This window comes from Actinoplanes sp. NPDC049118 (assembly GCF_040648555.1).
Classification (GTDB): domain Bacteria; phylum Actinomycetota; class Actinomycetes; order Mycobacteriales; family Micromonosporaceae; genus Actinoplanes.
In genome coordinates this window covers 1-94,977 of record NZ_JBEZDY010000035.1, presented here as the reverse complement: position 1 = coordinate 94,977, position 94,977 = coordinate 1, and the positions used below count along the sequence as shown (strand labels likewise).

At 72.5% G+C, this 94,977-nt stretch carries 78 protein-coding genes and 1 pseudogene; 32 read left to right on the top strand and 47 right to left on the bottom strand.

Annotated elements, in window-relative coordinates; translation table 11 throughout:
* Positions 1-92: 92 nt before the first annotated feature.
* Genes AB0B58_RS37575 through AB0B58_RS37560 form a run of 4 tightly spaced genes read right to left on the bottom strand, consistent with a single transcriptional unit; the run spans position 93 to position 2,047 of the window.
* Entirely contained in the window at positions 93-473 is a 381-nt protein-coding gene (locus AB0B58_RS37575) for a hypothetical protein (protein WP_360234379.1), read from the bottom strand.
* On the bottom strand, positions 470-715 hold the full coding sequence (locus tag AB0B58_RS37570) for a hypothetical protein (RefSeq protein WP_360234376.1): 246 nt from the start codon (positions 713-715) through the stop codon (positions 470-472). The genes AB0B58_RS37575 and AB0B58_RS37570 overlap by 4 nt, the downstream gene beginning before the upstream one ends.
* A 43-nt stretch (positions 716-758) precedes the next feature.
* Positions 759-1,322: an NUDIX hydrolase gene (locus AB0B58_RS37565; protein ID WP_360234373.1), complete on the bottom strand. Its 564-nt coding sequence runs from the start codon at positions 1,320-1,322 to the stop codon at positions 759-761.
* Positions 1,319-2,047, bottom strand: a complete 729-nt coding sequence (locus AB0B58_RS37560; protein WP_360234370.1) for an NUDIX hydrolase — start codon at positions 2,045-2,047, stop codon at positions 1,319-1,321. Before AB0B58_RS37560 ends, AB0B58_RS37565 begins: the two co-directional genes overlap by 4 nt.
* A 599-nt stretch (positions 2,048-2,646) precedes the next feature.
* Between AB0B58_RS37560 and AB0B58_RS37555 the strand changes: the two genes are divergently transcribed.
* Both AB0B58_RS37555 and AB0B58_RS37550 read left to right on the top strand, forming a co-directional pair.
* Positions 2,647-2,838, top strand: coding sequence for a hypothetical protein (locus AB0B58_RS37555; protein WP_360234367.1), 192 nt, complete (start codon positions 2,647-2,649; stop codon positions 2,836-2,838).
* 104 nt (positions 2,839-2,942) lie between these two features.
* The gene (locus AB0B58_RS37550; RefSeq protein ID WP_360234364.1) at positions 2,943-3,437 is read left to right on the top strand and encodes a hypothetical protein; all 495 of its coding nucleotides are present in this window, start codon (positions 2,943-2,945) and stop codon (positions 3,435-3,437) included.
* Positions 3,438-3,489: 52 nt separating this feature from the next.
* Here AB0B58_RS37550 and AB0B58_RS37545 read toward each other — a convergent pair whose 3' ends face one another.
* The 4 genes from AB0B58_RS37545 to AB0B58_RS37530 form a co-directional block, all read right to left on the bottom strand.
* On the bottom strand, positions 3,490-4,173 hold the full coding sequence (locus AB0B58_RS37545) for a hypothetical protein (RefSeq protein ID WP_360234361.1): 684 nt from the start codon (positions 4,171-4,173) through the stop codon (positions 3,490-3,492).
* 15 nt (positions 4,174-4,188) lie between these two features.
* Positions 4,189-11,856 carry an FG-GAP-like repeat-containing protein gene (locus tag AB0B58_RS37540; protein WP_360234358.1) on the bottom strand — a complete coding sequence of 2,556 codons (7,668 nt, stop codon included), beginning with the start codon at positions 11,854-11,856 and terminating at the stop codon, positions 4,189-4,191.
* An 85-nt stretch (positions 11,857-11,941) separates the two neighbouring features.
* Complete coding sequence (locus AB0B58_RS37535; RefSeq protein WP_360234355.1) at positions 11,942-13,651, bottom strand: ABC transporter ATP-binding protein; 1,710 nt, start codon at positions 13,649-13,651, stop codon at positions 11,942-11,944.
* Positions 13,648-15,207, bottom strand: coding sequence for an ABC transporter ATP-binding protein (locus tag AB0B58_RS37530; protein ID WP_360234382.1), 1,560 nt, complete (start codon positions 15,205-15,207; stop codon positions 13,648-13,650). The genes AB0B58_RS37535 and AB0B58_RS37530 overlap by 4 nt, the downstream gene beginning before the upstream one ends.
* 288 nt (positions 15,208-15,495) lie before the next feature.
* Here AB0B58_RS37530 and AB0B58_RS37525 point away from each other — a divergent pair, with 288 nt between their 5' ends.
* Entirely contained in the window at positions 15,496-15,852 is a 357-nt protein-coding gene (locus AB0B58_RS37525) for a PepSY domain-containing protein (RefSeq protein ID WP_360234352.1), read from the top strand.
* A 9-nt stretch (positions 15,853-15,861) separates the two neighbouring features.
* Here AB0B58_RS37525 and AB0B58_RS37520 read toward each other — a convergent pair whose 3' ends face one another.
* Positions 15,862-17,199 carry a HAMP domain-containing sensor histidine kinase gene (locus AB0B58_RS37520; protein ID WP_360234349.1) on the bottom strand — a complete coding sequence of 446 codons (1,338 nt, stop codon included), beginning with the start codon at positions 17,197-17,199 and terminating at the stop codon, positions 15,862-15,864.
* Positions 17,200-17,292: 93 nt separating this feature from the next.
* Here AB0B58_RS37520 and AB0B58_RS37515 point away from each other — a divergent pair, with 93 nt between their 5' ends.
* Positions 17,293-17,964, top strand: coding sequence for a response regulator transcription factor (locus tag AB0B58_RS37515; RefSeq protein ID WP_360234347.1), 672 nt, complete (start codon positions 17,293-17,295; stop codon positions 17,962-17,964).
* Between the two features lie 27 nt (positions 17,965-17,991).
* On the top strand, positions 17,992-19,110 hold the full coding sequence (locus tag AB0B58_RS37510; protein ID WP_360234344.1) for a magnesium transporter CorA family protein: 1,119 nt from the start codon (positions 17,992-17,994) through the stop codon (positions 19,108-19,110).
* A 9-nt stretch (positions 19,111-19,119) separates the two neighbouring features.
* On the opposite strand, the pseudogene AB0B58_RS37505 reads toward AB0B58_RS37510, so the two are convergent.
* From AB0B58_RS37505 to AB0B58_RS37490, 4 genes and pseudogenes are all read right to left on the bottom strand, one after another.
* Positions 19,120-19,692 (bottom strand): annotated as a pseudogene (locus AB0B58_RS37505) (hypothetical protein); the annotation flags it as partial.
* A gap of 572 nt (positions 19,693-20,264) precedes the next feature.
* Positions 20,265-21,446, bottom strand: coding sequence for a hypothetical protein (locus AB0B58_RS37500; RefSeq protein WP_360234341.1), 1,182 nt, complete (start codon positions 21,444-21,446; stop codon positions 20,265-20,267).
* Entirely contained in the window at positions 21,443-22,390 is a 948-nt protein-coding gene (locus AB0B58_RS37495) for a MoxR family ATPase (RefSeq protein ID WP_360234338.1), read from the bottom strand. The genes AB0B58_RS37500 and AB0B58_RS37495 overlap by 4 nt, the downstream gene beginning before the upstream one ends.
* Complete coding sequence (locus AB0B58_RS37490; protein WP_360234335.1) at positions 22,387-23,442, bottom strand: hypothetical protein; 1,056 nt, start codon at positions 23,440-23,442, stop codon at positions 22,387-22,389. The genes AB0B58_RS37495 and AB0B58_RS37490 overlap by 4 nt, the downstream gene beginning before the upstream one ends.
* A 187-nt stretch (positions 23,443-23,629) precedes the next feature.
* Between AB0B58_RS37490 and AB0B58_RS37485 the strand changes: the two genes are divergently transcribed.
* The 4 genes from AB0B58_RS37485 (at position 23,630) to AB0B58_RS37470 (ending at position 29,003) form a co-directional block, all read left to right on the top strand.
* Positions 23,630-24,757, top strand: a complete 1,128-nt coding sequence (locus AB0B58_RS37485; protein ID WP_360234332.1) for a serine protease — start codon at positions 23,630-23,632, stop codon at positions 24,755-24,757.
* 100 nt (positions 24,758-24,857) lie between these two features.
* A complete protein-coding gene (locus AB0B58_RS37480) occupies positions 24,858-25,991 on the top strand; it encodes an amidohydrolase family protein (protein ID WP_360234329.1) in 1,134 nt (377 codons plus the stop codon).
* 12 nt (positions 25,992-26,003) lie between these two features.
* A complete protein-coding gene (locus AB0B58_RS37475) occupies positions 26,004-27,392 on the top strand; it encodes a glutamine synthetase family protein (RefSeq protein ID WP_360234326.1) in 1,389 nt (462 codons plus the stop codon).
* 96 nt (positions 27,393-27,488) lie between these two features.
* Positions 27,489-29,003: a glycosyltransferase gene (locus tag AB0B58_RS37470; RefSeq protein ID WP_360234323.1), complete on the top strand. Its 1,515-nt coding sequence runs from the start codon at positions 27,489-27,491 to the stop codon at positions 29,001-29,003.
* Between the two features lie 7 nt (positions 29,004-29,010).
* On the opposite strand, the gene AB0B58_RS37465 is transcribed toward AB0B58_RS37470, so the two are convergent.
* Genes AB0B58_RS37465 through AB0B58_RS37440 form a run of 6 tightly spaced genes read right to left on the bottom strand, consistent with a single transcriptional unit; the run spans position 29,011 to position 35,315 of the window.
* Positions 29,011-30,114 (bottom strand): effector-associated domain EAD1-containing protein, encoded by a 1,104-nt coding sequence (locus AB0B58_RS37465; RefSeq protein ID WP_360234320.1) that lies wholly within the window; start codon positions 30,112-30,114, stop codon positions 29,011-29,013.
* Complete coding sequence (locus AB0B58_RS37460; RefSeq protein ID WP_360234317.1) at positions 30,104-31,723, bottom strand: ATP-binding protein; 1,620 nt, start codon at positions 31,721-31,723, stop codon at positions 30,104-30,106. The genes AB0B58_RS37465 and AB0B58_RS37460 overlap by 11 nt, the downstream gene beginning before the upstream one ends.
* Positions 31,720-32,349 (bottom strand): hypothetical protein, encoded by a 630-nt coding sequence (locus tag AB0B58_RS37455; protein WP_360234314.1) that lies wholly within the window; start codon positions 32,347-32,349, stop codon positions 31,720-31,722. Before AB0B58_RS37455 ends, AB0B58_RS37460 begins: the two co-directional genes overlap by 4 nt.
* Positions 32,346-33,734 (bottom strand): effector-associated domain EAD1-containing protein, encoded by a 1,389-nt coding sequence (locus tag AB0B58_RS37450; protein ID WP_360234311.1) that lies wholly within the window; start codon positions 33,732-33,734, stop codon positions 32,346-32,348. Before AB0B58_RS37450 ends, AB0B58_RS37455 begins: the two co-directional genes overlap by 4 nt.
* Positions 33,735-33,737: 3 nt before the next feature.
* Positions 33,738-34,823 carry a ThiF family adenylyltransferase gene (locus tag AB0B58_RS37445; RefSeq protein WP_360234308.1) on the bottom strand — a complete coding sequence of 362 codons (1,086 nt, stop codon included), beginning with the start codon at positions 34,821-34,823 and terminating at the stop codon, positions 33,738-33,740.
* A gap of 3 nt (positions 34,824-34,826) precedes the next feature.
* A complete protein-coding gene (locus AB0B58_RS37440) occupies positions 34,827-35,315 on the bottom strand; it encodes a hypothetical protein (protein WP_360234305.1) in 489 nt (162 codons plus the stop codon).
* Between the two features lie 270 nt (positions 35,316-35,585).
* Between AB0B58_RS37440 and AB0B58_RS37435 the strand changes: the two genes are divergently transcribed.
* From AB0B58_RS37435 to AB0B58_RS37425, 3 genes are read left to right on the top strand one after another with little or no spacing between them, the layout of a single operon-like run.
* Positions 35,586-35,999 carry a DUF6069 family protein gene (locus tag AB0B58_RS37435; protein WP_360234302.1) on the top strand — a complete coding sequence of 138 codons (414 nt, stop codon included), beginning with the start codon at positions 35,586-35,588 and terminating at the stop codon, positions 35,997-35,999.
* Positions 36,000-36,055: 56 nt separating this feature from the next.
* Positions 36,056-36,412 (top strand): YciI family protein, encoded by a 357-nt coding sequence (locus tag AB0B58_RS37430; protein ID WP_360234299.1) that lies wholly within the window; start codon positions 36,056-36,058, stop codon positions 36,410-36,412.
* A gap of 14 nt (positions 36,413-36,426) precedes the next feature.
* Complete coding sequence (locus AB0B58_RS37425) at positions 36,427-37,608, top strand: RNA polymerase sigma factor (protein WP_360234296.1); 1,182 nt, start codon at positions 36,427-36,429, stop codon at positions 37,606-37,608.
* Positions 37,609-37,653: 45 nt separating this feature from the next.
* Here the strand turns inward: AB0B58_RS37425 and AB0B58_RS37420 are convergent, their stop codons facing one another.
* Entirely contained in the window at positions 37,654-38,031 is a 378-nt protein-coding gene (locus tag AB0B58_RS37420; RefSeq protein ID WP_360234293.1) for a hypothetical protein, read from the bottom strand.
* A 106-nt stretch (positions 38,032-38,137) separates the two neighbouring features.
* Between AB0B58_RS37420 and AB0B58_RS37415 the strand changes: the two genes are divergently transcribed.
* The gene (locus AB0B58_RS37415) at positions 38,138-40,216 is read left to right on the top strand and encodes a catalase (RefSeq protein WP_360234290.1); all 2,079 of its coding nucleotides are present in this window, start codon (positions 38,138-38,140) and stop codon (positions 40,214-40,216) included.
* Between the two features lie 6 nt (positions 40,217-40,222).
* Here AB0B58_RS37415 and AB0B58_RS37410 read toward each other — a convergent pair whose 3' ends face one another.
* Together AB0B58_RS37410 and AB0B58_RS37405 are read right to left on the bottom strand one after the other, a co-directional pair.
* Entirely contained in the window at positions 40,223-40,570 is a 348-nt protein-coding gene (locus tag AB0B58_RS37410) for a hypothetical protein (protein WP_360234287.1), read from the bottom strand.
* Between the two features lie 70 nt (positions 40,571-40,640).
* A complete protein-coding gene (locus AB0B58_RS37405; RefSeq protein ID WP_360234284.1) occupies positions 40,641-41,045 on the bottom strand; it encodes an MmcQ/YjbR family DNA-binding protein in 405 nt (134 codons plus the stop codon).
* A 185-nt stretch (positions 41,046-41,230) separates the two neighbouring features.
* On the opposite strand from AB0B58_RS37405, the gene AB0B58_RS37400 reads away from it, so the two are divergent.
* Entirely contained in the window at positions 41,231-42,751 is a 1,521-nt protein-coding gene (locus AB0B58_RS37400; RefSeq protein WP_360234281.1) for a PAS domain S-box protein, read from the top strand.
* A gap of 17 nt (positions 42,752-42,768) precedes the next feature.
* On the opposite strand, the gene AB0B58_RS37395 is transcribed toward AB0B58_RS37400, so the two are convergent.
* The 4 genes from AB0B58_RS37395 to AB0B58_RS37380 are packed head-to-tail and all read right to left on the bottom strand — an operon-like array spanning position 42,769 to position 46,669.
* Positions 42,769-43,434 (bottom strand): MarC family protein, encoded by a 666-nt coding sequence (locus AB0B58_RS37395; protein WP_360234278.1) that lies wholly within the window; start codon positions 43,432-43,434, stop codon positions 42,769-42,771.
* Between the two features lie 9 nt (positions 43,435-43,443).
* Positions 43,444-44,685, bottom strand: a complete 1,242-nt coding sequence (locus AB0B58_RS37390) for an arginine deiminase (protein ID WP_360234276.1) — start codon at positions 44,683-44,685, stop codon at positions 43,444-43,446.
* 20 nt (positions 44,686-44,705) lie between these two features.
* Positions 44,706-46,139, bottom strand: coding sequence for a basic amino acid/polyamine antiporter (locus AB0B58_RS37385; protein ID WP_360234274.1), 1,434 nt, complete (start codon positions 46,137-46,139; stop codon positions 44,706-44,708).
* A 44-nt stretch (positions 46,140-46,183) separates the two neighbouring features.
* A complete protein-coding gene (locus AB0B58_RS37380) occupies positions 46,184-46,669 on the bottom strand; it encodes a DUF1269 domain-containing protein (RefSeq protein WP_360234271.1) in 486 nt (161 codons plus the stop codon).
* Positions 46,670-46,892: 223 nt separating this feature from the next.
* On the opposite strand from AB0B58_RS37380, the gene AB0B58_RS37375 reads away from it, so the two are divergent.
* Together AB0B58_RS37375 and AB0B58_RS37370 are read left to right on the top strand one after the other, a co-directional pair.
* On the top strand, positions 46,893-47,405 hold the full coding sequence (locus tag AB0B58_RS37375; protein WP_360234268.1) for a SigE family RNA polymerase sigma factor: 513 nt from the start codon (positions 46,893-46,895) through the stop codon (positions 47,403-47,405).
* 11 nt (positions 47,406-47,416) lie between these two features.
* Positions 47,417-48,166, top strand: a complete 750-nt coding sequence (locus AB0B58_RS37370) for a hypothetical protein (RefSeq protein WP_360234265.1) — start codon at positions 47,417-47,419, stop codon at positions 48,164-48,166.
* A gap of 60 nt (positions 48,167-48,226) precedes the next feature.
* Here the strand turns inward: AB0B58_RS37370 and AB0B58_RS37365 are convergent, their stop codons facing one another.
* On the bottom strand, positions 48,227-48,775 hold the full coding sequence (locus AB0B58_RS37365) for a helix-turn-helix domain-containing protein (protein WP_360234262.1): 549 nt from the start codon (positions 48,773-48,775) through the stop codon (positions 48,227-48,229).
* A 149-nt stretch (positions 48,776-48,924) separates the two neighbouring features.
* On the opposite strand from AB0B58_RS37365, the gene AB0B58_RS37360 reads away from it, so the two are divergent.
* The 4 genes from AB0B58_RS37360 (at position 48,925) to AB0B58_RS37345 (ending at position 54,433) form a co-directional block, all read left to right on the top strand.
* Positions 48,925-50,529, top strand: a complete 1,605-nt coding sequence (locus AB0B58_RS37360) for an MDR family MFS transporter (RefSeq protein ID WP_360234259.1) — start codon at positions 48,925-48,927, stop codon at positions 50,527-50,529.
* A 182-nt stretch (positions 50,530-50,711) separates the two neighbouring features.
* Positions 50,712-51,707 (top strand): PHB depolymerase family esterase, encoded by a 996-nt coding sequence (locus AB0B58_RS37355; RefSeq protein ID WP_360234256.1) that lies wholly within the window; start codon positions 50,712-50,714, stop codon positions 51,705-51,707.
* Positions 51,708-51,821: 114 nt separating this feature from the next.
* Complete coding sequence (gene fucP, locus AB0B58_RS37350; protein ID WP_360234253.1) at positions 51,822-53,150, top strand: L-fucose:H+ symporter permease; 1,329 nt, start codon at positions 51,822-51,824, stop codon at positions 53,148-53,150.
* On the top strand, positions 53,147-54,433 hold the full coding sequence (locus tag AB0B58_RS37345) for an ABC transporter substrate-binding protein (RefSeq protein ID WP_360234250.1): 1,287 nt from the start codon (positions 53,147-53,149) through the stop codon (positions 54,431-54,433). The genes fucP and AB0B58_RS37345 overlap by 4 nt, the downstream gene beginning before the upstream one ends.
* 24 nt (positions 54,434-54,457) lie before the next feature.
* Here AB0B58_RS37345 and AB0B58_RS37340 read toward each other — a convergent pair whose 3' ends face one another.
* Positions 54,458-54,799, bottom strand: a complete 342-nt coding sequence (locus AB0B58_RS37340) for a MerR family transcriptional regulator (protein ID WP_360234247.1) — start codon at positions 54,797-54,799, stop codon at positions 54,458-54,460.
* 64 nt (positions 54,800-54,863) lie between these two features.
* On the opposite strand from AB0B58_RS37340, the gene AB0B58_RS37335 reads away from it, so the two are divergent.
* A complete protein-coding gene (locus AB0B58_RS37335) occupies positions 54,864-55,931 on the top strand; it encodes a 12-oxophytodienoate reductase (protein ID WP_360234244.1) in 1,068 nt (355 codons plus the stop codon).
* Between the two features lie 5 nt (positions 55,932-55,936).
* Here the strand turns inward: AB0B58_RS37335 and AB0B58_RS37330 are convergent, their stop codons facing one another.
* Positions 55,937-56,209 (bottom strand): DUF4235 domain-containing protein, encoded by a 273-nt coding sequence (locus AB0B58_RS37330; protein ID WP_360234241.1) that lies wholly within the window; start codon positions 56,207-56,209, stop codon positions 55,937-55,939.
* A gap of 160 nt (positions 56,210-56,369) precedes the next feature.
* On the opposite strand from AB0B58_RS37330, the gene AB0B58_RS37325 reads away from it, so the two are divergent.
* Entirely contained in the window at positions 56,370-56,759 is a 390-nt protein-coding gene (locus AB0B58_RS37325; protein WP_360234238.1) for a DUF3618 domain-containing protein, read from the top strand.
* Positions 56,760-56,765: 6 nt separating this feature from the next.
* Here the strand turns inward: AB0B58_RS37325 and AB0B58_RS37320 are convergent, their stop codons facing one another.
* The 10 genes from AB0B58_RS37320 to AB0B58_RS37275 all read right to left on the bottom strand — a co-directional run bounded on the left by AB0B58_RS37320 (position 56,766) and on the right by AB0B58_RS37275 (position 71,524).
* On the bottom strand, positions 56,766-60,986 hold the full coding sequence (locus tag AB0B58_RS37320; protein WP_360234235.1) for an AAA family ATPase: 4,221 nt from the start codon (positions 60,984-60,986) through the stop codon (positions 56,766-56,768).
* The gene (locus AB0B58_RS37315; protein ID WP_360234232.1) at positions 60,983-63,739 is read right to left on the bottom strand and encodes an SAV_2336 N-terminal domain-related protein; all 2,757 of its coding nucleotides are present in this window, start codon (positions 63,737-63,739) and stop codon (positions 60,983-60,985) included. Before AB0B58_RS37315 ends, AB0B58_RS37320 begins: the two co-directional genes overlap by 4 nt.
* 2 nt (positions 63,740-63,741) lie before the next feature.
* Positions 63,742-64,761 carry a MoxR family ATPase gene (locus AB0B58_RS37310; protein ID WP_360234229.1) on the bottom strand — a complete coding sequence of 340 codons (1,020 nt, stop codon included), beginning with the start codon at positions 64,759-64,761 and terminating at the stop codon, positions 63,742-63,744.
* 11 nt (positions 64,762-64,772) lie between these two features.
* Positions 64,773-66,197, bottom strand: a complete 1,425-nt coding sequence (locus AB0B58_RS37305) for an effector-associated domain 2-containing protein (protein WP_360234226.1) — start codon at positions 66,195-66,197, stop codon at positions 64,773-64,775.
* A 28-nt stretch (positions 66,198-66,225) separates the two neighbouring features.
* Positions 66,226-67,059: a hypothetical protein gene (locus AB0B58_RS37300; RefSeq protein ID WP_360234223.1), complete on the bottom strand. Its 834-nt coding sequence runs from the start codon at positions 67,057-67,059 to the stop codon at positions 66,226-66,228.
* A gap of 114 nt (positions 67,060-67,173) precedes the next feature.
* Positions 67,174-68,244: a sigma-70 family RNA polymerase sigma factor gene (locus tag AB0B58_RS37295; RefSeq protein ID WP_360234220.1), complete on the bottom strand. Its 1,071-nt coding sequence runs from the start codon at positions 68,242-68,244 to the stop codon at positions 67,174-67,176.
* The gene (locus AB0B58_RS37290; RefSeq protein WP_360234217.1) at positions 68,241-68,819 is read right to left on the bottom strand and encodes a sigma-70 family RNA polymerase sigma factor; all 579 of its coding nucleotides are present in this window, start codon (positions 68,817-68,819) and stop codon (positions 68,241-68,243) included. Before AB0B58_RS37290 ends, AB0B58_RS37295 begins: the two co-directional genes overlap by 4 nt.
* A 147-nt stretch (positions 68,820-68,966) precedes the next feature.
* Complete coding sequence (locus AB0B58_RS37285; RefSeq protein ID WP_360234214.1) at positions 68,967-69,170, bottom strand: hypothetical protein; 204 nt, start codon at positions 69,168-69,170, stop codon at positions 68,967-68,969.
* A 240-nt stretch (positions 69,171-69,410) separates the two neighbouring features.
* On the bottom strand, positions 69,411-69,614 hold the full coding sequence (locus tag AB0B58_RS37280) for a hypothetical protein (protein WP_360234211.1): 204 nt from the start codon (positions 69,612-69,614) through the stop codon (positions 69,411-69,413).
* A gap of 38 nt (positions 69,615-69,652) precedes the next feature.
* Positions 69,653-71,524 carry an ABC transporter ATP-binding protein gene (locus tag AB0B58_RS37275; protein WP_360234208.1) on the bottom strand — a complete coding sequence of 624 codons (1,872 nt, stop codon included), beginning with the start codon at positions 71,522-71,524 and terminating at the stop codon, positions 69,653-69,655.
* Between the two features lie 221 nt (positions 71,525-71,745).
* Between AB0B58_RS37275 and AB0B58_RS37270 the strand changes: the two genes are divergently transcribed.
* Entirely contained in the window at positions 71,746-72,882 is a 1,137-nt protein-coding gene (locus AB0B58_RS37270; RefSeq protein ID WP_360234205.1) for a PQQ-binding-like beta-propeller repeat protein, read from the top strand.
* 39 nt (positions 72,883-72,921) lie between these two features.
* On the opposite strand, the gene AB0B58_RS37265 is transcribed toward AB0B58_RS37270, so the two are convergent.
* The 3 genes from AB0B58_RS37265 to AB0B58_RS37255 all read right to left on the bottom strand — a co-directional run bounded on the left by AB0B58_RS37265 (position 72,922) and on the right by AB0B58_RS37255 (position 76,770).
* Positions 72,922-74,571 carry a TROVE domain-containing protein gene (locus tag AB0B58_RS37265; RefSeq protein WP_360234202.1) on the bottom strand — a complete coding sequence of 550 codons (1,650 nt, stop codon included), beginning with the start codon at positions 74,569-74,571 and terminating at the stop codon, positions 72,922-72,924.
* A gap of 511 nt (positions 74,572-75,082) precedes the next feature.
* A complete protein-coding gene (locus AB0B58_RS37260) occupies positions 75,083-75,754 on the bottom strand; it encodes a GAF and ANTAR domain-containing protein (RefSeq protein ID WP_360234199.1) in 672 nt (223 codons plus the stop codon).
* Positions 75,751-76,770 carry a LacI family DNA-binding transcriptional regulator gene (locus AB0B58_RS37255; RefSeq protein ID WP_360234196.1) on the bottom strand — a complete coding sequence of 340 codons (1,020 nt, stop codon included), beginning with the start codon at positions 76,768-76,770 and terminating at the stop codon, positions 75,751-75,753. Before AB0B58_RS37255 ends, AB0B58_RS37260 begins: the two co-directional genes overlap by 4 nt.
* 846 nt (positions 76,771-77,616) lie before the next feature.
* On the opposite strand from AB0B58_RS37255, the gene AB0B58_RS37250 reads away from it, so the two are divergent.
* From AB0B58_RS37250 to AB0B58_RS37220, 7 genes are all read left to right on the top strand, one after another.
* Positions 77,617-79,209 carry a glycosyltransferase family 2 protein gene (locus AB0B58_RS37250; protein ID WP_360234194.1) on the top strand — a complete coding sequence of 531 codons (1,593 nt, stop codon included), beginning with the start codon at positions 77,617-77,619 and terminating at the stop codon, positions 79,207-79,209.
* Between the two features lie 47 nt (positions 79,210-79,256).
* A complete protein-coding gene (locus AB0B58_RS37245) occupies positions 79,257-80,081 on the top strand; it encodes an HlyD family efflux transporter periplasmic adaptor subunit (protein WP_360234191.1) in 825 nt (274 codons plus the stop codon).
* Positions 80,078-82,384 carry a glycosyl hydrolase gene (locus tag AB0B58_RS37240; protein ID WP_360234188.1) on the top strand — a complete coding sequence of 769 codons (2,307 nt, stop codon included), beginning with the start codon at positions 80,078-80,080 and terminating at the stop codon, positions 82,382-82,384. The genes AB0B58_RS37245 and AB0B58_RS37240 overlap by 4 nt, the downstream gene beginning before the upstream one ends.
* 166 nt (positions 82,385-82,550) lie before the next feature.
* A complete protein-coding gene (locus AB0B58_RS37235) occupies positions 82,551-82,946 on the top strand; it encodes a GntR family transcriptional regulator (protein WP_360234185.1) in 396 nt (131 codons plus the stop codon).
* Positions 82,943-83,842 carry an ABC transporter ATP-binding protein gene (locus AB0B58_RS37230; RefSeq protein WP_360234182.1) on the top strand — a complete coding sequence of 300 codons (900 nt, stop codon included), beginning with the start codon at positions 82,943-82,945 and terminating at the stop codon, positions 83,840-83,842. Before AB0B58_RS37235 ends, AB0B58_RS37230 begins: the two co-directional genes overlap by 4 nt.
* Positions 83,839-84,810 carry an ABC transporter permease subunit gene (locus AB0B58_RS37225; RefSeq protein WP_360234180.1) on the top strand — a complete coding sequence of 324 codons (972 nt, stop codon included), beginning with the start codon at positions 83,839-83,841 and terminating at the stop codon, positions 84,808-84,810. Before AB0B58_RS37230 ends, AB0B58_RS37225 begins: the two co-directional genes overlap by 4 nt.
* 27 nt (positions 84,811-84,837) lie before the next feature.
* The gene (locus AB0B58_RS37220) at positions 84,838-85,272 is read left to right on the top strand and encodes a hypothetical protein (RefSeq protein ID WP_360234177.1); all 435 of its coding nucleotides are present in this window, start codon (positions 84,838-84,840) and stop codon (positions 85,270-85,272) included.
* Positions 85,273-85,281: 9 nt separating this feature from the next.
* Here the strand turns inward: AB0B58_RS37220 and AB0B58_RS37215 are convergent, their stop codons facing one another.
* The 3 genes from AB0B58_RS37215 to AB0B58_RS37205 are packed head-to-tail and all read right to left on the bottom strand — an operon-like array spanning position 85,282 to position 88,276.
* Positions 85,282-86,787: a tripartite tricarboxylate transporter permease gene (locus tag AB0B58_RS37215; protein WP_360234174.1), complete on the bottom strand. Its 1,506-nt coding sequence runs from the start codon at positions 86,785-86,787 to the stop codon at positions 85,282-85,284.
* A gap of 3 nt (positions 86,788-86,790) precedes the next feature.
* Positions 86,791-87,252, bottom strand: coding sequence for a tripartite tricarboxylate transporter TctB family protein (locus AB0B58_RS37210; protein ID WP_360234171.1), 462 nt, complete (start codon positions 87,250-87,252; stop codon positions 86,791-86,793).
* A gap of 1 nt (position 87,253) precedes the next feature.
* On the bottom strand, positions 87,254-88,276 hold the full coding sequence (locus AB0B58_RS37205; RefSeq protein WP_360234168.1) for a tripartite tricarboxylate transporter substrate-binding protein: 1,023 nt from the start codon (positions 88,274-88,276) through the stop codon (positions 87,254-87,256).
* Positions 88,277-88,373: 97 nt separating this feature from the next.
* Between AB0B58_RS37205 and AB0B58_RS37200 the strand changes: the two genes are divergently transcribed.
* Entirely contained in the window at positions 88,374-89,066 is a 693-nt protein-coding gene (locus AB0B58_RS37200) for a response regulator transcription factor (protein ID WP_360234165.1), read from the top strand.
* A 6-nt stretch (positions 89,067-89,072) separates the two neighbouring features.
* Complete coding sequence (locus tag AB0B58_RS37195; RefSeq protein WP_360234162.1) at positions 89,073-90,485, top strand: HAMP domain-containing sensor histidine kinase; 1,413 nt, start codon at positions 89,073-89,075, stop codon at positions 90,483-90,485.
* A 2-nt stretch (positions 90,486-90,487) separates the two neighbouring features.
* Here the strand turns inward: AB0B58_RS37195 and AB0B58_RS37190 are convergent, their stop codons facing one another.
* Positions 90,488-91,450, bottom strand: coding sequence for a TAXI family TRAP transporter solute-binding subunit (locus AB0B58_RS37190; protein WP_360234159.1), 963 nt, complete (start codon positions 91,448-91,450; stop codon positions 90,488-90,490).
* A complete protein-coding gene (locus tag AB0B58_RS37185) occupies positions 91,447-94,701 on the bottom strand; it encodes a TIM-barrel domain-containing protein (RefSeq protein ID WP_360234156.1) in 3,255 nt (1,084 codons plus the stop codon). Before AB0B58_RS37185 ends, AB0B58_RS37190 begins: the two co-directional genes overlap by 4 nt.
* Between the last annotated feature and the right edge of the window lie 276 nt (positions 94,702-94,977).

Below are 94,977 nucleotides of genomic sequence, written 5' to 3'. Positions count from 1 at the left end.
GTCGAATACCGGTGTTGTATTCGGCCTTTCAGCCCGCGCCGCGAGGCGGAAGCTGGGCCCGGCGCAGGCCGCCGTGATCCGCGAGACACCCCCTAGCGGACGTCGTGCGGGTCCTCGGCGTTCTCCCGCCGGCCGAACATGCCCCGTGAGGGGTTCTCGCCCGGGCCGATCTCGTCGGCGGCGTAGGCGGGGCGGCGGCCGTCCAGGAACCACGCCAGCGTGAAGCGCCTGCTGACGATCACGAAGAGCAGCAGGATGACGAAGTAGCTGAAGAAGCCGACGGCCAGGCCGACGCCGTACGCCGCGAACAGCAGGGTGTCGGACGGGAACAGCTCCAGCACCGCGGCGCCGCCGATCGCGCCGAGGATGCTCGCCACGTCGGCCAGCTTGATCTCGGAGCGGTAGCGGTTGACGAAGTACGTGAACCAGCCGATCACCGCGCCGAAGCAGAAGGCGCCCAGTTCCGGACTCATCGCGGTGCTCCCCTTTCGACGGACCGGCGCACCGCCCACCGGAACACCGCGTGTGCCGCCGCCCCGGCGATCAACCCGGCGGCGACCCGCGGCGCCGTGCCCACCCCGGCGACCAGAGCCGGCACCGCGGTGGTGAGCACCGCGACCGCCACTACCACACCGGCCGGTGGCCGGCCGGCGCCCACGATGAGCAGCCACCAGCCGGCCACCAGGCCGAAGGCGAAACCGCCGACGTTCAGCACAGGCGGGAACTCTAGTGGACCGCGCGCCCCGGCACCACGGTCGTCAGCCGAGCAGGCGACGGACCGTCGCCAGGGTGAGCGCCGACAGCGTGAAACCGTCGGTGATCCGGCCGTCCGCGATCTCGTCGTAAAGCTCGGGCAGGCCGATCCAGCGCACCAGCGCGATCTCGGTCGGGTCGGCCGGCGCCGACACCTGTTCGTCGAACTCGGCCAGGAAGACGTGGACCCGGGAGGCCAGCAGGCCGGAATTGGGCGTCACGATGCCCAGCGGGACGAGCCTGCTGGGCAGGCCGCCCAGTTCCTCCGCCAGCTCGCTGCGCGCGGTGTGCTCCGGGTCGCCGGAGTGTGCGAAGCCGCGCGGGATGCCCCACTCCCAGGCCCCGGTCGGGTAGCGGTCGTTGAGGACGAGCGCGTACCGGTCGCGGCACCGGGCCAGGACCGCCGCGCCGGGCTTGCCGTCACGCTCGACGATCTTCAGATGCTGCGCCGGGAACTCCCCGACGATCAGGACGTCGTCGTTGAACACGGAGATGTAGTCGTTCTCGAACACCTTGCGCTCGGCGACCTGCCGGATGCGCGGCCGGGCGGACGGTTCCTCCACGGTCACAGCACACCTCGCGCCACGGCGAACGCGAACGCGGCCAGCGTGTAGAGGTCGGTCAGCTCCCCCGCCATGATCATCTTCTCGATCTCGTCCCGGTCGACCAGCCGAAGGCCGTCGATGCCCTCGACGAACGCCTCCAGAGTGCCGTCGGCCGGCAGCTGCGACACGTCGATCCGGGCCAGGTAGATGTCGTCGAAGCCGCCGTCGGCGGTGGCGCGGCCGAGCAGTTCCACCCCGCTGACCGGCACCCCGATCTCCTCGAGCAGCTCCCGCGCGGCGGTGGCCGGGCCGTCCTCGCCGGGATCGGCGAAGCCCCGCGGTATCTCCCAGTGCCAGTCGCGCAGGCCGTGCCGGAAGTGCCTGGTCAGCACGGTGCGGCCGTCCGGCAACAGGGGCAGGATCGCGGCGCCCACCGCGTTGACGAGCGGTATGACCCGGATGTAAGGCCCCAGCGACCCGTCACGCCTGCGGACGGCGTCGCGCAGCGCGATCACGTACGCGTCCTCGTAGATCACGCCGATGTCGCCGTACTCCTCGGGCTTGCCCTGCGCCCGCAGCCGTGCCGCGCACTCGTCCGCGACCGCGGCCTGGCTCTCGGCGTCGATCAGGATCTCGAAGGGCACCTCCGGCGGATTGACGAACAGGTGCGGCCGCTCGGCCCGCAGTTCGTCGTATCGTGCCAGCCGCTGCGCGCGGCGCTGATCCTGCGAAAGTCGCTCCGAAATCACATATCCTCCGCTCGGCGGGCTCTCCCGATCAGTCTGCCGGGACGCGCCCCGCGACAGAAGCACGTGTCCACATCCGGGCACATTCGACGGCCGCGAAGGAGCCGGACCTGAAGTGTCGGTGGGGCTTGCTACCGTCTCGGCACTGTTCCGGAAGGTGTGACTACGGCCGAGGGAGTCCCGTGACCAGCAACCACTACCTGACGACGTTCGCGGGCCTACCGGTCGTCGGGTTGGATGAGCAGACGCCGGCCGACCCGGCCTCCGTGAGCTGGCGCATCGACATGGAGGACTTCGAGGCCGGCGAGGCGCGGTGCCGGCTTCCCGTGAGGCGCGCAACCGGTCGGCGAGTAGGCGTTCGAGGAGATCGGGGTGGGGTGCCCCGTGTCTGGTCAATTCCGGCCCGGCGAGGACCAGGCTGTAGAAGGCGGCATAGGTGCGGGTCAGCCGGACGCTTTCCGCGTCGGTCGGCAGGACCGCGGTCAGGGTCCCGTATATGACATCGCGCGGGGTGGGTGGCGAAGCGAGTTCCTGGATGCGGCGGGTGACCCGGGCGCCGAGTTCCTCGGCGAGCCGGAACCTGAGCGATCAGGACCCGGCAGTTGGCCGCTTTCATGATCGGCTCCTGGGCCGCCTTCGTGGCGACCGGAAGACCCGGCCCCTCCTGGCCACGGTTCCGCACCACCGCCGAGGTTCCCTACGTCCGGACGCTGGCGCCGACCGGCGGCGGCCAGAGCACCGACCTCGCCGCCGGGCACCACTGCGACCTGTGGACGGACCTGGCAACCTCGTAGAGCGCGACGTTCACTCGGACGGGTCAGGCGTGCCCGGGAGATGAACCGAGCTCCTCCCACGGCCGTGTCGGCAGTATCCAACCGTCCCCGCCAGGGAGAACACCATGGACAAACGGAACCGCATCGCCACCGCCGTCACCGCCGCCCTCGCCACCGTGTCCGCGACCGTCGTGCTCAGCGCCTCACCCGCGCACGCCGAGGGCGTCGGACTGGCTTACAACAAGAAGACCTGCGGGATCACCACGTGCACCGCCTACTGGTCGGTGGACCGCACCGCGGAGATCCACGCCGAATGGAAGGACACCCTGTCCGCGGCGCCGGGCGCCGCGCTCGGCGTGGTGGGTGCCGGGACCACCATCGCCATCGTGATGGCGCAGGCGGGTTCGGCTCTCGCGGCCGCGGCCGCACAGGTGGCCGCCGGCGCCGTTGTCGTCGGCGCGGTGCTGGGGGTCGAGGCCACCGTGTTCAACCACATGATCAACGGTGCTGAGCACGACGGTCGCTGCCTGATCTTCAAGTACCCGAAGGGTCACCCGGAGCTCGGCTGGTTCGGCAGCGTCAGCCTGAACAACCCGAACTGTGACCAGGGACCGGTCTGACCGGCGGGCGCAGGCCGGTCCGCGGGGGAGCCGGCCTGCTGACGCCACTGTCTCAGCCGACGATGCCCAGCCACTGCTGTGCCTGGGACAGCGTCATCACGTGGCCGCCGGGTGCGGGCGGCGCGGCGCTCTCCACGAGCACCGCTTCCGGGCCGTAGAACGCCGGTGCGAAGAGCCGCAGGCCGAGCCGCTCGCCGTATTCGGCCAGGTGCTCGATCGTGAACCGGTCCCGGACCCGGCGCGCCTGGTACAGCTCCGGGCGCTCGAACGGCTGCGGCGCACCGGTGGCCGAGAAGACCCAGCGGTTCCCGTCGTACGTCGTCGAGACGGTACGGACGTAGTTGATGAAGTCCGTCTGCTCGGGGCCGAACAGCTCCAACTGGGTGGCGCCGTAGCGGGCGGGGGTGTGCGGGATCGCCCGGACGGCCAGGCCCCGGCAGCGGATCCGCCGGGTCAGGTAGCCGATGGTGCTCACCGCGTCGGTGCCGCGCAGCGTGCAGTCGAAGTACGCGGTCCACGCCGAGTCGGTGGCGACCAGCAGTTCCCTGGGTCGCGATCCCCCGGTCAGCGGCTCCAGCCGGTGCAGCATCTCCGGGAAGGGTTCGGCGGGCCGACCGGTCTCCACCCGCGGGTACAGCTCCCGGCGCCAGGCGGCGAGCGCGTCGCCGGCGGTTTCCAGCGGCGCCTCCAGGAAGCCGATCGACGACGTGATCGGGGCATACCGGTCGCCGAGCACAGCTGCGCGCGCCTCCTAGTCGACCGTGTGCAGGAGTACTCCGCCGCTGGGGTCGTTCGCCTCGATGCGGGTCTGGTGTGCCGGGCCCCGCTGCGAGGTCGACCGGTCGAACTCCTCGTATTGCCGCTGGCCGTTGAGAGTGTACTGGAGGTCCGGCCGGTTGATGCCGACCCGCGTGCCGTTGACGTCGACCTGCTGCTGGTTCACCCGGAAGTCGGTGGCGCCCTTGGCCTGCAGGTCGGCGATGCGCGCCTGCAGCGCGGCGTTCTGCGTCGGGCTGGTGCCGATCGGCCGGTTCAGCGGGAGCGCGGCCGGCGCGGCGGGGTTCGCCGCCACGTCCTGCGGTAGGCGGGCCGCCTTGGGCGCCGCCGTGGACGTCGAGGTCGGCGCCACGGCCGACGATTGGGTGGCGGCCATGCTGCGGCGGGCGCCGCTGCGGGCGGCCGTGCCGCCCAGCGCCATCCAGTCCCCGCCGGACGGCTTGATGTCGGCGAAGAGCCACCGGCCGAGGATGGTGCCGAGGACGGCGCCGGAGCCGCCGCTCTCGAACGACTCACCGCGGCCGACCTCGGCCGGATCGAGACTCTCCCAGATGTACTCGAACGGGTTGCCGACCACGAGCATCTCGTCGCCGAGCACGTACGCGTTGGGGTCGGTCGGCGCGGCGTAGGGCCAGGGCTGCCACTCCTCGGGAAGGCTCTGCGGCCCGTCCGGCAGCCCTTCCGCCGGTACCGGGCCGACGAACGGCTCGTCGCAGACCGGGCACTCGGGTTGCCGGCCGCTCGGGTCGTTGTTGCCGACCGGATCGCCGTACGCGTAGCCGTAGCGGTTCGCCGCCTGGGTCGAGGTGAGGTCCGCCAGGACCGGGTCGGGGCTGAGGTAGCGCATCGTGCGCGGATCGAGGTGGCGGGCGCCCGCGTAGTCCAGGCCGGTCTCGGCGTCGCGCCGCTGCCCGGCGTACCGCAGGTCGGTCGACGTGGCGCCGCCGGCGGACAGCGGCGCACCGCCGGGGTGGTAGCCGTACCGGGCGGTGACGGCGCCGTCGGCGGCGGTGAGCATCCGGGTCGAGCCGAGCCGGTCCTGATGGTAGAAGTGCAGGCCGCGCCCGTCCCGGCGGGCGATGAGGGTCTCGCCGGCCCAGTAGTACTTCGTCTGGCCGCCGGCGCCGGCGTTCTCCAGCCAGCGGCCGAGGTAGCGGGTGACGGCGGCGCCGGTGCGCTTCTCCACCCGGTCGCCGTCGGCGTCGTACCGCATGGTCGTGGGCGGGCCGGTCGGGCCGGAGCTGCGCACGAGCCGGTTGTCGTCGTCCCAGACCAGCGTGCGCGTGGTGGTCCTCGCCGCCACGCCGGCCGCGCCGGCGGGCATTTCCAGGCGCTGCCCCGGATAGATCCAGTGTGGATCGTCGAACCGGCCGGTGCGGGACTGCGGCTGGAGCCGGCCACGGTTCAGCGCGAAGATCTCGGGCCACCGGCGGGGGTCGCCGAGGTGGTCGCGGGCGATCGCCCACAGGGTGTCCCGCCGGTGCCCGGCCCGCTTCGCGCGCACGTCGTAGTGCCGGCCGACGGTGGTGTTCACGGAGGTCGTGTTGCCGTTGGCGTCGTAGGAGTAGGTCTGGTCGCCGGCGCTGCGCGCGCCGTGGCAGGGCGCCCGGCGGCCGCCGGTGACGCAGCCGTCGGCCCCGGGCGCGGGGTAGCGGTACGGGCCGACCTCCGAGTACGTACCGATGTCGCCGTCGGCGCCCCAGCCGACCCGCTCGGTCAGGTCGCCGTTGACCTCCGTCATCCGTTTGAGGCCGTCGTAGGTGTACGACAGGTCGGCGCCCGGTTCGGACGTCGTGGTCCGGACCAGCCCGTCGGGCTCGTAGGTGTAGCCGAGCTTGAGCAGTTGACCGGTGAGCGGCGACGCGGTGGTCACGTCGGTGAGGCGGCGCCGCTTCGGATCGTAGGTCCACTGGGTGATCGTGCTGTCGGCCCGCTCCACCCGGGTCGTGCGGCCGTCGGGGTCGTGGTTGAACTCGCCGATCAGGCCCGGCATGTCGCGCAGCCGGCCGGCGTCGTCGTAGGTGTAAGCCTGGCGTTCGCCGTCCGGGTAGACGGCGGCCCGCTGCCGGCCGAGCCCGTCGAACTCGAACCGCATCGTCGCGGCGGCGCCGCCGACGCAGCGACGCTCGGCGACCGCCTGCCCGGCCTGGTCGTAGGTGAGGCCGCGGGACCGGCTGCCCGGGCAGCCTGCGCCGGTGGGTTCCTCGACCGAGGTGAGCCGCCCGGCGGCCGGGCCGTGGCCGGCCTCGTCGTAGTGCCAGACCACCCGCGAGCCGTCGCGGTACCGCCTGGTGGCCGGCCGGTCCACCGCGTCGTAGGTGTAGCGGACCGTCCGGCCCCGCGCGTCGGTCTGGCTGTCCAGGTTGCCCGCCGCGTCCCAGGTCCACGACCACCGGCCCAGGTCCGGGTCGTCGGTCGCGGTCAGGTTGCCGAGCAGGTCGTACTCGGACGTCGCCACGTGGCCTTCGGTGTCCGTCACGGTGCGCACGTGGTCGGCGGCGTCGTAGCGGTAGCTCAGCTTCGACGTGCGGGCGCCGTCCGGCTGGCGTACCTGCGTCAGGCGGCCGTGCGCGTCGTGCACGAGCACCTTGCTGTCGCCGCGGGCGTCGGTCCGGGTGACGGCGGTTCCGCCGCCCTCGTTGGCGTAGTCCCACCGGTCGACGCTCTGATCCGCGTGCGTCTGAGTCACGACCCGGCCGGCCTCGTCGTAGCCGACCCGCTCGACGGCCGGGCCGGCGCCGGCCGGCAGCGTCCACCAGGTCGTCTGTGCGGCCGGCCGGTCGGAGTCGTCGCTGTAGAAGGTGTCCTGGACGAAGGTCCGGCCCGGCTGGTCGCCCTCGCGCGCCAGCCGGGTCGGCCGGTCCAGCCCGTCGAGGTAGGTCTCCGACCACAGGCCGTCCGGCGTGCCGTCGTCGATCGTCTCGCGTACCCGGCGCCGGGCCGGGTCGTCCCAGTCCAGATAGGCGTACGTCACCAGCCCGCGACCGGGATTCCGCACCGTCTCCGGCCGGCCGAGCGGGTCGGTGACCATCTCGGTCCTGGCACCGTTCGGGTCGACCACGGCGGTCAGCTGGGCCTGGTCGCGGTCCCACTCGTACGTCAGGCAGTGCTTCAGCGCGTCGCACACCCGCTGCGGGAACAGGTGCCGGACGGGGTCGTACGCGGTGGTGCTGGTGTTGTTCCTCGGGTCGGTGACGCTGGTGCGGTTGCCGTAGGCGTCGTGGCCGAACGTGGTGGTCCGGTAGGTGCCGTCGTCGTGCAGCCGCTTGACCGCGGTGAGCAGGCCGAGTCCCCGGACCGGTGCGCCGATACAGCCGCCCCGCGGGGTGCCGTTGGCGTCGTCGTAGCAGTACGCGGTGAGGCTGAACCGGCGCGAGCCGGGCACGCCGCCGTCGAGCAGCTCCTCGGAGGCCGGCCGGTCCAGCAGCCACGGCCCGATCAGCGGCTTGTGCATGCGCCGCACCACCCGGTCGTCACCGGGGTCGTCGAGGTCGCCGCTGCGCCCGACGAGCGTGGCGTTGCCGAAGTCGTCGTAGGAGTACACGACGCGGGTCTCGGTCCCGGCGGGCGACGGGTCGGCGCCGGGGCCGTCGTACCGCCACGTGCGCACCCAGTCCGGCCGGCAGCGGGCGGCCACGCCGAGCCCCGGATTCTCGTACCTGGTGACGGTCCGGGTGATCGTCCGGCCGGCGGCGTTGCGCAGCAGCACCTCGCCGGGCCGGCCCAGGCACTCGTCGTCGAGCAGGTCGCGGCTCACCGCGATCTCGGCCGGGCGGTTGGCGGCGGCGACGTGCTCGACGGTGGTCTCGCCCCAGCCGAGCAGCCGGCGGTCCCGGTTCGACCAGCGTGCGCACGCGTACGCGATCCGCCGCCGGTCCGCCTGCGCACCGGCGATCCGCTGCGTGACCGCGGACGGCAGCTGGGTGACGACGCCGACCGGCAACGCGCAGCCGGAGTAGGCCGACGTCGGCGCCCGGCGCGGCGCGGCGGACGACGACGGCTGGTAGGTGATCTCGGTGTGGCCGCCGACGCCGTTGTCCACGACGGTGACGAGATCCCGTGGCGCCCTGGACTCCAGGCTCGACACCCGCAGGCGGGCGGAGCGGGGGCCCGCCGGGACACGCGCCACCCGGACGAGGTCGGCCGCGCCGTCGCCGTCGGCGTCGGCCGGGCGCCAGTCGAGCGCGCCGGGCCGGTCGTACCCCGGCAGCGCGTCGGGCCGGGGCGGCCTCGCCGCCCAGCCGCCCTGGCCGGTGGCGACCACGGTGTCGACGCGCAGGCCCGGTGCGGGGGTCGTCACGGGCAGCAGGTGGACGAGGTCGGCGCGGCCGTCGCGGTTGACGTCCATGGACCGCCAGCGGGCGGTGTCGGCGAACGATCCGGTGCCTTTCAACGGGCCCGGCAGTACGTCCGCCGCCGAGCGCGCCACCCAGGTGCCGTTGCCGATCGACAGCAGCGAACGGACCTGGAGGCCGCCGTTCGCCTGGTCCACCCGGACGAGGTCGGTCCGGCCGTCGCCGTTGGCGTCCGCCGGCACCCACCGGCGGGTCGCGTCGGCCAGGTACGGCTGCCACTGCGGCTGCCCCTCGCGCCGCCAGGAGGTGCCGTTGCCGCGGGAGAGCAGGGTGTCGACCCGGGCGCCGAGCCTGCCGATGGGCCACAGCCGCACCAGGTCGGTCCGGCCGTCGCCGTTGACGTCCGCGGGCTGCCAGCTCAGCACGCCCATCGTGAGCGGCTCCCCCGGCACCGGCGCGGACCGCCGCCGCCAGGTGCCGTCGCCGGCGGAGAGCAGCGTGTTGATCCGCAGCGTCGACCCGGTCCGGTACAGGTGGGTGAGGTCGGCCCGGCCATCGCCGTCGACGTCCATGACGCGCCAGAGCGGGGTGTCCCGCCCGGTCTCGCCCGGGTTGTCGAGGTCGTAGTGCCGCCAGGCCACCCGGTAGCGCTCGTCCCAGGTGCCGTCGCCGTTGGACAGCAGCGTGTCGACGTACAGGTCACCGAAGTCGATGCTCACGTAGGTGAGGTCGGCCCGGCCGTCGCCGTTGACGTCGCCGACCTTGAAGTTGCGTACGACGTCGTGGTCGCCCTGCATGACCACGCTGGTGCGCTGGTCGTACCCGCCGTTGCCGGGCCGGCGCAGCAGCGTGTAGATGGTGTTGTAGGTGTTGGCGACGTGGACGTACACGAGGTCCGACCGGCCGTCGCCGTTGACGTCCGCGTGCAGTGCCCGCGCGACGTCCGCGCCCGTGCGCGGCGACACCACGTCGATCGCGTTGAGCATGCTGCCGCGCCGGTAGATGCCGAAGTGGTCGGCGAGCCCGTCGCCGTTGACGTCGGGCGCCTGGAACCCCCGCCAGTCCAGCAGGTAGGCCCACCGGTAGTCCTTCTCCACCGACAGGCCGCAGTCGTTCCAGGTGACCGGCCACCGGAAGGTGCCGTCGCCGTTGCCGAGGATGCGGGCGAAGCTGAGGTGCCGCTCGGCGTACGCCGCCGCGCAGGCGGTGGCCGGGTGCGCGTCGACCTCGACGGCGAACAGCAGGTCCACCGCGCCGTCGCCGTCGGCGTCGCCGGTGGTGCCGTGCACGTCGAGCGCCGGGAACCGGCCGACGAGCCGGTCCGGTATCCGCTCGACGACCGGGGTGCGGGTGCCGTCGGGGCGGCTGATCAGCGTGTGGATGAAGCCGGAGTTGTTGAGGTACTCCACGATGCGCAGGAAGTCCACCCGGCCGTCGCCGTTGACGTCGGCCGAGCGCAGCCGCCCCTGCCCGCAGCAGAAGTTCGTCTGATGGTCGACGAAGTCGTAGTGCCCGTCGCCGCGCGACGTGGCGGTCATCCACTTTCCCTCGTACGCGAGCAGGACATCACCGTCGCCGTCGCCGTCCGCGTCGCCCGTCACGAGCTCCGGCACCCAGTTGATCCGCCCGATGTCGGGCGCCGGCTCCGTCATCGGGATGAACGTCCCGTCGCCCTTCGACAGCGCCGTACCGAGGTGCTCGACGGGCGCGCCCGGGGCGTGCGGGACGAACACGTCGGTGTAGGCGCACACCAGGTCGGCCCGGCCGTCGCCGTTCGGATCCCCTGGCTGGCAGTTCGCCTCGTAGAGGGCCGACAGGCTGTTGTAGGGGTTGTCGATCCAGGGCGTCTCGACCGGCGTGCCCACGAACCGGAACCGGCCGTCGTGCTGCGACAGCGCCGCGATGATGAAGATCGCCTGCGGGGCGACGAGGCCGGTCACCTCCGGCCGGCCCTGCCGGTGTCCGGTGGTCATCACCAGGTCGTCGGCGCCGTCGGCGTTGACGTCCGCCGCCCAGACCTGCGGCCCCCGGTCGCCCCACCCGCCCCACCCGGCCGGGTCCGGCCACGGCAGCACCTCCGTGACGACGGCCGGACCCCAGTTGCGGTTGGACAGCCCGACCGAGATCTCGACCCGGGCCGGCCCGTTGTCGTCGTTCTGGCCGACCTTGATCCAGTCCGACCGGCCGTCGCCGTTGACGTCCCCGGTCACGTACGGCGTCTCCCTCGGCTCGCTGGGCCGGGGGCCGAACTTCGGCAGGTGCTGCAGGCCGTTGAACACCCACCGCGGCGGCTCGCCGTTCCAGCCCGGGCCGGGCCTCGGGTTCGGTGCCGGGTCTCCGCCCGGCCGCCACGCCCCGGCCTCGGCGCCCGCGCCGGCGCCGCCCGACTCGGTGCTCAGGGTGACCGGCGGCGCCGCGGTGCCGCCGATGATCCGGCCGGCGGCGTCCAGCGCCACGTCCCTGCCGTACTCCCGGACGGTGCGCAGCATCGATCGGCCGGTGGCCGACGCCGGGTTGGCGTACTCGAGGCCGTACGCGCGGACCGGCTCTCCTCCGCTGGTCACCTCGACCGTGCGCAGGCGGCGCCGGCCCACGATCAGGGTGCTTCCGTCGCCGGCGTCGACCGGGTCGGGCCGCGCCTCCGTGCGGAACCGGATGACCACCCCGTTGTACGAGATGTCCGCCGGGTACTCCTGCCCGGAGCCGAGCGGGTCGGCGTCGTGCCGGTAGTGGTAGGTCACCCGGTTGCCCAGCGGATCCTCGACGCCCGCCAGGTGCCAGCCGTCCGGGGCGCCGGCCGGGAAGTGGGTCAGCCGGGGCTGGTAGGTGAGTTTGCGGCCGTCGGGGTTCTCCACCAGCCACCGCCCGCCGGCCGCCGACGCGGTGAACGAGACGCGCCGGTAGCCCTCCACCCGCGTGGTGTAGGTGGCGGTGGCGCCCGGCACCTGGAACCGGCAGGCCGGGCTCTCCGGTTTTCCGGCGTCCACGACGGCCGGCGGGCAGGGCACCAGCTCCATCGCGTTCAGGAAGAAGCGGTCCGTCCCGTCGTATGCGGGTGCGCCCCGGCCCGGCGACTGCCGGACGATCTCCGACAGGCCGGCCAGCGACCAGCCCACCCCGAGCCAGCCGTTGCCGCCGGCCGGGTCGTACGACAGCCGCAGTTCCGGCTCCAGCCCCCGGTACGCCGGCACGGCGAGATCGAGGGAGGTCCGGCCGCCCGCCCCGCCGACCGGCGCGGCAGCGACGGGCGCTGCGACGGCGCCGGCGATCACGACGGCCGGCGCGCCGGTCAGCGCCGCGAGGGCGACCCACGCGACAGCGGCCCTCGGCGCGCCACGGGCGACCATCGTCGACGGGTCTCCTCCCGCTCGGACCCAATCCTAGGAGCGAGCGACAGTGATCACTGTCGATTATCCGACTGCCGCCGGGTGATCAGCCGCCGTGCCACGACCGCCACAGGGCCGCGTATGGACCGCCCGCCCGCAGCAGTTCGTCGTGGCCGCCCAGCTCGATGATCCGGCCACCGTCCATGACCGCCACCCGGTCGGCGTCGTGCGAGGTCTGCAACCGGTGCGCGATGGCGATGACCGTGCGATCGTGCAGCACCGCGGCCAGGGCGCGTTCCGCGCTGCGTGCCGCCGTGGGATCCAGGAGCGCGGTGGCCTCGTCCAGGATGACGGTGTGCGGGTCGGCGAGCATCACCCGCGCCAGCGCGAGCTGCTGGGCCTGTCCGCCGTCCAGCGGGTTCTCGCCGAGGTCCGCGTCGAGATCGTCGGCCCAGTCGGCGCCGACGGTCTTCAGGGCCCGCCGCAGCGCGTCGTCCGGGGCGTCGACCATGAGGTTCTCCCGCAGCGACTCGCGGAAGACGTGGTGCTCCTGCGTCACCAGCACCACCTGCCGGCGCAGCTCGTGGGGCGGCAGGTCGGCGATGGGTACGCCGCCGACGGTCACCGATCCGCTGTCCGGACGGTCCACCCCGGCGATCAGCCGGGCGAGGGTCGACTTGCCGGCGCCGGAGAGCCCGACGATGGCCAGCCGCTCGCCCGGTCGCACGGTCAGCTCGACGTCGTGCAGGACGTCCTGCCCGGACTCGTACGCGTAGCGCACCGCGCGCACCTCGATCCGGTCGCCGTCGGGCGCCCCGATCGCGCGGGCCCGTTCCGCGGGCACCGCCGCCAGCCCCTCGACGCGGGCGAACGCGGCGCCGCTGCTCTGCAACTGCTCGATCCAGAGCATGATGGTGTCGAGCGGCCCGACCAGCTGCCGCAGGTACAACACCGCGGCGGCGACCGTGCCGAGCGTGACGGACCCGGTGAGGTAGAGCCGGCCGCCGATCAGGAGCACCAACACGACGGGCAGCACGTACGACATCTCCACCAGCGGGAAGAAGACCGACCGCAGGCTCAGCGTGGCCAGCCGGGTACGCCGGGTCTCCGCGATCGCCGCGTGCCCCTTCGCCAGCCGGCGGGCACGCAGGTCGAAGGCCTCGATCGTCCGGGCGCCCGCCGTCGTGGCCGCCAGCTCGTCGGCCATCACCGAGTTGGCCGCGCCCTCGCGCAGGTACGCGTCCCGGGCCCGGCGCAGGTACCACCGGGTGACGAACCAGATGCCGGAGAAACCGACCAGGCCCGCGGCACCGAGCGGGGGGCTCAGCACCACCACCGCGCACACGATCAGCAGCATCTGCACGGCGGCGATGAGCAGTTCCGGCAGCACGTCGCGCAGGGTCGTCGCGACCGCGTCCACATCGGTCGTGCCCCGGGCGGTCAGGTCCCCGGTCGGCACCCGCTCGACCACCGCGGCGGGCAGGGACAGCGACTCCCGCAGGAAGCCCTCGCGGATCCGGGCGGCGGTGCGCTCGCCGAAGCGGTAGCCGACCGTCAGGGCGTACCGGGAGAGCAGTGTCTGTGCGACCGCGCAGGCCAGCACGGCGACGGCCAGCCGGTCCACCCGGCCCGCGCCGTGCCCGCCCGTGACCGTGTCGATGATCCGGCCGAGCAGCCATGGGCCGCCCAGGCCGGCCAGCGCGGCCAGGGCGTTGAGGACCAGCATCGCCACGACGGTGCGGCGGTCGGCGGCCACGAGCCGCCGGGCGGCGCGGGCGACCAGGCGCTGATCCGCGATCGGCAGCGCGGCGCTCACGCGGCGTCCACCGCCTCGTCCTCGCCGAAGACGCGGGCGACCAGGCGCACGTACCCCGGGACCGTGGAGAGCAGTTCCCGGTGTGATCCGGTGGCCGCGACCCGCCCGTCGACCAGGTAGTGCACGACGTCGGCGCGGTCGAGCAACGCCGGTGACGTGGTGGCCACCACCGTGCCGCGGCCGGCCCGGGCCGCCGCGAGCCGTCCGGCGATCGCCGCCTCGGTGTGCGCGTCCACCGCCGAGGTCGGCTCGGCGGCCAGCAGCATCTCCGGGCGCTGGTACAGCGCCCGGGCCAGCCGGACCCGCTGCCGCTGCCCGCCGGAGAGGTTGCGCCCGCCCCACTCGACCGGGTGATCGGGACCGCCGACGTCGTGTGCCACCGCGGACTCGATCGCCTCGCGGACCCGCTCGTCCCGCGGGGTGTCGCGGCCGGCGACCACCTCGCGCAGCGGATCGGCGAACAGGTCGGCCTCGTGCTCGGCGACCAGGATCCGCGCCCGCACCTCGTCCCGGGCGATGCGGTCGAGCCGGACGCCACCCCAGGTCGCGTCCGTGTGGCCGTACCGGCCGAGCCGCTCCAGCACCGCGGCCGCGTCGGCCGGCCGGGCACCGGCGAGCGCGGTCAGCAGGCCCGGCCCGGCCGACACCCCGGACACCGGATCGTGCAGGGCCGCGGGCCCGGCCGGCGCCGGCTCACCCGCGGTCTCCTCCAGGGGCAGGCCGAGGAAGGCGACCACGTGGCGGGCGGCGACCAGCCCGCGGGTGACGTCGAACCCGCAGAAGATCATGACGTTGACCGGGATGACCAGCACGGCCGTGTAGCCGTACACGGCGACCAGTTCGCCGGCCGTGAGCTCGCCCGCCGCCGCCTGCCGCGCCGCCAGCCAGATCACCACCGCGAGGAAGACGCCGGGCAGGCCCTCGCCGAGCGCGCCGACCCAGCTGCTCACCCGGCCCACCCGGTAGCCCAGGTCGCGCAGCTCGGCGGAGTTGCCCCGGTACCGCGCCAGGTGGCCCTCCTTGCCACCCAGCCCGTTGAGGATCCGCAGGCCGGTGACCACGTCGACGAGCTGGGCGGCCAGGGCGCCCTGGCGCTTGCGGTACCGGGCGCCGGCGGCCTGCACCCGGGCCAGCAGCGGACCCACGGCCAGCGCGAGGACCGGCACGCCGGCCAGCACCACGACGGCCAGCAGCGGCGAGGTGCGGAAAAGCAGGACGGCGACCACAGCGTACGCGAGCACGCTGGCGACGCCGACGCCGCCGACGTTCATCGCCCGCCCGATGGTCCACACGTCGGCAATGCCGATGGTGACCACCTCGCCGGAGGTGACCCGGCGGGGCAGGGCGGCACCGAGCCGGGTCGCGTGGGTCATCACCAGATCGGCGGTGCGCAGCGCGGCGGCCAGGCGCAGCTTGGTCATGGAGCGGTGCCGCATGATGCCCAGCCCGGCGCTCGTCACGCCGGCCAGCAGCACCGCGGCCGTCCAGGCGATAAGCGTCTCCGGCCGCCGCTGGCCGAGGCCGCGGTCGATGGCCTGGGACAGCAGGTAGGGCATGAGGGCCAGGCTGGCGAACCAGAGCGAGCCGAACGTCGCGCCGAGCAGGACCCGTCCTTTCAGGAGTCTGACGAGCCACCAGAGGTAACGTGCGGGTCCCCGTATATTCACGAGCACCATGCTGCCTGGACACCCGTGGCCCCCGGCAACGCAATATCCAACCGCGACGCACGTCACGCCGTGCCAGGAGATGGACAGGTCTCGTACAGGGTTCGGCCCGGTACCGAGCGTCACGCAGGCACCGCCCGTACTGCCCGATGTCAGCACACCATGGCCTCGGAGGTTCACATGCGCAAGATCCTGCTCGTCGCGGCCGGCGTCGCCGGGGTGGGCCTGCCCCTGTTGGCGGGCACCGCCCTGGCCACGGCGAAGGACTCCCGCGACGCGACCCGTTCCCCGGCCGGCTTCGAGATCGAGATCGATCCGGAGCTGGATGCCAGGTTCGGGCCGCGCCCGGTCAACGCCGTGCAGGCCGGCGCGATCGTCACGCGGCGGTTTCCCGGCGCCCGCATCATCGAGGCGGAGCTGGACGAACGCGGCGGCGGCCCGATCTGGGAGGTGGAGTTCTCGCTGGGTGGAGACGAACGGGAGGTCGACGTCGACGCCGTCGACGGAACGATCCTCTCGGGCGACGACGATGACTGATCGCGGAAACTAGGCGGGCAGGGCGACGACGGCGTCGATGCCGGTGGGAGCGGCGGCGTCCAGCCTGGCCCGGCCGCCGCTGGCCTCGGCCAGCTGGTTCACCAGGGCCAACCCGAGGCCGGTGCCGCCCTTCAGCGCGCCGGGAGCGCGCCAGAAGGGCCGCAGGGCCTGGGCGCGATGTTCGTCGGTCAGGCCCGGGCCGGCATCGACGACATGGAGTTCGACCGTCGTCTCCCCGGCCTGCCAGGTGACGGCGACGGTGCTGCCGGCGGGCGCCACGTCGAGGGCGTTCGAGATCAGGTTGTCGAGGATCTGCTCCATCGCGCCGGGTACGGCCTGAGCGGTCACCCGCTCCGGTCCGCGGGCCGTCAGGACGACGCCGCGATCGGCGGCCACCGGTTCCCAGGCCGCGGTCCGCACCGCCACCGCCGCGCTGATCGCGACCGGTTCGGTCGGCATCGTCCGATATTCGCTTCGGGTCATCGCGAGCAGCGTGTCGACAAGGGTGGCGAGCCGGTCGGCCTCGAGCAGGGCCGCCCGCAGGTTGGCCCCGCCGCCGTCGGCGACGTCGGGCTCCAGGTTCTCCAACCGCAGCCGCAACGCGGTCAGCGGCGTCTTGAGCTGGTGCGAGGCGTGCCCGACGAAGGACCGCTGGGTGGCGATGAGCTCCTGCAGGCGCGCCGCCGTGGTGTTGAAGGTCGCCGCCAGCCGGCGCAGCTCGGGCGGGCCGGTCGCGATGGACGCCGGCGTGGTGGAGCCGTCGGCCAGGTTGCGGGTCGCGCGCTCCAGCTCCCGGACCGGCCGGCCGATCCAGCGGGCGAGGGCGAGCGCGATGAGCGCCCCGCAGACCAGCACCACCACCCCGACCCCGGCCAGCACCATCCGGAACTGGTGGATCCGGGCGGTCAGCGGCGCGCTCGAGACCCTGACCCGCAGGGCGCCCTGGGACGGCTTGCCGGGATGGATCGGCACGGCCACCGACATCATGCCGCCGCCGATCTCGCTGATCACCGGCGTGTGACTGGCCAGCACCGCCGCAAGCGGCGGGGTGGCGGAGCCGCCGGTCCGCGTGCCGACCACCGGCCGGCCGGCGCCGTCGACCAGGTCGATCCGCGCGCCCCACCGGCGCGCCGCGTCCTGGACCAGCGACTCGATCTGACTCTGCTGGTCCAGCCGCAGCGCGGTGTCGATGAACGCGGCGAGCGTCTCCGCATCGTGTTCCAGCTGGGCGAGAGCGTGCTGCTGTTCGCCGCGCTGGTAGACGTACCCGAACGGCAGCGCCAGGCCGACCAGGACCACCAGGGTCAGCGACAGATAGGTCAGCAGCAGGCGGCGGATCACAGCCATCGGTACGTCGGCCCGGGCCTGCGGGTTCAACCATTCGGGGCCGCCGGCCGTACCTCATGCTGTCGCGGGGATTTCGGGTGGCCGGGAGGCGTCGTGCGGGTTCTGCTGGTGGAGGACGACGAGTCGATAGCCGAGCCCCTCGCCGACGGGCTGGCCCGGTACGGCATCACCACGCACCGGGTGGTCACCGGCGCACAGGCGCTGCGCGCGCCGCTGGGTGACTTCGTGCTGCTCGACCTCGGCCTGCCCGACATCGACGGCATCGACGTGTGCCGCCGGCTGCGGCAGGTCAGCGACGTCCCGATCATCATGCTGACCGCCCGCGGCGACGAGTCCGACCGCGTCCTCGGCCTCGAGATCGGCGCCGACGACTACATGCCGAAACCGTTCAGCACCCGGGAGCTGGTGGCCCGGATGCGGGCGATCGGCCGGCGCACCCGCACGGCCCGGGCCACCGTGTCGGGCCGGCTCGGCCCGCTGACGATCGACGAACGCACCCGGCAGGCGAGCCTGCGCGGCGAGGTGCTGCCGTTGACGCCGAAGGAGTATCAGCTGCTCGCCCTGCTGGCGGCCGATCCCGGCGCGGTCGTGGACCGGCGCCGGATCCTGGAGACGGTGTGGGAGCCGAACTTCTTCGGCCGCGGCAAGACCCTGGACTTCCACGTCGCGGCACTGCGCCGCAAGCTCGGCGACCCGCGGTGGATCGAGAACCGTCGCGGTATCGGATTCCGGCTGGTCCTACCCGCCGGGGCCGCTCCCGGGTGACGTCGGCGGGTGGCATGCTCGGGACTTGTGACCGATCTGCCGAAGACACCGCACGACTCCGACTACCCCGACGGGGGCGCTCCCGTTGTTCGGCCGGTCACGGCGGCGGGGGATCCGCAGACGCCGGGGCCGGCCGCGCCGAGCGCCTCATCGGCCGTACCGCCGCGGTGCCCGGCCCGGACGCGGCTGTACCGCGCCGGGAGACTCCTCGAGGAGGGGTTTCCGGCGGAGCAGATGAGCGAGCGCCTCGCGGCCGACCCGGCGGCGGTCGTGTGGCTGGACCTCTACGACCCCTCCGAGGACGACCTGGCCATCGTCACCGACGAGTTCGGCCTGCACGCGCTGGCGGTCGAGGACGCCATCAGCCCGCATCAGCGGCCCAAGGTCGACCGCTACCGCGACCACCTGTTCGCGAATCTGTACGCCGTCTCGGCGACCGCCGGCTCGCACGGCCTGGCGACCGGTGAGATCAGCATGTTCATCACGCCCCGGGCGTTGATCACGGTGCGGAAGAACGACTTCGACATCGACGCGCTGATCGCCCGCTGGGACGTCAACACGGACCTGATCACCGACGACAACCAGATCGGCATTCTGGTCTACGGGCTGCTCGACGCCGTCGTCGACGGCCACTACGAGGCCGTCGAGAGGCTGGACGACGCCATCGACGAGCTGCAGGCCCGGCTGTTCCAGGCCCGCGCGGCGGTCGACATCCGCCGCCGCGCCTACGAGCTGGGCGCCGATCTCGCCGCGCTCCGCCGCGTCGTCGCACCGATGCAGGACGTGGTCGGCCGGCTGATGCGCACCGACAGCCACCTCGTGGACGCCGAACTGAGCCTCTACTACCAGGACGTTCAGAATCACGCGTTGCACACCAGCGAGACCGTCGACGCGGCCGGCGACCGGGTCGACCGCATCGCCGCCACCCAGCTCAACGAGCAGAGCGCGCAGCTGAACGAGATCACCAAGAAGCTCGCGGCGTGGGCCGCCATCATCGCCGTGCCGACCGCCGTCACCGGCTTCTACGGCCAGAACATCCCCTATCCCGGGTTCGGGCACCATGCCGGCTTCATCACCAGCAGCCTCGTCATCGTCACGCTCGCCGGCGGCATCTACTACTACCTCCGCCGCAACAACTGGCTGTAGGCGTGCCCCTCACCGCTGAATGACCCGGCGCCAGAACTGCCGGTCGTCGTCGAAGAAGGCGATCATCCGCTCGGTGCCGTCGGCGTCGATGCGCCACAGCTGCGCGCCGTGCGGAAGGCGGATGCTGTCCACCTTGAACTCGGCGATGACGTCGCTGCCGTCACCGGGCGCGAACCCGTTGCCCCGAAACGGCGGCCGCTCGATGACCCAGCCCGCCATGGCCCGCAACGCCTGCTCGTCCCGTCCGCCATAGGGGATGCGGTACATGCTCGGGAGGAACGCGGGCCAGCGCAGGACGTGGATCTGTTTGAGGCCGGGCTCGAACGGTGACCCCTCGTGGCCCAGACCGAGCGCCACGATCAGCTGCTCCGGGGTGCGGAGATGCTCCACCTCGCCGAGGCGGTGGACGAAGCCACCCACCCGGTCGTAGCCCCGGTTCAGGTAGAAGTCGACGTGATCGGGCCGGATGGCCTTCTGCATGACGGTGGCGCTCTGCCCCCCGTGGCTGATGGGTGCCGGGGCCGGGACCGGCGCCGCATACCGTATCCGGCGAATCGGTGCCCGCGGCACCTCGGCCGGCACCTCGGCCGGGGCCGCAGTCGGCTCCACGGCCCGCAGGCGACGTTCCGCGTCCTCGACCGCGGTGCTGCGAGCGTCGAGGTCGGCCCGCATCGCGACGATCCACCGTGCGTCCGTGCCGTCGGACCCGGGCCGCCGGCCCGCCTGGTCCAGCCAGTCGCGTGCCGCGGCCGGCCGCAGGAAGTTCAGCGCGGTCAGCTGCTGCGCCTCGGCCAGCCCGGGCCGGCCCTGCCAGGGCCTGCCCCGCCGGGAGTACTCCCAGAGCAGCTGGGACACGTCCTGCAGGCGGACGGCCCCGGCCTCCGCGATCAGCCGCTCCAGCAGGAGGTCGCGCAGTTCGGGAGCGATCGCGTACAGCCCGTCGCCCATCTCGTCGCAGAGCGCCGACAGCAGCAACGTGGACTCGGCGTCGTACGCAAGCACGTTCGGCGGGTCGAGGAAGTAGTTCACCCGCAGCAGATGCAGGAAGTCCGGGTCGAGCACGACCGGGAGCGCCGCGTGGCAGGCGAGCAGGAGCATCGTCGACCCGTGCCGGCGGGCGAAGTCGTCCAGGCGCCCGGTCGACAGCGCGGAGGTCATTCCGTACCACCGCCGACCGGCCGTGGCACCCGCGCCGGGTGGCCACGCAGCAGGTTCACCGCCCGGTGCATGCCGGCGACGGTCATCGGGAACATCGGGACGTGCCGGGCGATCTGTGCCGCGGTGGAGCCGGTCCAGCGGTCGGGCGGCAACGGATTGAGCCAGACGATCCGCCGGGTCCAGGTGTGCAGGCCCTTGACGAAGGCGACGGTGTCGAACAGGCGCAGGAGGTCGTAGCGCCCGCGCGCGGCTCCCCCGTCGCTGATCACGGCGACCGCCGCGTTGCGCGCGTACCGCTCGAGGGTCTCGAACGCGGAGGCCGGAACGGTCAGCTGGTCGTCGGTCATCAGAATGCCGTCGGTCAGCGGCTGGATCTGGCCGAGCACCGGGTCCAGCGACGGGAATGGGCTTCCGCCGAGCGAGGTCAGCATCGCCGGGTCGTTGCCCTGCAACGGGATGTCGTGGAAGTAGCGGATCTCGACCTCGCGCAGCTGGCCGGTGCTGCGGATCGTGCGGCAGACCTCCTCGACGTAGGTGTGGAAGGGCGCCATCGAGCCCTGCCGGTCCACCAGCAGGAGCAGCTTCGCCCGGTTGCGCCGCCGCGGCCGCAGCGCCGGCGGCGTCACCACCCCGGCGTCGGACCGGCGGCGGACCGTGGCGTCGACGTCGAGTTCGGTGGCCGGTCCCTCTCGCACCGACCAGCGCAGCCGCCGCCAGGCCTGCGCCACCGTCCGCTGATCGACCGGGAACTGCGGCAGGAAGATGTGCTGTGCCGGGCCGGTCAGCGGCTCGGTCACCCGCAGGGCCGGCAGCCGGCCGGTGGCGGCGATGGTGAGTGCCGCCCGGCCCGGCGCCGGCTCGGCGCCCGGCTTCGCCGGGCCCGGCCGGTTCGCGTCTCGCGCGGTCGGCAGAAACCAGGCGCCGGCGGACGCGTGCTTCTCCGGCCGGACGTCGTCCGCCCGCCACTCGTCCGGGAAGTGCTGGTCGAAGAGCGCACCGACGACGGCCTGCTCGGCGCGGGACTTGGCCCAGACCGCCGTGCACACGGCGCGCAGCTCGGCGCGGCTGGACAGCCCGTGGCCGGAACGCAGGGCCTGACGGACGGCCTCGTACTCGGCGGGGCCGACGGCCAGACCCCGGCGCCGCAACTGCTGGAAGAGGTCCCAGAGCACCGTCATGACATGGGCGCCTGTTTCCTGGCGCGCTGCTGATCGCCGCGGTCCTTGAGGATCGCCTCCAGGTCGGGCAGCATGGCGAGCTCGCTGGGCGTGGTGCCGGCGTACTCCTCGTAGCGCACCCAGTCGAGCAGCTCGGACAGGCCGGGCTGCTTGGTGAGGTCCATCGCGCGGAGCTTGCCGATGATCTCGATGGCGCGGCCGGACAACGGGCTGTTCAGGTTGTGCAGCCGAAGGATGGCGTCCAGTTCCGACGGTGTCTGCGGGAACTCGACGTAGTAGTAGACACAGCGGCGCAGGAAGGCCGGCGGAAGCGGCTTCTCCTCGTTGTGGGTGATGATGACCAACGGGCGCAGCCCTCCGGCCTTGTACCCGATCTCCGGCGCCTCGGTCACCTCGAACTCCATCCGGTCGAGCTCCCACAGCAGGTCGTTGGGGAAGTCGAGATCCGCCTTGTCGATCTCGTCGATCAGCACCGTCGACGCTCGGCCGTACTGTGCGCGGGCGATGGCCCGGCCCAGCGGCCCGAGCCCCACGTAGTTCGCGGCGGACCGGGCGAGCGACTCACCGTGTCCCCCCGTCGGGCCGTACGGTCCCATCTGCGCGTCGTAGAGGCGGCGGACCGCGTCGTAGGTGTAGATCAGGTCCTGGGCGCGGCTGGTCGACTTGATGTACGCCGTCTCCAGCGGGGTGCCGAGCGCATAGGCGACCGAGTGTGCGAGCCGGGTCTTTCCGCACCCCGGCTCGCCCTGCAGCAGCAGCGGCCTGCCCAGCGTCAGCGCCAGATCGGTGACCCGGACCAGGTCCTCGCTCGGCAGGTAGGGCTCGGCGGCCAGCTCGACCGTCGGCCAGTCGGTCTGCCGCACCGGCCCCTGTTCGACCTTCTCGAGCAGCCTGGTCCGCGGCAGGCTCTTCAGCGCGTCGGCGTAGCTGATCCGGCCGTTCATCGGGCGCTCCAGTCCATGGCCTCGTGCATCTCCAAAGCGTTCAAGAGTTCCTCCGGCGTGCGGTTGAGCTGGACCAGGCCGCAGTGCGCGTCCAACCGGTCGTAGACCAGGTCGACCGGCAGGCGGTCATGATCGAAGGCGGCGAACTCACCGAGGACCACCTTTCTCCAGCGCTCGACGAGGTTCTGGTCCCACGGCATGCTGCTGCCGATGTCGTCGACCCACTTCCGGACGTCGGCGATCGCGAAGCGCGGCTCGGGCAGCGCGATCACGCCGTCCGGTACGGGGCTGCCCGCCGGCAGCCCGAACGCGATCACCAGGTGGTGCCGCCCGTCGGCGGCGAGGCCGCGGTCGATCCGCTTCCAGATCTCGGCGGCGGCCTCGGGCTCGGCGGTGTACGCCGGGACGATGACGTGCTGCCGGGCCAGCAGGGGGCCCAGCTTGGCCAGCTTCTCAAGCACCACGTCCACCGGGGTCGAGACCGGATCCACCACAAGGGGTACCCCCATGGTGGTCACCTGATCGCGGCTCCACCGCAGCAGGCTGCTGTGGTGTTTGAGGCTCTCGCAGAAGCACCTCAGCATCCGTGACGACGGCGTGAACAGGGCGAAACCACTGGTCGCCGGCGCGCCGGGCAGCAGCCCGACACCGGACAGCACCGGCCCCACCAGGTCGAGCAGGTGAATCTGGGCCACCTCGTACGGCTGCGGGCGTGCCGCGCGGAGCCCGTTGTCCAGCAGGACCAGCTGCGCCCGGATCTCGGTGAGCGCCCTGCCGAGCTCGGTGCCCTCCACGCCGGCGGCGGCGTTGTCCACGACCCCCAGCAGATGCCAGCCGCCGCCGCGGTCGTAGGTCTGCTCGAGCTGGCTGACGATCAGCAGCAGGTCGCCTCGCACGTTGTTGTGGTTCCGGTTCAGCGATCCGCTGTGCGGCACGCCGGCCAGCAGCGCCGTCCTGCTGCCCAGGTCGCCCTGCGACAGCATCGGCAGATCGGCGAGCTTCTCCACGAGCAGCAGGCGGAGATCATGAGGTATCACCGACCGGCCCGCCACCCAAGGTCCACCACCACCGTCACTCCGATCGACACGCGACTCCTCTGGGGTAGCCGAAGCGTATCCAAGATGGTGACCGTCGGCGACGTACGCTGCGGTGGCACGCCCCGGTCCCATGTCGGCGATCCGACACCGGATCCGGCGTTCGCCGCCCCTACGATCCACTTCGACTGAACGAGGTGGTGCCGTGCCCACAGCCGGACTCGGATCCAGGTTGCGTGACGAGTTGATCGACGCGCTGATGGAGGCGCCGGGGGCCGACAGCGCGGCCGGACGCACCGCCCTGCTGACGGGCATACCGGGCCCGGTCCGCGCGGCGCTCAACCGGGCCGACAACCAGTTCGTCGATCTCACCAACATCGTCGACCAGGTGGAGAAGCTGGGCCGCCTGGACAACGGTGAACGGCCCGCGGTGATCGTCGCCCACAACGCGTGGCGCCGATGCGCCGGTACGGAGCTGGGCCGCCGCCTCGCCGAGGTGGAGTCGGCTCTGGAGAATGCGTACGGAGGGGACGAGCCGTCGTTCGACCTGCCGGCCCAGCCGGAGGCGATCGTCTCGGGCGGCGACGGGGAGTGGGTCGACAGCGGGTTCTTCCCCCGGGCCCAGCGGGCCGGCGCGGGTGTGGCGCGGCTGCTCGTGCCCCGCTACGAGGAGGGCGGGCCGGCCTCGCCGGTCGGCGCGGTCGGCAGCGGCTGGCTGATCACGACGAGCCTGCTGCTCACCAACTGTCACGTGGTCGAGGCCCGCGCCGGCACTGAGCGCCCCGCCACCACAGCGGAGATCCGCGCACAGACGGCCGGCGCGGAGGCCTGGTTCGACTACCACACCGAAGGCGCCCGGCCGACGGTGGTGCGGGCGGGCGAGCTGGCCGCCGTCAACCGCGAGATGGACTACGCGGTCATCCGCCTGACCCCCGACGACGCCCTGGCGGGACGGCCGGTGCCGGTGGCCCGCCATCGACCGGAGCTGACCACCGGCTCCCGGCTGAACATCGTTCAGTGTCCCGGCGGCGGGCCGTTGCGGTACGCGATCCGGAACAACTTCTTCGTCGGGGCCGGGCGGTCGAAGGAGCAGATCCGCTACCTGACCGACACCGTACGCGGCTCGTCCGGCGCGCCGGTGTTCGACGACGCCTGGCAGGTGGTCGCGATGCACCGCCGCTTCCGGCCGGTCGATCCGGCGCCGTACGCGCACGAGGACGGCGGGCGCCGCCTGGTCAAGTTCCACAACGAGGGCATCCTGGTGGCGGACATCCTCACCGACCTGCCCGGCGAGCTGCGCTCCGAGATCGAGGACGGGCAGGGCTGGCGGTGAGATTGCCCGGGTTCGTCAGGTAACGTCCGGGGCGGCGCGCCGCGCGGGCCGGGCGCCGGTGACGCTGGACAATGGCCGGAGTCGCGGCGGCGCGACATCGATGACCGGAGCGGTGATGCTCGAGGGTGTGCGGCTGGTGGACCACCACTGCCACGGCGCCGTGCGCGGACCGCTGGACCGGGCCGGCTTCGAGCTGCTGGCCACCGAGGCCGGTCAGGCCGCACCGCCCGGCTGCACGTCGCTCGACTCCCAGCTCGGCTTCGCGATCCGGCGCTGGTGCGCGCCGCTGCTGGGGCTGGCGCCGCACGCGGCCGCCGACGACTATCTGCGCGAACGTGCCCGGCTCGGACCCGCGGAGGTCAACCGCCGGCTGCTGAGCGCCGCGAACGTCGCCACGTTCCTGGTCGACACCGGATTCCGGGCCGGGGACCTGCTCACCCCCGCCGAGCTCGCCGCGCTGGCCGGGTCCGCCGCGGCCGAGGTGGTCCGACTGGAGGCCGTGGCCGAGCAGGTCGCCGGGGACGGGGTGAGCGCCGGGGGCTTCGCCGCCGCGTACGCGGACGCCCTGGCCGCCGCCACCGAGCACGCGCACGCGGTCAAGTCCGTCCTGGCCTACCGGCACGGCCTGGCCATCGCGCCCGGGCCGCCGTCGGAGGCCGAGGTCCGGGCCGCCGCGGGGCGCTGGCTGCGCCGCGCCGAGGGTGCCGCGCAGGCCCGCCTCGACGACCCGGTGCTGCTGCGGCACGTGCTCTGGGCCGGCGTCGAACGCGGGCTGCCGGTGCAGATCCACACCGGATTCGGCGATCCCGACCTCGACCTGGCCGGCAGCGATCCGGCGCTGCTGACCGGGTTCCTGCGCGCGGTGCAGGGCCGCGACGTCGCCATCATGCTGCTGCACTGCTACCCGTACCACCGGCAGGCCGGCTACCTCGCCCAGGTCTTCCCGCACGTCTACCTCGACGTGGGGCTGGCGGTCAACCACGTCGGCGCGCGGGCGGCCGCGGTGATCGCGGAGTCGCTGGAGCTGGCCCCGTTCCACAAGGTTCTCTACTCCTCCGACGCCTTCGGGCTGCCGGAGCTGCACCTGCTGGGCGCGGAGCTGTTCCGGCGGGGGCTCACCGAGGTGCTGGGCGGATGGGTTGCCGCGGGTTCGTGGTCGGCGCCCGACGCCGAGCGGGTGGCATGGATGATCGGCGCGGGAAACGCCGAACGGGTGTACGCGCTGCGACGCTGACAGGAGCGGATCATGTTCGGGGACCGGATGCGAAGCGACGCCGACGAGCTGGCGGCGCGGGCCGAGGACGCGGCCGGCAGACTGCGCGATGCCGGGGTGCACGGCATCGTGCTGCCGTACGTCGACACCGCCGGCGTCACGCGGATCAAGACCGTGCCCACCGCCCGGCTGGCGCGGGCCGCGCGCTGGGGCGTCGGGATGTCGCCGGTCTTCGACGTCTTCCTCACCGACGACTCGATCACCGCCAGCGAGCACGTCGGCGGCCCCGACGGCGACCTGCGCCTGGTGCCCGACCTGGACCGGCTGACCACCCTGGCGGCCCAGCCCGGCTGGGCGTGGGCCCCGGTCGACCGGTACTCGCAGGCCGGCGACCCGTGGCCAACCTGCCAGCGCGGCTTCGCCCGGGCCATGGTGGAACGCGCCGCCGCGGCCGGCCTCACCTTCAAGACGGCGATCGAGGTGGAGTGGGCGCTCGGCCGGGCCGGCACCGACGAGTTCGTCCCGGCCTGCACCGGCCCCGCGTACGGTGCGACCCGGCTGATCGAGCTGAGCGACTACGCCCGGGACCTGCTGGCGGCCCTGGACGCGCAGGGTGTCGAGGTCGAGCAGCTGCACCCCGAGTACGCCGACGCCCAGTTCGAGCTGTCCGTCGCCGCCCGCGACCCGGTCGGCGCCGCCGACGACAGCCTGCTGGTGCGCCAGACCATCCGGGCGGTGGCGCACCGGCACGGCCTGCGGCCGTCGTTCGCCCCCTCGGTGCTGGCCGGCCGGGTCGGCAACGGCGGGCACGTGCACCTGTCCGTGGCGCGCGAGCGCCGCAACCTGTTCAGCGGCGGCCCCGGACCGTACGGGCTGACCGACGAGGCGCAGGCCGCCACGGCCGGCATTCTGGAGCTGCTGCCGGCCCTGCTGGCGATCGGCGCGCCGTCGGTCGCGAGCTACCTGCGGCTGGTGCCCTCGCACTGGGCCGGCGCGTACGCGTGCTGGGGTCACGAGACCCGGGAGGCCGCGCTGCGGCTCGTCACCGGCGACGCGGGCGAACAGGAGTCGGCGGCCAACCTCGAGGTGAAGTGCTTCGACCTGGCGGCGAACCCCTACCTGCTGTTCGGCGCGCTGATCGCCGCGGTGCTCGACGGCATGCGGCAGGGTTTGCGGCTGCCGCCGCCGGTGACCGGCGACCCGGCCGCCCTCTCCCCCGGCGAGCTCGCCGAGCGCGGCATCCGGCGGCTGCCGACCACGCTGGACGACGCCGCGCAGGCGCTGTCCGGGTGCCCGCCGCTGCGGGACGCGATGGGCGACGTGCTGACCGGCGCGGTGCTGGCCGTGCGCCGGGCCGAGGCGCAGCGGTTCCGGGAGGTGCCGGACGAGGACGTGGCGGCCGCACTGCGCTGGGTCTACTGATCCTGCCTCCGGATGACGCCGGCCGCCATTGATCGTCGGCTGACAGTATGGTGTCGGTGACCGAAGCGGGGTGCCGGACTCGGTGGTGGGAGGCGGATGTCCACCGACAGCTTGACGGCCGCGGACCGGATGCGGCTCCTCGATGAGCTGATCATGGTGTTCGACACCTGGGGCCGCATACGGCATCTCCGCGAGTACACCGCCGCCGAGACCCTGGGGCTTCACGACCGGCGCGAGACCGTCGAGGAGCTCTGGCGCTCGGTCGCGCACCACTGCGACGTGGCCGCGGCGTCGCGGGGGTACCGGGAGCTCCTGGCCCTCGCTCTCGAGGTGCATCCGCACAATCGGGTCTTCAACGAGATCGCCCGGATGCTGACGCCCGGCGCGGACCACCCGGCGGCGCCGGTCGTCGCACCCCGGTCTCGCCCGCCGCTGCGGATACTCGTGGTGGCGACGGAGTGGTCCTCGCACGCCGGCGGTCTCAGTACCTACAACCGCAGGCTCTGCGTGGCCCTGGCCCAGGCCGGTGCGGAGGTGACCTGCCTGGCCGCCAGCGCGACCAGCGTGGAGGTAGACGCGGCGGCCGCCGAGCGGGTACGTCTCGTGCAGGCGATCGCGTCGCCGGGGTCCTCGCCGCAGGAGGCGCTGTACCGCCCGCCGACGCTGATCGGCGGTCCGCCCGATGTCGTCATCGGCCATGGGCGCATCACCGGACCGGCCGCCCAGGCGCACTGCCGCGACCACTACCCCGCGGCGCTGGGTGTCCACCTGGTCCACATGGCCCCGGACGAGATCGAATGGCACAAGCCACACGGAGGGATTGACCGGTCGCTCTCCGCCGAGGAGCGGACCAACATCGAGGTCGACCTCGCCGAGTCGGCGGGCCTGGTGGCGGCGGTGGGACCGGGCGTGTTCGGCCTGTTCCAGTTGGAGCTGTGGGGCTTCCCGAATCCTTCCGACATCATTCGACTCGACCCCGGCTTCATGCCACCCCCGATCGTCCGCCCGGTGCCGCCGAGTTCACCCGTCCGGGTGTTGCTGTTCGGCCGTCTCGAAGACGCGGAGCTGAAGGGCGTCGACATCGCGGCACGCGCCGTCGCCTACGCCGCCCAGCACCTGCGACACGGACCGGAACTCCAGTTGCTTGTTCGCGGCGTGCCACCCGGTGAGGGCGACCGGCTGCGCGAGCAGATGATCTCGTGGGCAGGACCGTCCTCACTCGAGGTGTTGCCGCGCGTGTACACCGTCGACAAGAGGCGCGTCGAGGCCAACCTGCGAAGCTCCTCGCTGGTTCTCATGCCCTCGCGGGCGGACGGCTTCGGCCTGGCCGGGGTGGAGGCCATCGAGCAGGGCACGCCGTTGCTGGCCAGCGCCAAGTCGGGGCTGGGCAGGTACCTCCGGGAGTTCCTGCCTCCCGAACAGTCCCGGAGGATGATCGTCGACGATCATCCCGATCCAGAGGTGGCGTGGGGGCAGGAGATCCTGGGGGTCGTCAAGCGCCGCGAGGCGGCCTTCGCCGACGCGGCCGCGGTGGCGGCCTTCCTGGGTGAACTCCGTCCGTGGTCCACCGTCGCGGCGGATCTGCTCTCCGCGGTGCGCGCCCGCCTTTGATCGGTTCCTATCGGCGCGACGATGCCGGCCGGTTGCACTCCCGGCGTAGCCGCTGCAACCGCGCGTTGTCCGGGTAGCGGTGCCGGGCCCGCTCGATCAGCCGGTCGACGCCGTTGAGCAGGGTTCCGCTGACGAGCTCGTGCATGACCTCGGCCCACCGCTCGTCGGCGCCGACGAAGGAGGAGAGCCGGGCGATGGGAAAGCCGATGTCCTGGAGCAGGCCGTTGATGGCCCGCTCGTCCGCACACACCTCGCAGAGGACCGCCCGCAGCTCCGCCGGGAGGGAACGGTCGACCCGGCGGCGCCCGAAGAAGTCCTCGAGCAGGATGCCGAGCGTCGGGCAGGAGAGGTATTCCCGCTCGCCGGCGGAGTCGGCGCCGAGGCTGACCGGCCGATCGGCGACCGGGCCGTCGAAGTGGTCGATCAAGGGCCGGCGGGCGGCCACCGGGTCACGCCTGTCGTAGAGGTCTATCCAGTGCTCGGCCGCGGCCGGCCAGGCGCCGAGCGCGTGCGTCGGCGCGGGCGTGAGCGAGGCGAAGACGCGCGGGACGGCGAGCGGGCAACGGATCGACACGAACAGCGGGACCCGGCAGTGCGACGCCGCCAGCGCCTCGTACGCGACGACGCTGCCGGTGCCGAGCGCCAGAACGAGGTCCGGGCCGAACTCCTCCACCTTGGCGGCGACCACGTCGCGCGCGGAGTCGCGCAGCGCCGGTCCCGCGCCGGCGACGTCGGCGGGGTACCGGCCGTTGTCTTGATCCGGTGCGAGGGTCGCCGCGTGCGCCGGGCCGGGTCCTCGATCGGTGAGCGCAACGACCAGGCGGTCGGCCGCCGCCGGATCGGCCTGGGCCGGGACCGGTGGGGTCAGCAGGACGCCGGGCACGCCGAGCCGCGCCGTGGCCGCCAGGGCCTCGCCCTCGGCCGGGCGCGGGTGGGCCATCTCGACGTCCAGGTCGATCCGCCCGCGCGCGCTGGCGGGCAGGCCGCGGAGCAGGTGGTCCTTCCACTCCAGGGCCCATTCGGCGCACACGCACCGGGGCCCGGCGTGGCCGCGGTCGTCATCGAGGTCGGGTACGGCGAGGACACGCACCCGGACGAGATCAGTGACCATGATGGACGACGTCCGGGGTCGTGTCCTCGCCCGGCGTGCCGAGCCGTACGGCAGCCGACTTGTCCATCACGGCGAGGTCATCCAGCTGATAGCGACCCGTCTTGGTCTTGACCATGCCGATGCCGGGCGACTGTGGATCGACCGGCGGAACGAGCCGCGCGGAGGCGCGCCGTCTCGCCCTGTGCATCGTCCCGATGTATTCGCCGAACCGGCGCGCCGCGCTCGGCGCGGAATCGTCCGGATCGCCGGTCGCCACGGCATGGCACATGGCGCTGATGTCGTCACAGCTGAATCCGTCGGTCGCCCGGGCCACGGCGTCGAGCAGCGCCCCGTCGACCGGCGCTGCGACCCGGCGGGCGTAGTGCGCGGCGAGAGAGCGGCGCGCGTCGAGGTCGGGCAGGCCCACGCCGACCGGCCTGAGACGCCCGGACCGCAGGAGGGCCGCATCGATCGTCTCCGGCCGGCGGGTGGTCGCGATGAGGGGCACCTGCTGCGCACCCGCCGTTCGCTGGATCCGTTCGATCAGGTGGGCGAGGAGGGTGTTCCCGAGCGACCAGCCGCCGGCGGTGTGGCCGGCGTCGTCGAGGGCGTCCAGGTCGTCGATCAGCAGCACGCCGGGTGCGGTGCGGCGGGCCAGTTCGAGCAGGGCGCCGGCGTGCTCGAGCAGCTGCTGATCGCGGTGCGGGGTGGCACGGCAGGACAGCACGACGAGATTCGCGTCGAGCTCCCCGGCGGCGGCCCGGGCGATGAGGGTCTTGCCGTTGCCGGCGGGTCCGTGCAGAAGCACGCCGGCCGACGTGCGCGGCGACCGGGTGAGCTGGTCGCGCATCTCGTACTTGACAACGGCGTAGCCCGCCACGTCGGCGTACCGCACTGCGGGCGCCTGGAGAAGTTCCCACCTGGCCACCGTTCGCCGCCGGAATCGGACCGCCTCCGAGCCCAGCCGGGCCAGCGGCAGGCGTTCCTCCCGTGCCCCGGCCGCATGGACGAGCGAGCGCAGGAGCCGCCGGATGCCGACGACGTTCAGGCTCACCAGGCAGGAGTAGACCGTCGCCTCGTCGAAGTCGGCGAAGATCGCGGCCTCCGCCCGGGTGAACAGGGCACGCCCGATCGGCACCGTCCCGGAGCGCAGGTGCAGCAGCGGCGGCAGCGGATCGACCAGGACCTCGACGCCGAACCGCTCGCCGAGCGCGCGCGGTACGTCGCTCATGGGATCGACGAAGCCGAGCACGACGCGGTCGGGCTCCCGGTTGAGGGCATCGACGAGCTGCCGCGGGCCCGATGACGGCGTGCCGTGGTGGCTCGCCACCGCCGCGTCGAGATGGGCGAGCGCGAGCGCCTGTCCGGCCGGCGCGCCGCTCACCTCCTCGGCGATCGTGTTTGCGGTGTTCGCGTCGACCGGCCGCAGGTCGGTGCGACGGGTGAGCACCGCCGCGCAGAGATGCGGCACCAGGTCACCCTCGCTCCTGACCAGCACGGACAGCCCGGCCGCGAGGTACCCGGCGATGCTGTCGATCTCTCGCCAGTGCACCAGCCGGACGGCCTCGCCGTCACTGATCTCCTCCGGGTGTTCCACCCTCGGGCGGTCGGCGGTGGGCGCCCCGGTCATGCGACCACCGCGCCCGCCCGGCGGACGCCGGTGAACGGGATGTCGTGGAAGCGCCCGCCGGCCAGGCGGAACATGCGCAGGCCCCGGCAGGACGGTTCGAGGTTGACCAGGACGGCGATCTGCCACGGGCGCCGGAAGACGGTGCGGTGCAGCTCGACGTCCATGTCCGACATGCCATGTCCTGGGTACACGGCCACGGGGTGGGTGTGGTACCAGCCCAGGAGTTCGATGTCGGTGCTGTTCGCGACGAGCCGGCCGACGCGCAGGAAGCTCTCGGCCGGGAACGTGAACGTGCAGCGCGATCCGGTTCCGCGGGCGGCCCTGGCCTCGGTCACCTCCAGCACGGTCCGCTGCGGTGCGTCCGCGTCCCGGAACCGTCGGCCGAGCAGGAAGCCGCCCTGCTCCGAGTCGGCGGGGAAGCTGTCCGGCCGCAACGCGCGGCCCGCGGCAGGGCGCATCAGCACGACCGGGCAGCCGTCCGGTGTGGCCGGTCGCACGCCGGCCACACCGATGAGGTCGGCGAGGCGCACCGGCTTCGGCGGCGGCTCCTCCACCCTCTCGATACGCAACAGGCCGGTCCGGGCCGGCCGGCCCGGTGCCTCCCGCACGGTGGTGTCCGACGTCATGCCGGGAACGCCTCTATGCCGGGCCGGAATCCGCCGGGCCGGGGTTCGGTGACGGCGGGGCGCAGCGGGCGCCCGCCGATCGCCACGATGCGGTCCTGATTGCCACCGGCCCAGGCGGCGGCCGACCGGTCGAAGAAGTTGTTGAACGTGTCACCGGCCTCGGTGTCGAACAGGCTGTAGTTCCGGTACCCGGCCAGGTCGCGCAGGCTCTGGCAGAGCCGGCCGAAGTCCAGCGCCGGCCCGTACGCCTCCGCGAGCTCGCCGAGGCAGACCAGCCCGCGCAGGGACGGCTGTGCCGCGGACTCGGCGCAGTCGTAGTTCGGGAATACGTTCGGGTGGAAGACCTCGGTGACCCAGAACACGACCGGAGCGGTGACCGGGAAGTCGGCGCCGAGCCGGATCTGCACCACGTGACGGTCGATGGGTACCGGCTCGGTTCCGCCGGCGGGCGGCGGGCCGAAACCGGGCGCGTCGAACTCGACCTCGTAGCAGGTTGCCATGCGGGGAAGATCCGCGGTGACCACGACCTCGGGATGATCCAGCGCGAATGCCGTCATCTGGTGCTGTGCCCGGACCAGAGCCTGATCGCGCCATCCCGGGTTGACCGCTCCGGCCCTCGCCTCGAAGCCTATTTGAACCGATGCGCCGTCGAGGATGCCCGCCTCGTCGAGGGTGGCCTCCGGATCCAGACGCTCCGACCGGCCGTCGTCGAGCAGACGGTCGACCACCGTGGGTCGATGATGCTCGTCGGAAGCGTCGAGGTAGTGCCCGACGACCTGCTGGGCGACCGATCCGACGGTCTGCTGGGCGGGTACGTCGGAGAGTCGGAACCGCTGACCGTCGGGGCCCTGCACGATGAGCTCGCCCACCAGATAGGTGGGGGCGCCCGGCGGAATCGCGTTCCACTTCAGGTCGGTACCGCCGAGAAGCCCCTCCACCGCCGCGATGTCGTCGGTGTTCAGGCGGTACAGGGCCGCCGTCTCGGAGTTCCACAGCTGGTGCGCGGTGACTCCGCCGGCGGAAAGGGCCTGCTCCAGCAGGCCCTCGGCATGCTCCTCCGTCTTCAGGAGCAGATGGCAGGTCGGGTCGGCGGGCGGCGACTCGGGCGCGTACCTGGTGGCCAGCCGCTGGAAGGTCGGGTTGGCCGGGTAGTACTGGATCAAGGCGCGCAGCAGGGAACGGTAGCCGTCCGGCAGCAGGCCCGCATCCAGCTCCTGCAGAACGGTGCGCCACCCGTTCTCGACGCTGAGGCCCGCACCCGGGATCCGGCTCGACGGGTACCCGATGTCGGTCAGGATGCCGCGCAGCCGCTCCGGCGTGGGGAACGCCTTCGTCAGCGCACCGAGCAGCTGCACCCGGTCCCGCTCGCTGAGCGCGTTGTCCACCGTCTAGACCGCCAATCGAAGTAGACGCGTGACGCCGTCGGGGTCCCGAACCGGCAGGATCTCCTGCGGCGCCACGCCCAGGTCGCTCAGCCTCCGGGTCTCGTCGGCCTCCGCCAACCGGATACCGGTTCGGCGTACCACCGTGTTAGCACATCCGGGGCAAGGGGTCACGCCGGGTCTCGCCGCGTCCGCGGGCGGCAGCCGGAGCCCGCAGCGCCGGCAGACGTCCGTGACCGGGAACTCCGACCAGGCGAGCGGGTCGCTGCCGGCCGGCAGCGCGGAGATCAGATCACGGACCCGGTCACGATGCGTGACCGGCAGGACGCGGTCCACCGCCGACATCGGATCGTGGTACGGGCAGGCCGGGTCCCGGGTGAAGTCGACCCGGCGGGTCGTACCTCCCAGCGCGTCGATCCGCAGCGCGTGGTAGCCGAGCGGCAGCCCGAGAAGCAGCCGCAGCGCGGCGATGGTCAGCCAGCCCGCCACCACCGACGTCGTCGCGATCGAGGCCGGCTCGTGTCCCTCCGGCTGCGCCTCGGCGCAGCTGCGGGGAAGGTCGGCGACGCCCCGCTGTACGACCGTGAGCGAGCAGGCGTAGCAGGGTTGGGCCGGGTCGCTGCGCACCCGGATCTCGCCGCTCCACGGGCCGGTGCCGCCGTCGAGGAGGTTCGTGCCGACCAGCGCGCTGCGGCCGAGGAGCTGCATCCGGGCCCGGATCGAGTCCAGGCACCCGATCACGAGGTCGGCGTCGGCCAGCTCGCCCAGCCCGACGCCCGAGGTGAGGTCGCTGTGCCGGGGCACGACCGACGCGCCCGTGGCCAGCGGTGCGAGGCGGGCCGCGGCCGCCTCGGCCTTCGGCCGGCCGACGTCGGCGGGGGTGAACAGGACGGTTCGGCTGAGGTTCGTCAGTTCGACGGTGTCGGGATCGCAGATGATCAGGCGCCCGACGCCGGCCAGCGCCAGGCTCTGCAGGACCGCGGTGCCGAGCGCGCCGACACCGGCGAGCACGACCGTGGCCTCGGCGAGCCGGTCCTGGTCCCAGCCGTCGATGCTCCGCTGACGTGCGAAGCGGTCCTCCGGAATGCTCAACCGTCAGTCCGCCGGACGGCTGAAGGTGACCGGGCACCGGTCGATCCGGCCGGTCGGCTGCCAGTGGTCCCAGCAGACGAGGCCGGCCGCCGGGTCACGGTGGACGGCCAGGCCGCAGATCGGTGCCCGGCCGGGCGTCTGTACGGCGCACGGACAGACGATGACGGATTCACCGGCGCGGAAGGTGTGCCCGCACACCGGGCACGCGGCTCTGCGCCCGCCCGGTGACCGGCGGACCCGCCAGTCGTTCGCCGGCAACACGATCACGTCGGCGCCGCCGACCGGCCGCCAGGTGGTGAGCGCCCCGGCGCTGAACGCGACGGCCGATTCGCTGTCGCCGGGATCTTCGCCGCCGGTGGCCGCGCAGGAAAGCTCGGCCGCCAGGTGTTCCACCCGACCGTCCGGCCCGACCCGCACGTGATCGCCGGTGCGGAACGAGTGACCACAGGTCCGGCACCGATCGGCGAACCACGGCGAGTCCGTTGTCGTCATCGCCTCACCGGGTTCACCGGTGGGGTGGCCGCGCCTGGCGAGTCCGCGTTCGAAGGCACGGACGGTGTCCGACTCCGCCGCAGCTGTGTTGTCGACCCTCACGGCCTCGTCCTCCTGCCGCACCCGTGTGACCCGTTCATGGTACGACCGCGGTGGGGCCGAAAGTTTTTTGAAATATCTTGGACGGGCCTGTCGATCGGGGCCGGGCCGGTTCGTAGCCCTGGTGAGACACCGGCACCGAGCCGGTGCCCGAACCTACCGGAGGCCACGATGACCACCACCGCGAACCCGACCCGCGCCGCCGCACCGGGCATCGGCGCGCTGACGATCACCGGCGTCGCCGCGGCCGCCGTCGCGAGCGCCGCCACCATGGCCGTCGCCGCCGCCGGCCGCGCGGCGGGCATCAGCCTCGACGTGAGCGGCGCCCCGATCCCGGTCACCGGGTTCGGCGTGCTGACGGCCGTGTTCTCGCTGGTCGGCCTGGTCCTTGCCGTGGCGCTGTCGCGCTGGGCGCGGCACCCGCGGCGCACGTTCGTCCGCACGACGGTGGTGCTGACCGTCCTCTCGCTGGTGCCGGACGTGATCGCGGACGCCGCGCCGGCCACCAAGGCACTGCTGATGATCACCCACCTGGTCGCCGCCGCGATCGTGATCCCCGCCGTCGCGCGTCGCCTGGCGGGCTGACCCGCCCGCGGCCTTACCGTCAACCATTCCCCATACCTGGCAGACCGGAGGACATCATGAAGCAGTACATGCTTGCCGTGCACAGCGTCGAGGGCGCGCCGACCAGATCGGACGAGGACACGCAGATCGCGTACGGCCGGGTCGACAAGATCAACGAGGAACTGCAGGCCGCCGGCGCCTGGGTCTTCGGCGGAGGTCTCCTGTCGCCGGAGAGCGCCACCGTCGTCCGGGTCGAGAACGGCAGGACGTCCATGACCGACGGGCCGTTCGCCGAGACGAAGGAGCAGCTCGGCGGGTTCTGGGTGATCCAGTGCGCGGACCTGGACCAGGCGCTGTCCTGGGCGGAGAAGTGCGCGGAGGCCTGCATGGAGCCGGTCGAGGTGCGGCCCTTCCAAGGGGAGCCCGAGAACTGAGCCGGTCATCCGACATGGATCTGGGACTCGTCTACCGCCAGGAATACGGCCGTTGCGTCGCCACGCTGGTCCGCCTCCTCGGCGACATCAACCTCGCCGAGGAGGCGGTGCAGGACGCGTTCGCGGTGGCCCTGGAGAAGTGGGAGACGCTGCCGCCCAACCCGGGCGCCTGGATCGTCACCACCGCCCGTAACCGGGCCATCGACCGGCTTCGCCGCGAGTCCACGCGCGAGGCCCGGCACGCACAGGCCCTGCTGCTGTACCAGCAGGATCAGCCCCAGGAGGTGGGACCGGTGAAGGACGACCAGCTCCGGCTCATCTTCACCTGCTGCCACCCGGCGCTCGCCCCCGACGCGCGGACCGCCCTCACGCTGCGCCTGCTCGCCGGGCTCGACGTGCCGGAGATCGCCCGGGCCTATCTCGTGCCGGAGCCGACCATCGCACAGCGGATCGTGCGGGCCAAGAAGAAGATCCGCGACACCCACATCCCCTACCGCGTGCCCGGCGCCGCGGAGCTGCCGGACCGGCTGCCGCCCGTGCTGACCGTGCTCTACCTGATGTTCAACGAGGGGTACGCGGCGACGACGGGACCCCTGATCCGCACCGATCTGTGCACCGAGGCGATCCGGCTCGCCCGGGAACTCGCCGCGTTGATGCCCGACGAGTACGAGGCCCTCGGCCTGCTCGCCCTGCTGCTGCTCACCGAGGCGCGCCGGCCGGCCCGGCTCGGCCCGTCCGGCGAGTTGGTCCTGCTCGCGGACCAGGATCGATCGCTGTGGAACCGGGCACTCATCGCCGAGGGACACGACCTGGTACGTCGCTGCCTGCGGCGGAACCGGCCCGGGCCGTACCAGATCCAGGCGGCGATCAACGCCGTGCACACCGACGGAGCCGCCACCGACTGGTCGCAGGTCCTGGCGCTCTACGACCAGCTCTGGTCCCTGATGCCGACGCCGATCGTCGCGCTCAACCGGGCCGTCGCGGTCGCCGAGGTGCACGGGCCGGCGGTGGCGCTCGCCGCGCTGCGGGACGTGGAGCTGCCGGACTACCACCTGCTTCCCGCCACCCGGGCCGACCTGCTGGTCCGGCTCGGACGCGAGGCGGAGGCCGCGGTCGCCTACGACCGGGCGATCGCGCTGGCCGGCAACGAGACCGAGCGCGCCTTCCTGCGGGCTCGCCTGGCCCGGCTCGACTGACGCCGCGCGACGGCGTGTGGCTTCGTCGCGGCGTTCTCCAAGGGGTCAGACCGTCGAGGTCAGGTCGGCGACCAGGGCCGTCCGGGTGGCACGCTCGGCGTCGTCCACGGCCGGGCGCCACGGGCAGGCGATGTCCACGGCGACCACCCGGCCGGTCGCCAGCAACCGGCGGCAGGCGGCCACCACCGCGCCCGCCGACGGCCCGCCGGGCGCGGGGAAGAGCAGCCCGGACAGCACGGTCGGCACGCCACCCGCCGCCACCACCGGCGCGACCGCGTCGGCGGTCGCCGCGCACAACGCGGTCAGCCGTTGCCAGAGGCCGGCAGCAGGGAAGTTCGGGCGCACCGTGACGTCCGCCCGCACCGGTATGCCGTCGTCCGGCAGCGGCTCGTCATGGTGATACGGCACCAGGATCGTCGTCATGCACCGACCCTAGGCCGAACAATCAGCGAATTCGATCAAGAAGTTTGCGCTTTTGCGTGGATAACTCCCGGAAAGGGGTACGTGAGACGCGGAAGGAGGGGCTTCGATGGACGAGCAGCGCACGGTACGGGGTTCCGGTGGCGAGACGCACCAGGTGGCCGGCGACGGGCGGCCGGGTCTGACCACGCAGCAGGGTGTGGTGGTCGGCGACGACCAGAACACGCTACGCGTCGGCGAGCGTGGGCCGGCCGCGCTGGAGGACTTCCACCTCCGGGAGAAGATCTTCCATTTCGATCACGAGCGCATCCCGGAGCGGGTGGTACACGCCCGCGGATACGGCGCGCACGGCTATTTCGAGACGTACGAGTCGCTGAGCGACCTCACCCGGGCCGACCTGTTCCAGCGTGCGGGGGAACGCACCGAGGCGTTCGTCCGGTTCTCCACCGTCGCCGGCAACAAGGGCTCCGCCGACCTCGCCCGCGACGTGCGCGGCTTCGCCGTGAAGCTGTACACCCGGGAGGGGAACTGGGATCTGGTCGGCAACAACATCCCGGTCTTCTTCATCCAGGACGCGATCAAGTTCCCGGACCTCATCCACGCCGCCAAGCAGGAGCCCGACCGCGGCTTCCCGCAGGCGCAGACCGCTCACGACAACTTCTGGGACTTCGTCTCACTCATGCCCGAGTCGGCACACATGCTGATGTGGATCATGTCGGACCGGGCCCTCCCCCGCTCGTTCCGGTTCATGGAGGGGTTCGGCGTGCACAGCTTCCGCCTGGTCGACGCCGGCGGGCGCAGCACCTACGTGAAGTTCCACTGGAAGCCGAAGCTCGGCATGCAGTCGGTGCTGTGGAACGAGGCCGTGAAGATCAACGGCGCGGACCCGGACTTCCATCGCCGCGACCTCTGGGACGCCATCGGCCACGGCGACCTCCCCGAGTGGGAACTCGGCCTGCAGCTGTTCGACGACGACTTCGCCGACCGCTTCGCCTTCGACGTCCTGGACCCGACGAAGATCATCCCGGAGGAGGAGGTCCCGGTCCGCCGGGTCGGCCGGCTGGTCCTCGACCGGGTGGTCGACAACTTCTTCGCCGAGACCGAACAGGTGGCCTTCTGCACGCAGAACATCGTGCCCGGCATCGACTTCACCGACGACCCGCTGCTGCAGGGCCGCAACTTCTCCTACCTCGACACCCAGCTCAAGCGCCTCGGCGGCCCGAACTTCACCAGCCTGCCGGTCAACGCGCCCCGGTGCCCGGTCGCGCACTTCCAGCAGGACGGGCACATGGCCCTGGCCAACCCGGCGGGCCGCGCCAACTACGAACCCAACTCCTGGCCCGCGGAGACCGGCGGGCCCCGGGAGGACCCCGAGCGCGGCTTCGCCTCCTACCCTGGAACGCCGGGCGGCGCCAAGCGGCGGCTGCGCCCGGAGAGCTTCGCCGACCACTACAGCCAGGCACGCCAGTTCTACCTCAGCCAGACCCCGACCGAGCGCGGGCACATCGCCGACGCGTTCGTCTTCGAGCTGAGCAAGGTCGAACGCGCGGACATCCGCGGCCGGATGGTCGCCGGGCTGCGCAACGTCGACGAGGACCTCGCCGCCGAGATCACCCGCGGGCTGGGCCTTCCCGGCCTGCCGGACCGTCTGGAGCCCGCCCGCGAACCGGTCCGCGACCTGGCGCCGTCGCCCGCGCTGTCCATTCTCGCCAACGGCCCGCACAGCTTCGCCGGACGCAAGCTCGGTGTCCTGATCACCGACGGCACGGACGCCGCTCTGCTCGCCGAGGTGCGCGCGGCGGCCGAGGCCGCCGGAGCCACCGTGGAGATCATCGCGCCGGTGGTCGGCGGCGTCGACGTCAGCGACGGCGGCCACGTCGTCGCCGACCAGAAGCTCGAGGGTGCGCCGTCGGTGCTCTACGACGCCGTAGCGATCCTGACCACCAAGGACGCCGCCGCCCGGCTGGCGCGCCAACCCGTGGCCCGGGACTTCGTCAGCGACGCACACGCGCACGCCAAGTTCGTCGCCTACGTCGACGACGCCGCGCCGCTGTTCACCGCCGCCGGCCTCACCGACTCCCTCGACGACGGCTTCCTGCGGATCGGCCCCGGCGGGCACCCCGCCGCCGACTTCCTCGACCGGTGCGGGCGACTGCGCTACTGGGACCGGCTCGACACCTCACGATGAGGAGTGTCACAGCTCGAAACTGTGTGGTCCTGGATGGCCGGCCGGTAACAGGCAGTCATCCTGAACGTCCTCATCCAGGGTCGTGCGATCGCAGAGCTCCAAGCGAACGAGCTCGCGCCGCTGCCCGCCCCAACGCAGCCACCACCAGTGATCGCCCTGCTGAGCGGCGACGACGAACGCGACATGTCTTCCCTTGTGCCCGGTGGCCAGCTCACAGGCGGCGAGATGGACCACGCGGCACAGTCGATCCCGCAGCTCACGCAGGGTCGCGTACTCGGCGGTGGAGATCGCGGTCTGCCGACCGCAGTGCGACCACGCTCGAGCGCCGTCGGCGTCCCGGAAGCACTGGACCATGGGCGAGGGAATACCCCGGCGAGCGCGGTTGACAACATCCGTTTCCCGCACGCCGTCCGCCTGAGGCGGATCACCGTGGGGAGTTCCGCCGGTCGAGCGCGGCGACCCGGCGCGATCCGGCAGTGCGCCGGTAGCTCGCGTCGAGCAACTCCCCGATCTCGTCCCAGTCGGTGCCGGCGCCGATGTCGACGCCGATCCACCCGGCGGGGCCCAGGTAGGCCGGCACGTAGCAGCCTTCGGCCACCAGCAGGGCCGCGCGCTCGTCGGGGCCGAGCAGGACCAGCACGGAGCTCTCGTGCTGCCGGTACGCGCCGCCGACCTTCACCGATCCCCCGTAGTAGGCGAACACCTTGGTCGTGAAGAAGGCGGGGTGCCCGTGCGAGATCTTCTCGGCCGCGTCGGGGAACGCCAGCGCCAGTGCCCGCACGCGGGCCAGGGCCGGGTCTGCATCGTCGAACATCAGCGGGTGCGTCATGGCCAAGAGGTAACCAGGGCATCGGGCGGAATCGTCAAGTTTGAGGGGCTGTCGCCTTCCGCGTGTCATCCTGAGCACGACAAGGTTCCCCGGCCAACCGGCTGATCAGCGCGCAAGCCGGGCAGCCTGGCGGCGCCCGGCAGCGGTACCCACCCGAGATGTCGGTGCCGGCTCCGGGGGGATGCATGAGGTACGACGATTGGCGGCGGGACCGCCGCGCACTCACCCCCGCCTGGTGGCGGATGGGGGTGCTGTCGCTCTCGATGCTGATCGTCGTCGCCGCCGCCACCGTCGACCTCGCGACGCCGTGGGGAACGACCCCGTTCGGGTTGGTCGTCGCGGTCGGCCCGGCGCTGGCGGCGGCATCGGCCCGCCCGTTGGCGGTGGCCGCCGTCGGGGTCCTCGCCATGCTGACGACCTGGGCCACCGCGTCCTGGCAGGGAACCGGCTGGACCGTTCACGACGAGGCGCGCCTGTGGGTGACCGGCGCGGTGACCGTTCTCAGCGTCGCGGTCGCCTACGGCCAGCGCGCCTGGGAACGCCGCGCCGGCCGGGGGGCCGAAGAGGAGTCGATACTCGCCGGGATCATCGAATCGTCCGAGGATTCGATCACCGCAACGGACGTCGACGGGATCGTCGTCTCCTGGAACCGCGGCGCCGAGCGGATCTACGGGTACACCGCGCAGGAGATGATCGGCCAGAGCATTCTCCGGCTCAGCCCGCCGGATCAGGCACCGAACATACCTCCCGTCCTGGCCCGGGTCTGCGGAGGCGAACGGGTCTCCCACTTCCAGACCCGGCGGCGGCACAAGGACGGCCACATCATCGACGTGTCGACAAGCGTCTCACCGATCCGCGACCGGTACGGCACCATCGTCGGCACCTCCGGCATCTCCCGGGACATCAGCGCCTTCAAACGCGCCGAGCGACAACGTCAGCAGATCCTCGAGCGCTCCGCCCGCGCCGAACGACTCGAAAGCCTCGGCCAGCTTGCCGGCGGCGTCGCACACGACTTCAACAACCTGCTCGCCATCAACCTCAGCTACCTCGAATTCGCCCTCGAGCAGACCGCCGACCCCGACATCCGCAACGACCTCATCCGCGCCAAGCTCAGCGCCGAACGCGCCCGCGACCTGACCCGCCAGCTCTTGGTCTTCGCCCGCAAGCAACCCACCGCCACCCAGACCATCGACCTCAACTCGATCATCAAGGAGACCCACGCCCTCCTCGACCGCACCATCGGCACGCACATCGAGTTCATCACCCGGCTCCCCGATCACCCCCTGCCCATCCGCGCCGACCGCAGCCGCATCGAGCAGGTCCTGTGCAACCTCGTCATCAACGCCCGCGACGCCATGCCGGCCGGCGGAATGATCATCATCGAGGGCGGCGTCATCTCTCTCAGCGACGACCCGACCCGGCAGCCGCGCCTGCCCTCCGGCACCTACGCCGACATCACCATCACCGACACCGGCACCGGCATGCCCCTCGACGTCGCCGCCCACGTCTTCGAGCCCTTCTTCACCACCAAGACCGAGCACCACGGCACCGGGCTCGGGCTCGCCACCGTCTACGGCATCATCACCGAGGTCGGCGGCACCATCACCCTCACGACGGAACCCAACGTCGGCACCACCTTCCGCATCCTCCTGCCGCTGGCCACTGCCGACGTCGACGCCGAAACCGACACTCCCGCGACGGCGTGACCACCCTGCGTCCGCCGTCAGCCGGTGCCGAGCGCGTTCTGCACGAGGTCGGTGAAGCCGTTGGCGAGCAACACCACGGCGATGCTGGTGAGCAGGATCCCGGCGACCCGGTCGAGGATGGCCGCCGCGGCCGGGGAGATCCGGCGTTCGACGTGCCCGGACAGGTACAGGGTGACGCCGGTGACCACGGCGTACGCGACCGCGGCCACCGACAGCCAGATCCGGCCGGTGACGCTGCCCGCGTCGGCGGAGGCCGCGACGCCGAACGCGAACGTGGTCCCGCCGACGGTCAGCGGGAACGTGATCGGCGTGAACAGCACCGACCGCGGCTCGGTCGCCGTCGCCACGGCCCTCTCCCCGGCGGGTGCGACCACCGGCTCGACATCCGGCACCGCTCCCCCGGTCCCGCGCATCAGCGGAACCGCGGCGAGGATCAGCGCGATGCCGCCGGTGGCGGTGAGCGCGGCGGTGCTGATCCCGAGCAGCTCCAGCAGCGGCTCACCCACCCAGATGGCCAGCAGCACGAAGACGGTGACGTTGACGGCCAGCCCCAGCGCCAGGCGCAACTGCTGGGGATGGCCGAACGGACGGATGATCGGCAGGTACGACGAGAGCGCGGCGACCGGGCTGTAGAGGGCGAACAGGGCCAGGAACAGCACCAGCGCCTCGTATCTGAAGGACACCGCGCGCCTTCAGAAGTCCAGGCCGTCGCGGATCAGCGGGCAGGTCATGCAGTGCCCGCCGCCGCGGCCGCGGCCCAGTTCGGCGCCGACGATGGTGATGACCTCGACGCCCGCGCGGCGCAGCAGGGTGTTGGTGGTGGTGTTGCGGTCGTAGGTGAAGACCACGCCGGGTTCGACGGCGACCGCGTTGTTGCCGCTGTCCCACTGCTGGCGCTCGGAGGCGTACACGTCGCCGCCGGTCTCGATGACCCGCAGCTCCTTGAGGCCGAGGGACTCGGCGACCACGTCGACGAACCTGCGGTCGCCCTCGTCGACGACCTCGACGCCGGGTTCGGCGTCGCTGGGCAGCAGGGAGAACGTGTGTACACCGTCCATGATGTTCGGGTACAGGGTGACGATGTCCCGGTCGGCGAAGGTGAAGACGGTGTCGAGGTGCATCGCGGACCGCAGCTTCGGCATCCCGGCTACCACGACCCTTTCGGCCGCGCCGCGCGCGAACAGGGCCGCGGCGACCTGGGTGATGGCCTGCCGGGAGGTGCGCTCGCTCATCCCGACCAGCACGACGCCGTTGCCGACCGGCATGACGTCGCCGCCCTCGAAGGTCGCCATGCCCCAGCCCTGCTCCGGGTCGCCCCACCAGACCGTGTTGCCGGCGAAGTCGGGGTGGAATTGGTAGATGGCCTTCATCAGCAGGGTCTCGTCGTGCCGGGCCGGCCAGTACAGCGGATTCAGGGTCACCCCGCCGTACAGCCAGCAGGTGGTGTCCCGGGTGTAGAGGGTGTTCGGCAGCGGGGGCATCAGGTACTCGCGGACGCCGGTCGTCTCCCGGGCCAGGGCGACGTAGCCGGGCCGGAAGTCGTCGGGCAGATCCGAGGTGGCCAGGCCGCCGATCAGGAACTCGGCCAGTTCGCGGGGCTTGAGCTCGTCGAGGAACGCCCGGGTGTCGGTGAGCAGGCCGAGGCCCACCTCGTTGGCGATGATCTTCCGGTCCAGCAGCCAGGCCTTCGCCTCGGGGATCGCCATGGTGTCGGCCAGCAGTTCGTGCAGCTCGACCACCTCCACCCCGCGCCCGCGCAGCTTGTTGACGAAGTCGGCGTGGTCGCGCTGCGCGTTCTCCACCCACATGACGTCGTCGAACAGCAGGTCGTCGGCGTTGGTCGGGGTGAGCCGGCGGTGCGCGAGCCCGGGCGCGCAGACCAGCACCTTGCGCAGCCGGCCGACCTCCGAGTACACGCCGTGGTTGATGGGCATGGCTTACCTCCTGCAGGGGTTCAGATGGAGATCCAGCCGGCCGCGAGCGCGGTGATGCCGGCGACTGCGCCGACGATCGAGACGGCGAGGATGACCAGTTCAGGGGCGGAGAACAGGCGCCGGCCCTGCTCCCGGCGGGCCTTGACGAACAGCCACGTCGCCGGTGCGTAGACGATGAAGGAGACGAGCAGGAACTTCGGCCCGGCGGCGACCAGCAGGAAGATCGTGTAGCCGACGGCGATCACCGCAACGGTCAGCTCGCGGCCCCAGCCCCTCGGCTGCTCGGTGTAGCTCTCGCGGGTGACGGCCAGCTTCAGCGCGTACCCGGCGGCGAGCAGGAACGGGATCAGGCTGAGCGCGCTGGTCAGGTCGAGGGCGAAGTTGAAGGCGTCGGCGGAGAAGTAGGTGACGATCAGCACGACCTGGATCAGGACCGTGGTCATCAGCAGGGCCGCGAACGGGACGTCGCCGTGTGTGGTGCGGCGCAGGAAGCGCGGCATGTCGTCGTCCTTGGCGGCGACGTACAGCACCTCGGCCGCCATCAGCGTCCAGGCCAGGTAGGCGCCGAGCACGGAGACGATCAGGCCGACGCTGACCAGGACCATGCCCCAATCGCCGACGGCCGCCTCGAGGACGCCGCCCATCGAGGGCTGCCGCAGCTGGGCGATCTCGTCGGCGGGCAGGATCCCGTACGACACGATGGTCACCGACGCGAACACGGCGAACACGGCGAGGAACCCGAGCACGGTGGCCCGGCCGACGTCCTCACGCCGCTTCGCGTGCCGGGAGTAGACGCTGGCGCCCTCGACGCCGAGGAACACGAAGACGGTGATCAGCATGGTGCCCTTGACCTGCTCGAACAGCGATCCGACGTCGGTGCCGCCGCGCAGGTTGTCCGCGAACACCGCCGGGTCCAGGGCGAAGAGGGCGAGCAGGACGAAGACCAGGATGGGTACGACCTTCGCGATCGTGACGATCCGGTTGAGCACCGCCGCGTCCTTGACGCCCCGCTGGATGAGGTAGAAGAACACCCACACGCCGACGGTGGACAGCACCACGGAGAGCACGGTGTCGCCGTCGCCGAGGGCGGGCACCACCGCGCCGACCGTCGACATGATCAGCACCCAGTAGGTCACGTTGCCGACGCAGGCGCTCGCCCAGTAGCCGAAGGCGGAGAAGAAGCCCAGGTACTCGCCGAAACCCGCCTTCGCGTACGCGTACACGCCGGCGTCGAGGTCCGGCTTGCGCATCGCCAGGTTCTGGAAGACGAACGCGAGCATCAGCATGCCCGTACCCGCGATCGTCCAGGCGACCAGCGCCCCGATGACCCCGGTCTCCTCGGCGAAGCGCCGTGGCAGGGAGAACACCCCGGCGCCGACCATGCCGCCGACCACCATCATGGTCATGGTGACGAGGGTGAGTTTCTGGGTCGTCGCCTTCTCGGTCACCGTCACGTGCTCACCTACCGCGGGTCAGGTCGTGGTCAACGCGCATGCCGTCAGGCCGCGCCGAGCTCCTCGGCCAGCTCCTTCTCCTGTTCGTGGGAGAGCGAGGTCTGGAGTACCTCGCCGCCGAACGGGCGCAGGGCGTCGGTGAACTTGTCCTCGGTGCGGTCACGGCTCATGATCACGACGGCCGCCTTGCCGGGGGTGAGCAGCGAGTGCACGCGCTCCCGGAACGAGTCGTTGATGCCCGACTTGCCCAGCTTGCCGAAGAGGGCGCCCATGGCGCCGCCGACCAGGGCGCCGGCAACCGGCACCAGGAACAGTATGCCGAAGATCGCACCCCACAGGGCCCCGGCTGCGGCACCGCCGGAGACGAATTTTCCGGGTGTGTCGACGTGGCTGTGCCCCTCGGAGTCCACGGTGACGACCGCCAGGCCGTTGAGCTCGACGATGTGGTCCTTCTGCAGCTGGAGGACCTGGGCATAGGCGCGCTTGGCGGTGTCGTGGTCGCCGTACCCGATGATGATCAAGTCGGACATGGGTCTTCCCTTCCTCTGAAGCTCTGGCGAAACGGAACGTATGCGCCGGACGGTGGACGCGGCCTCATCCCGCGCAGATGAGTCCCCGCCGCCCGGCCCGGCCGTGCAAGTGACCGGCGCGCCCGCAATGCATCGATGCTTGGCGATATCACCCCTGCCGGGTGATGGAACCGGCGCAAGACTGCCGGTGCAACCTCGACGCCGACGGATCCGTCATGTGGGTGTGAGAGGCGATCGAGACAAGCAGTTCCACGATTTCGTCCTGGCTCAGCGCGCCGGCCTGTTACGCACGGCCACGCTGCTGACCGCGGGCGACCGCCACCTGGCCGAGGACCTGGTGCAGTCGACCCTGACCAAGCTGTACGTGGCCTGGCCGTCCTTCCAACGCGCCGACAACGCCGAGGCCTACATGCGGCGCACCCTGACCAATGCGCTCAGTGACGAGCGCCGACGACTGTGGCGGCGCCGGGAACGGCCGACGGCCGAGTTGCCGGAGCTGCCGCGTACCGATCAGCACAGCGAGCCCATGGCCGACAGCCTGCGTACGGCGCTGCGCGAGCTACCGCCGAGGATGCGCGCCGCCGTGGTGTTCCGGTACTTCCACGAACTCACCGTCACGGAGACGGCCGCGGCCCTCGACTGCTCCGAGGGCACGGTGAAGAGCCAGACCTCCCGGGCGCTGGCACACCTGCGTACCGCCCTGGAAATCCGACCGGCCGCCCCGGCCTTTCGCTGAGAAGGAACGACATGGACCTGCACCGGCAACTCGACGCCCTCGCGGGCCCGGAGGTAACCCCCACCATGGCTGACATCGACTCCGACCTCGACCGCGGCCGGCGCGCCCTGCGCCGGCGCCGTACCGTCCAGAAGATCACCGGCTCGGCGTTCGCCGTGGCCGCGCTCGCCGCCGGCCTCCTGGTCGCGAACAGCGGCACCCCCGCTGGGACCACGCCGACGGTGGCGAAGGACCCGGGCTCGGTCGGCGTCACCGCCACCAGGCTCGTCGCCTACACGGGCGACCAGCCGAAGGGCTACACCATCGACAAGGTCCCGGACGGCTGGGAGATCCAGGCGGACACCGCCAGCGCCCTGATCCTGGCGCCGAAGGACGCCCTGGACCAGGACCCGCAGAGCTTCGTCGGCAAGATCGGCATCATGCTCCAGTCCAAGGACGAGCACGGCGCCCCCGAGGGCAGGAAGGTCACGGTCGGCGACACCCCGGGCGTACTGGTGCCCGAGCAGGAGATCACCGACCCCACCGCGCTCCGGCTTCGGGAGGAGGCCAAGCGTGCGGCCATCGCCAAGGGCGGACCCTCCGCGGCCCCGTTCCTCACCGACGACGGCGCGGACGACGGCGCCACCCTCTGGGTCAGGCAGCCCGGCGGCGTCTACCTGCTGGTCCAGTTCTGGGAGGGCCTCGGCCTGAGCGAGAAGGACATGCTCGAGATCGGCGCGGGCGTACACGTGCACAAGGGCGCCGTGCAGGGCGTCGGCTGATCCTGCCGGACTCAGTTGCGGGGCGGGCCGGGTCGGCCCGCCCCGCAGCTGCGTGCCGGGTCAGGAGAGCAGGTGTGCGATGTCGCGGGCGACGGCGTCGACCTGCTCATCGGTGGCGTCGAGCCCTTGTGCGGCGAACATGGTGACGTTGACGCTGAGCAGCGCGACCCGGGTACGCAGGGCCTCCTGCACCGTGGCGTCCGGGTCGGTGACGGCGTCGAAGAGGGTGCTCAGCCGCTCGTGGACGTTCTCCCGGCCGGGGTGCAGGTCCCGGACGACGTGCTGGTTGGCGAGGGCGAACTGCATGGCCTGCCGGCCGTGCTCGGCGCCGAGGCGCAGCATCCGGTCGATCACCTGCGTGCGCAGTCGCGGCCCGGGGGTCTGTGTCGACGCCCACGCGACCAGTTCGTCCAGGGCGGCCAGGTAGTCGCCGAACAGGGACCGGACGATGTCTTCCTTGCTGCGGAAGTGGTAGTAGAGCGCGGCCTTGGTGACGCCGAGGCGTTCCGCTATCTCCCGCAGCGAGGTGGCCTCGTAGCCCTGGCTGGTGAACAGCTCCATCGCCACCTGCCGGATCTCGGCCTTGGTGTCGCCCTGCCGTGCCGTCACACCGGTCATCCCCCTGCGCCCGCCCGTCGTTCCGCTCAGCTTACCGACCTACTTGCCGACGGGTAAGGTGTTCACTTACCGGTCGGCAAGTAGGAGAGCTTCGGCGCCACCACCCGATCCGGCGAACTGATCTCGAGGAAAGGCAATCTGTGACGTCTCACGCAGCGGACACCGCCCCGGCGGCACCAGCGAGGTTCAGCCACCGCGAGATCATGGTGACGATGAGTGGCCTGGTCATCGCCATGCTGCTGGCGATGCTGGACAACATGATCGTGGCACCCGCCCTGCCGACGATCGTGGGTGATCTGGGCGGCCTCAACCACCTCGCCTGGGTGACCACCGGGTACATCCTCGCCTCGACCGTGGCGACCCCGATCTGGGGCAAGCTCGGCGACCTGCTCGGGCGCCGCATCACCTTCATCGCGTCCATCGCGGTCTTCCTGGTCGGCTCCGTGCTGTGCGGCATGTCGCAGGACATGGCGCAGCTGATCGGCTTCCGCGCCCTGCAGGGCCTCGGCGCCGGCGGCCTCATGGTCGGCGTCATGGCGGTGGTGGCCGAGATCGTGCCGCCCCGCGAGCGCGGCAAGTACCAGGGCGTGATGATGGCCGTCATGCCGATCGCCATGATCGGCGGCCCGCTCGTCGGCGGCTTCATCACCGACCACCTCAGCTGGCGCTGGGCGTTCTACGTCAACCTGCCGCTCGGCGTGGCCGCCCTGGCCGTGTGCTGGTTCACCCTGGCCAAGCTGCCCCGCGGCACCGGCCGGGTGCGCATCGACTGGACCGGGTCGGCGCTGCTCACCACCTGGATCACCGCGCTGGTACTGATCACCAGCTGGGGCGGCACCGAGTACGACTGGGCCTCCGCGCCGATCATCGGCCTGGCGGTGGTGACCGTGCTGGCCTTCGTGGCGTTCGTGATCGTCGAGCGCCGAGCCGCCGAGCCGATCATGCCGCTGTCCGTCTTCCGCAACCGCAACTTCACCCTGGCCGGGATTCTCAGCTTCATCGTCGGCTTCGCGATGTTCGGCGGGATGACCTTCCTGCCGCAGTTCCAGCAGTTCGTGCAGGGTGCCTCCGCCACCAACAGCGGGCTGCTGCTGATGCCGATGATGATCTCCATGATGGTGACCTCGCTCGCCGGCGGCGCCGTGATCAGCCGCACCGGCCGCTACCGCGCCCTGCCGATCGCCGGCACCGTCCTGATGGCGGCCGGGCTGGCCCTGTTCGCCACCATGGGCACCGACACCAGCCGGACCATGACCTCGCTCTACATGGTCGTGCTCGGCGCGGGCATGGGCTGCCTCATGCAGACCACCATGCTGATCGCCCAGAACAGCGCGCCGCTGCGCGACGTCGGCGCGGCGACCGGGGCAGCCACGTTCCTGCGGAACATGGGCGGCTCGCTGGGCGTCTCCGTCCTGGGCTCGGTGTACGCACACACCCTCACCCACTCCATCACCGCCGATGCCGGCTCCGCCGCGACCGGCGCGTCCGCGAGTTCGGCGGCCCGGATGACCCCCGAACTGCTCCGCAGCCTCCCCGACGCCGCCCGGCACCTGTTCCAGCAGGCCGTCACCGACGGCATCGGCGCCGTCTTCACCTGGGGTGCCGTCGTGGCCGCCACCGGGCTCCTGATCGCCCTCGCCATCCGGCACGCGCCGCTGCGCGGCTTCGGCGAGGCGAAGGAGCAGTCCGCGGCCTCCGCGGACGCGACCACCGACGGCGCCGAGCTGGCGAAGGCAGCCGCCTGAGGGCGCGACAGGGCGCGCAAGCCCCGAGCGTGGCCGGGTCGCCGACGTGGCGCCCCGGCCATCGGGGTACCACCGCGCCATAGTGATGGCCGTCGACATGTGGCCGCCACATATGTCACAGGTCTGTCACATCACAGTAACCTCGGCGCAACAGATGACGGCTTCGCCGGCCGGAGGTTGCCATGCGACGCACATCAGGTCTCGCCCGGAGGCTCGGCCACCAACTCGCCGCGGCGGTGCTCGCCGTCGTTGCCGTCGCGGGCGTACCCGCGCCCGCCTCGGCGGCCGGTCTCCAACAGGTGGCGTCGTTCGGCTCCAACCCGGGCAACCTGGCGATGTACGCCTACCGCCCCGAAGGAATGCCGGCGGGCGCACCGGCCGTCGTGCTGCTGCACGGCTGCACGCAGAACGCCACCGGCTACTTCGCCAACTCGGGCTGGCGCACGTTCGCCGATCGGTGGCGCTTCGCGCTGGTGCTGCCGGAGCAGCGGCCGGGCAACAACGCCAACTCGTGCTTCAACTGGTTCGAGACCGGCGACACCGGCCGCGGCGCCGGCGAGGCGCTGTCGGTACGCCAGATGGTCGGCCACGCCGTCGCGAACCTCGGCGTCGACGCGGGCCGGGTGTTCGTGTCGGGCCTGTCCGCGGGCGGCGCGATGAGCGCGGTGATGCTCGCGACCTACCCGGACGTGTTCGCCGCGGGATCGGTCGTCGCGGGACTGCCCTACCGGTGCGCGACCTCGCTGATCGCGGCCATCACCTGCCAGTACTCGCCGCCGGACCGGTCGCCCTCGCAGTGGGGCGACCTGGTGCGGGCCGCCTACCCGGGTTACGCCGGCGCGCGGCCGCGCGTGGCGGTCTGGCAGGGACAGTCGGACTACACGGTGGTGCCGGCGAACGGTTCCGAACTGCGCGACCAGTTCACGAACGTGCTCGGTGTCGCGGCGCGGCCGACCGGCACCTCGACGCTGCCCGCGGGCACGACACTCGAGATCTACGGCGCCGACCTGCTGCGGCTCTACAAGATCGCCGGAATGGGGCACGGCGCGCCGGTCGATCCGGGCACGGCGGCCGACCAGTGCGGGACCGCGGCGGCATATTTCCTGGACACGATCTGCTCGGCCTACCACGACGCGGTGTTCTTCGGCCTCGCTCCGTTCAAGGAAACGAGGATGTAACGTCTGCGTAGTGGAACGGTAACTCACCGTACCCTTATCTGGCGTACCGGTCTGGCGCGCCGCAGCCCCGTGGCGACCGGCCGGTCCGGTCAGTGCGCCGCGGGGAGGTCGCAGATGGCAGGCATCGCCCCGGCGCCGATCGTCGACGACGCCGGGCCGGCGAAGGACACCTCGCTGGTCGGGCGCGGGATGTTGCCGCTCTTCATCGCCCTCATCGGCTGCTTCACCGCCTGGGGCGTCGCGCAGGATCTGACCACGCCGATGGTGGCCGGCTTCAAGCGGATCTTCGAGATGAGCACGTTCCAGGCGTCGCTCGTCCAGCTGGCCTACTTCGGCGCGTACTTTCTGCTCGCGCTCCCCGCCGCCTTCATCAATCAACGCTTCGGCTACAAGACCGGCATCCTGTGTGGGCTCGGGCTGGCCGCGCTCGGCGCGTTCTCCTTCTACCCCGCCAGCAAGATCATGACCTACGAGGCCTTTCTCGTGGCCCTGTTCGCGATGGCGGCCGGCTGCTCGATCCTGGAGACCTCCGCGAATCCGTACGTCATGGCGCTCGGGCCCGAGCCGACGGCGACCCGGCGGCTGAATCTCGCCCAGGCGTTCAACCCCGTCGGCACGAACATCGGCGTGCTGCTCGCCTCCACGCTCATCCTGCCCAAGCTCGCCGACCCGGTGGACATCTCGTCACTGACGCCGGCACAGCTGCACGCGATCCGCGCGGGCGAACTCGGCGCGGTGATGGCGCCCTACCTCGGACTCGCCCTCGTGCTCGTCCTCATCGCCTTCACGATCGCCAGCCAGAAGGCGCCGCCGATCGTCGAGGAGTTCCCCGACGCCGGCCCGCACGAGGGCGGTACGCGCGGCCTGTTCCGGGCGCTGTGGGCCAACAGGCACTACCGCTACGGCGTCGTGGCACAGTTCTTCAACGTCGCGGCCCAGGTGTGCACGTGGACCTTCCTGATCCAGTACGTGCAGCAGGCGCTCGGCGGCAGCCTCGCGATGGGCGGCTTCTTCCTGCAGCTGAGCCTGCTGGTCTTCCTCGCCTCGCGGTTCCTGATGACGTGGGTCATCGGCCGGGTCCGCGCGACCCTGGTGCTCGCCGTCCTGGCCCTGTTGGCGGTCGCGCTGTGCTTCTTCGCGATGGCGAGCCCCAACCTGGCGGGGGTCCTCGCCGTGGTGGCCCTGTCGTTCTGCCTCTCGCTCATGTTCCCGACGATCTACGGCGTCGCCCTCAAGGGCCTCGGGCCGGCGACCAAGTTCGGCGCGGCCGGGCTCGTCATGGCGATCGTGGGCGGCGCGATCATGCCGCTCGTGCAGGGCGCGCTGGTGGACGGCACGACCGCGGCCCTCTCGTTCATCGTTCCCGCCGCCTGCTTCGCAGTCGTCGGGCTGTACGCGCTCTACGACCTCAGGGCCCGGCCAAGCCTCGCGGGGACGGCATGAGCGCGCGGCAGGCGGTGGCGGCCGTCGTCGCGGTGGCGGTGCTCGCCGCGGGCGGCTGCGGCGCCGATGCGCCGACCAGCGCCGTCAGGGACACCGGCCGGCTCGAGGTCGTCTCGTGGTGGACCTCCGGCTCGGAGGCCGCCGCGCTGGGCACCCTGTTCGCCGCCTTCCGCGCGGCGAATCCGGGCGTCGACGCCGTCAACGCCGCGGTCGCGGGCGGCGGCGGCTCCCAGGCGATCGTGGCGCTGGCCGAGCGGCTGCGCAGCGACGACCCGCCCGACGTGTGGCAGACCTTCGCCGGCAGGTCGGTACAGGCGTACGCCGACCGCGGGGTCGTCCGCGACGTCTCGCCGGTCTTCACCGCCGGAGGGCTGAGCGCGACCATGCAGCCGACGGTCCTGCGGTCGGTCCTGCACGACGGCAGGGCCTACGGCGTGCCGACGGGCGCGCACCGCAGCAACGTGCTGTGGTTCAACACCGCGCTGCTCGCGAAGGCCGGCGTCGCGCCGCCGCCGGCCGGCTACCCGCTCGCCGCCTTCCTGGGCGACCTGGAGAAGGTCAAGGCCTCCGGCGCCGTACCCCTGTGTCTCGGCGCCAAGGACCCGTTCGCCACCGTCGAGCTCTTCGAGAACGTGCTGCTGAGCACGATCGGCGTACAGGGCTGGCAGAACATGGCCGCCGACCGGCTGGACTGGCGCGGCACCCGGATCGAGTCGGCGCTGAGCTCCTTCGGCGACATACTCGCCTACGCCGACCCCGGGGCCGGCGACCTGACCTGGGACGCGGCCACCAAGAAGCTGGCGGCGGGCGGCTGCGCGTTCGAGTCCATGAACGACTCCGCGTACGGCGAACTCGTGGCCGGCGGCGCCCGCGACGGCAGGGAGTTCGGCTCGGTGGCGTTCCCTGGCACCGGCGACAGCTTCCTCGCCGTCGTCGACGTCTTCGTCGCGGCGACCAGGGCCCAGAATGCCAAGAACGCGCTCGCGTTCCTGAGCGAGATCAGCGGGCCGCCGACCCAGATCGCCTTCAGCCGGGCCAAGGGATCGGTACCGGTCCTGCGCGACGTCGACGTCTCGTCGCTCTCCGCCTACCAGCGGAACTCCTCGAAGAGCCTCTGGACCGCGCCGGTGGTCCTCTCCATCGCACACGGCGAGGCCATGAGCCCGGCGTTCCAGGAGGGCTTCTACGACGCCGTCGCCGCCTACGTCCGCACCCGGGACCCGGACGCCTTCGCCACCGAACTCGAGAACGCGGTCTCCCAGGGCAGGATCCCCCCGCGCTGACGCCCGGTGACTCCGCCGGCGATGTCAGACGGCGTACTGCTCGACCAGGCCGGCCAGGATGTCGCGGGTCCGGTGCAGCGAGCTGATCTGGTCCTCGACCCGGGCCAGTTCCGAGCGCAACCGCCCGGCCAGCCAGGGCGTGCGGATCGCCTTCTCGGTGATGCACGGCAGGATGTCGTAGATGGTGCTGCTGGACAGGCCGGCGGCGAGCAGCGTCTGTATCAGAGTGACGCGCGCGACCGCGGACTCGGGATAGTGCCGCTGCCCGCCGGGGCTGCGCTCGCTCGCGAGCAGCCCCTGCTCCTCGTAGTAGCGCAGCGATCGCGCGCTCGCACCGGTCGCCGCCGTCAGGTCTCCGATGCGCATGGGCGTGTCTCCCTCGCCACAAAAACTTGTCCTTGACGTCAGTGTCAGGTTTTAGCGTAGCGGCATGACCAGGACGACCACCACCCCGCTGGGTTCGCTGCTCGAGCCGGTGACCCTTTCCGGCCTGCCGCTGAACAGCCGTCTCGCGATGGCACCGATGACCCGGTTCCGTTCGCCCGGCGGTGTTCCGGCGCCCGAGGTCGCCGCCTACTACCGGCGCCGGGCCGAACACGGCATCGGTCTGATCATCAGCGAGGGGGTGCTGGTCGGCCATCCCAGCGCCGGCCACGAGACGACCGTGCCGCGGATGACCGGCGGCGCGGCCGAGCGGGGCTGGCTGCGGGTGACCGACGAGGTGCACGCCGCCGGCGGGCGGATCGCCGCGCAGCTGTGGCATCTCGGCAGCGCACGCGAGCCGCTGGACGGGATACCGGCCTGGACCCCGTCGGGCGTGCCCGGCGGCAGCCACGCGATGACCCTCGCCGACATCGACACGCTGCTCGCCGCGTACGCCGACGCCGCCCGCGTGGCGGTCCGGGCCGGGTTCGACGCCGTGGAGATCCACGCCGCGCACGGCTACCTGCTCGACGAGTTCCTCTGGCCGCACACCAACCGCCGCGCCGACCGTTTCGGCGGCTCACCCGCCGCGCGGGCCGCCTTCCCGGCGGACGTGATCCGGGCGGTCCGCGCGGCGATTCCGGCCGAGATACCGCTCATCGTGCGGTTCTCCCAGTTCAAGGAGCGCGACTACGCCGCCCGGATCGCCGAGTCACCCGCCGAGCTGGCGGTGCTGCTCGATGCCTTCGCCGCGGCCGGCGCCGACGTGCTGCACGCCTCACAGCGCAACTTCGCCGACCCGGCGTTCCCCGGCTCACCGCGCAATCTGGCCGGCTGGGCCCGGCACCTCACCGGCCTGCCGTCCATCACCGTCGGCTCGATCGGCCTGACCCGCGACTTCCTCGGCTCCGGCGCGCTGCGCGGCCTGCTCGACCGACTCGACGCCGGCGAATTCGACCTCGTCGCCCTCGGCCGCATCCTGCTGCGCAACCCGGCGTGGGCGACCCTGGCCGCGGCCGGACGGCTCGACGAGATCCACGACTACCGCAAGGCCGACCAGGACACGTACCTCTAGCGCGTTCAGGCGGGCCATTCTCCGGTGGCTCTGCGGACGCCGGTGGCGCCGGCCCGCTCGACGGCGGCCTTGACCAGCGCGAAGATCGCGCCCTGGATCGCGGCCGCGAGGAGGATCTCGCCCCACCCGCGATCCTCGTCGGTGGCGTTCGGAGCGTCGTCGTCGTGCCCGACCAGCTTCCACGTCTGCTTGAACAGCAGCCCGGCCACCGCGCCCGCGCCGGCGCCGGCGAGCCATCCGACCGGGCGGTACGCGATCTTGGTCGTCCTACGGGTCATGCCAGCCTCCAGTACCTGCTTGAACCACTGAGACCGGTGGTTCCCCGGCTGACGGCGGTGAAACCCGGCCCGGCGGCGTGAATGAACGACGAGGTCACGTTAGGGGTCCGCGCCGGGTGGGCAAGCAGGCGGACACAGCTCGACCGTGAGGAGAGAGAACATGACGACCGACTACACCACCGATGGCGTGACGACTCCGCGGACCGCTCCGGGCGCTCCGGAGAACATCCGGGCGGACATCCAGCGGACCCGCGCCGACCTCGGCGCAACCGTCACGGCGCTCACCGGCAGGGTGAATCCCCGTGCGCGTCTTCGCGGCGCCCTGTCGAACATCAGGACCAGGTCCGCATCCGGCGTCTCCCGCGTCCGGGCGCAGGCGCCGCGGCGAGCGCGGCAGGTACAGCAGGCCGTCCGCAACCGGCCCGTGCCGGTAGCGGTGGCCGCCCTCACCGCCGCCGGTGCCGTGGCCGCGGTCGTCCTCGGTCGCCGCCGAGCGGTGAAGGCGCGGTCGGCACGAGGCCGCCGGCTCCGCGGCCTGCTGCACCGCTGAGCGCCGTCAGGCGGCGGGCAGGCGCAGTGCGACGACCTCGCACTCGGACCCGGCGACGACCATGCCGTCACGGGAGACGGCCAGCGCGGACACGGCGTACGGCATCGCGATCGCGGCGAGCTGCCGGCGGCTGACGAGGTCCCAGGCGCGAACCACATGGTCGTGGCCGGCGGTGAAGATCGCCGGGCGCCCCTCGAGTCGCGCCGCCGCCAGGCCGTAGATCGGGCCCTCGTGCGCCCGGATCGCCGGGGCGGCCCGCCCCGCGGTGGCGGGGTCCCACCAGTGCAGCCGGCCCTCGGTGTCACCGGTCAGGACGAGCGGGGTGCCGCCCGCTCCCTCGGCGCAGGCGACCGCGTGCATCCACGCCCCGTGCTCACCGAGTACCGCGGTGAGGCTGCCGTCGCGCAGGTCCCAGACGCGTGCGGCCCCGTCGTCGGCGGCGGTCACCACGACCTGCCGGCCGCCGACGCGGCCGCACGCCAGGGCGTTCACCCCGCCGCCGTGCTCGGTGAGCACGGGACCGTACCTCCGGCCGTCGCGCAGGTCCCAGGCCTGCGCCGTGCCGTCGTTGCTTCCGGTGACGACCAACGGCACGCCCTCGACGACGGTGGTGGCGAGGCCGAACACGCCACCGGCGTGCCCGGCCAGGAGTTGCCGCTGCCCGCCGGAGCGCAGGTCCCACACGATCGCCGCCCCGTCGTTGCCGCCGGTGATCGCCACCGGGCCGTCACGGGTGCCGGCGCAGGCCACCGCGAAGACCCCGCCGTGATGGCCGTCCAGAACGCGCCGCCGCCGACCGGATCGGATGTCCCAGACCATGGCGGTTCCGTCGCTGCTGGCGGTGACCGCGAACGAGTCGAGCAGTCCGACGCCGTTGGTCCACGCGGTGTGCCCGGTCGGCGAGCGCCTCGCGGTACGGGCCTCGCGCAGCGCCACCACCCGGATGGTCGCGTCGGTGCTGCCCAGCACGGCGACCGGCCGGTCGCCGACCCGGGCGCAGGCGAGCCCCTTGACGGCATTGCCGGAGTGGCCCACCACGACGTAGGTCGGATCGCCCGCGGTCAGTGCCCAGATCCTGAGGATCCCGTCGTCGCCGCCGGTTATCGCGTACGGCCGGCGGTCGATCGTGGTGCAGGCGGCGGCGTTGACCCGGCCGCGGTGGTGCCCGAGGGTCCGGTCCCGCCGCCGGCCGTCGCCCGGGTGGCGCACGATGACCGCACCGTCGGCCGTGCCGCTTACCACGACGCGCCGGCCGTTCACGACGGTCTCCGCGGCGGCCGTCACCTCGGCGTCATCGGGCAGCGGACCGAGCAGCTCGCGGAGCCCGGGTGCGGCGCCGCCCGGCTCGGCCTCCTCGACGACCGTCCCGTCGGCCAGGTGCAGGCTGAAGCCGTCCGCCCCGGTGATCGCGGTGCACCGCCCCAGGGTGTCGAACTCCTGCGGTGCGCCGGACTCCAGATTCCACCGGTGCGCCGTGCCGGCCACCGTGCTGCTCATGGCGTAACCGCCGGACACGGCGAGCGCTGTTATCGCGCTCCGGTGCGGCAGGGGCGCGCCGACCGCGTCCCCGGTCTCCACGTCGTAAGCCTGGAGGACCCGATCGTCGACGTTGACGACGGCCAGCGGCCGGTTCGCCACGACCGCGCCGGCGGCGAACTGGTTCCACGTCGCCGACGTCTGCCAGGCGCGCCCCACGGCGGTGCCACGGCGCAGGTCCCAGGCCCGGACCGTGCCGTCGGTACCGGTGCTGACCGCCCACGTCCGGCCGCCCTGCGCCACGGTCGCGATGCCGTGCACCCGGCCCCGGTGACCGAGCAGGTTCGCCGTCACGGCGGCGTTGGCCTGACTGCCGGTCGCCCAGACCGGCCGCCACCGGCCGCCGGCGGCGAGGAGCCCGGCCAGGTCGGCGAAGCCGTGCCGCAGGGCGTCGATCATGAGGATCTGCCGCCGCTCGTCAGGTCCGACGAGGCCGTGTCGGTGCGCGCTGGTGCGGTAGACGGTGGCGATCCGCCTGGCGGTCGCCGATTCGGCGCGGTCCAGCTCGACGATCAACGTCGACGGTTCCGCCCGGGCCACGAAATCCGGGTCGGTCAGCAGGACGTCCAGCGCAGGCGCGTCGGCATGCTGGGCGAGATGCCGCACCAGGTACGGCGCCGCCCGCGCCCAGACCGGCCGGCCGTCGTGGCGCGGCACGGCGCTGAGCAGCGCCGCCAGGACGTGGCCGCCGGCGTCGCCGGCCAGCTCCTCGGCGAGGTTGTTGTGGAACAGCCGGTAGAGCGTGGTGCCGTCGGTCGACTCCGGTGCCAGGCGAAGGTAGAACCGCAGCGAGGCGAGGTCGTTGCGGATCTGCCGGAGGTTGGGCACCCGGCTCAGGCCGGCGGCGCGGGCCAGCGCGGCGCACACCGGTTCGAGCAGTTCGAGCGGCATGCCGTCGCCCCGCGCGTGCGCCACCGCGACCAGCAGCCGGCGCAGCCGGGACGCGCCGCCGGCCCGGCCGCGCAGATCGAGCGCCAGGAGATCCGGCAGGGTACGCGGTACGCGCCGGCCGTGCTCGCCGGCGGCCGGCGCGTCGTTCACCGGCGTCTTCGCGGTGGCCCGGACGAAGGCGTGGGTGAACAGGGCCGCGATCAGAAACTCGCCGCGTGCCCGGCCGTCGTCCCCGTCCTCGGGGACCAGGGTGTCGGCGACCGCGCCGGCGAACGCCTCGACGACGTCGCGATGGCCGGCGTCGTCGTACTGCGGCTCCCGGCTCAGCAGCGTCTGCACGTACCGCTTCAGGTCGGAGCGCAGCTCGTCCGGCGGCGTCCGGTCCAGGTCGACGACCCGGCCCTCGCCGGCGGCGAGGTCCCGCAGCGGCCGCAGCTGGGTGTCGTCGCGCGCGCCGACGAGAAGCCGGCAGGCCGGCCGCCCGTCCGGGCGCGAGCGGGTCAACGGGAAGAGCAGCTCGGTCATCAGGCCGTCCGGTACGTTCGCCTCGTCCAGCGCGTCGATGATCAAAGTGGGCGGCGCCGGCCGGGCCAGCACGGCGGCCAGCAGCCGGTCGACGGTCCAGTTCTCCGGGTCGGGTCCGAGCTCCCACTGGCGCACCAGGGAGGCGACGACGGCGTCCACGGTGCGCTCGCGGGCGTGCACGGCAGCGAGGCCGGGATTTCGGGCGGGCCGCACGGCCAGGCCGTGCCAGATCGGCTCCGTCTCGTCGCGCAGCTGCCGGTGCGCGGCGCACACCAGAACACCGAGCAGCGCCGACTTGCCGGCCCCCGGGCTCCCGGTGACCAGGACGATCCCGTCTCCGTCGCCGGTGTCCAACCAGTCGACAAGCGTCCGCAGCTCGGACTCGCGTCCGGTGAAGTAGCCCATCGTGCCCGGGCGGTCGGGCAACAGGCCGGAGGCGCGCTGGCGGAAGTGCAGGTCGTCGGCGACCTCGTCCAGGAACGGCCGGGCGAGCCGATCGGTACGCCGCCCCGCCCAGGCGGCGCCGTCCTGGGAGGCGCACGGGTTGACGAAGAACGGCAGATCCGGCTCGCCGTCGATCGGCGTGCCCCGCACGTTCTGCTCGGGCAGGCCGCGCTCGCGGGCCACCGCGGCGGTCTCGCTGCGCAGGTACTCGATCATCGCGGCGTACGGCACGTGCCGGTAGGACGGGAAGATGTCGATCCTGCCGGTGCTCAGCCGGTTGAGGAAGTTGGCGACCGCCTGGCTGAAGCAGCCGGCGAACGCGTTCTCCCTGATCTCGCTCGCCGCTATCACCCACGCCCGGCCGGGACCGCCGGCGCGCCGGAGCTGCCAGCCGAGCGTCGCGGCCACGCCGGCGTGACAGACGTCGAGCAGGAACAGCACGAAGGGCGGGTCGGGGTCGTGCTCGATGTCCTTGATCCACTGCTCGACCTCGGTGCCGGGCAGCCACCTGCCGTCGGCGCCGACCACGTACAGGGACTCGTCGAGCATCTTGGCGTGCCCGACTACGTGGACGATCAGGACGTCCTCCGCCGTGCCGCCGAACGCCTTCCGCACCCGGCTCGCGGCCGTGGCGGCGGTCAGGCCGCGGTCGAGGCCGTGCCGCCGGGTGGAGTACGCCACCCGTTTCAGGGCGGCGGCGACCGCGCGGACCCGTTCCGGCACGAACGGCAGGTCCCGGTACGGGCCGGGATCACCCTCCACGGGTACGGCGGTCGCGCCGTACCCGTGGATGCCGATGCTTGTCGCCCGGCGGACTACGGCGCCGCTCATCCGGATCCGCGGTGCCGTGCCGTACGCAGCGCCCGGGCGATGCCCCGCTCGCCCGCCTCGTCCAGGAAGTCGATCACGCGCAGCACGAGCCGGGAGACCGCGGGCTCGGCCGACTCGGCCGCCGCCGCCCCGAAGATCAGCGGAGTCAACCCGGCGTAGGCGGCCCAGGTGCGCGGATCGTCCGGCGGGCCCGGATCCACCCCGGACAGCGCGAGATGGACGGCGTCGCACGCGGCCCGCGCCTGCGCCGCGGAGGCTGCCGCCCGGACGCCCTCGCGGATCGCGGGGCTCAGCCACACCTCGCCGTCGCCCCGGTCGACCAGCCCGGTGGCCGCGAGGTCGCCGGCCGCGCCGACCAGCGGCACCGGCACGGGCGAGCTACCGGCGAACGCGCAGCGCAGCAGCGCGGCGGCCGTCTCGGGCGGGAGCTCGGCGAGAAGCTGACGGCACGCCGCGGGCATCGGGTCGTCCGCGGCCCCCACCGCGGCCACCGTGTCCGGGTCGAGCGGGCTACCCGCGGTCGCGCGCCAGGCCTGCAGGACCCGGAGGCCGGCGGGCTGGAACCGCTCGGCGGTCTCAGCCCACTCCGGCCCCAGCTCCCGGCGCTCCGCGGCCTCCAGGTCGACCGGGACCGTCCGCTCCGGGTCGAGGTCGCCGTCGCGGGTCGTCACGATCGTGTGCCCGCCGGCCGGCAGGTACGGGGTGAGGTCCGTGCCCGGGTCCAGACCGTCGAAGACGAGCAGCCAGCGCCGGACCGGCTCGCCGTCGGACAGGGCGGCCACCGTCTGCGAGGCCCAGCCGGGCAGGACCGGCAGCCCCGGGACGCGCTCCGGCACGGGCAGCCCGAGCTCCCTGCCGAGGCCGGCCAGCGCGGCACGGATCCGCTCCGGACGGTCGGCGGGAATCCACCAGACGATCTCGTAGTCGTCCGCGTAGCGCCGGGCGTACGCCGCCGCCACGGTGCTCGTACCGCTCCCGCCGGGGCCGGCCAGGACGCAGGGTCGCGACGGACCGTCACCGGTCAGCATCGCGCGTACCCGCTCGACGCGGACGTCCGTGCCGACCAGCCGTCCGGTGGGCCGCGGTGCCGCGCCGAGCCGGAACCAGAACGCGGGCTCTTCCCCGCCCTCGGCGACCTCGCCGGCCGGCATCGAGGGTGTGGCCGGAACGTCCACGGCGGCGCCGCCCAACGTTCGTCGCAGCAGGGCGGCCTGCTCGGCGTAGGGGCCGCCGAGCTGGTCGAGCACCGTGACCGCGACGCTGGCGAACGGCCTGACCGTCGGGCTCAGCGTCGTCTCGGCATCGGCCAGCACCGCGGTGAAGTCGACCGGCTGGCCGAAACGGCGGGTGAGGAAGTCGCTGACCCGCCGGAGGACGTCCAGCGCCTGCTGCCGCGTGAGGGTGCTGATCAACAGTTCGCGCAGGCCGGGCATGAAGTCGTACTGGATATCGTCCGGCTCGACCGGCGCCTCCGCCAGGGTGACCCGGCGTAGCAGGCCGCTGAGGAAGAGCTCGGCGAACTGGCGGTGATCGCTGTCCGGCACGGCGGCGGCCTGGATCAGGCGCATGACCGGCAGGGTCAGCGGAGCGGCCGCGGCCAGGTGCGCGGCGAGCCGGAACGCCGCCGGTGAGGCGGTCGTGCGGAACGCGAAGACCCGGTCGACCGGGTCGGCGGGCGGTGTCTGCGCCTCCTCGGCCGGTGCGACGCCGTCCCCGGTGAGCAGGCCCATGCCGCGGACCGGGCCGAAGGCGGTGCCGGCCACCATCGCCGCCCACTGCTCGACCCAGCGCGGCGCCAGCTCGATGACCGGGACCGGGACCCCGTCGCCGCCTTCGTCGATCAATGCCGGCGCGGGCCGGGAGACCCGCAGCCGGGAGTTGGGCAGGCCGGGCGCGACGGACTGCAGCTCGATCGGGGTGAACGGTACGGCGCAGCGCGACCACATCGTCTGCGGCAGCGGCTGCACGATGACCACCGGACCGCTGCGGCCCCAGCGTTCCAGGATCGGCGCCATCGCGCCGCTGCTCCAGGCCTCGCCGACGCAGTCGCTGAAGACCATCACCAGGCGACGGCCGGTCGGGTCCACGATCTCGTCCGGGCTGTGCACCCGGATGTCGCGGCGGGAGCCGGTCAGCGCCAGCCGCGGCGGCCCGCCGTCGTCCCGCCTGCTGACCAGGTGCCAGCGGCGGATGTCACGGAACGCGCCCTGCCGGGCGAGCAGTTCCTGCAGCTCGTTGGAGACGGAGTGCCAGATCACCATGGAGTCGCTGTCGTCGAACACCAGAGCCAGGTCCAGCCAGCGGGCCGGGGCGGGCCGGAAGACGATCGTGAGCAGATCGGTCTCGGCGGTCCGGTGGGCCGAGGCCTCTGGGTCGATCACCATCCACCTGCTGCTCGTGTCGGCGCTGCGCCGCAGCGGACGGAGGGCCCGCTGCAAGGCCCGGCGATTTCGTAGTGCGGGGGCCGAGGGCACCCGCAGCGTCGGCCCGCGGGCCTGCGCACCCTGGAGGACGAGATCCGCTTGGGGGCGTCCCCGGGTACGGGGCTCGTCGGCCGGCACCCGGTCCTCCGGTTCGCCGTCCGTCTGCGGTACCGGCGGCGGCTCCGGCGTGCCGTCGTTCGCAGGCGTGTCGCCGGCCGGTGTCGCGGTGAGATCGCCGGCCGCCGGCAGGAACCGGGCGAGCCACACGGCGTCCGCCAGCTCCACCGCCGACACCTCGCCCGGCGCCGCCGCCACCAGCCGATCCAGCATGCTCAGTACTCCGAGTTGAGCCGGCGGAGCACAAGCTCGGCCAGCCGCTCGTGTTCCGCCCTGCTGCCGACGCCGTCGGCGCTGGTAAGGAAGATGGCGTTCATCAGTTGATCGGTGGCCAGATCGCCGGCGTCGCGCAGCGTCAGGAACCGGTGTATCAGGTCGCGGCTGCTCTCCACGGACTCCTCACCGAGGTGCGCGGCCAGGATCTGCGCGAGTTGTTCGGGGCCGGGCGCCTGGACGTCGAGGCGGATGCAGCGGCGCAGGAAGGCCGGCGGAAACTCCCGTTCGCCGTTGCTCGTGATCACCACCATGGGGAAGGCACTGCAGCGGACCCGGCCGTCGCGGACCGGTACCCGGCCCGCCGCGTCGGAGGTCTGCACCGTCACCGGCCCCGCGTCGGCCATCCGGACCAGCTCCGGGATGGTGAACTCACCCTCCTCCACGATGGTGAGCAGATCGTTCGGCAGGTCGACGTCGCTCTTGTCCAACTCGTCGATCAGCAGTACGCGCGGGATCGGCCAGCCGGCGAAGGCGGTGCCCAGCGGCCCGAGCGTGACGTAGTTCCCGATGTCCGGGCTCGGCGCGGCCTCGGGTCCGAGGCGCGCCAGGTTGGCGTCCTGCAGCCGGCCGATCGCGTCGTAGCTGTACAGCCCGCCCTGCAGGCTGGATCGGCTGTTGATCGGCCAGTGCAGCACCGGACCGAGCCGGAGCTCGTGCGCGATGCTGTGTGCCAGCGACGACTTGCCGGTGCCCGGCTTGCCGGTGACCAGCAACGGGCGCCGCAGGTAGAGCGCGGCGTTGACCGCGTCGATCGTCGCGGCGTCCGGCAGATACCGTCCGCCCCGATAGGAGCCCGCGTCGTACGCGCCGGCCTGCACGAGGTCGTCGGTGCTGGACACCACCTCCCCGTCGAATCGCCGCCACGCGGGCGGGGCCGGTAGCCGGGAGATGCCGTCCCCCGGCACTCCGGTGCCGCGGTAGAGGTGCCAGCCGGCGCCGTTCGGCGATTCCGAAACCATCGTCACTCCTGTCACTGAGGCGCGCTCAGCCGCTGTGTGGGTGGAAGGAGACTCGGGTCGTCCCACATCAGGCTGAGATCGTGTCCGACGTGATGCGGGTCGGCGGGTGTCGCATCGGCCCGGATGCGGGTGACCGCCCGCCATAGGTCCGCCATCGTCACCGGTCCGAGCTGGTCGGCGATGGCGCGGCGGACAGTGCCGGGGTCGCCGCCGTTGCGCGACCAGAGCATGGCGGGCACGCCCGCGTTCAGGACGGCGGCGACCTCGTGACCACAATGCCGGCCGCGATCGTTGGGACCGGCCGCCATCGCGACAAGTACCGGCTCCGCGGCGGACAGGGACGCGGAGATCTGGGCCGGCCGTTCCAGCCAGTGTGCGGCGTCCGCCGCCAGGGCCTGCCGCTGCGCCATGAGCCGGCGCCAGCTCAGCTCCCAGCGACGGCGCAGGAGAATGCTGTGCGCGCGGTCGATGCTGCGCACCACCACCGGATACCGCACGCCGATCGACGGCTCCCCGCCGTCGGACCACCGGTCGACCGGCAGGCCGAGCAGCGACGACGGCAGGAAGAACTCCACCCGCAGCGGATCGCCGGGCGCGAGCCGGCCGGACATCTCGGTCACGAGCCGGACCGTCTGCCGCCGGACGTCGTCGAGCCGGCGCGGCTGATCGTCGGCGAACCACATCATTCCGGTGTGGTCCTCGCGCTGAATCCGGGCGATCAGAAGGTACCGATCGCGGTGAATGCCGTCCTGTGTCAGTTCGAACTGGAGGCAGGTCAGCATGGCCGGGTACGACGGACGGTCGGCGGCCGCCTCCCGAGCCCGCCGCAGCTGATCGGCGGGCACCGCCAGCCGGTGCGCCACCGCCGCCGCCCACTCCCCCAGCGGCCCGGACGGTGCCTCGTGCAGCCGCGCCGCCAGGAACAGGACGAACCGGATCACGGGGGGTGCGTCCCCGGGCGGACCGATGGCGTCCTCGATCAGCTCGACGACGGCGTCCGGCGTGTCGGCGGCGGGCGCCAGAGCCGGCCCGAGCCGACCGACGGTGGAACGGTAGGCCGCGGCGATATCGGCGGGCGCGGCCCGCGCCAGCAGCTCCAGCAGCGTGTGCCGCTCGTCGGCGCGCAGCAGCGCGTGGGGCTCGGTCAGCTCGACGGCGGCTCGCAGGCGCTGCCCCGCGTGCGGGTCGAAGAGGGCGATGACCTCGGCCAGGGCGGCCAGGCCGTGCGGTTGCGCGGCACAGGCCCGGATCAGGGACACCAGCTCGGCCCGGGTGCTTGCGGACCGGGCGAAGTCGAGCCGCCCGACCGTGTGCCTGAGTTCCTCGATGACCATCGACCGGCCCATCGCGTCGGCGAGGACCGGGGAGTCGGCCAGGATCGCCACGGCCTCAGCCAGGTCGAGACGGCGGGACCGGGTGGGTGGCGGGTCGCTCACGGCTCCCTCCCCGTCGCCGACGGCACGGTCATCCGGCGTACGCCATGATCGCCGCGGCGGTGGGTGCGCAGGACAGATAGCCGCCGAGAGTGTGAAAGTCGACCGTGCCCAGGTTCACCTCGTCGTGCAGGTCCACCGGGAAACGGTCGCCGAGGCGTCGCGGCACCGCGACCACGTCGCCGACGTCGGCGATGTTCACCCACCGGCCGACGCCCGGCGGCCGCGCGCCCCGTCCGTCGACCGGCTCCGGGTCCAGGCCCTCGAAGACCGAACCGGGCAGCCCGAGCGGCGAGCCGAGGGTGACCAGCAGGTCGACCTGCTGGCCGCCGGCGTGCAGCGCCTCGTAGGTCACCACCGATCCGAGCGAGTGAGCGACCACCACCTGCGGCCGGTGCCGGTCGATCGCCTCGGCCACCACGTCCCGGACGCGTACGCGCAGCGCCGGGCGGGTGAGATAGGCGTAGACCTCGCGCAGGACCGCGGTCATCACCCGGGTCAGCGATTCGCCGCCGCGCCGGCGCGCCAGCCAGTCCATGCCCTGTCGCAGCGGCGCGGTCAGCGAGCCCTGCGCCAGTTCGTCCGGCAGGCCCAGTTCGATCAGCCAGCGCAGCAGGGCCTCCTCCTCCGCCGGGGTGAGCTGGTCGAGCGCGTCGTCGTCGCCCTGCACGAGCGGGTCCAGCACGTCGGCGTAGTAGGCCGCGACCAGTCGGGGCGTGGTCTCGTGGCCCAGACCGGCCGCCTGGCAGCCGGCGGCCAGCCGGGGCCGCCACGCCTCGGCGAGGTCCGCCGCCGCCTGCTCCCGGGTCCGGCCGGCACGTAGATTCCAGATCCCGTGCACCATGACGACGGGGGACTCGGGCATCGGCGCTCCTCGACATTGCCGGTTCGGGTCTCCATTGGAGCACCGATCCGACAGATCCGTCACTCGCCCTTCAGGACGGCCGTGAAACGCCGGGCCGGTGATCGACAGGGGGCCTCACCGGCTCGCAGCCGAGGTGAATCCGTCGGGGAGCAGCCGGGCGAGTGCCCGGACGGCCCGGTACTGGAGGGCCTTGATCGCGCCCTCGTTCTTGCCCATGGTCTGCGCGGTCTCGGCCACCGAGAAGCCCATCAGGAACCGGAGCACGATGCACTCCTGCTGCTCCGGGTTGAGCTGCTTGACCGCGGTGAGCAGCGCCACGTTGGTGATGTGGTCGAGCACCGCCGACTCCGGGCTGCCCTGCGGGCCCGGGTCCTCGCGATCGCCGTCCAGCACGTCTCCGGTGCTGACCTCGAGCCGGTAGCGGCCCGACTTGAAGTGGTCGGCGACGAGGTTACGGGCGATGGTGACCAGCCACGCCCCGACGTCGCGCCCCTGCCAGGTGAAGCCGCGGATGCGCTTGAGCGCGCGCAGGAAGGTGTCGGAGGTGAGGTCCTCGGCGAGCTGCCGGTTGCCGACCCGGAAGTAGACGAAGCGGAAGACCGTGTCGACGTACCGGTCGTAGATCAGGCCGAAGGCCTCGGACTCGCCGGCCTGGGCCCGCTCGACCAGCGCCCACACCTCGGCGGCCGCGTCGGCCGGGTCGGGCCGGGGCGGGTACCTCGACGGCTGCGGGCCGGCGAGGTGCCGCGGCGGAATGACGGCGGTCCTTCCGCCCGGCTGCTGCGACGGCACGGCACGGCGGCTGTTCCTGAGCGCAGTACCCAGGGAGGCCGCCCTGCCGGACAGCACGTTGATGCGCCCGAGCGCGCCAAGCCGGTGCTGCCCGTCGACCACGACGACGGTGGCACGCGAGGCTCTCTCCCCTACGTAGACGTGAGCGGCCGCCCGGCTCTCCTCCTCGGCGGGAGCCGCGATCTCCTCGGCCGTGAGGTGGTCGGGCAGGCCCTGACCGGTGTCGGCGGCGATACGCAGGACACGCCGCTCGACCTGGGCGCGCCAATGCTGGAGGGCTCCGGTGGCGACCATCTCGTCCACCCGCCGGTCGATGTCGTCACCGGCGGCGGGCTCGGCCGGGAGATCCCGGTGTGGCTCCGGGAAGCGGCTGGTGTTGTCGCTGGTGTTCACCGGGTCTCCCTCCGCTCGGTCTCGGTGTCCGCCGCTTCGGGTTCCTGCGCCGACGCCGGCCTCGGTATGCGGGCGCGCAACTTCTTCACGCCCTGCGCCGCGTTCTGCCGTACGGCCGGCTCGGTCTTGCCGAGCTTGGCGGCGATCTGCTTGTAGTCCAGGTCGTTGACCACCCGCTCCCGGATGACGTCGCGCTGGGCCGGCGGCAGGTGCACCAGGTGCTGCTCCACGACCTGCCGTTCCTCGTAGAGATCGGCCTCGGGCGCCGCGGCCACGCTCTCCTCGACCCGGTCCGGGGAGGTCAGATCGCAGAGCCGGGCGTACGCGCCACCGCGCATTCGCTTGATCTCGTTGACCAGCGCGGTGTGTGCGTAGGCCCGGTGGTTGTCGATCTGCGGCCATCGCCACCACATCTGCGCCATCACCTCGGCCGCGGCCTCCTCGGCGTCCTGCCGGTTGCCGAGCCTCTTCCAGGCGATGTTCACGAGGCGGGGATGCTCGCTCGTGAAGAACTCGTCGATCTCGGGGCTGGTGACCGGCGTCCGGGGCGGATCGGCGTCCGGTTCGGGCGTCACGCCGGCAGGCCCTTCACAGCTGGTGCCACCGCACTCTCCGATCGCGTAGCTGACCGTTGTCATGCAGTAGAGGCGCCACCGTGCCCGCGACGTGACGGTTGTCCCCGCAGAGGGTGAACGGGGTCCACTTTCGAGTGAAAGGCTCGGCTACGGCCGGCCGCGCAACGCGGCATACAGCCCGGCCGCGGCGAGCTCCAGGGTCAGGCACGCGCCGAAGGTGGCCCCGCCGACGGTGAGGATCTCCAACGCGGTGCCGCGCAGAACAGCCACGCTCAACGCGGCGATCGCCGCCATAAGGACCGCCACGGCGATCCCGCACAGCGTCACGATGATCCCGATCACCAGCGACATCGTCCGATGCGGCCCGGAACCGGTGTCATCGCGGCTCAGGCCGGCCGGCGGTCGCCGTCTTGGGGCCGGGTGCGTCGCACCACTCACGAGAGCACTCCCTCTTGATCGAAGCCACGCGCCGCGAAGCGCGGCGTTGTCGTCAAGAAGGAGTGCGGTCGCGCTCTTCACGTGAACACCCCGCCGTGCGACCCACGTCACACAGCAGGTAGAGACACTGCCCTGCGTGGCCGTGGCCTGATTTCAGGCATAGTGCCGGTAGATGGGACGGGCGACGCAGGCGAGTTTGCTGGATCCGTCGACCTCGACGGTGAAGTCGAAGGTGCTCTGTACGCCGTTGCCGGTCACGTCCTCGACGCTGACCACGGTCGCGTTCAGACGGATCTTGGATCCGACCCGGACGGGGCTGGCGAAACGGACCTTCTCCAAGCCGTAGTTGACGCCCATCTTGACGCAACACCTTGCGCCGGTCGCCTCTCCAGTCCTCAGGAACCCCCGGCCGGTACGCGCGCATCCGCACCGTCCTGGCCTGCGGCGGTGCCGAGGAATCCGCCGGACTGCCGCGACCACAGGTCCGCGTAGAGGCCGCCGCGTTCCAGCAGCTCGGCGTGGGTGCCCTGCTCGGCGATCCGGCCCGCGTCGAGGACGACGATCCGGTCCAGGTGCGCGATGGTGGAGAGCCGGTGCGCGATCGCGATCACGGTACGGCCGGTCATCACCTCGCCGAGGGTGTCGTGGATGGCGGCCTCCGCCTCGGAGTCGAGCGCGGAGGTCGCCTCGTCCAGGACCAGGATCGGCGCGTCGCGGTAGAACGCCCGAGCCAGCGCGATCCGCTGGCGCTGGCCGCCGGACAGGAGCACACCGCGCTCGCCGACGTGCGCGTCCAGTCCGGTCCGGCCGTCCGCGTCGCGCAGCCGGGCGACGAATTCGTCGGCGGACGCCCGGCGCACGGCCGCCTCGATGCGTGCGTCGGCGACGCCACCGGGGCCGGCGATGTTCTCCCGGACCGAGCGGTGCAGCAGGGTGGCCTCCTGGGCGACCATGGCGATCTGGCCGCGCAGGCTCTCCTGAGTCACGTCCGTGATGTCGGTGCCGTCGATCATGATCGTGCCGGACTCCGCGTCGTGGAACCGCAGCAGCAGGCCGACAAGCGTGGACTTGCCGGCGCCGGAGCGGCCGACGATGCCCACGCGCTCACCGGCGGCGACGTCGAGGCTCAGCCGGTCGAGCCCGCCCCGGCCACGGCCGTAGTGGTGGCTGACCTGCGAGAAACCGATGGCTCCGCCCCGTACCCGAAGAGGGGTTGCCTGAGGTTTGTCCGCGACCGTGAGCGGTTGCGCGATGGTCCGCAGGGCCCGCCGGAGCGCGCCGACGGCGCCGAACAGCGACGACACGGCGTCCAGCAGCCACTCCGCCATCGCGGTGATCCGGAAGCTGAGCGCCAGCGCGGCCGCGACGAGGCCGAGGGGCGCGGCATCGGTACGCCAGAGCGCGATCCCGTACCCGACGAGCCCGACGAGCAGCGCGCCGCTGAGCGCCATCATGGTGCTGTTGATCGTCACCTCGACCCGCTGCAGGTCCAGGTGTGCCCGCCGGGCCAGCGCGAACACCCGACGGTCGTGCTCGGTGCGCGCGTCCCGGGCGCCGAGCAACGCGAGCGTGTCGACGTTCGCGTACGAGTCGACGAGCAGGCCGGTCAGCGCCGACTCCGCGTCCTGCAGGCGCTCGGAGGCGCGCCGGTAGCGCGGAACGACCCGGCGCATGAGCAGCGCGTACGCGACGATCCAGGCGAGCAGGGGCAGCAGCAGGCGCACGTCGATCGTGGACATCAGCCACACCGAGCCGGCCACGTAGGCGACCACGAACACCAGCGTGTGGATGACCGAGTACGCGGCGGTGCCGGCGGCCTCGCCGCCGTCGCGGACCCAGGTGGCGATGCGGCCGGCGAGGTCGTCGCGGAACCAGCCGACGGACTGCCGCGAGACGTAGCGGTGCGCCCGCCAGCGGGCGAGCGGGCGGGCGTTGGCGCGGAACGCGACGTCGTCCAGCGCCTCGCCGATCAGGTTGACGAGCGGCCTGACCAGCAGCACGAACACGGCGACGGTGAGCAGTTCGGTGCTGTGGCCGGCCCAGAACGTCTCCGGGCTCACGGCGGCGAGCGTGTCGACGAGGCCCCCGGCGTACCCGATGAGCCACACCTCGATCGCGGCGCACAGGATGGTGGTGGCGACGGCCACCGCTACGACGGGTCGTAGCGGCCGGAACTCCCGCAGGAGGAACCGCCATGCGCCGGCGGCGGGTACGTGGTCGTCGGCGGTCGGGAAGGGGTCAACAGGGTTTTCGAACAGACCTAACACGAGGTGCCTTTCCGGCGGTGGAGACAGACAAGGAACCGGGGATACCGCCGGACGTCCTCATGATCGATCTCCTCTTCGTGCCGGGTGGGCGTGGTACTCCTCGCGACGCTAGGCGTTACCGCGCTGCGCCGCTCCCCATTTTCGCCGGATCACGGGCCCGGGCGGGTGACCGTCCGCGAGTCCGGCGGGCCCGGCCCGGCGCGGGCGACGATCCTACGATCATGAACAAGATCGTGGCGGCGACCCTCTCCTGCCTGACGCTTCTCGCCGGGGCCGCACCGGTCGCGGCCGCCCCGGTGACCGGGCCGGACGCCGCCGGCGCCAGCAGGCTGCGTCTCGCCTGGAGCGTCGGTCCCGCCGCCGCGGCCATCGAGACCGCCCCGACCTACCTGGCCGGCTCGACCTACCACATGGAGGGCGTCGCCGACCCCGCCAAGCTTCGTTCGCTCACGCAGGTCGTACGCCGGGACGCCGGCACCGGCCGGCGCCTGCCGTTCGCCACCGGGGCGATCGAGTCGATCGCCGGCTACCGGCCGGCCGCGGACGGGCGCACCCTGTACGTCACCACCTTCCGCGAGGACACGCACCTCTGGGCCTTCCGCCCCGACGGCCGGGTCCTGTGGGACCGGAGCCAGCCCGGCGAACGATTCCCGCACCAGCCGATGCTCGCGGGCCCCTACCTGATCACCGTGTCCAAGTCGGGGTGCGAGGTCGAGTGCGACAACACCACCGTCTTCGCGTGGCACGCCGATGACGGCCGCCCGGCCTGGTCGTACCGGCTGCCCGGCGGATACGTGAAGCTCGCCACCACCCCCGGGTACGCGGCGGTGCAGATCGACGCGGGCGGCACCAGCACCCTGACGGTTCTCGACGTCGCCACCGGCGCAAAGCTGTGGTCGCGGTCCGTGGAGGGCGGCAGCGGCATCGCGGTGGACGGTACGCACGCGTACGTCGCGGACGGGGCGCTGCGGGCGTACGGGGTGAGGGACGGGAACCCGGCGTGGGCCGGCGAGGAGGCCGGATACACGGCCGCCTACCCCAGCCGGTACGGGATCTTCGCGACGGCGGGGCAGCGCTACGCGGCCTACGACGCGACCGGACGGCGCCGCTGGTGGAGCGGAATCCATCCCCGGACCACGCTCACCGTCGACACCGGCATCGTGTACTTCCAGCAGTCGCCGACCGGGCACAACGCGGGTCCGGCATACCTGGTGGCCATGCGCGCGTCGAACGGTGCGCTGCTGAGCCGGGTGAGGATCTGGAACCGGGTCAGCGTCGGCGACGTCACGGTCGGCGGAGGGCGCGTCTTCACCAAGGCCCTCAACGAGAAGATCGTGGGTTTCGCCCCGGCCCGCTGACCACCCGCGACCACGCAGGGCCGGCGACGCCTCACCCGCTCAGAACGGCCACTGCTCGCGGGATCCGGCCTCGATGAGCGGGATCATCGCGAACGCGGCGTCGGACAGCCCGCCGAAGGTGTGCCGGTTGCCGGCCCCCGCCGGCGTGTGCCCCGCACGGTAACCGGCCAGGTTCCAGGTGAACACCGGAACCGAGGCGGGTACCGACGCCGCCACGTTCGTGGCACCGTGCCAGTGCGCCTGCTCGTCGGTGAGGATGACCACCCGGTCGTGGCGGTCGTAGTGCGTGCGCACCGCCCTCTCGGTCTCCGTCCCGCCGCCGTAGAAGTAGCCGCCCGCCTTGAACCGGCGCACCGCCGCCAGCACCGACTCGCCCGCCACCGCCGGGAACACCTTGGTGGCGTGTGAGAACGACACCACCGTCGCGTCGTGTGCGCGGGCGGCCAGCGCGAGGCCGAAGACGGTGGCCGCGTCCCAGCAGCGCAGCGTGCCGTCCTTGCTGAACGGGCACTCCATCGACCCCGACGTGTCGATCAGGATCAGGGTCCGCGCGTCCAGCGCGGGCACGTTCGCCAGCGCGTGCTGCAGCGCCTTCTCCAGCGGGTACGCCCATCGCAGGCTCGGTGCCGCGTTGTACGCCGACAGGAACCGCATCGGCAGCACGCGCGACCTCGCCACCTCGCCCGGGTCGGCCAGCCTCGCCGCCACGGTCTCGGCGACGGCGTCGCTGACACCGGCCTGGTCGAAGTTCCGCAGGTTGCGCAGCAACGCCAGGTAGCCCATCGCCGGGATGATCGCCTCCCACGCCGCGGCGTCCATCGTGGTCTGCCGCCAGCCGGCCAGCGCCTCCCAGGTCATGCCGGCGGCGTCCAGCACGGCCGGGTCGCCGATCTCCCATCGCTGCTCGACCGGCAACGCCATCAGCTCGGCCCGGGCCGCCAGCATCCGCAGCGACGCCGGGATCGGGTTGTCGCGCTTGCGACGCCGGTCGAGTGCGTGCCGGAACAGGTCACCCTGCCGCTCGTCCCTGGCCGTGGGGTGGGTCAGGTCGAGGACGTCGCCGAACCGCACCGCGCTGCTGTCGGTGTCGTACTTGAGCAGGCTGCGTTCGTGGTACAGCCGCACCGCGGCGTCCGCGACGCCCCGCTTGACCGGCTTCGGCAGCGCCCGGCCGTAGCGGCCCAGCCAGTACCCCAGCGCCTCACCCGGCTCGTCGGCCCGCTGCAACGCCGCGTCCACGACCGCCCGCGATCCCGGAATGCCGGCCGCGACCTGTGCGCGGGCACCCTCCAGGGCCGCCACCACCGACGCCGAGCGCAGCATCGCACCGGTGCGCAGCCACCGCACGAACCGGGCGAACCACTCGGGGTCGGCGACGGCGACGGCGGCGACCAGCTCGCGGAACCGGCCGTCCCGCTGTTCGGCGCCCTCGTAGAACGTGTCCTCGCCGACCATGTTCGACACACCCAGCAGGAACAGCTCGGCGCGCGGCTCGCGGGTGAAACCCGGCGCGCCTTCGGCGGTCGCAATGCCCTCGGTGGTCTCCGCGGGCGCCATCGTCGTGATGCGCTCGGCGGCCGCGGCGCGCAGGGCGGCCGCAATGCGCTCGGCGGCGGCAACGCCCTCGGCCGCGACGATGTCGTCGATTTCGTGCCGGTTCTGGCGCAGCTTGAAGTTGAACCTGGACATGACGTCCCCCGTATCCGTGGAACATGAAGACGCCGGCACACCGCCCGGATGCCCACGGGAAATGCGGTGTTGTCGCGCCTCCCGAGATCGGAACCCGGCGACGGACGGGCTCTTCGCCGAGGCCAGCGGGCCCCTCCAAGATGTAACCGTCACCTTCGCACCGGGAAGTGCGTGCCCGAGGTTAATGGCGGCGCCGACGGCCGGGCAACCGAGTTACCCGGAACCGTTCACGTCGCATGCCCGAGATCCGGGGCGGACACGGCGAGCCGTACAGGCTCTCGGTCGAAGAAGTAGCCGTATCCATCGCACCGGGCATGCGACGTGAACGCGCCTCCCGAGACCACGGCGGCGACGGCGACGGGCCCTTGCGGGCCAAGGCGACCTCGGCCACTGGTCGACACCACCGAAGCGGCGGCGGGATTCGAACCCGCGTCTCCCCGTTTTGAGCGGAAGTAACCGTTGCCTGCGCACCGGGAGGTGCCCGACGCACGCTAGGCGACCCGCGCGTACCTCAGCAAGCGATATTCGCAGCCGGCGGCGAAAGCCCGGCGTTGGAAGCGGCCGCAGGCCAGGCCGCGTGCGGAGCCGGCGTCGCCCGGCTGGTGAACTCAGGGGGCGGGTGCGACGGTTCGCCGGTGACGCCGGTGATGATGTCGGCGGCGATGTCACGGAGTTCGCGGTTGCGGTGCTGTGATGCCTTGCGGAGTGTGTCGAACGCGGCGGTGGCGTGGCAGCGTTGCTGCGCCATGAGGATGCCGATGGCCTGATCGATCATGGCGCGTGAGCCGGCCGCCTCGAGGAGCTGCCGCCGCAGCTCGATTAGATCGACTTGGCGCAGCGTGAGGGCCAGTGCCGCTGAGCATTGGGCGGCGAACGCCCGGGCGTTCTGCCGGGTCGGCCCGGCGAACGCGGCCGGCTGACAGCAGTAGAGATTCAGAGCCGCGACGGTCTGACCGTCGATGGTCAGGGGCAGGGAGAGGGAGCTGACCACACCGTGGGCGACGGCCTGCGGGCGGAAGCCGTCCCAACGGTCCTCCACGGCGGCGGGGAACACCGGAACGGCCCTGTTGCGCCGCCTGCGAGCGAAGTCCGGTCTCGAACCCGTCGGCGTCGTCCGGCGTGTACGGCGAGGTCGACCGGCGCTCGGTGGGTGTCGCGGCGGCCGCAGCGGCCATGGGCTCACGCCGACTCCCGGAACACGAGTTCGGCGGGGAGCACGATCGACGGCTCGACCGTCTCGCCGCCGGCCATCCGCAGCACCTGCCGGGCCATGGTCCGGCCGATGTCGAGAATGGGCTGGTGCACCGTGGTCAGCGGGGGATCCGCATGCCAGGCCACCGCGGTGTCGTCGAAACCGATCACCGCCACGTCGTCGGGCACCCGCCGGCCGGCCCGCCGCAGTGCCCGCAGGGCGCCGGACGCCATCAGGTCGGAAGCGACGAAGACCGCATCGAGTCGCGGCTCCTCCTCGAGGAGCCGGTCCATCGCGGCGATGGCGGATTCCCGGCCGAAGTCCCCGAACGCCTCGATCGGCCGGCGCCCGGACTCCGTCATCTCGGCCCGGTATCCGGCCAGCCGGTCGATCCCGCCGGTGACGTCCTGCGCGCCGGCGATCGTGGCGATGCGCCGCCGGCCGGATTCCACGAGCCGGCGCACCGCGAGCCGGGCGCCGTCGGCGTTCGCGACGTCGACGTAGGGCACCGGGATGCGGCCCGTGGGTCGCCCGTTGACCACCACCGGTACCCCCATCCGGACGAGCCTGCCGGTCAGCGGGCCGGCGTCGAGTGCGGACGCCACCATGACGCCGTCCACGTACCGGCCGGCGGCGGACTGCTGGAGGTGGTCGTGGCTCCGCTGCGAGTTGATCATCTGCAGCACCAGCTCCTTGCCGGCCTCGTCCAGGTGCCGGCTCACCCCGTGCACGAGGGACGGGAAGAAGGTGTCGTCGGAGAAGCAGCGGTCGGCGGATTCGGTGAGCACCAGGGCGTACGAGTCCATCCGATGGTTGACGAGACTGCGCGCCGCGTGGTTGGGCACATACCCCATCTCGTCGACGGCCCGCAGCACGGCGACGCGTTTGTCGGTTGCGACCGTCGTCGACCCGTTGACGACCCGGGACACCGTGGCCCGGGACACGCCGGCCCGTGTGGCGACCGCTTCCAGGGTCGGCCGGTACGAATCCCGCGCCTCGCCGCTCATCGTGCCTCCCGATCGAAATTGTTACTCCGCGGTAGTAGAAAAGACGCTCAGATGTCAATTTGGTGAGGCGTGTCCCAGACCCGCGGCGGCCACCGCAATAATCAGAAGATACCTGCCCGGAAATCTCGCGCGTCCCGCCAGACCAGGGTGTGACAGTACTCATCCTCCCACTCGGATGGAATCCACGGCGGCGATCTTCGCCCGGTAATGCCGGGCGCCCCCGATCGATCCTTTCAATGACTTGCCTAAATGCCTGACGGGGGGCCGTATTCGGCGGCACGGAGACCGTGCCGCGCATTCGACACCGAGGGTGTCGGAACCGTGGACTGCGCCCTGACCACGGAATCTTCCCGGCCGCAGCCGGTGCCGGCGTGTTTTCGGATGGCGCAATGAATGCCCGGCGCAATCATCGGGAGGGCCGCCGTCGCGACACCGACCGGAGAAGCGATTCAAGTCACCGTCGTCGCCTACCGGGCGCACTGACCTGCTGCGAAACGGCGATGATGATCAATTCGGGGCGACATTCGATGAACATCGCGTTTACGAGCGAAGTCGGCGCCGTTTCCATATCTCACCACCGTCTCGCCTGTGTTCGCGGTCACCGCATTTGCCAATGACGGCGGTCGACCCCTAACGTTTTTCCGGTGCCACTCGATGACGTCGGCCGACCAGGGTCCACACCCGTCCGACAGCGGGAAGACCAAATGTGATCGCCGTTTGCCAGGCGGAATGCCAGTCGGCACCCACGCAATGTCGCGGGGGTGACTCGGGCCATTTCGACGGGGACACCCGCCGATCCGCGGCTCTTACCTGAACCTAGGCCTGCAGAAATCTCTTGGAGCCACCATGTCGACCACTGATCCCCCGTCCCGCAAGGCCGTCGCGTCCGCGCGGCAGGCCTGGCGGCCGCTGCAGCGGTCCACCCGCCTCGCCATCCTCGGTGCGCTGCTCGCGACGCTCTTCTACCAGACGTTCCTGCTGGACCCGCAGTACCGCGGGCCGGTCTGGCTGTGGACGGCGATGCTGCTGGCCGAGGGCCTGACCGCCATCCACGCCATCGGTACGTGGTGGACCATCCTGGCCCACGACAACCGCGCCGAGCCGGTGGACGTGACGGTGCGGCGCAACCGGCTCCGCGCCGGCGCCGAGGTGCCGGGCATCGACGTCTTCATCACCGCGTACGGGGAAGCGCCCGAGCTGGTCCGGACGACGTTGCGGGCGGCACGGGACATGACGCTGGAGCACCGGACCTGGGTCCTCGACGACGGCGACAGCGACGCCCTGCGCGGCATCTGCGCGGACGAGGGCGTCGGCTATCTGCGCCGCGACGGTGGCCTGCACGCCAAGGCCGGCAACGTCAACGCGGCCTTCGCACGCACCACGGGCGAGTACGTGGTGATCCTCGACGCGGACCACGTTCCGGAGCCGAACTTCCTGCTCCAGATCCTGCCGCACTTCGAGGACCCGGACGTGGCGTTCGTGCAGTCGCCGCAGTCGTACACCAACCAGACGAACCTCGTCTCCACCGGCACGTCGGAGGCACAGCGCATCTTCTACGAGCTGGTGTGCCCCGGCAAGAACCACTTCAACGCCGCGTTCTGCGTCGGCACGAACGTGATGTTCCGGCGCAGCGCACTGGACGAGATCGGCGGCATCGCCACCGGCAGCAACTCCGAGGACATCTGGACCTCGCTGGAGCTGCACCGGCGGGGCTGGAAATCCACCTACGTCCCGCAGGTGCTGGCCCGGGGCCTGGCCCCGACGGATGTGGCGTCCTACTTCAAACAGCAGCTCCGCTGGGCCAGCGGCGGGTTCGAGGTGGTCCTGCGCGGCGGGCTGTTCCGCCGCGGCACCGGCCTCACCGTCGACCAGCGGCTGCAGTACCTCTTCGTCGGCACGCACTACCTGCTGTCGCTGGCGATGCTCACCTTCATGCTGCTGCCGGCGTTGTACCTGCTGTTCGCGCTGAGCCCGATCCGGGCCGACGGGGTGACCTGGGCGACGCACTACCTGCCGTTCCAGGCGATGGTCCTGATCGTCACCTGGCTGCAGTCCGGCGGATTCAAGGGCTCGGCCATCGTCGCGAGCATCGGCGCCGCGCCGGTGCACGCCCGGGCGTTCTGGGCGACGCTGCGCCGCAAGCCGGCCAAGTGGAGCGTCACCAACCAGGCCGGCGGGGGCACCCGGTCGCTCTGGGTCGTGATGCCGCAGCTCGCCCTGGTCCTGCTCAACGTGACCGGCATCGTCGTCGGTCTCGCCGTCATGGCGGACCCGGCACCGACCTGGCTCTCCGCCGCCTGGGCCACCATGATCGTGCTGATCCTGGGCCGGATGATCGTCGAGTCGGTCACCGGTCGCGACACCGGCGAGGCCGGCCCGACCGGCGCCGATAGGGCCACCGGGCCCACGGACGTACCCGCGATCGCAACGGCTCACTGAGCGCGCCACCCATCGGATCCGTTCCATCTCTCTAAGGGATTACCGCCATGACCAGTGTGGTCGAACACGACCGTCTCGAACCCTCCGCGCAGTCCGCCGACGAGACGCACCCGGTCGCTCCGGATCCGGCCCCGGCCGGCGGCAGACGCACCGTCAGGTCGCGGATCCCCGCGGTCCGGACGTTCCTCGTCACCGTTCTGCTCCTGGCCGGTGCGGGCGTCGGAGGGGCATACGTACTCAACCACCGGCTCGCCGAGAGCGCCTTCGTCACCCTCCAGGACGCGGTCCTGACCGCGGACGCGCTCCCGGTCGGCTCCACCGCCTCGGGCGTGGTGACCGAGATGCTGGTCACCGAGCAGACCCGGGTCGCCGCGGGCCAGGAACTGGCCCGGGTGCGGCTGGCCGCGGACCCGGCCCTCGCCCGGCAACAGCCGCGGGTGGAGACGCTGCGCGCGCCCGTACCCGGAACCGTGTCCAAGGTGAACATCGCCGTCGGCGGCGTGATGGGTGCCGGTGAGCCCGTCATCACGCTGTACGACCACACCAAGCTCAGCTTCGCCGCCAGGGCGACCGAGGAGCAGCTCCGCGAGCTGCGCCTCGGGATGGCGGCGCGGATCGCCGGTCCGGGCCTGAACCGCCCGGTGCCGGTCACCGTCGACCACGTGGAGGCCCGGATCGGTCCCGATCCGCTCTCCGACGCCCCGCTCACCGAGGACCAGAAGGCGGTACACGAACAACTCACCGTCGTCCTGGTTCCTCGCACCGACGCCGTCGACACGGTGAGCGCGCTCGTACCCGGGCTGCGCTTCACCGCCGAGATCGACACCAAGACCGCGGCGGGCCGTACCCCCGCGGTGAACGGAGCGGGATGACCAACCACCTCCGGCGGATCGTGACCGCCGCATGTGTCGTGCCGACGGTGTTGCTCGCCGCGGCCTGCTGGACTCCGGAAGGATCCGACACGCAGAAACGCGACCCGGCGCCGCCCGCGCCCGGTGCGCTCAGCGAGGGGGCCGCCATGAACCTGCTGGGCCGTCCTGAGCCGGGCGGCAAGGCGCGCCTCGCCGACGCAGCCCCGGCGGACACGGGCCCGAAGAAGAGCCCGGTGCAGGCCGGTCAGCCACTGAACGGGCAGGCGCTGCCGACCAACCAGTGGTGGACCTCCGCCCTGACCGGTCCCCTCGAACAGCCGATCTGGGCCCGGCCGCTGGCGATCAAGAACACCGGCGCCGGGATCGGGGTCAGCTCGGTCGCGCCGGTCGCATCCCCCAACGCGGTGGTGACGCCGTTCCAGCCGGCCCTCAGCGTCGGCGGAGCGATCTCCACGGTGCGGGTCATCGGGTACGGGGCCTTCCACGTCGTGCTGCGGGCCGAGCTCCGCGCCGGCGGCACCGTGGAGATCACCGTGGTGCAGGGCAGCCCGTTGCTGTACCTGGACTTCGAGGACGCCGACCCGTCGCTGACGGCGAGCGGGCCGATCGGCCGGGTCGGCGGCGCCGGACCGCTCGCTCAGCTCAGCATCGCCGGGCAGCGCTGGGACGTCCTGGCCCAGGACGGCGCCGGCTGGCGGCAGAAGGGCAGCACGCTCACCGTGGACCAGCCCGGTAGGGGCTCGATCGTGGTCGCCCGGGTGCCGGACCGGGCCGACGGCGCCCGATGGGAACAGGCGCTGGCGGGCGCCGCCGGCGACCCGGTCATCCGCAGCACGTCCCACATGACGTACGACGGCGTCACCGGCACGGTGACGCAGAACCTCCGCGTCGAACGGCAGTCCGGCAGGCCGGCGGTCTGGGCACTCCTGCCGCACCAGCAGGCGGGGCTCGTGCCCGGCGGCGGCCTGGAGCCGATGGGCGGCGGATACCCCGACTCGCTCGGCGCGCTCACGGTGGTGCGGGCCACCGGTGTCCGGGTCCGGGTGCCGATGCCCGGACTGATCACCGAGGCGCCGGTGGTCCCCCTGTCCGACGACGCTCGCGCCGCGGTGCTGGCCGACCTCGACCGGGACCTGGCGGACAAGCCCGCCACGGCCGACGGCGGCAGCTACTTCGGCATGAAGGAGCTCGGCCGCCTGGCCACCGTCGCCGAGGTGGCCAAGGGGATCGGCGCACTCGCGCAACGGGAGGCGGCCCTGCGCCGGCTACGCACGGAACTCGTCGACTGGCTCACGTACGGCGGCACCGGCGACGTCCGGTACCTGGCGTACGACAAGGTGTGGGGCGGGCTCATCGCCGTACCCGCGGAGTTCGGCAGCGGCGACTACAACGACCACCACTTCCAGTACGGCTACCTGGTCCGCGCGGCAGCGGTGCTCGCCGAGTCCGACCCGGCCTTCCTCCGCGACTACGGCGGTGCCGTCTCCCTGGTGGCGCGCGACTACAGCGGCACGCTGTCCGGCGACGGCGCGGAGGGCTTCCCGGCGTTCCGCGCGTTCAACGCCTACCTCGGGCACTCGGCGGCGTCCGGGTTCGCCCCGTTCGCCGACGGCAACAACCAGGAGTCGTCGGGCGAGGCGGTGGCCGCCTGGGAGGCGGTGACCCGCTGGGGCATCGTCTCGCAGAACGCGCGGCTGACCGCGTACGGCATCACCCACTACGCACTCGAGGCGGCGACGGCACGCAGGTACTGGCTGGGCGAGGAGGGACAACGCCCGGCCGGCTACGCGCACACGGTCGCCGGCATCGTCTGGGACGCGAAGATCGACTATGCCACCTGGTTCGATCCGCGGCCGGAGTCGATCACGGGCATCCAGTTGCTGCCGCTGACGTTCGGCTCGCTGTACCGCGCCGACCCGGAGAAGGCGGCGGCCCGCTCGGCCGAACTGGCCCGGGACGTGGGCGGGCCGCCCCGCGTGTGGGGTGACCTGTTCGCGGCCGATCTCGCCGTGGCGGATCCCGCGGCGGCCCGGCGCCGGCTCACCCCGCGGTTGCCCCGGGAGGAGAGCACGAGTCGCGCGATGGTGCGCTACTGGGTGGAGCTGCTGGCCGCGTACGGTCCGCCGCAGCCGGCCGTGGTCGCGGACGGTCCGTACGGCCTCGCGTTCGGCGGCGCCGAGCGTCCCCACCTGCTGGCCGTCAACCCGACGCGGGCGCCGAGGACGGTGACGTTCCGCAGGAACGGTGCCGTCGTCGCGGTCGTGGTCGTCGACCCGGGGCAGAGCATCGTCCGGCAACCATGACGAACGCGGGCGGCGGGCGCTCCGGCCCGCCGCCCGCGCCGGCGGGCAGCCGTACTCGCCGAGGCTCAACGTCGCACCGTCACCGCGGTCGTGCGGTCGCGTCGGCTCTACTTGACCGCCAACCTGCTGCTTTACTATGTTACTAGTAAAGCAGCAAGGGGCTACCGTGTTCGTCTTCCGGCTCGAAACCAACTCCGGCGTGCCGCCGTACCTGCAACTCGTCCAGCAGGTCCGCCAGGCGGTGCTGCTGGGCTTTCTCCAACCCGGTGACCGCCTCCCGCTCATCCGCGAGGTGGTCGAGAACCTGGCGATCAATCCGAACACCGTCGCCAAGGCGTACCGGCAGATGGAGCAGGAGAACCTGGTCACCGGCCGGCCCGGCCAGGGCACGTTCGTCAATGAACAGCAGTCGGCCGCGATGTCGGCATCGACGTACACGTCGCTGCGCCGCGGCCTGGCGACCTGGTTGCGCCGCGCCTACGCGGCCGGCCTCGACGAGCAGGCGGTCGACGCACTCTTCACCTCCGTCCACCAGCAGACGAGGAATGAGGACGTGGCGTGACAGCGACCGAGTTCGCGCTGCGCACCGACGGTGCGGGCAAGCGGTACCGGAGGGGCTGGGCGCTGCGCGACTGCACCCTGGCCCTGCCGGCGGGCGGCGTGATCGCCCTGGTCGGGCCGAACGGCGCGGGCAAGACCACGCTGCTGCGCCTGGCCGTCGGGTTGCTGGCACCGAGCACCGGCACGGTGGAGGTCCTCGGCCACGACGTCACCGCCAGCACCCCGCAAGCTTTGTCCCGGGTCGGGTTCCTGGCCCAGGACCACCCGCTGTACAAGCGCTTCACCGTCGCCGAGATGCTCCGCTTCGGCCGGGCCTGCAACCTGCGGTTCGACCAGGGGCTGGCCGAGCGCCGGCTGGCGAGGCTTGGCATCCCGCTCGACCGCAGGGCCGGTACGCTCTCCGGCGGGCAGCAGGCCCAGGTCGCGTTGGCTCTGGCCCTGGCGAAGCGGCCGGACCTGCTCGTCCTCGACGAGCCGGTGGCCAGCCTCGACCCGCTGGCCCGGCACGAGTTCCTGCAGGTCCTCATGGGCGCGGTGGCCGAAGGCGGGGTGACCGTCCTGTTCTCCTCCCACGTCGTGCACGAGCTGGAGCGCGTCTGCGACCACCTGGTCGTGCTCAACCACGGCCGGGTCACGCTCACCGGCGACATCGACACCCTCCTCGCCGAGCACCGGCTGCTCGTCGGCCCGCGCACGGCCACCGACCTCGACCGGTCCGGCACCGTCGTGGAGGCCGTCCACAGCGACCGGCACACGACCCTGCTGGTGCGCGACGGCGCGATCCCGGCCGCGCCCGGGTGGCAGGCCCAGCCGGTCGCGCTGGAGGACCTGGTGCTGGCGTACCTGCGCCGGCCGTCCGAGCCGGGCGCCGCGGTCACATCGGAGGTGACGGCATGACGTGGTTGATCTGGCGCCAGCACCGGACCGAGGTCTGCGTCCTGGGTCTGCTTGTCGGCATGTTCGGCATTGCCCTGCTCGTGCTCGGGACGCAGGCCCACGACCTGTTCCCCGGGGGTCCCGCCCGGTGTGCGGGAGAGGCCGGTGTCAACGAGGCCTGCGCGGCCTCCTTCCGCAGGCTCGACGAGGAGTACGGGTACGTCGAGAACCTCCTGGCGGCCTTCTATCTGGTCCCCGTCGTCATCGGTGCGTTCCTCGGTGCGCCGCTGCTCGCGCGCGAACTGGAGGACGGCACCTGGCAGCTCGCCTGGACGCAGGCCGTGCCGCGGATGCGCTGGCTGGCGGCCAAGCTCGCGGCGCTGGCCGGCGTCACCGTCGCGCTCACCGGGATGTTCACCGCGGTGCTCACCTGGTTCCGTCAGCCATTCGACGCGTGGGAAGGGCGGTTCCAGTACGACGCCTTCGACCTGGAGGGACTTGTTCCGGTGGCGTATGCGCTGTTCGCGTTCGGCGTCGCCACCGCCGCGGGGGCGATCCTGCGGCGCAGCCTGCCCGCGTTCGGCGTCGCGTTCGGGGCGTTCCTCACCGCCCGGATGGCGGTGGGGCTGTTGGCCCGTCCCGCGTACGCCACGCCGCTCACCGCCATGGAGCCGGTCCCCGTCGGCGGCTCGAAGGACCAGGCGGGGCACCTGCCCGGCTTCGCTGACTGGATGATCGAGCGCGGCTACGCAGACGCCACCGGGCGCAGGCTGAGCTGGACCGAGTACTACGAGCTGGAGGGCGCGGCCAACCGGGCCGGCACCAACCTCAACCAGTTCCTGCACGCGCGGGGCATCCAGCAGTTCGGGGTCTACCACCCGGCCGACCGGTTCTGGACGTTCCAGCTCATCGAGGCGGCCCTGTTCATCGCCGTCGCGGCGGTCCTGATCGGCGTGGTGGTATGGCGGGTACGGCGCCGCATGATCTAGTGCCCTGACCACAGCCGGGAGGCGTACTTGATCTTCGGATTCCTCGGGTTGCTGTGCTGGGCACTCGTCGTCGCGCACCTGTTCGCCAGGCGGGCGTACGGGATGGTGGTCGGCGCCGCCCGGGGCCGGCCGGCACGGGCGGCGGCGGTCGCGGCCGGAATGCAGCTGGGTGGGCTGCTGGTGTTCGGCCTGTTCTGCCTCGCCGGGATCGGGCTGTCCCGGCACTTCGACGCGGCCCGGTACGCGGCCTTCGCGGTCGTGCCGGGCTGCCTGCTCTACACGCCCCTGCTGGTCCTCGCCGTGCCCGGTGGGGCCGGCGGCTACCGACATGTCCGTGGCGACCTCGGCGAGCTCGGAGCCGACCGGCGGGTGGCCCGCGCCGCCGCGTGGGCCGCCGGCCCGGTCGCGGTTCTCGGCCTGGTCGCGGTGCTGTCCGGCCTCGTCGCCACCTTCGGCGCCTGAGCCGACCTCCTACTCGTCCTCGGCGAACACGACCTCGCGCCGCCTGCGGATCGCCGGTAGGACGGTGACGACCAGCGCCGCCGCGGCCAAGGCCAGGAGCACCGCGGAGATCGGCCGGGTCAGGAAGACCGACGTGTCGCCGCGGGAGATGATGAGGGCCCGCCGCAGGTTCTTCTCGAGCAGGGGTCCGAGGACGAAGCCGAGCAGCAGCGGCGCCGGCTCGCAGCCGCATTTGATCAGGACGTAGCCGAGGATCCCGAACAGTGCGATCGCGTAAACGTCGTACGCGTTGAAACCCAGCGAGTACGTGCCGATCGCGGCGAACAGGACGATCATCGGGAACAGCACCTCGTACGGGATGCGCAGCATGCGCACCCAGATGCCGATCAGCGGCAGGTTCAGCAGCACGAGCAGCACGTTGCCGATCCACATCGACGCGATCAGGCCCCAGAACAGCGCCGGCTCGTCGTTGATGACGTTCGGCCCGGGGGTGATGCCGTGGACGATGAACGCGCCGACCATCAGCGCCATTACCGGGTGGGCGGGCAGGCCCAGGGTGAGCAGCGGAATGAACGACGTCTGCGCGGCGGCGTTGTTCGCCGACTCGGGGCCGGCGACGCCCTCGATCGCGCCGTGCCCGAACTCCTCCCGCCGCCGGGAGATCCGCTTCTCGACGGCGTACGAGGTGAACGAGGCCAGCACGTGGCCACCGCCGGGCAGCACGCCGAGCGCGGCGCCGAGGCCGGTGCCCCGCACGATCGGGCCGACCATCCGGCGCCGGTCCTCGGCCGTCGGCCAGAGGTTGCGCACCCGGTCGACGATGGCCGTTCGGATCTGCCCGGTCTCCAGGTTCCGCAGGATCTCGGCGACCCCGAACATGCCGACGGCGACCGAGACGAAGTCGATGCCGCCGTAGAGTTCGCGCTGGTCGAACACGAACCGCGGCGTGCCGGTGTAGATGTCCTGCCCCACCGTGCCGAACAGGATGCCGAGCGCGATCATCGCCAGCGCCTTGAGCGCCGAGCCGCGCGCCAGCGCGATCGACACGATCAGGCCGAGCAGCACCAGCGAGAAGTACTCGGCCGGGCCGAACTTCAGCGCGACGCGGGCCAGCGGCGGGGCCGCGACGGCGAGCACGACCGTGGCCACCGTACCGGCGATGAAGGATCCGATCGCGGCGACGGCCAGCGCCGGCCCGGCCCGGCCCCGGCGGGCCATCTCGTGGCCGTCGAGCGCGGTGACCGCCGCCGACGACTCACCGGGGAGGTTGATCAGGATTGCCGTCGTCGAGCCGCCGTACTGTGCGCCGTAGTAGATGCCGGCCAGCATGATCAGCGCCGTCACCGGCTCGAAGTTGAACGTGATCGGCAGCAGCATCGCCACCGTCGCCGTCGGCCCGATGCCGGGCAGCACGCCGACCGCCGTACCGAGCAGCACTCCCAGGAAGCAGTAGAGGACGTTCTCGACCAGCAGGGCGGTCGAGAAACCCAGCGCCAGGTTGTCGAGCAGGTCCATGCGTCAGAACCCGAGCCCGTTGCCGAAGAGCGGGATCCGTAGCTGGAGTCCGACGACGAAGATCAGCGTGGCGGCCACGGTCAGACCGGTGGCGACCGCGACGGCGGTGAGCGGCCGCACCCGCGGGCTGGCCATCGTGGCGAGCAGGGCGGTGACCGCCGAGGTCGGCACGAAACCGAGGCGCCGGACGGCGAATCCGAAGAACAGGATCGCGAGCGTGATGGCGGTGACCGCGCGCCAGGGAACCGGCCCGAACGAGATCACCTCGCCGGCGACGAGCCCCTTGACGACGATGGCCAGGCCGAGCGCGGCGACGCTCGCGCCGACCAGCAGCGGGAAGTAGCCGGGGCCCATCCGCAGCGGGGTGCCCAGCTCGTAGCCGAGCGACCCCACCACGAACGCGCCACCGATCAGGACGAAGATGCTCCCGGCGAGGACGTCCGGGAGGGACCGTCGGCGTTCCACCTCAGGAGGCCTTGACCCCGGCGTCGGAGATGATCTTCGCCCAGGTCCCGAGCTGCTCCTCCAGGTGCGCCCGGTGCGCCTGCGGGGTGGCGTCCCCGGCCGGTACCGGCGCGGTGCCGAGCTTCGCCATCGCGTCGATGACCGCCTGGTCGGCCAGCGCCACCTTCAGCGCGTCGGACAGCTTCTGTACGACCTCCGGCGGCGTTCCGGCCGGGACGTAGAGGCCGTGCCAGACGCTGACCTGGAGCTGGGGCATCCCGGCCTCCGCCGTGGTCGGCAGGTCGGGCAGGCTCTTCACCCGCTCCGGCGTGGTGACCGCGTACGCCTTCACCTCGCCCGCGGAGATCTGGCCGGTGGTGTTGGTCGTCTGGTCGCACATGAAGTCGACCTGGCCGCCGACGAGGTCGGTCAGCGCGGGGCCGGTCCCCTCGTACGGGACCTCCTGGAGCTTGACACCGGCGGCGGCCTGGAACAGCAGGCCGCACAGGTGTGACGCCGCGCCGATGCCGGCGTTGGCCAGGGTGACCTTTGTGGCGTTCGCCTTCACGTAGGTCACGAGGTCCTGGAACGTGGCGGGCTCGAGGTCCTTGCGGGCGACGATCGTCATCGGCACCTCGGTGACGAGCCCGACCGTCGCGAAGTCCTCGAGAGGCTGGTAGCCCAGGTTCTTGTAGAGGGCGGGCGCCGTGGACATGCCGATGTGGTGCATGAGCACGGTGTAGCCGTCGGGCGTGGCCCGCGCGACCTCGCCGGCGCCGACCGTGCCACCCGCGCCCTCGACGTTCTGGACGACGATCTTGCCACCGAGCGCCTTCGCCATCGGCTCGGAGATCATCCGGGTGACGGTGTCCGTCGGGCCGCCGGCGCTGAAGGGCACGACGATGGTGATGTTCCGGTCCGGGTATCCGCCCGCCCCGCCGTCGTCCCCGGTGCCGCCGTCGCCAGAACAGGCGGCGACGAGCGAGACGGCGCCGAACACGGCGATCACCCGCGCGGCGAGCCGGTGCCTGCTTGTCGTTCTCATGGTGCGGCCTCCTCCGTCGATGCGGGCATCGCCTCAGTCTCGACCGGCGAGAACGCGGATGGTGTCAGAGGAATCCCAAGAACTAGAATCTGCCGGTATGCGGATCACCGTCATCGAGGATGACGACCGCGTGGCGCGGGGTCTGGTGACCGTCCTGGCCCAGGCCGGCTTCGAGGTGCACCGCGTCGCCACCGCCGCGGAGGCCGCGGAGGCCGCGGAGGCCGCGCCGTCCGATGTGGTCCTCGTCGATCTCGGTCTGCCCGACGGCGACGGGCTGGACGTGATACGCAGGCTGCGTGACCGCCCGGAGACCGCCGTCATCGCCGTGACCGCCCGGTCCGAGGAGCACGAGCGGGTCCGCGGCCTCCGCGCCGGCGCCGACGACTACATAGTCAAGCCGTTCGGCGTCCCCGAGCTGCTGGCCCGCATCGACGCCGTGCTGCGGCGCACCCGCGGGGCCCGCGCCCTGTGCCATCCGGACGAGCCGTTGGTCGTCGGCCCGATGCGGATCGGCGTCGGCACCCGCGAGGTCACCGTCGACGGCACGCCGGTCGCGCTCACCCGCAAGGAGTTCGAGCTGCTCCTGCTGCTGGCCCGGCGGGCGCCGAACGTGGTCAGCCGCGACGTCATCCTCGACCAGATCTGGGGCGCGACCTGGGAGTCGACGAGTCGCACCCTGGACACCCACATCGCGGCGCTGCGGCACAAGCTCGGGCGGGTCGTGCTCATCCGCACGATCCACGGTGTGGGCTATCGGCTCCTGGCCGACCAGCCGGAGCTGATCGGCTGACACGCGGTGCACCGTCGCCTGCTCGTCGTCCTGGTGCCCCTCGCCGTGCTGCTCGTCGCGGCGCTCGGGGTGCCGCTCGGCGTCACCGTCGCCGAGCGGGAGATGCAGGAGGTCTACGTGGACCGGCTGGGCGACATCGACCGGTTCGCGTCGCTTGCCGAGACCGCGCTGTCGACCGGGCGGACCGAGGCGCTCGACCAGGAGCTGACGCGCTACCACGAGCTGTACGGCATCCCGGCCGCGGTGCTCGACACGTCCGGCACGGTGCTGCTCGGGCCGGCCGGCGCGTACCGGGACGCGGCGCGGTCCGAGCCGGCGTTGCCCCGGATCGTGACCGCGGCGCTGGCCGGGGCGAGGTCCGAGCCGTCCGGGGAGTGGGCGCCGTGGCACGACTCCGCGCTGGTGGTCGCGGAGCCGGTGGGCCGCGACAGCGAGGTAGTCGGCGCCGTCGTGACGATCTCCGACCTGTCCAAGGCGCGCGATCGCGTCCTCGTGCGCTGGGCCCGGCTCGCCGGGCTCGGGCTGCTGCCGCTGATCGCGCTGGTGGCCGTCGCCTGGCCGGTGTCGGCGTGGGTGCTGCGGCCGGTGCGCGAGCTGGACGCGGCGACCTCGCGGATCTCCCGGGGCGATCTGCGGACCCGCGCCGACGCGGAGGCCGGCCCGGCCGAGCTGCGCCGGCTGGCGGATTCGTTCAACACCATGATGGACGCGGTGGAGAACGCCGTGCAGCGCCAGCGTGCCTTCGTCTCCGACGCCTCGCACCAGCTACGCAACCCGCTGACCAGCCTGCGGCTCGCCGTGGAGAGCCTGGAACCGCATCTGTCCCCGGCCGGCGACGGACGGCAGGTGTACGACGTCGCCGTCGAGGAGATGACGGCGATGCAGCGGATGCTCGACGCGCTGCAGGCCAGTTCGCGGATGGAGAGCATGCGGACGGCATCGCCGGTGGAGCTGGACGCGGTGCTGGCCACCCGGCTGGACCGGTGGCGGGCGTTGGCGGCGACGGCGGGCGAGACGCTGACGGTCGACGTGCCGCCGGGGCTGCGGTTGCTGGAGCCGCCGGGCGGCCTGGGCAGCGTCCTGGACGAGCTGATCAGCAACGCGTTGCGGCTGTCGGACGCGCGGGCGGTCGAGTTGAGCGCCCGGGTCGTGCCCGGTGGTGCGGCCGGGAGCGTCGTCGTCGCCGTCCGGGACGACGGCCGGGGCCTCGACGCGTCCGAGCGGGCACAGGCGCTCTGGCGGTTCTGGCGCTCGCCGCGGCACCAGAACGTCTCCGGTACCGGCCTGGGGCTGGCGATCTGCGCCGACCTGGTCGGGGCGGCCGGGGGCGAGCTGCGGCTGGAGGAGGGCCTGCCGCGTCCGGACGGGTCCGGGCACGGATTCGCGGCGGTGGTCACGCTGCCGGCCTGCCGCCCCTGAGATCAGCGCTTGCGGTCCCGGAACCAGGCGGCGGCGCCCGGGTGGAGCGGGATCGACGCGGTGGAGATCCCGGTACGCACGTTGATCTGCCACGCCTCCGGAACGGCCTCGGCGGTGATCGAGCCGGTGTGCACGAAGATGGTGTCGGTGATGGCGTAGACCAGCTCACGGGGCAGGTCGTCGCGCACAAGAAGCACGTTCGGCACGGCGACGGTACGGGTGGCCGGAACGCCGGCGTAGGCGGTCGCGGAGATCGTGGCCGGGGTGTATGAGCCGGGGTACTCCTTGACGAGCGCGTCGGCCTGCTCGTCCAACGGGATCAGCCGGATCGGATGCCGCTGCGCCAGGTCCACGATGGCGGGTGTCGGCACGCCGGTCAGGGAGAACATCGCGTCGAACCCGCCGTCGCGCAGCGCCGCCGCCGATTCGGCCTGGCTGAGGTACCGGCCGTCGGCGTTCACGTGCCCGAGCTCGAGTACCCGCAGCGACGTGAACTCGGTGCCCGAGTCGCGCGCACCGAGGGATACCCGCCGGCCCTCGAGGTCACCGAGCCCGTCGATCGTCGAACCGGCCATGACCACAAGGTGCAGGTGGCTGTCGTAGAGCCGGCACACCGCGGAGAGCCCCTCGGGCACGCTGCCGTCGGCCGTGACCGCCGCGTCCAGGCTCGACAGCCCGAGGTGCACGTCGCCGGCCCGCAGCATCCGGATGTTGTCGGTGGACGCACCGCTCGGCACGGTGGTCACGGTGACGCCCGGCACCTGCTCGGTGATGCGTTCGGCCAGCGCACCGCCGATGCGCCGGTACACCGCCCCCGCCGGCCCGGTGGCCAGCCGCAGGTGGACCTTCTCGGCCTGGGGCTGCCGGGAGCAGCCGGCGAGCAGCCCTCCGGCGGCCAGAAGCACCACCCGCCGGCTCAGCCGTGGCCCCAGGTCGGTGGCCGGGCCGCAGCGCCGTTCTGTCACGGCACGGTGAAGGACGACGTGTGCGGTTCCCGGATCGGCACGCCGGCCGGCCCGGTGCTGCTCACCTGCGCCACCGTGAGCGTGTAGGACCCGGGCGGCAGCGGCGCCGCCGGCGTCCACACCAGCGTCCCCGGCGCGGCCTCCGTGACGGTGCCCGCGACCGCGCCGCCCGGCCCGGTGACGGTCACCGAGCCGTCGTAGTCGGCGCCGGTGGGCTGGATGTCGCGCTGGAACACGACGGTCGCCCCGGTCGCCGTCGCGATGGCGGAGACGACCAGCGGGTCACGCCAGTACCGGATGGCCAGGTGGGTGTCGGGCACGCCGGGTTCGCCCCATGCGGTGGAGGTGTCGTCGACCAGCATGGTGCGGGTGATGCCGCCGTCCACCGTGACGTTGCGGTTGTTGGTGCCGGTGACCGAACCCCACTCCTCGACGGTCTCCCAGGTGCCGCGGGTGTACTTGTACTGGATGTCGGTGCCGTCCAGCACGGTGATGGTGGCCTCCCAGATGCCGCCGCCGCGGTCGGTCATCGCCTGCCTGCCGGGATCCCACGGACCGAGTTCGGCGATGTTGCCGGGCAGGAAGAGCGTCGCGCCGGCCGGCGTGCCCGCCGGGGCACGCACGCGGAACGTGACATCGACGGGCCGGACCGGGACGCTCAGCGAGGCGGGCAGGCTCGCGCCGCTGCCGTCGGGATTGCGGTACGCCAGGCGCGCGGCGACGGCGGCGGTACGCGGCGACGGACCGGCCGGCGTGACGTCGTACGTGACGGTGAAGGTGTCGCCGGGCGCGAGCGACGCCGCGGTGGTCGGCGTCCGCGGGGCGATCACCCAGTCGGCCGGCGCGGTCACCGTGGCCGACAGCGCCCGGATGGTGCCCGGGCCGTCGTTGCGCGCGGTCGTCACCAGGCGGCTGGTCGCACCGGACTGCAGCCCGTCCGGTGCGGTGAAGGTCAGATCGACCGCCGGCTGCCGCGCCACGGTGAGCGGCCTGCCGTCGTGCGTGACGGTCACCTGCCGGCCGCCCGCGACGGCCGGCGTCTCCACGGTGAGCAGGCGCCTGCCGCTGTCGTACGCGAAGGGTGCCGGCCGCCCGGCGACCGTGACGACGCGCGGGCGGGAGACCCCGGCGAACTCGACCGTGTACCGGCGTGCCGCCGGGGCGCCCGGGTAGGCGCCGGCGACCGGGCCGACGGTGAGTGACGGACGCCGGCCTTCGTCGTAGCGCACCGGGATCCGGGCGTGCCCGCCGTCGCGGTAGCCGAGGCCGTCGCCGGCGTCGTCGTACACCGTGGTGCGGCCGGACGCGTGCGGATAGACGGTGAGCCGGAGCCGGTCGCGGGCCTGCGCGGCGACGTTGGCGGCCGGGTACGCCCCGGCCACGATGCCGCCGGCGCGGGCGTACACCGGCATGTGGTCCGGCGTCGCGGCGACGGTGCGGGTGGCCGGGCCGCGGAACGTCTCACCGGTGAAGATGTCGGTCCAGGTGCCCGGCGGGAACCACACCGGCGCCGTGGTGCTCAGCCCGGGCTTGGTCACCGGCGCGACCAGCAGCGAATCGCCGAGCAGGTACTGGGTGTCGTGCCGGTACGCCTCGTCGAGTCCGGGCCAGTCGAGGTACAGCGCCCGCGCCATCGGCAGCCCGGTGTCGTAGGTCTGCCGAGCCGCCGTGTACAGGTACGGCACCAGCGACTCGCGCAGGCGCAGGAAGTCGGCGGCCGGCCCACCGACCGTGTCGGCGTACTCCCACGGCAGCCGGTCGCCGTGGTCGGAGTGCAGCCGCAGGATCGGCTGGAACGCGCCGAGCTGCACCCACCGCAGGTAGAGGTCGTCGGGCAGGTGCTTGCCCGCGAAGCTGCCGATGTCGTGGCTGACGTACGACATCCCGATGCTCGCCTCGGCCGGCGTCATCGCGGCGGCGAACCGCAGCGTCTCCCAGTCCGGCCGGGTGTCCCCGGTGAAGTGCACGGTGCTGCGGTGCTCGGCCCACGGCCCGGACGGTCCGGGTGTCGTGTACCCCGGGAACGACGCCCCGATCCGCGACAGCGAGAAGCCACGCTGCCCGCGCGCCTCCCCGCCCAGCCGGTACAGCTCGTTGACCCAGCTGTCCGCGGTCACGCCGGGCGTACCGGCGAAGCTGTCGTCGCAGCAGTAGTCCAGCCACCACTGCCGCACGCCCTGCCGCTCGAACGGCCGGTGCAGTTCGGCATAGGCGGCGGCCTGGTCGGTGTCGGTCCAGTCGAAGCGGTACGGGTTCGGCGCGAAGCTGCTCGTCGCGGGGGTGAGCCGGCCCTTCGCGGTGGCCTGCGCCTGCGCGAAACGCGGGTCGTCGCCGGAGATCGCGGCGTGCACGTTGAGCGTCGCGGCGATGCCCTGGCGGTTCAGCCCGTCGAGGAACTCCTCCGGCTTCGGGAACAGTTCGCCGTTCCAGTTCCAGCCGGCCCACTGGTTCGGCGCCTTCCAGTCGGTGTCGATCACCAGCGAGTCGAGCGGCACGTCGTGCTCGCGGAAGGCGGGCAGCAGCCGCTGTTCGTAGTCCTCGGCGCTGTACGCCTGGTACTTGGAGAACCAGGTGCCGAACGCCCACTTCGGCGGGAGCAGGGCGGGCCCGGTGAGCGTGCGCAGGTCGGCCAGCCCGCGCCGGTAGTCGTGGCCGTAGCCGAACAGGTATCCGTCCTGATAGGCGCCGGTGCGCGCCGGGCGCGCGGCGATGCCGTCGCCCGCCCGCAACGCGGTGTCCGTGTCGTCGAGCAGGTACCAGCCGCCGCGGTTGAGCATGCCGGGGTGCAGGTCCAGCTGCTCGACCGGGCCGGCCTGTCCCTCGTAGTAGTCGAGGCCGCGGTACCAGCCGCCGAGTGCGTCGTCGCGCGCGGGCGATCCGAATGCCGGATGCACGCTGGTCGTGCGCCCGCCGGCGCGCAGTTCCAGCGTGGTGTTCGCGGGCGACACCGGCCCGCTCCCGAGCTGGTACCGCAGCGTCACCGCACCGGTGCGGACCCGCAGTTCGCCGTCGCGCGTCGAGGCGGTGAACCAGGTGCGCCCGGCTGCGCGGTCGACGGCGTTGAAGGTGGGCCGGTCCTCGAAGGCGTCGTCGGCAGCGTATTCCAGGCGCAGCAGCGTGGCGGTGAGCACCTGCACCCGCAGGTGGCCCGCCCGGATGCTCTGCCCCTGGATCTCCGGCGCCCGCGGCGCGGCGAGCGCCGCGCCGGGCGTCGCCGTCAGGAGCATCAGGAAGACGAGAAGGCCCGCCATGCGGGCGCCACCGGCATACCTCGACACGACTGCCCCCTGACTTCGTAACACGAACACAGAGTGCAGCGAGCGTTGCTCCGCCGAACTCGCCGTGTCAATAGGTGGGCGTCTATTCGGACAGGCGATCGCGGCGGCCCGGCCCGGCCGAAATGGCCGAAATGGCCGAACGGCGTGGCATGAAGGCCTCGAAATCCTCAGGTTTCGCGGTTCGGGTGGGTCGCAACCGGGTGGCACCTGTTCGGGAACGAGGCCCGCACCGCGCGCCACGGAATCTCT

Excerpts from the sequence above, each read along its gene's own strand:
- AB0B58_RS37575 (WP_360234379.1), bottom strand. The coding sequence starts at position 473 with ATGAGTCCGGAACTGGGCGCCTTCTGCTTCGGCGCGGTGATCGGCTGG.
- AB0B58_RS37550 (WP_360234364.1), top strand. The coding sequence starts at position 2,943 with ATGGACAAACGGAACCGCATCGCCACCGCCGTCACCGCCGCCCTCGCC.
- AB0B58_RS37540 (WP_360234358.1), bottom strand. The coding sequence starts at position 11,856 with ATGGTCGCCCGTGGCGCGCCGAGGGCCGCTGTCGCGTGGGTCGCCCTC.
- AB0B58_RS37530 (WP_360234382.1), bottom strand. The coding sequence starts at position 15,207 with ATGCCCTACCTGCTGTCCCAGGCCATCGACCGCGGCCTCGGCCAGCGG.
- AB0B58_RS37525 (WP_360234352.1), top strand. The coding sequence starts at position 15,496 with ATGCGCAAGATCCTGCTCGTCGCGGCCGGCGTCGCCGGGGTGGGCCTG.
- AB0B58_RS37520 (WP_360234349.1), bottom strand. The coding sequence starts at position 17,199 with ATGGCTGTGATCCGCCGCCTGCTGCTGACCTATCTGTCGCTGACCCTG.
- AB0B58_RS37500 (WP_360234341.1), bottom strand. The coding sequence starts at position 21,446 with ATGACGGTGCTCTGGGACCTCTTCCAGCAGTTGCGGCGCCGGGGTCTG.
- AB0B58_RS37495 (WP_360234338.1), bottom strand. The coding sequence starts at position 22,390 with ATGAACGGCCGGATCAGCTACGCCGACGCGCTGAAGAGCCTGCCGCGG.
- AB0B58_RS37480 (WP_360234329.1), top strand. The coding sequence starts at position 24,858 with ATGACCGGAGCGGTGATGCTCGAGGGTGTGCGGCTGGTGGACCACCAC.
- AB0B58_RS37475 (WP_360234326.1), top strand. The coding sequence starts at position 26,004 with ATGTTCGGGGACCGGATGCGAAGCGACGCCGACGAGCTGGCGGCGCGG.
- AB0B58_RS37470 (WP_360234323.1), top strand. The coding sequence starts at position 27,489 with ATGTCCACCGACAGCTTGACGGCCGCGGACCGGATGCGGCTCCTCGAT.
- AB0B58_RS37465 (WP_360234320.1), bottom strand. The coding sequence starts at position 30,114 with ATGGTCACTGATCTCGTCCGGGTGCGTGTCCTCGCCGTACCCGACCTC.
- AB0B58_RS37460 (WP_360234317.1), bottom strand. The coding sequence starts at position 31,723 with ATGACCGGGGCGCCCACCGCCGACCGCCCGAGGGTGGAACACCCGGAG.
- AB0B58_RS37455 (WP_360234314.1), bottom strand. The coding sequence starts at position 32,349 with ATGACGTCGGACACCACCGTGCGGGAGGCACCGGGCCGGCCGGCCCGG.
- AB0B58_RS37440 (WP_360234305.1), bottom strand. The coding sequence starts at position 35,315 with ATGACGACAACGGACTCGCCGTGGTTCGCCGATCGGTGCCGGACCTGT.
- AB0B58_RS37435 (WP_360234302.1), top strand. The coding sequence starts at position 35,586 with ATGACCACCACCGCGAACCCGACCCGCGCCGCCGCACCGGGCATCGGC.
- AB0B58_RS37430 (WP_360234299.1), top strand. The coding sequence starts at position 36,056 with ATGAAGCAGTACATGCTTGCCGTGCACAGCGTCGAGGGCGCGCCGACC.
- AB0B58_RS37425 (WP_360234296.1), top strand. The coding sequence starts at position 36,427 with ATGGATCTGGGACTCGTCTACCGCCAGGAATACGGCCGTTGCGTCGCC.
- AB0B58_RS37420 (WP_360234293.1), bottom strand. The coding sequence starts at position 38,031 with ATGACGACGATCCTGGTGCCGTATCACCATGACGAGCCGCTGCCGGAC.
- AB0B58_RS37415 (WP_360234290.1), top strand. The coding sequence starts at position 38,138 with ATGGACGAGCAGCGCACGGTACGGGGTTCCGGTGGCGAGACGCACCAG.
- AB0B58_RS37410 (WP_360234287.1), bottom strand. The coding sequence starts at position 40,570 with ATGGTCCAGTGCTTCCGGGACGCCGACGGCGCTCGAGCGTGGTCGCAC.
- AB0B58_RS37405 (WP_360234284.1), bottom strand. The coding sequence starts at position 41,045 with ATGACGCACCCGCTGATGTTCGACGATGCAGACCCGGCCCTGGCCCGC.
- AB0B58_RS37400 (WP_360234281.1), top strand. The coding sequence starts at position 41,231 with ATGAGGTACGACGATTGGCGGCGGGACCGCCGCGCACTCACCCCCGCC.
- AB0B58_RS37390 (WP_360234276.1), bottom strand. The coding sequence starts at position 44,685 with ATGCCCATCAACCACGGCGTGTACTCGGAGGTCGGCCGGCTGCGCAAG.
- AB0B58_RS37380 (WP_360234271.1), bottom strand. The coding sequence starts at position 46,669 with ATGTCCGACTTGATCATCATCGGGTACGGCGACCACGACACCGCCAAG.
- AB0B58_RS37370 (WP_360234265.1), top strand. The coding sequence starts at position 47,417 with ATGGACCTGCACCGGCAACTCGACGCCCTCGCGGGCCCGGAGGTAACC.
- AB0B58_RS37355 (WP_360234256.1), top strand. The coding sequence starts at position 50,712 with ATGCGACGCACATCAGGTCTCGCCCGGAGGCTCGGCCACCAACTCGCC.
- fucP (WP_360234253.1), top strand. The coding sequence starts at position 51,822 with ATGGCAGGCATCGCCCCGGCGCCGATCGTCGACGACGCCGGGCCGGCG.
- AB0B58_RS37345 (WP_360234250.1), top strand. The coding sequence starts at position 53,147 with ATGAGCGCGCGGCAGGCGGTGGCGGCCGTCGTCGCGGTGGCGGTGCTC.
- AB0B58_RS37340 (WP_360234247.1), bottom strand. The coding sequence starts at position 54,799 with ATGCGCATCGGAGACCTGACGGCGGCGACCGGTGCGAGCGCGCGATCG.
- AB0B58_RS37335 (WP_360234244.1), top strand. The coding sequence starts at position 54,864 with ATGACCAGGACGACCACCACCCCGCTGGGTTCGCTGCTCGAGCCGGTG.
- AB0B58_RS37330 (WP_360234241.1), bottom strand. The coding sequence starts at position 56,209 with ATGACCCGTAGGACGACCAAGATCGCGTACCGCCCGGTCGGATGGCTC.
- AB0B58_RS37325 (WP_360234238.1), top strand. The coding sequence starts at position 56,370 with ATGACGACCGACTACACCACCGATGGCGTGACGACTCCGCGGACCGCT.
- AB0B58_RS37320 (WP_360234235.1), bottom strand. The coding sequence starts at position 60,986 with ATGAGCGGCGCCGTAGTCCGCCGGGCGACAAGCATCGGCATCCACGGG.
- AB0B58_RS37315 (WP_360234232.1), bottom strand. The coding sequence starts at position 63,739 with ATGCTGGATCGGCTGGTGGCGGCGGCGCCGGGCGAGGTGTCGGCGGTG.
- AB0B58_RS37310 (WP_360234229.1), bottom strand. The coding sequence starts at position 64,761 with ATGGTTTCGGAATCGCCGAACGGCGCCGGCTGGCACCTCTACCGCGGC.
- AB0B58_RS37300 (WP_360234223.1), bottom strand. The coding sequence starts at position 67,059 with ATGCCCGAGTCCCCCGTCGTCATGGTGCACGGGATCTGGAATCTACGT.
- AB0B58_RS37285 (WP_360234214.1), bottom strand. The coding sequence starts at position 69,170 with ATGTCGCTGGTGATCGGGATCATCGTGACGCTGTGCGGGATCGCCGTG.
- AB0B58_RS37280 (WP_360234211.1), bottom strand. The coding sequence starts at position 69,614 with ATGGGCGTCAACTACGGCTTGGAGAAGGTCCGTTTCGCCAGCCCCGTC.
- AB0B58_RS37270 (WP_360234205.1), top strand. The coding sequence starts at position 71,746 with ATGAACAAGATCGTGGCGGCGACCCTCTCCTGCCTGACGCTTCTCGCC.
- AB0B58_RS37265 (WP_360234202.1), bottom strand. The coding sequence starts at position 74,571 with ATGTCCAGGTTCAACTTCAAGCTGCGCCAGAACCGGCACGAAATCGAC.
- AB0B58_RS37255 (WP_360234196.1), bottom strand. The coding sequence starts at position 76,770 with ATGAGCGGCGAGGCGCGGGATTCGTACCGGCCGACCCTGGAAGCGGTC.
- AB0B58_RS37250 (WP_360234194.1), top strand. The coding sequence starts at position 77,617 with ATGTCGACCACTGATCCCCCGTCCCGCAAGGCCGTCGCGTCCGCGCGG.
- AB0B58_RS37245 (WP_360234191.1), top strand. The coding sequence starts at position 79,257 with ATGACCAGTGTGGTCGAACACGACCGTCTCGAACCCTCCGCGCAGTCC.
- AB0B58_RS37240 (WP_360234188.1), top strand. The coding sequence starts at position 80,078 with ATGACCAACCACCTCCGGCGGATCGTGACCGCCGCATGTGTCGTGCCG.
- AB0B58_RS37225 (WP_360234180.1), top strand. The coding sequence starts at position 83,839 with ATGACGTGGTTGATCTGGCGCCAGCACCGGACCGAGGTCTGCGTCCTG.
- AB0B58_RS37215 (WP_360234174.1), bottom strand. The coding sequence starts at position 86,787 with ATGGACCTGCTCGACAACCTGGCGCTGGGTTTCTCGACCGCCCTGCTG.
- AB0B58_RS37205 (WP_360234168.1), bottom strand. The coding sequence starts at position 88,276 with ATGAGAACGACAAGCAGGCACCGGCTCGCCGCGCGGGTGATCGCCGTG.
- AB0B58_RS37200 (WP_360234165.1), top strand. The coding sequence starts at position 88,374 with ATGCGGATCACCGTCATCGAGGATGACGACCGCGTGGCGCGGGGTCTG.
- AB0B58_RS37185 (WP_360234156.1), bottom strand. The coding sequence starts at position 94,701 with ATGGCGGGCCTTCTCGTCTTCCTGATGCTCCTGACGGCGACGCCCGGC.